Below are 115,343 nucleotides of genomic sequence, written 5' to 3' on the forward strand. Positions count from 1 at the left end.
CGTAGAGCGACTCGACCGCGATCGCGAGCGCCTCGCCGGCGGTCAGATCGGAGCGGTAGAGCTTCTTCAGCGAGGACTTCGCGAACACCGATCCGGAACCGATCGCGGTGTAGCCGCCGAACTCCTCGTGCCGGTCACCTGCGACGTCGAAGCTGAAGATCCGGCCACGCTCGGTCGGATCCTCGTGGTCGATGTCGTAGCCGACGAGCAGCGGGATGGCGGCGAGACCCTGCAGGGCCGCCCCGAGGTTGCCGCGAACCATGGTCGCGAGCCGGCTGACCTTGCCGTCGAGGGTGAGCGGGACGCCCTCGATCTTCTCGTAGTGCTCGAGTTCGACGGCGAAGAGCCGCACCATCTCGATCGCGATACCCGCGGTGCCGGCGATGCCGGCCGCCGAGTACTCGTCGGTGATGTAGACCTTCTTGACGTCTCGCGTCGCGATCAGGTTGCCCATCGTGGCGCGACGATCACCGGCGAGCACCACCCCGCCCGGGTACGACACGGCGACGATCGTCGTGCCGTGCGGGATGTCTCCGGCGCCGTCCGCGCCGCCCGCGAAGGACCCCACGCGATCAACCTGAGCCTGCGGAAGCTGCTCGGGCGCGTGCATCCGCAGGAATTCGGTGAACGACGAGATGTCCGCACTCAGAGAGGATCTGGGGGCAGCGGAACCCGTACGAAGTTGTGAGAAAGGGGGCAGTGATCCGAACCCGTCGTTCACTGGCCGCCCTTCTGCACGTAAGCACGCACGAAGTCCTCGGCGTTCTCCTCGAGCACGTCATCGATCTCGTCGAGCAGGTCGTCGGTGTCCTCGGCCAGCTTCTCGCGACGTTCCTGTCCGGCACCGGAATCGGGGCCAACGCCCTCATCGTCGCCGCCGCCACCACGCTTGGTCTGTTCCTGCGCCATCTGCTGCCTCCTTGAAACCGATCGCCCCTTGGCGGGCTACCCGCGACCGACCACCATCGGGTCTGAAGACCCTGGGATCTCACCGGCTTCCGCCGGGCGGTGATCCCTGGTGAATCGGCCTCGGAATCGTGTGGTCCCACACTACCTGTGGCGGCGACAACTCGGGCGAAACGAAGCACATGCCACGCGCGTGTCAGGTCGTCAGCTGGTCGACCAATTCGGCGGCGGAGTTGACCGAATCGAGAAGCTTGCCCACGTGGGCCTGCGTCCCGCGGAGCGGCTCGAGGGTCGGGATGCGGACGAGCGAGTCCCCACCGAGGTCGAAGATGACCGAATCCCAGCTGGCCGCGGCGACATCGGCTCCGAAACGACGCAGACACTCCCCGCGGAAATAGGCGCGGGTGTTGCGCGGCGGTTCGTGGATGGCGGCGAGCACGTCGTTCTCGTCGACGAGGCGCTTCATCGAGCCGCGCGCGACGAGGCGATTGTAGAGCCCCTTGTCGAGTCGGACATCGGAGTACTGCAGGTCGATGAGGTGCAGCCGCGGCGCCGACCACGACAGGCCCTCACGCTGGCGGAAGCCCTCCAGGATCCGCAGCTTGGCGGGCCAGTCGAGGATGTCGGCGCACTCCATGGGGTCGCGTTCGAGGCGGTCGAGCACATCCGCCCAGGTCTCGAGGACGTGTTTGGCGCGCTCGTCGTCGGAGTGCTCCTGCTCGTGGAACTTCATGCAGCGTTCCAGGTACTCCCGCTGCAGGGCCAGACCGGTCAGCTCGCGACCGTCGGTGAGCGCCACCGTGGCGGTCAGGGTCGGGTCGTGACTGATGGTGTGCACGGCCTGGACCGGGCGGGCGAGCTCGATGTCGGAGAAGTCGACGCCCGCCTCGATGAGGTCGAGGACCAGCGCGGTGGTCCCGACCTTGAGGTAGGTGGCGGTCTCGGCCAGGTTGGCGTCGCCGATGATGACGTGCAGCCGGCGGTAGCGCTCCGGGTCGGCGTGCGGCTCGTCGCGGGTGTTGATGATGCCGCGTTTGAGGGTGGTCTCGAGTCCGACCTCGACCTCGATGTAGTCGGAGCGCTGGGACAGCTGGTAGCCCGACTCGTCGCCAGACTGCCCGATGCCCACGCGGCCCGAACCGGTGATGACCTGGCGCGAGGCGAAGAACGTGGTCAGACCGGCGATGACCGCGGTGAACGGTGTCTCGCGGGCCATGAGGTAGTTCTCGTGGGTGCCGTAGGAGGCGCCCTTGCCGTCGATGTTGTTCTTGTAGAGCTGGAGTTTCGGGGCGCCCGGCACGCTCGCCACGTGACGCGCGGCGGCCTCCATGACGCGTTCGCCCGCCTTGTCCCAGATCACGGCGTCGAGCGGGTCGGTCACCTCGGGTGCGGAGTACTCGGGATGGGCGTGGTCGACGTACAGGCGGGCGCCGTTGGTGAGGATCATGTTGGCGGCGCCGATCTCGTCGGCGTCGATGATCGGGGCCGGCCCGGACCCGCGACCGAGGTCGAAGCCGCGGGCGTCGCGGAGCGGGGATTCGACCTCGTAGTCCCAGCGCGTGCGCTTGGCCCGGGGCACCCCGGCGGCCGCCGCATAGGCGAGAACAGCCTGGGTGGAGGTCATGATCGGATTCGCGGTCGGGTCGCCGGGGGCGGAGATTCCGTACTCGACCTCGGTACCGATGATTCGCTGCATGCTTCGAGGGTAGAGGGTGATGCGGAGACGCCAACAGCGTCCCGCTCGCAGGGCGGGCCCGGTGGCAGTACCGTCGTCGCCGTGAAAGCTTTCCGCCGGTTCACCGTTCGGGTGCCGCTGCCCACCGAACTCGCCGCTCTGGGCCCCCTGTCGCACAACCTGCGCTGGGTGTGGAACCCGCCGACCCAGGAGTTGTTCGCCACGATCGACGCCGAGCGGTGGGAGGCGACCGGCGACCCGCTCCGGGTGCTCGCCGACGTCGATCCGGCCCGGCTCACCGAACTGGCGGCCGACGAGGACTTCCGCGCGCGGGTGTCGGCGGTCCACGCGGACCTCGAGGAGTACCTCGACGCGCCGCAGTGGTTCGGCGGATACGCGCAGACCCATCCGGTGCCGCCCGGGATCGCGTACTTCTCCATGGAGTTCGGTGTCTCCGAGGTGCTGCCCATCTACTCCGGCGGACTCGGGATCCTCGCGGGTGACCATCTGAAGGCCGCCTCGGATCTCGGCCTCCCCCTGATCGGCGTCGGGCTGTTCTACCGGTCCGGCTACTTTCGTCAGAGCCTCGACCACGAGGGCTGGCAGGTGGAGCGGTACCCGGTCAACGACCCGCGGGATCTACCGCTCACTCTCCTCACCGACGGGGACGCACCCGTCGTCATCGAGATCGCGATGCCCGGCGGACGCACGCTGTCGGCCCAGGTGTGGGTGGCGAACGTCGGCCGGATCCCGTTGCTGCTCCTCGACTCCGACATCGCCGCCAACACCGACGACCAGCTCCGCGGCGTCACGGATCGGCTCTACGGCGGCGACCAGGAACACCGCATCCTGCAGGAGATCCTGCTCGGCATCGGCGGTGTACGTGCGCTGCGCGCCTACATCCGGATCACCGGTCGGGACGAGCCGACCGTGTTCCACATGAACGAGGGTCACGCCGGATTCCTGGGCACCGAACGCATCCGGGAGTACGTGGCCGCCGGACTCGACTTCGACACCGCCGAAGCCGTCGTCCGGGCATCGAACATCTTCACCACGCACACCCCGGTGCCGGCCGGGATCGACCGCTTCCCCACCGATCTGGTGAACCGCTATCTCGACGCCGACGACTCCGGGATCTCGCGCCTGCTGTCCGGGCTGCCCGCGTCGACGATCACCGAACTCGGCGACGAAGCCGACCCCGGCGTGTTCAACATGGCGCACATGGGCTTTCGGCTCGGCCAGCGCAGCAACGGCGTCTCACAGCTGCATGGCGCGGTGAGCCGGGAGATGTTCGCCGACCTGTGGCCCGGGTTCGACGTCGCGGATGTGCCGATCGGTGCCGTCACCAACGGCGTTCACGGACCCACCTGGGTGTCGCGGGTGTGGCGCGACTTCGCGGCCGGTGACGAGGATTCGGCGCCGGAGGTCTATGCCGGACTGCCGTCGGAGACCATCTGGTCCACCCACGAATCGTTGCGGGCCGAGCTCGTCGCCGAGGTGCGGCGCCGGGCGCACGCCAGTGGACGCGAGCGCGGGTTCACCGACGCCGAACTCACCTGGACCGCCGACCTCTTCGATCCCGGCGTGCTGACCATCGGCTTCGCGCGCCGCGCAGCCACCTACAAGCGCCTCACGCTGATGCTGCGCGATCCGGAACGGATGCGCCGCATCCTCACCGACCCCGACCGGCCCGTGCAGCTCGTCATCGCGGGCAAGGCGCACCCGGCCGACGACGGCGGCAAGTCGCTCATCCAAGAGGTGGTGCGCTTCGCCGAGGATCCGCAACTGCGCGACCGCATCGTCTTCTTGCCCGACTACGACATCTCGATGGCCCGGCACATCTACGCCGGCTGCGACGTGTGGCTCAACAACCCGGTGCGGCCGATGGAGGCATGCGGGACGTCGGGGATGAAGTCGGCGCTCAACGGCGGACTCAACCTGTCCATCCTCGACGGCTGGTGGGACGAGATGGCCGACGACGACAACGGGTGGGCCATCCCGTCGGCCGAAGGCGTCGAGGACGAGAACCGGCGCGACGACCTCGAGGCCGAGGCGCTCTACGCACTTCTCGAGGACACGGTGATCCCGCTGTTCTATCGGCGGGACGAGAACGGGCTGCCGACGCGGTGGGTGGAGATGATGCGCCACACTCTCACTCGTCTGGGACCGCAGGTCCTCGCGTCCCGCATGGTCCGGGATTACACCACCGAGCTGTACTGCCCGGCCGCGACCGCCTACGTCGCGGCCTGTGCCGACGACCATGCGGGAGCACGCGATCTCGCGGAGTACCGCCGCGAGGTGGAAACCGGGTGGGGCTCGGTCGTCGTCGCGGGCGTGGACGAGGAACACGAGGACGGGCTGCTGCGTGTGTCCGCCCATGTCGCGGTCGGCGAGATCGCACCCGAGCACCTTCGGGTCCAGCTGGTGCTCGGCCGGGTGACCGACGACGGTGAGATCGTCGATCCCGCGATCATCGACATGAAGTCGGAGGGCGACCGGGATCCGTCGGGCCGCGTGGTCTTCTCGGTTCTGGCCACCCCGCCCGCGTCGGGTCACCTCGGGTACACGGTGCGGGTCCTCCCCCACCACGAACAGCTCTCGCACGACGCCGAACTCGGTCTCGTCCGGTATCCGGTGGCGGGCGGATAGGAGTTTCGACGTCGTCTCACCGGGCCTTCGAGGCTCGTCGCTTGCGCTCCTCGCACCTCAGGTAGCAGTGAAGTCCTCGCTTGCGCTCCTCGCACCTCAGGCAGCAGTGGGGTCGTGCGTCAGCGCTTCTTCAGACGCAACCGCGAGTAGGTGAACGCCAGCAGCAGGATGCTGATGAAGGCAAGCACGGCGTAGGCGATCGCGCTGTGGGCGATCGACGTCTCCCACAGCGTGATCCGCTGGGGTGCGGCGACGTTGATGTTGTAGAGGTCGACGCTGCCGGCAGCGGTGACGTATCCCCAGAACGACGGGAAGATCCACGAGAGCTGCTGCAGGCCGGCCCCGTCCAACTTGAACAGACCGCCACAGAAGACCAGCTGCACCATCACCACGATGACCAGTGGCGGCATCACCTGCTCGTTGGACTTGACCGCCGAGGAGATGGCGAGTCCGAGAAGGGTGCTCACACAAGCCAATACGGCGACCGCGACCAGCAGGGCCAGCGGCGGCGGCAGGATCGGACCGCCGAAGTCCGGGAGCCCGCGACCGGCGAAGGTGATGCCGACCATGATGATCGTCTGCAGGATCGCGGCGATGAAGAAGACCACGATCTTCGCGAACAGGTATGCGCCGGGACGCAATCCGACCGCTCTCTCCCGTTCGAAGATGTCGCGTTCACCGACGAGGTCGCGCACCGTCAGGGCCGCACCCATGAATGCCGCACCGACGACGAGGACGACCAGGATCTGAATGGCCTCGGCGCCGTCCTTGGGCGGCGGCGCGTTGGGTATGACATCGAGCCGGGCGAACCCGCTGGACCCCGGGATGACCAGCGTCAGCAGACCGAGGACCACCGGGAGCAGCACGAGGAACACCAGGTAGCCGATGTCGGCGAAGATCAGCCGCACCTGGCGTCGGGCGATGGTCGACGCCTGTCTGGTGAAGCTGGTGTGCGGCACCGGTATCGGCGGTCCGGGAGGACGTTGCGGCGGTGGTGGATTCGGTGCGCGCCGATGCCGTTCGAGGTAGCGCGTGTGCGCGGCGTCCGGCTGGTCGGCGACGTAGGCGAAGATCTCCGCCCAGTCGGAGGTGCCCATCTCCTGCTCGACCTGGGCGGGCGCACCGCAGAACGACGTCTTGCCGCCCGGGGCGAGCAGCAGCACCTGGTCGCACATCGAGAGGTACGTGAGCGAGTGGGTGACCACGAGGACGACGCGGCCGGCGTCGGCGAGGCGTCGTAGGGTCGCCATCACCTGGCGGTCGAGGGCCGGGTCGAGGCCCGAGGTCGGCTCGTCGAGGATCAGCAACGACGGGCCCGTGAGCAGCTCCATCGCCACCGATGCACGCTTCTGCTGTCCGCCGGACAGCTTCTCCACCCGGGTGTCGACGTGTTCGGTCAGCTGAAGTTCGTGCAGAACGCCGTCGATGACCCGGTCGCGGTCGTCCTTCGACAGGTCGGGCGGCAGTCGCAGCTCGGCCGCGTAGCGCAGCGCCTGCCGGAGGGTGAGCTTGTGGTGGAGCACGTCTTTCTGCGGGACCATGCCGATACGGGTACGGAGCGCGTCGTATTCGGCGTGGACGTTGCGGCTCTCGAAGGTGACGAGGCCACTCGTCGGCGAGTTCAGGCCGGCGGCGATCTTCGACACGGTCGACTTGCCGGCGCCGGACGGGCCGATCACGGCGGTGAGCGTACCGGGGCTGGCGCTGAAATCGACGTCGGCCAGGAGTCGCTTGCCACCGTCGACGACGAGGCTCACACCGTGCACGTGGAGACCGTCGGCGACCGCGGCGCTCTCCTGGCCGCGCATGAGGGTGCCGCCGGACACCACGAAGTCGCTGTTGCCGATCGTCACCACGTCGCCGTCGGACAGCGGCGCTGTGCTCACTCGCCGGCCGTTGACGAAGGTGCCGTTGACGCTGCCCAGGTCCTCGATGACCAGGACCCCGCCGCGGCTGGACACCTGGGCGTGGTGACGCGAGGCGAGGACGTCACTGACGACGATGTCGTTGTCCGGGGTACGGCCGATCCGCTGTACACCGCGCAGTGAGATCGATTCGCGCTCGGGTGGAGTGGGCGCGCCCGGCAGCCGGTAGACCGCGGACACGTTCTGCTGCAGGGCCTGCAGATGCGGGGCGTTGCGCAGCTCGGCGGGCATCGGCTCCGGCGTGCCCGGTCGAGACGGGCCGCTCGGCGGTCGTGACGGAACGCGGCCCGAGGGCGGCATGTTCGGTCCCGGATGGCTGCGAGCGGCGAAGCCCGCCGACCGCGGACTTGGAGGGAAGGCACCGGACCGGCCGGGTGACGGCATCGGGCCGCCGGGCGGCGGCGGGTACGCGGCCGGGTCGATCACCAGGTCGACGACCGGACCGGTGCTCACGTCCCCGAGCCGGACCTGCGTCGGTCCGGCGACCATGAGCTCCGCCATACGCCGGCCACCGGCGAAAAAGCCGTTGGTGCTACCGATGTCGACGAGGTACCAGGCAGCTCCGCGCCATTCGATGGCGAGATGACGACGCGACACCATCGGATGGTTGATCACGATGTCGTTGTCGGGTTCGCGGCCCAGGGTGATACGTGGGGACTCGCCCAACGGATGCGGCACCCCACCGTCGACGATCACCCGCCCGCGCGCCATCGATGTACTGTTCATCGCCGCCAACTTTAGTGCTTGACGACGGTTTTCACGCCGTTCTGTCGAGTAGACGGCCGACCCCCTGGGGAGTCGGCCGTCTGCTGGACAGGGCTCGTGTTACAGGTACTGCCCGGTGTTCGTCTCGGTGTCGATGGCGCGGCTCGCCCCGGAGGACTTGCCGGTGACCAGGGTCCGGATGTAGACGATGCGCTCGCCCTTCTTGCCCGAGATGCGGGCCCAGTCGTCCGGGTTGGTGGTGTTGGGCAGATCTTCGTTCTCGGCGAACTCGTCGAGGATCGAATCGAAGAGGTGCTGCACACGCAGACCGGGGGCACCGGTGTCGAGCTGCGACTTGATCGCGTACTTCTTCGCCCGGTCGACGACATTCTGGATCATCGCGCCCGAGTTGAAGTCCTTGAAGTACATGATCTCCTTGTCGCCGTTGGCGTAGGTGACCTCCAGGAACCGGTTGTCCTCGCTCTCGGCGTACATCCGCTCGACGACCTTCTCGATCATCGCCTTGATGCATGCCGTGCGATCGCCGCCGAACTCGCCGATGTCGTCGGCGTGGATCGGCAACTCCTCGGTGAGGTACTTCGAGAAGATGTCGATCGCCGACTCGGCGTCGGGACGCTCGATCTTGATCTTCACGTCGAGTCGGCCGGGACGCAGGATCGCGGGGTCGATCATGTCCTCGCGGTTCGACGCTCCGATCACGATGACGTTCTCGAGGCCTTCCACACCGTCGATCTCGCTGAGGAGCTGCGGCACGACCGTGGTCTCCACGTCCGAGGAGACACCGGATCCGCGGGTGCGGAAGATCGAGTCCATCTCGTCGAAGAACACGATGACCGGGGTGCCCTCGGATGCCTTCTCCCGGGCGCGCTGGAAGATCAGCCGGATGTGACGTTCGGTCTCACCGACGAACTTGTTGAGCAGCTCGGGGCCCTTGATGTTCAGGAAGTAGGACTTCGCCTCCTTGGCGTCGTCGCCACGGGCCAGCGCGATCTTCTTGGCCAGTGAGTTGGCGACGGCCTTGGCGATGAGCGTCTTACCGCAACCGGGCGGACCGTAGAGCAGGACACCCTTCGGCGGACGCAGCTGGTAGTCGCGGAACAGGTCCTTGTGCAGGAACGGCAGTTCCACGGCGTCGCGGATCTGCTCGATCTGCCGGCCCAGGCCGCCGATGTCCTCGTAACCGACATCGGGCACCTCTTCGAGGACCAGGTCCTCGACCTCTGCCTTGGGGACCCGTTCGAAGGCGAAACCGGCCTTGGTGTCGATGAGCAGCGAGTCGCCCGGGCGGAGCTTGCGACGCTTGCCGTCCTCGGCGTCGACCTCGCCCAGCAGGGGCTCGGCGAGCCACACGACTCGTTCTTCGTCGGCGTGACCGACGACCAGTGCCCGCCTGCCGTCCCCGAGAACCTCGCGCAGGGTGCTGATCTCGCCGACCGTGTCGAACTCGCAGGCCTCCACGATGGTCAGGGCCTCGTTGAGACGCAGCGTCTGACCCTTGGTGAGGGTTTCGGTGTCGATGTTCGGCGAGCAGGTGAGCCGCATCTTGCGACCGGAGGTGAACACGTCGACGGTGGCGTCCGGATAGACGTCGAGCAGGACTCCGTAGCCGCTCGGCGGCTGACCCAGGCGGTCGACCTCCTCGCGCAGGGCGACGAGTTGCTGACGCGCTTCTTTCAGCGTGTCGAGCAGCTTCGCGTTGCGCGCCGTCAGGCTGTCGACGCGTTCCTGGAGGTCTGTGTTGTCTGCCTGGCGTCCGAACGACGGGCGTTCGGACCCACTCCTCGCGAGAGGCGGGGTATAGGCAGGGGTGAAGCCCTCGTCGGGTGCACTCGCGCTCTCGGGGACCGCACGGTCCCCGGTGGCGTCATGGCGGTCAGATTCGGTCATTGCTGACTCCTCTCCCCGGCAATCACCCGATCCCACGATCGGAATGCTCGCGCCGTATCCCTACGCTACCGGCACGGACGCAGAATCGCCCTTCACCCCGCGATCGGCAGTGTTGACGGTGTGTTAAATGTGCGTCTTCGCAACGTGTTCGCGATCTTCACTCCCGCTCGGGACGAGCCGACCTCAGCCCTTCGTCGGACGACGTTGCGGTCGCAACGTGGTCGTGCCGTCGGCGAGTCGGCGGGCGGTGATCAGAAACGCGGTGTGGCCTTGCATCTTGTGCTCGGGGCGCACGGCCAGACCGACGGCCGACCATTCCCGTAGCAGGGTTTCCCAGGCACGCGGTTCGGTCCAGCACTCCTGCTCCCGCAACGCCTCGATCACGCGTGAGAGCTGCGTGACGGTCGCCACGTAGATGGTCAGGACTCCGCCTGGTTTCAATATGGTCCGCACGACGTCGAGGGGCTCCCAGGGCGCGAGCATGTCGAGGATGATGCGGTCGAAGCGCTCGTCCTGGCCGACATTGGCGAGGTCGTCGACGACGATGTTCCAGTTGGCCGGGCGGCCGCCGAAGAAGGTCTCGACATTGCGGATCGCATGTTCGGCGTGGTCGTCGCGGATCTCGTAGGAGACCAGCTCGCCGTCGGCGCCGACGGCCCGCAGCAGCGAACATGTCAGCGCGCCCGAACCGGCGCCGGCCTCCAGGACGCGGGCGCCCGGGAAGATGTCGCCTTCGAGGACGATCTGGGCGGCGTCCTTGGGGTAGATGACCTGCGCACCGCGCGGCATCGAGAGCACGTAGTCGACGAGCAGTGGCCGCAGTGCGAGGTACTGGGTCCCGCTGGTGGCCGAGACGACGCTGCCTTCCGGCGAGCCGATGAGGTCGTCGTGCGCGATGGCGCCGCGGTGGGTGTGGAACAGCTTGCCCTCTTCGAGGTGCACCGTGAACTTTCGGCCCTTGGCATCGGTCAGCTGAACCCGGTCGCCTACGGCGAACGGTCCGGTGGTGGGCACTGGTGCTTCCTCTCGTGAACGGGACGGCTCCGACCTCCCGCGGTACGCGGAAACTGTGGTGGTCGGGAGTCCGGTGGGCCGTGAGGACGATACCCGACCGCAGATGGGTGTCGGATCGGCAGAGTGTCGGGGCCGCGGCCTACCCTGCGAGATGTGAGCACGATGACCGGCACCGGCGACACCTCGACGAGCGCGGCCCCCGCGCCGGAACCGCCCCCGTCGGACAGCACGCGCGGGATCGTCGGACGCCGGCTCGCGTTGTCTCCGTCGCGGGCGGCGGACTTCAAACAGTGTCCGCTGCTGTACCGCTTCCGTGCCATCGACCGCTTCCCGGAGACTCCCACCGCCGCACAGACGCGGGGCACCGTCGTACACGCCGCGCTCGAGAATCTCTTCGACATGCCGGCCGAACTCCGGACCCAGGATTCCGCGGAACTGCTCGTCGAGGGCGCCTGGGCGGCCCTGTGCGAAGAAGACCCACAGCTCGCGCGGGTGATCGGCGAGGGCGGTCAGGAGGCGTTCATCGCCGGCGCGCACAAGCTCATCGCGACGTACTACACGATGGAGAACCCGACCGCCTTCGACGCCGACGCGGTGGAGGAGCACGTCGAGATCGAGGCCGACGACATGCTGATGCGCGGGTTCATCGACCGCATCGACGTCGCACCGACCGGTGAGATCCGCGTCGTCGACTACAAGACCGGACGCTCCCCGGGCGAGGCCTATGAGGCCAAGGCCCTGTTCCAGATGAAGTTCTACGCACTGGCGATCCTGCGGACGCGGGGCGCCGTGCCGAACCGTCTGCAACTGATGTACCTGTCCGACGGCCAGCAGCTGATCTATCACCCCGATCATGACGAGCTCCTCCGCTTCGAGCGGACGTTGCGCGCGATCTGGCAGGCCATCCGCACCGCCGTCGCCTCCGGGGACTTCCGGCCGCGGAAGTCGCGCCTGTGCAGGTTCTGCGAGCATCAGGCGCGGTGTCCGGAGTTCGGCGGCGAGATTCCGCCCTACCCGGGTCCGCCGCCGGGGTTCGTGTCCTGAACCACACCCCGGAATGCTCGACTATGTCGACAGACATAGGCTGGAAGCGTGGAGAGTTCGTACTACGTACCCGTCGACGCCCCGGCGTCGGACGGCAGCAGCCCGGCCGCCGACCCGTCGGCGCCTCATGAATACTTCCGGCCGACCGACGCCACCCTGAGCGTGTGGTCACCGACGATGCAGCACGGCGGCCCGCCGTCGGCGCTGATGATGCGCTCGCTGCTGCGGTGCGATCCGGATCCCGCGCAGCACTTCACCCGGGTGACGACCGAGATCCTGGGCCCGATAGGGCTGGGCATCAACCGGATTCACGCTCGGGTGATCCGCCCCGGCCGGCAGATCAGCCTCGTCGAGACCGAACTCGACGTGCAGCAGCCAGACGGATCGTTCCGGACAGCAGCCCGTTCCGTCGGCTGGCGCATCCGCGCCGCGGACACCGGTGAGATCGCCAACGGTCCCGTTCCCCTGTCCCCGCTGCCCGACGAACTGCCCAGCCAGATCGGATTCCCCGACGACAGCGGCGAGGCGGTGGACTGGGGCACGCTCGGATTCATCGGCACCGTCGAGTCGGCGCGGACCACGGGCCGGAACGGCTCGACGCCCGCGGTCTGGCTGCGGCCGGCCATCCCGCTGGTCGAGGGTGAGAAGACCTCCGATCTGGAGTCGATCTTCACGGTCATCGACGTCGCGAACGGGCTGGGCACCCAGCTCCGACCGGACCGCTGGTCCTGGATGAACACGGACACGACCGTGCATCTGACCCGGGTGCCGAGTGGACCGTGGGTCGGTATCGACGCGCACATGGTCGCCGGTCCGGACGGCTTCGGCGGCACCTTCGCCGACCTCTACGACACGTCCGGCTACATCGGCCGGTCGGCGCAGACGGTGATGCTCAACGCCGTGGGCTGACCCGCAAACGCCTAGAAGCGGCAGGAACGGATGTCGGTGGCGAGGATCGCCTTGGCGCCGAGCTCGGAGAGCTCGTCCATCAGGTTCTGGTGATCCTTGCGCGGGACCATCGCGCGCACGGCGACCCAGTCGGGGTCGGCCATCGGGGCCACCGTCGGCGACTCGAGACCCGGGGTGATCGCCGACGCCTGATCGAGAAGCGTCTTGGGGCAGTCGTAGTCGATCATCACGTACTGCTGACCGAAGACGACGCCCTGGACGCGGGCGACGAACTGCTTCTCGGCCTTGGTGAGCTCCGCGTCGCGACGCGAGATCAGGACGGCCTCGGAGTCGCACAGCGACTCGCCGAAGGCGGCCAACCCGTGCTGGCGCAGGGTCCGCCCGGAACCGACGACGTCGGCGATGGCGTCGGCCACACCGAGTTGGATGGAGATCTCGACCGCGCCGTCGAGCCGGATGATGTCGGCGGTGATGCCGCGGCCGGCGAGGTCGTCGCGCACCAGGTTGGGGTACGAGGTCGCGACGCGCTTGCCGGCGAGGTCGGTGACATTCCACTCCTGGTCGGCGGGTGCCGCGTAGCGGAAGGTCGACGAGCCGAAGCCCATCGCGAGCTGCTCGTGGACCTGGGCCCCCGAGTCGCGGGCGAGGTCGCGTCCGGTGATGCCGAGGTCGAGGCGCCCCGACCCGACGTAGATGGCGATGTCCTTGGGACGCAGGAAGAAGAACTCGACGTCGTTGTTGTTGTCGAGAACCGTCAGGTCCTTGGAGTCACTTCGTTTGCGGTAGCCGGCCTCGGCGAGGATGGCCGACGCGGATTCGGAGAGCGCACCCTTGTTGGGTACGGCCACTCGCAGCATCTCGATGTCCTTTTCGTGGGGTTGCGCTCAGCTGAGCAGGAGGTGGTGGTCTGTGAAGCCGGGTCGTCCGGTCACAGATGTCGGTACACGTCCTCCAGTTTCAGTCCCCGCTTGATCATCATCACCTGCAGCCAGTAGACGAGCTGGGAGATCTCCTCACCGAGCGATTCGTCGGACTCGTGTTCGGCGGCGAGCCATACCTCGCCCGCCTCCTCGATGATCTTCTTGCCCAGGGTGTGCACACCCGAGTCGAGCGCGGCGACCGTGCCCGACCCCTCGGGGCGGTTCTCGGCCTTGTCGCTGAGTTCGGCGAACAGCTCCTCGAAGGTCTTCACCCCGACATTTTTGCACGTGAGCGGGACGTCCCTGCCCTGGGGTCAGGCCATCCGGACAGCGCCGCGGAGCCCCGCCCAGGCACTCGCGAGGTCGTCCCGTGCCAGATCGACCAACGACGTGCGGAAGGTGCGCAGCCCGCCCGTGGGTACGGCGGCGGCCGAAGGCACGACGAGCGTGGGACATCCGGCCGCGGTGGCAGCCGCGGCACCGGTCGGAGAATCCTCGACCGCCAGGCACTGCGCGGTCGAGAAACCCAGGAGTTCCGCGGCGCGGAGGTACGGATCGGGTGCGGGTTTGCCGACGGCCACCTCGTCGCCGCAGACCGTGGTGGCGAAACGATGCCGCCCGATCGTCTCCAGCGCCACCTCGGCCGCCTCGCGCACCGTGTTGGTCACCAGCGCCATGGGGATACCGGCGCCGGCGACGAGATCGAGCGCCTCGAGAGCGCCGGGTCGCCAGGGAAGGCCTTCGTCGAAGAGTTCGGTCACCCGATCGAGCGTCCACCGACCGTCGGCGTCGGGGTCGCGGTCCTCGGGCGGGATCCCGGCGGCGTCGTGCAGCTTCGCCAACGCGTCGGGCAGCGAATTTCCCAGCGTCGATTCCCGCAGTTGCGGCGTCATCGCCATGCCGTGACGTGCCGCCAGGCCGGTCATCGCGATCTCCCAGATCGGCTCGGAGTCCAGCAACGTGCCGTCCATATCCCAGAGGACGGCGGCCGGGAGTCGGAGGGCGGGGTCGGCTCGGAGTGCGGAATCAGCGGTGTCGGTCACCCCTGCATCATCGCAACCCACTTCTCGGTCGGCTCGTCGGCCGGATAGAACAGCTCGATGGTCAGCTCCTCGAGCGTCACGTCCCGAGGTGACCCGAACGTGGTCAACGTACTGAAGAAGGACAGCATCTGGTCGCCGACCGCGAGCTCGAGCGGGACGAGCAACGAGCCCGCCGCCCCCGATCTGTGGGACGCGGCGTCCCCGCTCAGGCCGGCGACCGTCGGATAGGACGACACCTCGCGCTCGAGTTCGGCGAGTCGTTCGTCACCGGTGATCCGCACCATCCGACGGAGCAGGTCGAGCAGGTAGGCCGCCCACTCGTCGAAGTTGCGCGTCATCCGCGCGAAACCGTCGGGATGGAGCGACACCCGGAACAGGTTGACCGGCCCGGTCCGGAGCTCCGCCGGAAGCATCTCCAGGAGCAGCATCGCGGTGTCGTTGGCCAGCACCACGTTCCAGGCACGGTCCAAGGCCATCCCCATGTTGGGGTTGTGGGCGTCGAGCAACCGTCTGACCTCGGCACGCACGCGGGTCATGGTCTCCGAATCGAGGGGTTCCTCACTGTAGCGAGGAGCGTGTCCCGCCGCGAGTAGAAGCGAATTGCGTTCTCGCAGAGGGATGTCGAGACGCTCGGACAGCGCATGGAGGAGCGTCGGACTCGGGCGGGACTTACCCGTCTCCACGAAACTGAGGTGTTTGGGTGAGACCCCGACCTCGTAGGCGAGGTCGAGCTGACTGATGGACCGACGAGACCGCCACTGCTGCAGCAGGGTTCCCACCTCGACGGTCATGGGGTCATCGTAGACAGCTCTCGATCAGTTCGAGCGAGTACGCGATGGTCTGGGCGAGAACGTCTTCGGGCCCGCCGTCGAACTCCTTGCGGACCGCCGAGACCCGGCCACGATGATCGAGGCCGAACCAGACGGTTCCGGGCGCGGCCTCGTCGGGTTCCGGACCCGCTTCACCGGTCACCGCGACGACGATCTCGGCGTCGAAGAGCCGCGCGGTGGTGGCCACCATCGCGCGCGCCGCCGTCTCGCTGACGACCGGACCCTCGGGCACCTCGAGCAGACCGTACTTGACGTCCTCGTGGTAGGCGATGACGCCGCCCCGGAACCAGTCCCCGGCCTGCGGCGCCTTGCTCAGCTCACTGGCAAGGTTGCCGCCGGTCAGCGACTCGGCGACGGCGACGTGCACACCCTGCTCCACGATCGCCTCGGCCAGTCGCGCGCAGGTCTCGGAGAAATCGGTCACGTCGGACATCGGTCACTCGCCTCTCGGTCGGTGGTCAGATCACAGCACCCCGGACGGTATCCGGATCGGGCCCGCGTCAAACCACGACCTGGTCAAACCACTACCTGGTAGGTAGTGGTGTCAGCGACGACCCGACGTCAGTCTTGGGTCATGACCCAGACCGGCACCGCTGCGCCCACCACCGTCCTCATCTCCCCGGCGATGGCCGTACGGTCCCGCGTCTACCGACGACTGGCGGAGGCGCTCGCCGGATACGGCCTCGAGGTCCGCGTCGTCGCGCGTCGCGCGTCGAAGAAGGTTCGGCACCGCCCTCCCGCACCGCGGACTGGTCCTACGAGGACGAAGCCGCCGACCTCGCCGACGCGATCGCCGGCGCGCGCGCCGATGTCCCCGGCACGCGGGTGGTCGTGATCGGTCACAGTCTCGGCGCTCAGCTGGCGGCGATGGTGGCCCAGTCCTCCGATCACACGCCCGACGGAATCGTCGCGGTCGGGGCGTCGGTGCCTGCGGTCCGCCACTACGGCCTCCGCGGTGTGGCCCTGAGCGCGATCGCGGGAGCCGTCACGCCGGTGTCGGCGATCGTCGGCCATTGGCCACGACCGGGTTTCGGCGGTCCGGCCGCCCGAACATTGATGCGGCAGTGGGCACGTATGGTCCTCACCGGTCAGGCGCCGTTCGCCGTCGACCGGTCGATCCAGACACCGACCCTGGCGATCAGGCTCGACGGCGACGAGATCGTCACCGACGGCGCGGCATCGGCGTTCGATGCCGCGTTCGCACCGGAGGCGATCTCCCACTGGCGCTACGACGACGGGCACTGCCCGGCGGGCGGGAACACGACGCACGTCGGCTGGGTCCGCACCCCCGACACCGTCGCGCAGCGGATCGCCGAGTGGTGGGACTCGCAGGCCACCGTTGGGCCGGCAGCCATCGAATCCGGAACTCGGCACCGGCCGGGCTGACTCAGGTCACCCAGGTCCCCGACGTGGACTCGATCCGTTCCCGCGTGCGGGCAGCCGTACCGCGAGCCCAGGCACCGGTCGACACGAACGCGAGAACAAGGACCGCGGCGCCGCACGCCGCCATGATCAGCCAGACCGGACGGGCGGCGACGGCGAGCCCGTCGGCAACCGTCCCGTCGATCCCCGCGAACGCCACCGCACCGAACACCGCCACACCGAGCGCGGTACCCACCTGACGACCGGTCGACGCCATCGCCGACGCCAGTCCCGCCTGGGTGCGGGGCATCCCCGACACCGCCCCGTTGGTGATCGGTGCGTTGAGGAACCCGAATCCCAGTCCGAAGACCAGGTATGCCGCGCCCACGTAGACGAGGGCGGTGTCGTTGCCGAGGCCGGTGAGCATCAGGGCGCCCGCCACCATCGCCGCTCCCCCGATCACCATCGGCGGCCGGGCTCCCCGATCGCCCACGAGCCGACCGGCGATCGGCGCGCAGACCACCGAGGCGGCCGCCATCGGCAAGGTCATCAGTCCCGCGTCGAGCGGCGACATCCCGCGAACCTCTTGCAGATACAGGGTGTTGAGGAACAGGAAGCCACCGGTGGCGGCGAAGGCGATGACCGCACATCCCACCGCACACGAGAAGGGCACGCTCCGGAAGAACCGTGGGTCCAGAAGGGGCTCCGCGCGCCGACTCTCGTACGCGACCATCGCGACGAGCGCACCGGCGGAGATGACGAAACATACGAGGACGCCCGGTGAGGTCCAGCCCTGGGGACGCCCCTCGATGATCGCGAACGTGAGGGTGGCCAGGAAGGCCAGGATCAGGACCTGACCGACCGGGTCTGCGCGACGAGAGCGCTCGGCCTTCGACTCCGGGACGAAACGCATCGTCAGCGCGAGGGCGAGCACGCATACCGGAACGTTGAGCCAGAAGATCGCCTCCCAGCCGATCCCGGAGACGAGCGCTCCGCCGACGACCGGACCGAACGCCAAGCTCAATCCGAATGCGGTGCCCCACAATCCGATTGCCTGAGCGCGTTCGCGTGGGTCGACGAAGACATTGGTGACGATCGACAGCGCAACCGGGTTGAGCATCGCCCCGCCGACGGCCTGCAGCATGCGCGCCCCGATGAGGACCTCCGGGGTGGGCGCCAGCGAGCACAGCACGGAGGCGACACCGAAGGTCACCAATCCCACCTGGAAGATCCGCTTGCGACCCAGGCGATCTCCGAGCGATCCGCCGAAGATCAGCAGGCTGGCGATCACCAGTGCATACGCGTCGAGGACCCACTGCAACTGCGACGGTGTGGCACCGAGGTCCGAGCTGATCGACGGCAGTGCGACGTTCACCGCCGAGACGTCCAATCCGACGATGAACAGGCTCAAGCAGCAGGTGGCGAGGATGACGAGCCGGTCCCGCCGTGTGAGGGCACCGTCGGCCGAGCGGGCGCGCAGGGCGGCCCGTGCGGCGTTCACGACTCGGCCGCCTCACGGAGGAGGTCGAGCAGTTCCCCCAGTCGCCGGAGTTGCTCGTCGTCGAGCGCGGCGAACATGTCGGGAGCAGTGGCCGGGTTCTCGGTCACCTCGTCCACCACTCGCCGTCCGGCGTCGGTGATCGTGACGCGCTTGCACCGGCCGTCGTCGGCGTCGGCCTCCCGGGTCACGAGTCCTCGGCCGACGAGGTCGTTGACGATCCCGCTCATCGCCGACGCGTCGACACCCATCCGTTCGGCGAGGTCCCGCTGCGTCATCGGCCGCAGCGCGACGCGGCGGAGTGCCCGGAACCGGCTGAAGGGGATGTCGATGACCTCGCTGATCCGGGCGCGCGACTGTTTGGCCTGGTCACGCACGAGGCTGTTCATCGTGAACCAGATCTCGGTCGCGGTCTGCGCGCCCGCTTCGGTCGTCGACATAAAACGATTGTAGTTTTACAACTATCTTCGGGCAATCAGTGAGCTACAGGTCTCCGCCGTAGGCTGGGACGCAGCATCGTCGAGCGAAAGCTGAGTCGCCATGTCGAAGATCCTCGTGTTCGGACACCGCAATCCCGACACGGACGCGATCGGCTCCGCAATCGGGCTGGCGCGCCTCGAGCAGGCTCTCGGCGTCGATGCGGAAGCCGTCGCCCTCGGCGCACCCGGTCCGGAGACGGCCTTCGCCCTCGACCACTTCGGCCTGGACGCGCCGCGCGTCATCGACCACGCGAGCCCCCACGACGTGATGCTCGTCGACCACAACGAACACCAGCAGAGTGTCGCCGACATCGCCGACGTGACGGTCCGGAAAGTGATCGACCATCACCGCATCGCCAACTTCGAGACCGCCGCGCCGCTCTACATGCGGGTGGAGCCGGTGGGTTGCACGTGTTCGATCCTGACGCGCATGTACGCCGAGAGCGAGGTCGAGATCCCCGCCGACACCGCCGGGATCATGTTGTCGGCGATCATCTCCGACACCCTGCTGCTCAACTCCCCCACCACCACCGACTCCGACCGCATCGCCGCCGAGGAACTCGCCACCATCGCCGGCGTCGATCTCGACGAATACGGAAACCAATTGCTCCGTGCGGGAACAGAAGTGGGCGACAAACCGGCGTCGACGATCATCGGCCTCGACGCCAAGACCTTTTCGATGGGATCCAGCAGTGTTCGCGTCGCGCAGCTGACGACCGTCGACTCCGACGCCGTCCTCGCCCGCCGAGACGAGTTCTTCGAGGCCATGACTGCCGAGAAGAAGACTGCCGGCTACGACCTCTTCCTGTTGCTCATCACCGACGTGATCGCCTGCGACTCAGACCTTCTGGTGATCGGCGAACCGGTGGAGGCCGTCGAGCGCGCCCTCGGAATCACCGTCGCCGACGGACACGCCTTCGGCAAGGGCATCGTGTCGCGGAAGAAGCAGATCGTGCCGCAGTTGACGGAGGAGTTGGCCGGATAGGCCCGGTACAACACTCAGTTCTCAGTTCCCGACACCCTCACCGTGACGGCCCGCTCCACCGGCGAATCGGGTTGCGCCGGCGACGGTGTCGGCTGCCAGGGACACCATGCCGTGTTGCAGTTCGTTCATCAACGCGGCGTCGGTGTCCAGACCGTTCTGCTCGAGCACGGACATCCGGTCGTGACGCAGGCACGTCTGCGGGAACCCGGCGATCTGGGTCGCGAGCTCGACGGCGGCGTCGAGAGCGGTACCCGACGGGACCACGCGATTCGCGAGTCCCATCTGCAGGGCCTCGTCGGCGGCCACCGGGCGCCCGGTGAGGATCAGGTCCATCGCCCGGCTCTCCCCGATCAACCGCGGAAGACGCACCGTCCCACCGTCTATCAGCGGGACGCCCCAGCGACGGCAGAAGACGCCGAACACGGCATCCTCCTCGACGACGCGCAGATCGGCCCACAATGCGAGTTCGAGACCACCGGCGACGGCGTGACCGGAGATCGCCGCGATCACCGGCTTGGACAACCGTAACCGGGTCGGCCCCATCGGACCATCACCGTCGAACTCCACCCGGTTGGGCGTGCCGTCGGCGATGGCCTTGAGATCGGCGCCCGCACAGAAGGTCCCACCTTCGCCGTGGAGTACGGCCACCGACACCGCGTCGTCGGCGTCGAACCGCCGGAATGCGTCGGCCAGGGCGTCGGCGGTCGCGCGGTCGACGGCGTTACGGCGGTCGGGGCGATCGATCCCGATGATCCGGACCGGCCCCTGCGACCGTTCGATCACTCCCGACTCGCCCATGACCACCGTCCCGTCAGGTGTTGAAGACTCAGGTATTGAAGTACTTGGCTTCGGGGTGATGCAGCACGAACGCGTCGGTGGACTGCTCCGGATGGAGCTGCAGCTCCTCCGACAGCTGAACGCCGATCCGCTCGGGCTCGAGCAGCTCGATCATCTTCGCGCGGTCCTCGAGATCCGGGCAGGCGCCGTAACCGAAGGAGAAACGCGCACCGCGGTATTCGAGGTCGAAGAAGCCCTGAGCGTGCTCGGGATCCTCGCTGTCCATCGACCGGTCACCGAACTTCAGCTCGCTGCGCACGCGCTGATGCCAGTACTCGGCCAACGCCTCGGTCAGCTGCACACCGATGCCGTGCACCTCGAGGTAGTCGCGGTAGGCGTCCTCGGCGAACAGCTTGTTCGCGAAGTCCGCGATCGGCTGCCCCATCGTGACGAGCTGGAACGGCATGACGTCGACCCGGCCCGCGGCCTTCGCGGCCTCGCGTGACTGGATGAAGTCGGCGATGCACAGGAACCTCGACCGCTGCTGGCGCGGGAACGAGAAGCTGAACCGCACCGGCGCGTCGGGGTCCGGCTCGGTGAGCACGTGCACCGTGTCGCCCTCGCTGACCGCCGGATAGTAGCCGTACACAACCGCTGCGTGCTGCAGGATGTTCTCGGTCGAGAGCCGGTCGATCCAGTAGCGCAGACGCGGACGTCCCTCGGTCTCGACGAGCTCCTCATACGACGGGCCGTCGCCACCGCGGGCACCGCGCAGACCCCACTGGCCGAGGAACAGCGCGCGCTCGTCGAGCAACTGCAGATAGTCGGCGATCGGCACCCCCTTGACGATGCGCGAACCCCAGAACGGCGGGGTGGGGATCTCGTTGTCGGAAGCCACATCCGAACGTGCCGGCACCTCGACCGGCACCTCGGCCGCCTTGCGCTTCGCGGCGATGCGCTTGGACCGTTCGTGGCGGGCTTTGCGCTCGGCGGTCTTGGCCGCCTCGGCCTTCGCCTCGTCGCTGTCCGGGTCCGGGCCCCCGCCGCGCTTGCGGGCCATGATGTCGTCCATCAGTCGCAGACCCTCGAACGCGTCACGCGCATAGTGCACGTCACCCTCGTAGACATCCGACAGGTCGTTCTCGACGTACGAACGCGTCAGCGCCGCACCCCCGAGCAGCACCGGGTACTCGTCGGCGAGACCCCGGGTGTTGATCTCCTCGAGGTTCTCCTTCATGACCACGGTCGACTTCACGAGCAGACCCGACATGCCGATGACGTCGACCTTCTTGTCGGAGGCGACCTCGAGGATCGTCGCGATCGGCTGTTTGATGCCGATGTTGACGACCTCGTATCCGTTGTTGGACAGGATGATGTCGACGAGGTTCTTGCCGATGTCGTGCACGTCGCCCTTGACGGTCGCCAGCACGATGCGGCCCTTGCCGTCCTCACCCGTCGACTCCATGTGCGGTTCGAGGTGTGCCACAGCGGCTTTCATGACCTCGGCGGACTGCAGCACGAACGGCAGCTGCATCTGGCCCGAGCCGAACAGTTCGCCGACGGTCTTCATGCCCGACAGCAGCGTGTCGTTGATGATCGACAGCGGCGGGACCTGGGTCATCGCCTCGTCGAGATCGTCGGTCAGCCCGTTGCGCTCACCGTCGACGATGCGCCGTTCCAGCCGCTCGAACAGCGGCAGCTTCGCGAGCTCCTGGGCACGCGACTCCCGAGCCGATGCGGCCGACACACCCTCGAAGAGCTCCATCAGCTTCTGCAACGGGTCATAGCCCTCGCGTCGGCGGTCGTAGACCAGATCCAGCGCGATCTGACGATGCTCCTCCGGGATACGCGCCATCGGCAGGATCTTCGACGCGTGCACGATGGCGGTGTCGAGGCCGGCCTGCACGCACTCGTGCAGGAACACCGAGTTCAGCACCTGCCGAGCGGCCGGGTTCAGACCGAACGAGATGTTCGAGATGCCCAGCGTGAAGTGCACATCCGGGTGCGACTCGTGCAGCCGGCGGATGGCCTCGATGGTCTCGATGCCGTCGCGTCGGACCTCTTCCTGACCCGTGGAGATCGGGAAGGTCAGGGCGTCGATGATGATGTCTTCTTCGGCCAGGCCCCAGTTGCCGGTGATGTCGTCGATGAGACGCTCGGCGACACGGACCTTCCAGTCCGCGGTACGTGCCTGACCCTCCTCGTCGATGGTCAGGGCGACGACGGCCGCACCGTGCTCGACGACGAGCCGCATGATCTTGTTGAAGCGCGAGTCCGGTCCGTCGCCGTCCTCGTAGTTCACCGAGTTCACCGCGCAACGGCCACCGAGGGCCTCGAGTCCGGCGCGGATGACCTCCGGCTCGGTCGAGTCGAGCATGATCGGCAACGTCGACGATGTCGCGAAGCGGCTCGCCAGTGCAGTCATGTCCGCGGCACCGTCACGACCCACGTAGTCGACGTTGAGGTCCAGCATGTGCGCACCGTCGCGCGTCTGGTCCTTGGCGATGTCGAGGCACTTCTGGTAGTCCTCGGCGATCATCGCCTCGCGGAATGCCTTGGAGCCGTTCGTGTTCGTGCGCTCGCCGATGACCAGGAAGCTTGCGTCCTGGTCGAAGGGCACTGCGGTGTACAGCGACGACGTCTCCGACTCGTGCTCCGGGGTGCGGGTCGCGGGGGTGACCTGCGCCACGGCCGCGGCGACCTGGCGGATGTGCTCCGGCGTCGTACCGCAGCAGCCGCCGACGAAGGACAGACCGAACTCGCCGACGAACTGGGCCATCGACTCGGCCAGCTCCTCCGGTGTCAGCGGGTACTCGGCACCGTTGGCGCCGAGTACGGGCAGACCGGCGTTCGGCATCACCGACACCGGGATGCGCGCATGCTTCGACAGGTAGCGCAGGTGCTCGCTCATCTCGGCCGGACCGGTGGCACAGTTCAGGCCGATGAGGTCGACGCCGAGCGGCTCGATGGCCGCCAGCGCGGCACCGATCTCCGAACCGAGCAGCATCGTGCCGGTGGTCTCGACCGTGACGTGGCTGATGATCGGGATCCGGCGACCCACCTGATCCATGGCCCGCTGGGCCGCGATCACGGCGGCCTTCACCTGCAGCAGGTCTTGAGAGGTCTCGATGAGCACCGCGTCGGCGCCGCCCTCGAGCATGCCGATGACACATTCCTGGTAGGCGTCGCGGATCACCGCGAACGTCGTGTGCCCGAGGCTCGGCAACTTGGTCCCGGGACCCATCGAGCCGAGCACGTACCGTCCGGTGCCGTCGGCGGACGGCCCCATCTCGTCGGCCACCCCACGCGCGATCGCGGTGCCCTTGTAGGCCAGCTCGCGGATGCGGTCGGCGATGTCGTAGTCACCGAGGTTCGAGAGGTTGCAACCGAAGGTGTTGGTCTCGACGGCGTCGGCGCCGGCCTCGAAGTAGGCGCGATGGATTCCTTCGAGGATGTCGGGCCGCGTGTCGTTGAGGATCTCGTTGCAACCTTCGAGGTTGCGGAAGTCGTCGAGGGTGAGATCCGCGGCCTGGAGCATCGTGCCCATCGCCCCGTCGCCGATCAGCACCCGCCGCGACATCGCCGACAGGAAGGTCGTGTCGAAGTCGCGCGGTTTGTGGCCGCGATCACCGGGATATTCGAAGGACATGGTTGACAGCGTAGTTCGCCCTCTCTGCGTGTTCGGTCGTAGGCTGGTTCGGTGAACGCTGAGCAGATGTCGAACCTTCCCCAGCTGCGCAGACCCATTCTGCTCGCAGCCTTCGAGGGCTGGAACGACGCCGGGGACGCCGCCAGCAGTGCCGTCGAGCATCTCGCCCTCGAGTGGGATGCTCGTCCGCTCGTCGACATCGACTCTGACGAATACTACGACTTCCAGGTCAACCGTCCCACTGTCAAGCAGATCGACGGTGTGACGCGGCGCATCGAATGGCCCACGACGTCGATCTCGTACTGCAGCCCGCGCGGTGCCGACCGCGACATCGTGCTGGTCCGCGGCATCGAACCGAACATGCGGTGGCGTGCGTTCTGCGCCGAGATCGTCGAACTCGCCCAGGAGCTCGAGGTCGAGACCACCGTCATGCTGGGCGCGCTGCTCGCCGACACCCCGCACACCCGCCCGGTGCCCGTCACCGGAACTGCCTACAGCAGCGAGTCGGCGGCCCGGTACAACCTCACCGAGAGCCGATACGAGGGCCCGACCGGCATCACCGGCGTGCTTCAAGACCTCTTCGTGCAGGCGGGCCTGCCCGCCGTGTCCTTCTGGGCCGCGGTGCCGCACTACGTGTCGACCCCGCCCAACCCGAAGGCCACCGTGGCGCTCCTGACGCGTGTCGAGGAGGTCCTCGACATCGAGGTCCCGCTCGGCACGCTGCCCGAGCAGGCCGAGGAGTGGGAACGGGCGGTCACCGAGATGACCGAGGACGACGAGGAGATCGCCGACTACGTCCGGGGGCTCGAGGAACGCGGCGACGCCGAGATGGATCCCGACGAGGTGATGGCGAAGATCGACGGCGACGCGCTCGCCGCCGAGTTCGAGCGCTATCTCAAGCGACGCGGACAGGGGCCGTTCGGCGGGTGAACACCCACCGAATGGCAGCGGCGCGTCGTGCCGGTGTCGCGGGCGCGGTCGGTCTGGGTGTCACGGCGGCGGCCGTCGCCGGGTACGTCACCCGAAATCTCACCTACGACCGGCGAGAGTCGGCCCTCCTCGCATCCAGCGGTGTGATCCCACGGTCGGTCACCATGCCCGGCGGCGCGGTGATCAGCTACGGCGAGGGCCCACCGGGCGGCGAGCCGCTGCTCCTGATCCCCGGACAGCAGGTCTCGTGGAGCGACTACGCGGCCGTGCTCGGCGCACTGTCGGAGGACTGGCATGTCTTCGCCGTGGACTGTTTCGGCCACGGCGGCTCCGCCAAGGATCCGGCGTGGTATCCGGCGCTCCGACAGACCGCCGCACTCGGCTGGTTCGTCGACACGGTGATCGGCTCGTCCGCAGTGGTTGCCGGGCATTCGTCGGGCGGGCTGCTCGCCGCACGTCTTGCAGCCGACTGCCCCGCCCTCGTCCGCGCCGTCCTCATCGAGGACGCGCCGTTCTTCGCGACCGAACCCGACCGCGCCCCCGCCACGTTCGCGTGGCGGGACGGCTTCCGGCCCATGCACGACTTTCTGACGGCACCGCGGGAAGCCGAGATGACCTGGACGCGCCACTGGGTGCGCCACAGCCACCTGCGTGCGCTGTTCGGCGACAAGGGCTGGACGCGACTGGTCCGCGATCCGGTCGAACGCCGGCTCGATCGCGATCCGCGCCGCATCCCACGACTCTGGTGGCTGCCGCCCACGATGAACCGCGCCCTCGACCTCACGGCATGCCTGCAGGACGGCACCGGCGACTACGACCTCTGCTACGGCGAGATGTTCTACGACGGCACGTGGTTCGAGGGATTCGACCAGGCCGAGACCCTCGCGAGAGTCCGCGTGCCGGTGACCCTGCTGCACGCCACCGTGCACGAACAGGACGGTGTCCTGCTGGGCGCGATGACCGACGACGACGCGCGCCGGGCCCACGTCCTGATGCGGGATTGCCTACTCGTCGACCACATCCCGGCCGGGCACGACATCCATCGCCAGCGTCCGGCGTTGTTCGTCGACTCGATCAACGCCCTGCCCGGGCGGATTCACCGGTGACGACCGAGCGGGGCAGCGCTCAGCCGATCCTCTCGATGGAGACGACCGGCGTGGTGATGCGCCACGTACGGACGTCGGGATCGTCGGCCGCTCGCACCCAGAACTGAGCCGATTCGCCGAGCCGGCAGGACTTCACCCCGAGCAGCGGGATGTCCTCCGAGTCACGGCGCAGCCGACTGACGGTCCAGTCCTCGCTGTCGGTGCCGCCGACGCCGGGAGCGCGCAGGAGCGTCATCTCCTCGAAGTCCAGCAGGTAGGTGGATGTCCGGGTGACCACGGTGAACACCCCGGAGTCGGTGTCGGGTCTGATCTCTTGCACACGCGCCACGAGAGCACTGTACCCAGAGCCATCGCACACTGTTCGGCCCGTGCAGCCCAAACGACGTCCGGCCCCACCTCCGGCGCCGCACGCGGCCCGATCAGTCCTGCCGGGTCGCCGGGATGCCGAGCAGGGCGTCGACCGCCGCGGCGAGTGCCGCGGGCGACTCCGCCGACGACCCGATGCCGGCCCGCACGTCGGCGCACCAGGCGTCCACTGCGGCAAGCGCTTTCGGGGTGTCGAGGTCGTCGGCGAGGTGCTGGCGGACGCGTGCGATCACATCGGACGCATCGGGTCCGGCGGGTGCAACGAATGCCGTCCGCCACCGGTCGAGACGTTCGACGGCGGTGTCGAGGATCGACTGGGTCCACATGCGGTCGCCGCGGTAGTGGTCGGCGAGCAGTGCGAGCCGGATCGCGGCCGGGTCGACGTCCTCGCGGCGAAGCACCGACACGAACACCAGGTTGCCGCGGCTCTTCGACATCTTCTCGCCGTCGAGACCGACCATGCCGGTGTGCACGTAGTGGCGCGCGAACCGTCGCGAATCGGTCAGCGCCTCACCGTGGGCGGCCGAGAACTCGTGGTGCGGGAAGATCAGGTCGTTGCCGCCGCCTTGGATGTCGAACTCGATCCCGAGCCGGTTCAGAGCGATCGCCGAGCACTCGATGTGCCAGCCCGGGCGTCCGGGACCGAACGGCGAGTCCCAGGACGGCTCGCCGGGACGCTTGGCGCGCCACAACAGGGCGTCGAGCGGGTCACGCTTGCCCGCCCGGTCGGGGTCGCCGCCACGCTCGGCGAAGAACCGCGCCATCGTCTCGCGGTCGTAGCCGGACTCGTATCCGAACTGTTCGGTGGCGTCGGTCCGGAAGTAGACGTCGGGATACTCCGCGTCGTCGACGGTGTAGGCGGCACCCGAGGCGAGTAGTTTCTCGACCACCTCGATGACCTCGCCGATCGACTCGACGGCACCGATGTAGTCGCGCGGCGGCAGCACCCGGAGGGCGGTCATGTCATCGCGGAAAAGCTGGGTCTCGCGCGCACCGAGGTCACGCCAGTCGACGCCGTCACGGTCGGCACGTTCGAACAGCGGGTCGTCGACGTCGGTCACGTTCTGCACGTAGTGGACGTCATGACCCTGGTCCCGCAGGACGCGGTTCACCTGATCGAAGGTCACGTACGTCGCGGCATGGCCGAGGTGGGTCGCGTCGTACGGGGTGATCCCGCAGACGTACATGGTGGCGGTCGGTCCCGGGCTCACCGGACGGACAGCACGGTCGGCGGTGTCATAGAGGCGGAGGGCTGGTCCTTCGCCGGGTACCGCCGGAAGTTCCACATCGGGCCACGACTGCATGGCGTCCACTGTATTGCCCACCGACCGCGACGTGTTCACGGCCCGTCCGCTGCGATCGTGATCACCCGGAGCCGATGGGATCGTCGATCCCGCGGTGTCGATCAGAACGGGGGCCACGGAATGGGCCGATGGCCCGGCGGCAGCGGCATGGTCTCGCTCTCGGCGAGAACGATCGCCCGCACCGTGAGCGCGTCGACCTCGTCAGCGGTGATGTGGCGCAGCAGATCGCGGCGCAAGGCCGAGGCGTCGGTCTCCAGGTGCTCTGCGAGCTCGGCCACGTCGGCGACCAGATGTCCGGGCACCTTCTCCCCCGCCCAGCCCCACAGAACGGTCCGGAGCTTGTCCTCGGTGTGCAGGCAGATGCCGTGATCGATGCCGTAGACACCGCCGTCGAGGCCCTCGAGCACGTGGCCGCCCTTGCGGTCGGCGTTGTTCAGCACGACGTCGAGCACTGCGAGTCGCTGGAGACGCGGGTCGTCGGCGTGGACGAGCACGACGGGTTCGCCATACGGGTCGTAGGCCTGCAGGACGGCGAAGAATCCGGTCGGCACCCGGTCGACCGGGCACAGATCGACCAGATCGATCCGCGGCTGCGCCTCGACGGGCGGGTGCTCGGAGTTGTCCGGCGTCTCGATCCAGCGCTGCACCATGCCCGGACCGACTGGTCCGTCACGGTGGATCGTCGTCGGGATCGCACCCCACCCGAGGGCCTCCGAGATCAGATACGACGCGACCTCGCGTCCGGCCAGGGTGCCGTCGGGGAAGTCCCACAGCGGGACCTCGCCACGGATCGGCTTGTACACGCAGCGCATCGACTGTTCCTCGAGCACGGCGTCGCACACCAGGGTGGCGTTGCTGGCCGACGGGATCCGCCCGAGGATCGTCAGCTCCCCGTCGCGGAGGATCTCGAGCGGTGACACCTCAGCCGGAACGGGGTCCGAGGACTCCGGCTGGTGCGGACTCGCGGCTTCCGGTGTCAACGGCCGCGCCCCTGTCTCACCGTCGGGACTCGCTCACGCCTGGGAAGAGGGTCCGGGTGTGCCCGGGTCTTCGTCGTCGGGGTCGTCCGGATCGTCGTCGTCCTCGTCGACGAGGAAGCTCGGATCGGTTTGCGCGGCAAGGCTGTTGAACACCTCGGGATCGATGAAGTCGATCGACTTGCTCAACTGCGCGTCACGCTTGTAGCCGTTGGTGCGCACGCACAGGTGGCCGTCGGGGTCGAGCGGCTCGCTGCAGAGCGGGCACGGCTGGCGGCCGGCGGAGATGACCTTCGACGACCGTGCCGCGAATTCGCGTGCCGCGGCAGTGGTGAGGAACACGCGCACCGCGTCGGGTCCCTCGTCGGTGTCGTCGAGCACGACGCTCTCGTCGAACTCCCCCTCGGTGATGGCCAGCAACTCCACGACGACGGCCTCGGATTCGGCGTCCCAGCCCAGCCCCATGGTGCCGACGCGGAACTCGGCGTCGACGGGCATGACCAGCGGGCTCAGGTCGCCGACCCGATCGGTCGCCGGCGGGATCGGGGTGCCGAAGCGGCGGTGGATCTCGTCGAGCAGTGCGCCGATCCGGTCCGCGAGGATCTGGACCTGCTGCTTTTCGAGCATCACGCTGATGATGCGTGTCTCGTGGACGGCCTGGAGGTAGAACGTGCGGTCGCCGGGTTGTCCGATCGTGCCGGCGACGAACCGGTCCGGGCTGCGGAACACGTGTATCGCTCGGGACATCACACCTCCTTCATTGTTGTGTTCATTATCCCGATGTCGCCGGGATCGTCGCAGCGGCACCGGTGTCCCCGCCCACGACGGCGTCATCGGACGCCTGCTGGTCGTCACCGGTGGCCGGACGCGGTGTCGGTACCGAGAGCTTCTGCGTGTTGTTGACCGTGTGCACGTACGGCCTCGACGAGGAGTAACGGACGACGCTGATCGACGCGGGTTCGACGACGATGCGCTGGAACGCGTCGAGATGACTGCCCATCGCGTCGGCGATGATCGACTTGATGACGTCACCGTGCGAGCAGGCGATCCAGACACCGGCCCCGTCGGAGCCGCCGTAGACGCGGTCGAGTTCGCGGATGGCACGTACCGCACGGGCCTGGACGTCGGCGAGGCCCTCCCCGTCAGGGAAGACCGCGGCCGACGGCTGCTGCTGCACGACCTTCCAGAGCGGCTCGGAGAGCAGCTCGGAGATGGGGCGTCCGGTCCAGCCGCCGTAGTCGACCTCGGCGAGGTCGTCGACGACGACCTCCGGAGGACGCTCCCCGTTGGTGCCGAGGGCGGCGAGCAGCGGTGCGACGGTCTCCGCGCAGCGATCGAGCGGTGAACGGACCACAGCCCTGATCGCGCCGAGGTGCTCGCCCAAACGGCTCACGAGTGCGTCGGCCTGTTCGCGGCCCCGGTCGTCGAGGTGGACTCCGGGGCTACGACCCGCGAGCACACCCGAGGTGTTCGCCGTCGAACGGCCGTGCCGGAGAAGGATCACGGTCATCCCACAACCATAGGCATGCGCGCCTGCGGCCCGCACGCGGCGAGGACGCGGCGAGGACGCCTCAGACGTCAGGTCGCGGCGATCGTGCCGGTGGACAGCAGGACGATGAGCGTGACGCCCAAGATCACGCGGTAGGCGCCGAACCAGTTCATCGAGTGCCCGCTGACGAACTTCAGCAGCCAGGCGATGGCCGCATAACCCACGATGAACGCGACGATCGTCGCCACCAGCAGCTGCGGCCCGGTCGCCTCCATGCCCTCACCGCTCGGGTTGAACGCGTCCGGCAGGCTGAACAGGCCCGACGCGGTCACCGCCGGGATGGCCAGCAGGAACGAGAACCGGAACGCGGCCTCGCGTTCGAGCCCGAGGAACAGCCCGGCGCTCGCCGTCGCACCCGACCGGGAGACGCCGGGGACCAGCGCGAGGCACTGTGCGCCGCCCATGACCAGCCCGTCGCGCAGCGTCAGCTTCTCGAGCGGACGCTGCTTCGTCCCGTATCGCTCGGCCAGCCAGAACACACCCGCGAAGACGATCAGCATGATCGCGACGAGCCACAGGTTGCGGCCGGTGGTGCGGATCTGGTCCTTGGCGAGGTAACCGATGAGCCCGATGGGGATGGTCGCGAGGATCACATACCAGCCGATGCGGTAGTCGAGGTTGCGCTCCTCCGCGTGGAACAGGCCGCGGAACCACGCCCCGATGATGCGGAAGATGTCGCGGGCGAAGAACAGCAGCACGGCTGCCTCGGTACCGAGCTGGGTGACCGCGGTGAACGACGCCCCGGCGTCCTCGCCGAACATGAGTTCCGAGGCGATACGGAGGTGCCCGGACGACGAGATCGGCAGGAACTCGGTGAGGCCCTGCAACGTCCCGAGGACGATCGACTGGGTCCAGGTCATGGTGTCGGTCACGGCGCCCGATGCTACGCGGAGGCCCGCCCGCCGACCGCGCTCGGCGACACGCGCCGACCCGCCTGAGACCCGGACGCGGCGGGTCACGCAAGATGGGTTCATGTACTCGTCTCGACGACCGCGCCCCCGTCACCAGCCCCCGAGCGGTCTCGCACGGTTGCGGCGTCCGGTCGCCGTAGCGGCGACGCTCGCCGTGGGTGTGGCGATGATCACGGCGTGCGGGTCCGACGACTCCGGCATCCCGGACGTCCCGACCGTCACCCCGGCGACCGCGGCCGAGGCGCCCGCGACCTCCCAACCTGCCGGACTCACCGTCCCCGTACCCGCCGGTTCCCGAGCGCTCGCCTCGTCCGGCCGCACGGTCGCCGTCGTCTCGCCGGACGGCAGGCAACTGCTCCGCTTCGACGCCGCGAGGATGACCGCGCCACCCACATCGGTCGAGGTACCCGGCCTGACCGCGCTCGCCCCGGACACCGATGGCGGCTATCTCGGGGTGGGGCCGGGTGCGCTGGTCGTCGTCGACGCGCAGGGCGCCGCGCGCACCGCCGGACTCGACACCGACTCCCCGACCGCGGTCGTGCGCGCCGCGTCCGGCGAGATCGTGGTCGGCACCGCCGACGGCCGGGTGCTGATCTACGACGGCGACTTCGAAAACGGGCAACTCCGCATGAGGCACGATCTGCGCGAGTTCGTCCGGGTGGATTCACTCACCGCGGCTCCGGCCGCGGCCGAGGGCCTCGACGGCCAGATCGTCGTCCTGGACCGCGCGCAGTCGTCGGTGACCCCGATCGACCCCGAATCCGGCGAACCCGGGCCCGCGTTGCGGGCCGGCAACGGCGCCACGACCTCGACGGTCGACCGTTTCGGACGCATCCTGGTCGCCAACACCCGCGACGGCGAGATCCTCGGCTTCTACGGTTCACCGCTGGTCATGCGGTTCCGCTATCCGGTGGCCGATGGCCCGTACGCCGTAGACTACGACGACACCCGCAACCTGCTCTGGGTGTCGACAACCGCGAACAACGAGGTGGTGGCGTATGACCTGGCCGACGGCGAGCCGACCGAGAAGCAGCGGTTCGCGTCTGTCGTCCAGCCCGACGCCCTCACCGTCGACGATGCCGGCACCGTCTACGTCCTGTCGGCACGCGACGGCCGACTCCAGGTCGTACCCCCGCCCGGCACTCCTCTCGGTGTCGCGGCGGTCGAGCCGGGCCGGTGACCTGTGACTGCTGATCGACGACCCCACACCCGGCACGCACGGACATCCGCCCGCCTGGGGTCGCGCTACCCCACCGGCTGGGAGGTCACGTCCGAGGACGTCGAGTGCATCCTGCTGAAGTTGCCGCCGGACGTCACCCGGGTGACCGCGTCGATGCGGCTGGCACTCCAGGCCGAGTTCGGCGGCTGGGAGCTGTCCCGGGTCCGCCTCTACTCCGACGGCACGCGCAAGGTCCTGCTCAAGCGCCGGCGTCCGCCGCGCGGCGCCCGCGAACTCGACGAGGACCGTTCCACCGACCACGATCCCCGGAGCGCCCAGGCATGCTGACCGCACGAACCGCCACCAGGGTGCTGATCGCACTCAACCGGTGGTGCTATCCCCTGCTGCTCAAGGCGATGTTCCTGCTGCCGCCGGAACGCATTCATCACATCGTCTTCGTGCTGCTGCGTGCGGTGGGCCGGTTCTCGCTGCTCTCCGTCCCGGTGGCCAAGCTGCTCGCCCACCACGACCCGGTCCTGCGAAGCCGTGTGTTCGGCGTCGACTTCCCGGCGCCCATCGGGCTGGCGGCCGGTTTCGACAAGACCGCGGGTGCCGTCAACACCTGGGGTCAGATCGGTTTCGGCTTCGCCGAGATCGGCACCATCACCGGCCGGGGACAGCCCGGCAACCCGCAGCCGCGCCTGTTCCGGCTACCCGCCGACCGGGCCCTCATCAACCGGATGGGCTTCAACAATCCGGGGGCGCACGTCGCCGCCGAACACCTCACCGAGGTCCGGCGCGGCCCGGTGTCGGTGCCGATCGGCGCGAACATCGGCAAGACCAAGGTGGTCCCGCTCGACGAGGCCATCGACGACTACCGTCTCTCGGCGAGCCTGCTCGGCCCCCTCGCCGACTTCGTCGTCGTCAACGTGAGTTCTCCCAACACTCCCGGGCTACGCGATCTCCAGGCCGTCGACTCGTTGCGGCCGATCCTCGCCGCAGTCCAGTCCGAGGTCCACGTCCCGGTCCTGGTGAAGATCGCTCCCGACCTCGTCGACGACGACATCGACGCGGTCGCCGACCTCGCCGTCGAGCTCGGTCTCGCCGGCATCGTCGCCACCAACACCACCATCGGCCGCGAGGGTCTGCGCACCCCGGACGCCGACGTGCGCGAGATCGGCGCGGGTGGTCTGTCTGGAGCACCGGTGGCCGACCGGTCGCTGTCCGTCCTGAAACGGCTCTACAACCGCGTCGGCGGGAAGATCGCGATCGTGAGTGTCGGCGGCATCGAGACCGTCGATCAGGCGTGGGAACGCATCTGTGCCGGCGCCGATCTGCTGCAGGTCTACACCGGGTTCATCTACGGCGGACCGCTGTGGCTGTACGAATTGCACGCCGGTCTCGCCGAGCGTGTGCGGGCGGGCGGTTTCGCGTCGGTCGCCGATGCGGTGGGCAGCGCCGCGACCGCGCAGCCCTGATCGGACGCTCCGACGCCGACGACGTCGCAAAGAAGGCGTCCCGACCGCTCGACGAGCGATCAGGACGCCTGGTTGTCGTTGCGTCTCAGACGTTCTCGCCGGGCTGTTCGTAGGTGCCCACGAGGACTGCGCGGGCGATCGCGTGCGAGAAGAGGTTGAAGCCGAGGTAGGCCGGGGTGGCTCCCTCGGGCAGGTTCAGCGACTCGGTGTCGACCGCGTGCACGGCGACGAAGTAGCGATGCGGTCCGTGTCCGGGCGGCGGGGCGGCACCGATGTAGCGGCGCAGCGAGGCGTCGTTGGTGAGCGTCACGGCGCCATCGGGCAGACCCGATCCCTCGTCGTCACCGGCCCCCTCGGGCAGGCTCGTGACGGACGCGGGGATGTCGGCGACGGCCCAGTGCCAGAACCCCGACGCGGTCGGCGCGTCGGGGTCGTAGACGGTGACGGCGAAAGACTTCGTCTCCGCGGGGAATCCGGACCAGGTCAGCTGCGGTGACAGGTCATCTCCACCCGCGCCCATGATTCCGCTGACCTGACCGCTGGCCAGCGGCGAGCCGTCGGTGAGGCTCTCCGAGGTGAGCGTGAAACCCGGCAGACTCGGTAGCGGGGAGTACGGGTCGAAGGACGACATGTGTTCACCTTTCTGACGTTTCGCGCATCGGATCGATCTGCCCACCACTCTATGTGAGGGCTCAGCTGTGGAGCAGGAAGTGTTCGAAGACCTTGGTGCCGAACAGAACCGCGTCGACCGGCACCCGCTCGTCGACGCCGTGGAACAACGCCGCGAAGTCGAGCTCGGGCGGCAGCTGCAGCGGCGCGAACCCGAAGCAGCGGATGCCCAACTTGGCGAACGCCTTGGCGTCGGTGCCGCCGGAGAGCATGTAGGGCACCGTCTTTCCCTGCTCGTCGTGAGCGAGAATGGCGTTGTTCATGGCGTCGACGAGGTCGCCGTCGAACGTCGTCTCGTATGAATCGAGGTGCGTGATCCATTCCCGGGTGACGTTCGGCCCGATGAGTTCGTCGATCTCCTTCTCGAAGGCCGCCTGACGCCCCGGCAGTACGCGGCAGTCGATGACGGCTTCGGCCTTCTGCGGGATGACGTTGGCCTTGTAGCCGGCTTTCAGCATCGTCGGGTTGGCGGTGTCGCGCAGCGTGGCGCCGATGATGCGGGCGAGATTGCCGAGCTTGAACAGCGATGTCTCCAGGTCGGGCGCGTCGGGGCTGAAGTCCAGTCCGGTCTCGGCGCTGACCTCGGCGAGGAACTGGCTCACCGACTCCGTCATGACGAGCGGGAAGGTGTGCCGGCCGATCCGCGCCACGGCTTCGGCCACCTCGGTGACCGCGTTGTCGGCGTGCAGGAACGAGCCGTGACCCGCCCGCGCCTCCGCGGTGAGACGCATCCAGCCCAGACCCTTCTCGGCCGTCTCGACGAGATACAGGCGTTTCTGGGTGCCGTCGGGTCGATCGACGGTCAGCGAGAAACCGCCGACCTCACCCACCGCCTCGGTGATCCCCTCGAAGAGATCCGGCCGGTTCTCGACCAGCCAGTGGGCGCCCCACGTCCCGCCGGCCTCCTCGTCGGCGAGGAAGGCGAACACGATCTCCCGCGGCGGGACGGTGCCGTCGCGTTTGAACTGGCGGGCCAGCGCGAGCGCCATCCCGGCCATGTCCTTCATGTCGACCGCACCGCGTCCCCAGATGTAGCCGTCCTTCACCGTGCCGGAGAACGGGTGGACACTCCAGTCGGCCGGCTCGGCCGGCACCACGTCGAGATGGGCGTGGATCAGGAGGGCGCCGCGGTCGGAGTCGGGCGGTCCCGCGAGGCGCGCGAAGACGTTGCCGCGTCCCGGGCGGCCCGACTCGACATACTGTGTGGTGTATCCCACTTCCTCGAGTTGCTGCGCCACCCACTTGGCGCACTCTTCCTCGCCTTTCGTGGTCTCCGGCTCCCCCGTGTTGGAGGTGTCGAACCGGATCAAACGGCTGACGAGATCGACTACTTCAGTGGTCGCAGACTGGAAAGACACCCCTCACTCCTACGGGATTTGGGATACACGGGCAACCTCGGTTAGTGTTATCCCGCTGCCGAGAGACGGCGGGGAGAAATCACCGCCGGAGCAACGCAGCAGAGCAAGTCCGAGTGGCGGAATGGCAGACGCGCTAGCTTGAGGTGCTAGTGTCCTATTAACGGACGTGGGGGTTCAAGTCCCCCCTCGGACACCACAGATCACAGAAGAACCCCGGCTCCGGCCGGGGTTCTTCTCGTTGGAGGCGCTACCGCGCGGACGCGGCAGGGTCAGCTCCCGACGGGCTCCATGAACCCCGCCCAGGCGCGCGAGTACGGCAGGTCGATCGAGTTCTCCACGAAGGCCTGCAGGATGACGCGACGCAGCCGCCGCTGGACCGCCCACTGGCCGTTCGGCATGGTCTTGACCGTCAGGCGCAGGACGACCTTCTCGGAGGAGACCTCCTGCACGCCGAGCATCTCGATCGCGCCGAGGATGTCGGTGTCGTCCTGTTCGACGGCGAGCCGCGCCGCCTCGGCGGCCACCCGCTGCGCCTTGTCGATGTCGGCGCCCGGCGCGACCGGCACGTCGACGCGTGCCACCGCGAACTCCTGGCTCATGTTGCCGACGCGGGCGATCTCGCCGTTGCGGACATACCAGAGGGTGCCGTCGATGTCGCGGAGCGTGGTGACGCGCAGACCCACGGTCTCCACCTCGCCGATCGCCTCGCCGAGGTCGACGATGTCACCGACCCCGTACTGGTCCTCGAGGAGCATGAACACCCCGGAGACGAAGTCGCGGACCAGGTTCTGGGCGCCGAAGCCGATCGCGAGACCCACGATGCCGGCCGAGGCGATGAACGGTGCGATGTTCACCCCGAGGACGCTCAGCACCGACAGCACCACCCAGACGAGCAGCACGATCGACACGGTGGACTTCAGCACCGAGCCGATGGTCGCGGCCCGCTGGGCGCGCCGGGCGGCGATCTGGGCGCTGCGTTCGGTCGTCGGCGTCTTGGACCGGAAACCACGGATGAGAGACGCGCCCCGCGTTCTCCCGCCGTCCCGGGAGCGGGGCCGGGTTGCCCGGTCGATGACGCGATGGATGGCGTAGCGCACGACCAGCGCGAGCAGGATGTAGGCCGCGATGCGGATCGGATTCTCGATCAGCCATTCACGATTCGTGTCGGTCCATTCGAAGGCCAGGTTCTGAATGGTCATGACCCCGACCGTACGGACGATGAGATCGTTGTCCAGTCGTGATCGTTCGCAGGCCGGCGTCGTCGGACCCGAAAACCGTTGTCAGCCTGCGCGGAACGTGACGATGTTCTGATCGAGGATCATCCGGTCCTCCTGTGTGGCGACGGCCACATCGGGTGCCAGGACCAGGGGGACGCCGGTCCCCTCCGAGGCGTCGAAGGCCGCGGTGTCGGCCACCCGGCCGGTGATGGTGAAGAGATCGGTCACACTCGGCACGCCTTGCGACACCAGGAACGACGGACCGTTCATCACGTGGACGTGCAGGTGCGGCGCGACCGAGTTGCCGCTGTTGCCCACCTTGCCGATGACCTCACCCCGACGCACACGGTCCCCCGGCTTGAATCGCACCGAGCCGGGTTGCATGTGGGCGTAGTTCACGTAGAAGCCGTCGCCGATGTCGAGGACGAGGTTGTTGCCGTCGGCATCGGCGATCGGCAGATTCGCCGGGTACTCACCCGGCACCTGCTCCGGCAAGTCGTTGCGGCTGGCGACGACCGTCCCGTCGGCGACGGCGAGCGCGTCGTCGCCGAAGATCCGGTAGCCGGCCGGATCCCTGGCGTCGCCGACGAAGATCTTCCCGTCGGGTCCGGCCTGCTCCCAGTCGACGGCGTAGCGCTGCGCGAGGACGGGCGTGCCATCGAGTGGCAACAGGGCCCGGGTGTGCCGGACCGCGTCGCAGCAGGCGTCGGCGGCGATGTAGTGCTCACCGGCGAGCGGCGGACCCAGGACCGGGACCACGCCGTCGTTCACGTCGACCGCCGCGATCCTCTCGGTGGTCTCGCGCATCTCGGGTGGCGCCTCGTCGGCGCGGACCGAGATCTCGTGGATCAGCTTCTTCGGTGCGCCACCCGCGAATCGCAGGTGGAGGAACAACACGCCGTTCTGCCCCGGTGCGAGCACCTCGGAATACCCGTCGGGCGCACCTGGTCTCGGCTGGACCGAAGGCGCCCCGGTGGGCTTGAGCCGTCCCGCGACACCGGCCTGGTCGAGGCCGATCAGTGCAGGGCTGCCTTCGGTGTCGGCGTCGAACACCTCGACCCCGGTGATCGTGACCGGGGTGCGCAGGTAGTTCGTCAGCGACACCTCGTAGACGAGATGGTTGGAACCGTCCGATCCGGCGAACGGCGTGGGCGCGAACATCACCGACCCCACCACCGGGGTGACGACGGGTTCGGCGGGAACCGGTACTTCCGTACCATCACGGGAATCGTCGGCACCGCCGCAGCCGGCCAGGACGAGCGCGGCACACAGGCCGAGAACTGTCGATGAGAGTCGTTGTGGGTGCATCGCGTTCCTCTGCGGCCGTCGCGCCGACGGCGGTCCGTCCGGCATCGGCAGGGATACTAGGGAACGCCGGGGCGGCGCGGGTGGGGTCACCGCAGACCGGGCACAATTGTGACGTGACCCAGCGCCTGTTCTTCGACTGCGACACCGGTATCGATGATTCGGTGGCACTGCTCTATCTGCTGGCCCGCGCCGATGTCGACCTCCTCGGGATCGCCTCGACGGCCGGCAACGTCCCCGTGGACGTGGTCACGACGAACAACCTGTCCTGGCTCGAACTCTGCGGCCGTGCAGAGATTCCCGTCCACGTCGGGTCGGCCACTCCCCTCGTCGCCGACCTGATGACGACCGAGGACACCCACGGTCCACTGGGCGTCGGCCATGCCGAACTGCCCACCCCGACCATCACGGCGAGCCACGTCGACGCCGCGGACGCCTGGATCGAGGCGTCGCGAGCTCACGACGGCGAACTCGTCGGGCTGGTGACCGGGCCGCTGACCTCGCTGGCGACCGCGGTCCGCCGAGATCCGGCACTGCCCTCCCGCATGCGCCGGCTGGTGATCATGGGCGGCGCGTTCCACACCCACGGCAACACGACGCCGACCTCGGAGTGGAATGTCGCCGTCGACCCGGAGGCCGCCGCGGAGGTCTTCGCGGCGTTCGGTACGGCAGGCGCACCGGAGCCCATCGTGTGCGCGCTGGATCTCACCGAGCAGGTCGTGATGACCCCGGACCACGTGGTGCGCCTGGCCGCCGCGTCGGGGAGCACACCGCTCGAATGCCCGGACCCCGGCGACGAACGGGGTCTGCGTTCGGTTGCCGACAACGAGATCATCCGGCACCTCACCGATGCCCTGCGCTTCTACTTCGAGTTCCATCACGACCACGACGAGGGCTACATCGCCCATCTCCATGACCCGTTCGCGGCGATGGTGGCGCTGAACCCCGACCTCGTAACCACCATTCCGGCGCGCGTGGGCGTCGAGCTCACCGGAACCCTGACGCGCGGGATGACGGTCGCCGACGAACGCTGGATGTCGCCGCTGGGACCCAACGCCCGCATCGCCACGGCCACCGACCTCGACTCCGTGTTCGACGATCTCATCGAGACGATCGGGACCTACGCTCGCGCACTGGTCCGGATCTGAGACCCCCGCCGTCTGAGGTGTCAGAGAAGCGAGCGCGACGGCCCATCGGCACCTACGGTTGACCGGTGACTCGACTCGGTTATCAGATCGCCAACTTCACCTACCCGGACGTTCCCGCCGAACGGCTCTTCCCCACCGTCGTCGCGCAGGCGCGGGAGGCCGAGGACTCCGGTTTCGACACCGTCTTCGTGATGGACCACTTCTATCAGTTGCCCATGCTCGGTGAACCCGACGATCCGATGATCGAGTGCTACACGTTGCTGTCGGCCCTGGCCCAGCACACCTCGACGGTCCGCCTGTCATCGCTGGTCACCGGTAACACCTACCGCAACCCCGCGTTGCTGGCGAAGACCGTGACCGCACTCGACGTGGTCTCCGGCGGTCGGGCGCAACTCGGGATCGGCGCGGGATGGTATGAGCTCGAACATGATTCACTCGGCTTCGAGTTCGGTACCTTCAGCGACCGGTTCGAGAAGCTCGAGGAGGCCCTGCAGATCATCCGCGGCATGCTCGCCGGCGAGCGGCCCAGCCTCGACGGTGAGCGGTATCGCGTCGCCGACGCGCTCAACGTCCCCGCGCCGCTGTCGACGATCCCGGTGATGATCGGCGGTGGCGGTGAACGCAAGACGCTGCGAATGGTCGCGCAGTACGCCGACGAATCGAATCTGCTGTGCCCGCCGTCCCACATACCCCGCAAGCTCGAGGCCCTCGCCGAACACTGCGAGCGCCTCGGACGCGACCGGGCGGAGATCACGGTGACCGTGCAGACCTACACCTGCATGGCACCCACCCATGAGGAGGCGGTCGCCGACTACGAGGCCTATGTGCGCCGCACGCCGGCGGCCGAGGCGCGTCGCGGGATGACGATCATCGGTGATCCGGACGAGGTCGGTGCCCGCTACGCCGACATCCTCGCCGCCGGCGTCGACGGTTTCACGGTCAATGCAGCCGCCAACGGCCATGTGCCGGGACGGGTTTCCCTGCTGGGTGAGACGCTCGCGCCGCTGATCGGTTGAGCCGGGTCGGCGCGCCGCTCAGCGATTGTCGAAGGCGTCGACGATGCGCTGGGCGGCGAGCGCCGGCGTGAGCACACCTTCGCGCAGCTCCTCCTCGACGGTGCCGCGGATGTCGCGGACGCCGGGCGACTCCGCGAGCCGGCTGAGCACGATGTCGTGGACCATCGACCACGTCCAGTCGATCTGCTGCTGGTTGCGGCGGGCAGTGAATTCGCCTGCCTCCCTGAGGGTTTGGTTGTGTTTGACGACGGTGGCCCAGAACTCGTCGATGCCGGTCTTCTCGATCGCGCTCATCGTGAGCACCGGCGGTGTCCAGAGGGCGTCGTGCGGGTAGATCAGTCCCAGGGCGTTCCGCAGTTCGCGAGCCGCACCCTTCGCCTCGTTGAGGTGTTTGCCGTCGGCCTTGTTCACCACCACCACGTCGGCGAGTTCCAGGACACCCTTCTTGATGCCCTGCAACGAATCCCCGGTGCGGGCCAGCGTCAGGAAGGTGAAGGTGTCGACCATGTTGGCCACGGTGACCTCGGACTGCCCGACGCCGACGGTCTCCACGAGGACGACGTCGAATCCCGCGGCCTCCACGAGCACGATCGACTCACGGGTGGCCTTCGCCACACCCCCGAGCGTGCCCGAGGTCGGTGACGGACGGATGTACGCGTTCTTCTCCGTCGACAACCTGCCCATGCGGGTCTTGTCGCCCAGGATGGAGCCGCGGGTGCGCGTCGAACTGGGGTCGACGGCGAGAACCGCCACCTTGTGCCCCAACTCGACCAGGTGCATGCCGAGCGCCTCGATGGTCGTCGACTTACCCACACCCGGAACACCGGTGATGCCGACCCGGAACGAGTTGCCCGCATGCGGGGTCAGCTTGAGCAACAACTCCTGCGCGGCCGCCCGATGATCGGGGCGCCTGGACTCCACCAGGGTGATCGCACGCGCCAGGTCGGCGCGACGATCGGCCAGCACGGCATCGGCCAGCGCGTCGACGTCGACGCGACGCCGAGGACTGTCCGCCATCAGTTCGCGGCCACCCCGGGCAGTTCCAGGCCGAGGGTGTCGGCGAGCTTGCCGATGAGCTCCACGGCCGAGTCGGCGATGACCGATCCGGGCGGGAAGATCGCGGCGGCGCCCGCTTCGTACAGCTCGGCGAAGTCACCCGGCGGGATGACGCCGCCGACGACGATCATGATGTCCTCGCGCCCGACTTCCTTGAGCGCCTCCCGCAGCGCGGGAACCAGGGTGAGGTGACCGGCGGCCAGCGACGACACACCCACCACGTGCACGTCGTTGTCGGCGGCCTGGGCGGCCACCTCCTCCGGCGTGGCGAACAGCGGGCCCACGTCGACGTCGAAGCCGAGGTCGGCGAAGGCGGTCGCGATGACCTTCTGGCCGCGGTCGTGACCGTCCTGGCCCATCTTGGCGACCAGCACGCGCGGCTGGCGGCCCTCGGCCTCGGCGAACTGGCGTACCGCCTCGATCGCCGCGTCGATGTTGCTCACCTCGCCTGCCTCATGTCGATACACCCCGCTGATCGTCTTGATCTCCGCCTGATGACGACCGTAGACCTTCTCCAGCGCCTCGGAGATCTCCCCGACCGTCGCCTGATGACGCGCGGCCTCGATGGCCAGGGCCATCAGGTTGTTCTCCATGCCACCCTCCGACGACGCCGCGGCGCGGGTCAGGTCGGCCAGTGCCGACTCGACCGCGGCGGAATCCCGCTGTGCGCGAAGGGTGCTGAGCTTCTCGAGCTGCTCGGCGCGCACCTTGGAGTTCTCGACCTTGAGGACCTCGATCTCCTCGTCGTCGGCCACCTGGTACTTGTTCACACCGATCAGCGGCTGCTGCCCCGAGTCGATGCGGGCCTGCGTGCGCGCCGCGGCCTCCTCGATGCGCAGCTTCGGCAGACCCTCGTTGATGGCCTGCGTCATGCCGCCGGCCTCTTCGACCTCGCGGATGTGCTTGCGCGCCTTCTGCGCCAGCTGGTGGGTGAGCGACTCGACATAGTTCGAACCGGCCCACGGATCGATCGGACGGGTGGTGCCGGACTCCTGCTGCAGCAGCAGCTGGGTGTTACGCGCGATGCGGGCCGAGAAGTCGGTCGGCAGGGCGATCGCCTCGTCGAGCGCGTTGGTGTGCAGCGACTGGGTGTGACCCTGCGTCGCCGCCATCGCCTCCACACAGGTGCGTGCCACGTTGTTGAACACGTCCTGTGCGGTCAACGACCAGCCCGATGTCTGCGAATGTGTCCGCAGCGACAGCGATTTCGCGTTCTTCGGATCGAACTCGGCGACGAGCTCGCTCCACAGGAGACGCGCCGCGCGCAGCTTGGCGACCTCCATGAAGAAGTTCATGCCGATGCCCCAGAAGAAGGACAGACGCGGCGCGAACTTGTCGATGTCCAGACCGGCCTCGAGGCCCGCACGGATGTACTCGACGCCATCGGCCAGCGTGTAGGCCAGCTCCAGGTCGGCGGTCGCACCGGCTTCCTGGATGTGGTAGCCGGAGATCGAGATCGAGTTGAACTTCGGCATCTTCTGGCTGGTGTACTCGAAGATGTTCGAGATGATCCGCATCGACGGCTTCGGCGGATAGATGTAGGTGTTGCGGACCATGAACTCTTTGAGGATGTCGTTCTGGATGGTCCCGGCCAGCTTCTCCGGTGGCACACCCTGCTCCTCGGCCGCCACGACGTAGAGCGCCAGGATCGGCAGCACCGCACCGTTCATCGTCATCGACACCGAGACGTTGCCCAGGTCGATGCCGTCGAAGAGCTGACGCATGTCGAGGATCGAGTCGATCGCCACACCGGCCATGCCGACGTCTCCGGCGACGCGCGGGTGGTCGGAGTCGTACCCACGGTGGGTCGCGAGGTCGAAGGCCACGGACAGACCCTTCTGACCGGCCGCGAGGTTGCGGCGGTAGAAGGCATTGGACTCGGCGGCGGTCGAGAAACCCGCGTACTGCCGGATCGTCCACGGCTGGTTCACGTACATCGTCGGGTACGGGCCACGGATGAACGGGGCCTCTCCGGGAACCGAGTCGAGCGGGTACGGATGCTCGGCGTCGTCGAGGATCTCGTTGCGATCGGTGCGGGTGTACACCGGCACAACGTCGATCTGCTCGGGCGTGTTCCAGGTGACCTGGTCGACCGAGTAGCCGTGTGCGGAGGCCAGTTCCTCGGTGACCGGCGCACCGGGTCCGGCGACTGTCGTGGCCGGTCCCCCGGTGAGCTCAACCCCGGCGAAGCTCGGGATCGACTGGGCCGAATCGGACTGTGACAGGTTGGGTTCGGTCTGGGTCATGCCGTCGCTCCCGAAGTAGAGAGAAGCTGATCGAGGAGATCCCCGAGGGTGCTCACCGCGTCGATACCGACACGCAGCGAACCGTCGGGACGATCATCGGATTCGGGCCATTCCTTGTCCGGGCCGGCGAGCAGGACCTTGGAGAGACCGGCCGCACGTGCGGCCGCGAGCGCCGCCGGACCTTCCTCGGCATAGCGCGCCTTGGTACCGCAGATGACCGCGATCGTGGCCTTCGAGCCGGCCACCGCGTCGCCGATCTTGTCGGCGGTCAGCGGGCCCGGGTTGACCACGGTGATGCCGCCGGCACCCAGCAGGTTAGCCACGAAGGTGGTGCGTCCGTTGTGTTCGGCGACGCTGCCCAGCGGAATGAGCAGGATCGACGGGCGCGCACCCTGCTCGGCGAGCACCACGTCGGAGCGATCGCGCAGCGCCTCGAAGGCACGGCCGACACGGGCCAGCTTCGGGGTTCCGGTGACCACGTCGGTCACGCCCGACACCGAGGCGCCCTGGGCATCGGAGAGGGCCCGCTCGTCGATGTTCGGGAACTCGTTGACGCCGGTGACCGAGATGCGTCGGTGTGCGACCTCGGCGTCGCGTCGGGCCAGCGAGGCCTCGACCTTCTCGGCGATCCAGCCGCTGTCGAGAGCGGCGCGGTAGCCACCGGCGGCCTCGACCTCGGTGAAGACGGCCCATGCGTTGGCGGCGAGGTCGTCGGTCAGCGACTCGACGAACCACGAACCGCCGGCCGGGTCGAGGACACGTCCGATGTTGGACTCCTCGAGCAGCAACAGCTGGGTGTTGCGGGCTATGCGGCGCGAGAAGGACGCACTCGAGGTGCGCTTGTCGGCCGGGATCGTCGCGTCGTACGCCAGGACGGTCAGCTGGTCGGCGCCGCCGACACCCGCGCCGAATGCGGCGATGGTGCTGCGCAGCATGTTGACCCACGGGTCACGCTGGGAGTACATCGACAGGTCCGTCACGCCGTGGGTCAGTGCACCACCGGCGTCGGGCGCACCGACGACCTCGGCCACCCGGGCCCAGATCTTGCGCAGCGCACGGAACTTGGCGATCGTCGCGAACTGGTCGTCGTCGGCCGAGACACCGAAGGTGATCTGGTTCAGTGCCGCCTCGGCGGACAGACCGGCGGCGGTCAGGTCACGCAGATGCGCGACCGCGGCGGCCGCCACGAGGGCGAGTTCGAGGCCGTTGTCGGCGCCGGCCGTCGCGAAGTCACTGCCGTCGACGCGGAAGGTCCGGACCCCGGCGGGGAGGTTCGACGCGGCGAGCGCGGTGGCCTCGTCGGCGTCGACGGTGGCACGACCGGAGAACGCCGCGGTCAGCGGCGAGAGTCCGAAGGAGTGCGTGGTCGCCGCGGTGGGAGGTGCGGCGACCGGGGCGGCCTGCGCCTTCTCCTTGAGCGACAACAGTTCCCGGGCGGCGGCGATGCCCTCGGTACCGGCGTCGAGCGTCACCGGCACGAGGTCGAGGTAGACGCCGCGCAGGACAGTGGCGAGGTCGGCGACACCGAGACCGCCACCGGGCTTGCCGACGGACAGCCAGAGTCCACTGGTGCCGTTGGCCATCGCCTCGAGAACGAGTTCGTTGACGTCCTCGGCCTGGGTCGCGTCGTCGCCGAACCGCTCGGTGACGCGCCACCCGGTGGTGACGTCACGAGCGGGATCGGCGCCACGGACGAACGGGAACCGGCCCGGCAGGCCTGGTTCGGTCGTCTCGTCGCGACGTGTGTACAGCGGCCGGATGGTCAGCCCGTCGGCGGTGTCGGTCGAGAGCAGGGCTTCCGGAGTATCCGGGAGCTCGTCGACGTCGACCCGACGCGATTTCGCCAGAACGGCCGCGGCGGCCTTCGACCACGCCTGGTAGGCGCCGTCGAGATCTGACTCGGGTTTGGGCTGGTCAGTTTGCTGTGGCATGTGGGGAAGCACACCTCCGTGAGTGCTCTGTGCGAGCGCGTACACGACCTTAGCCGATCGCTCGCTCGGCCCATCAACAAGGTCGGCGTGAGCTGTGCCACCCAGCGGGGTGCGTGCAGGTCGCAGGGTCGAGGGGTCTCGTGGGATCCAGAGTAGAGTGTCCGGGTGCCCGAGCCAGCCCCCGTCACCGAGGTGACCCCCGACGCGGCGGGCAGCCGACGGCGCGTCGTCTTCGACCGTCGGGTCGTGCGGCGCGCACTCGCCGCCGCCGCTCTCGTGGCACTGGTCCTGCTCGGGTCCTACTTCATCCCACTGCCCTCTATCGGCAGCGTCCGCGCCTGGGGCGACGACCTCGGGCCGGCTTTTCCGTGGCTGTTCTTCGCGGCATATGCGGTCGTCACGATCGCCCCCATCCCCCGCTCGACCTTCACCGTCATGTCCGGGATCTTCTTCGGTCCGGTCGTCGGCTTCGTGGGGGCGATGATCGCGTCGTCGATCGCGGCGGTCGCGGCCTTCGGTCTCGTGCGGGCACTCGGACGCGACCGGGTGCGGCCGTTCCTCAAGAAGCCGGTCGTCAAGGCCGTCGAGTACCGCCTGGAACGTCGCGGCTGGCTGGCCGTCGGTTCCCTCCGCTTGATCGCGGCCTGCCCGTTCTCGGTCGCGAACTACTGCTCGGCGTTGTCCTCGGTACGACCGGTGCCGTTCACGGTGGCGAGCATCATCGGCATGGCTCCGGGCACCGCGGCCGTGGTGATGCTCGGCGATTCGCTGACCGGCGACACCGATCCGCTGCAGCTACTGGTCAGCGGCGCACTCTTCGCGGTCGGGATCGCGGGATTGATCCTCGACGCCCGGTTGCCGGTCGCGTCCGATAGTCCTCAAGCACCCAGGCTTGAGAAGGGATCATCAAGCTCCCTCACTTGATTCATCTAGTCCTAGGACTTGATCGTGCTCGATCAAGCTCGTAGGCTTGTGTGATGTTCGTCATGACCGTCGATCAGCGGGGAAGCCGCACCGACATCGATCGCGTCGACGCTGTGCTCACCCGCCTGGGCGACGTCGACACGGTGCGCTCCTTCGAGCGCACCGCCGGCGACGAGATCCAGGGTGTTCTCGACGATCCGACGACCCTGGCACATCTCGCCGTGGAACTGACCGCCGACGGCCACTGGAGTGTCGGCATCGGCACCGGCGGCGTGGAACAGCCGCTGCCCTCCTCCACCCGCGCCGGCCGCGGAACCGCCTTCCTCTACGCCCGAGACGCGGTCGAGGCGGCCAAACGACAGCGGATACCGCTGTGCGTGCGCGGACCCGACGCCCGATGGTGCCGTCACGCACAGACCGCCGGACGCCTGATCAGCGACATCGTCGCCACCCGGAGTGCCGCCGGGATCGAGGCGGTGGCACTCATGCGGCGGGGACTCACCCAGGCCGACGCCGCGGGCGCCCTCGACATCACGCCGCAGGCCATGAGCCAACGGCTCCGCGCCGCCGGTTGGGATCTGGAACCGGATGCGCTCGACCTCCTCGCCGACGCGCTCGCCGAGGCCGATCGTCATGCCTCGGACGCGGAGCTCGCGCGATGACCGGCACCGCACTCGTCCTCCTCGTGCTGACCGTCGTCGCGCCCGTGCTCTGGCTCGGTGTCGAACACTGGATGCGCGGACGTGCCCGGGATGGACTGGCCGTGCCGCGTTCGGCGGCGATCATCCACACCATCGGCCTGATCATCCTGCTGGGCCTCGCGGCCGCGACCGCGATCGTCGCGGCGACGGCCGGACCCGCCGCCGGATTCGCCGCCGCGGCGGCGCCGGTGATCGCGGCGATCGCGGCCATCACCGGTGGCGGTCCGGTGGTGCGCGCGGTACTGCAACTCGGCGGCGTCCGGGCGGGTCCGACGCCACCGCACGACCCTGACACCGACGACACCGACACCGACACCACCGAGACGGAACCGTCCGACCCGACGGAGGTCGGCCCGCTCCGCGGTGGACGCGTGATCGGCTACCTCGAGCGACTCGCGGTCGTCACGACGCTGATGGCCGGATGGCCGGAGGGACTCGCGATCATCCTCGCCGTGAAGAGCCTCGCGCGCTATCCCGAACTACGTGCCCCGCAGGCCTCGGAGCAGTTCATCATGGGCACCTTCGCATCGGTGTTGTGGGCGATCGGACTCGCGGGCATCGAACACCTCATCACGACCTGATACGCGCGTCCGGTCCCAGCTGTCGTGACCTAGCCGGAAGTGCCGGGGGTGGTACCGGTCTCCTCGATCGCGGCATCGAGCGACGGGTGCCGTGACGACCGGCCCATCCCGGTACCGATCTCCGGGGCGACGGGTTTGCGGGCCACCGCCTCGGCCTCGGCGACGGCCTGCGCAACCTTGGGGTCGGAGGCCAGCGAGAACCAGTCCTCGGTCTCCGACTCGTCGATCTGCGAGGGCGGCGAGTCAGTCGGCTCGTACCGGAACACACCGTCGTCGCCCTGGACGCCGAAGGACTTCGCGAAACCCTGCAGTGCCGAACCGAAGTCGGACGGCACGACCCAGACCTTGCTGCCCTCGCCCTTCGCCATCTCCGGCAGCTGCTGGAGATATTGGTAGGCAAGCAGTTCCGGGGTGGGCTTGGCGGCCTTGATCGCCGCGAAGGTCTTCTCGATGGCCTTCGCCTCGCCCTGCGCGTTCAGGTAGTACGCCGCGCGATCACCCTGCGCGCGCAGGATGCGCGACTGCCGGTCCGCCTCGGCGGCGAGGATCGCAGCCTGCTTGGCGCCCTCGGCCGCGAGGATCTGCGACTGCTTGTTGCCCTCGGCCGTCTTGATCGCCGACTCCCGCTGTCCTTCCGCGGCCAGGATCGTCGCGCGCTTCTCGCGGTCGGCCTTCATCTGCTTCTCCATCGACTCCTGGATCGACGGCGGCGGCATGATCGACTTGAGTTCGACGCGGGCGACGCGCAGACCCCACCGGCCGGTTGCCTCGTCGAGCACTCCGCGCAGCTGCCCGTTGATGGAATCGCGCGAGGTGAGGGTCTCCTCGAGGGTCATGCCGCCGACCACGTTGCGCAGCGTGGTGATGGTGAGCTGCTCGACGCCGGCGATGTAATCGTCGATCTCGTAGACCGCCGAACGCGGGTTGGTCACCTGGAAGTAGACGACGGTGTCGATGGACAGGGTGAGGTTGTCCTCGGTGATCACCGGCTGCGGCGGAAAGGACACGACCCGCTCACGGATGTCGACGCGCGCCCGAATCCGGTCGATGAACGGCAACAGCAGGGTGAGCTGTCCCGACGCGGTGCGGGTGTAGCGGCCGAGCCGTTCGATCACCGCGGCTTCCGCCTGCGGGATCAGGGCCACCGATTTGACCAGCACCACCACCACGAGCAGAACCAGCAGTACGACCACGACCAGGCCGAAGATCTGATAATCGTCCATCATTCACCTTCCTCGCGAAACGTCGAGCAGGTCAGGGTCGAGGGATCAGGGGCGCCACACCACCGCGGTCGCACCGTCGATCTGCACGACGGTCACATGGGTTCCGGGTTCGATGACCTCTGCGGGATCCATCGTCCGAGCGGACCAGATGTCGCCCCCGATCTTGACCCGGCCGTCGTGCTGGTCCACCTTCTCGGTGACGATCGCCGCTCGCCCCTCGAGGGCCTCGGTGTTCATGAGCACGGCGGGACGGTTGAGCATGTGGCGTTTGGCAACCGGACGGACCGCGACGAGCAGCAGCACCGACACGACGGCGAAGACCAGACCCTCGACCCACAGGGGCGGTTCCCAGACGAAATCGACACCGGCCGCGGCAAAAGCACCACCGGCCAGCATGAGCAGCACCAGTTCGCCACCGAACATCTCCGCGACCACCAGGACGATCGCGGCCGCCAACCACAGCAGGGCGCTCATGTGTCCAGTCTGCCAGAGTTGTCGGGGGCCCTCCGGTCCTCGGACGCGCGAGCATGCGGAATGCTCTAGCTGTTCTGACCCGGGACGTTAGGTACGGCGTTCGGCGAGTCGACGTGACATAGGGAAGACCTCCGAGTGAGGTGTGGAGCTGTCTAGGAACCGCTCCTCAACCCGGAGGTCTTCGTGTCTCACCGTAATTCACCGTTGTCCCCGACTGGTCGGTTGCGTCTGGCTCGGTGCGTCGTGCACGACCGGTGGCCATTGCGCCGCGCGGCTGACCGGTTCAACGTGTCGGTCACCACGGCCAAGCGGTGGGCGGATCGATACCGTGAATTCGGGTCGGCCGGAATGGTCGACCGGTCCAGCCGGCCCCGTTCGTGTCCGCATCGCACCAACCGGCGCCGGGAACGCCGGGTGGTCGGGTTGCGCGTCTCGCGCCGCTGGGGGCCTGCACGGATCGGGTTTCACCTGGGGTTGAACGTCTCCACGGTGCACCGCATCCTCACCCGTTACGGCTGTCTGCGACTGTCGTGGACCGATCCGGCGACCGGGGTCGCGGTGCGTGCCCGCAGACGCGAGGTTCGCCGGTATGAACGCCAAGCGCCCGGGGACTTGATCCACGTCGACATCAAGAAACTCGGCAGAATCCCCGACGGAGGCGGCCATCGTGTCCATGGCCGCGCTCAGGGCAGCCGCAACTCCAGCGCCCACCGCGAGCCCGGGCGACCCCGCAAAGTCCACGGCCGCCCCAACCTGGGGTATGCGTTCCTCCATCACGCTGTCGACGACCATTCCCGCTACGCCTACTCAGAGATCCTTGGTGATGAGAAGAAGGAAACCGCGACCGCGTTCATGACCCGCGCGTTGGCGCACTTCGCCTCGATCGGTGTCACCACCGCGCGGGTCATGACTGATAACGGGTCGTGTTACCGGTCGCGATTATTTCGGGACTTGTTGGCCGACAACGGGATTAAACATAAGTGGACCCGACCGTACCGGCCGCAGACCAACGGCAAGGTCGAACGCTTCAACCGCACCCTGCAGGAGGAATGGGCCTACGCTCGCCCCTACCTCAGCGAGTCCGAACGCGTCGCGGCGTTCCCCGAGTTCCTTCGCATCTACAATCACGAACGCGGCCACACCGCACTCGCAGGCAACTCACCCGCCGACCGCGTACCCAACCTGGCAGGTCAGTACATCTAGCCGGCCTCTTCCGCGGCCGTCACGAAGTCGATGAGTTCCTCGACGGACCGCAGCAGATCCACCTCGAGGTCGCGGAAACTACTCACTCCGCCGAGCACCCGGCGCCATCCGTCTCGGGGGTCACCCCAGCCCAGCTCGGCGCACACGCCGGTCTTCCAGTCGGTGCCGCGCGGGATCTTCGGCCAGGCCGTGATCTTCACCGACGCGGGCTTCACCGCCTCCCACACGTCGATGTAGGGATGGCCGCACACCAGCACGTGCTCGCCGACCTCGGCGGTGAGATGGGCTTCCTTCGAACCGGCGACGAGATGGTCGACGAGTACCCCCGCGCGCCGGTGCGGGGCGGGCTGGAACTCGGCGAGCGCCTCTTCGAGGTTGTCGAGGCCGTCGAGGCTGACGACCACCACGCCCTCGGCCCGCAGGTCGTCGCCCCACACTCGTTCGAGCAGGGTCGCGTCGTGCACGCCTTCGACGAAGATCCGGCTCGCCCGCGCGGTGCGGGCGCGGGTGCGGGGTGCGGCGCGCGAACCCGACGCCGTCGTCGCGGGCTTCTGGGGGCCGCGCGTGCGCGGGCGCACGAGGGTCACGGTACGGCCGTCGATGAGGAATGCGCCGGGGTTCATGAGGAACACCCGGGTCCGGCCGTGCCGGTCCTCGAGGCGGACGAGGTCGCCGGCGTAACTCTTCTCGAGACCGACGACGGCACCGCAGAATCCGGTGGCGGCGTCCTCGACCACGAGGTCCCGGTCGGCGGCGACCTCCACCGGACGCGGCTTGGCCCGGCGTGGCTGGGACAGCACATCGCGTCCGTACCGGTCATCCATCGCGTTCCACCTCTCCGGTCCCTGGACATCTGCGTCCAACACCGTATGCGCCCGGGACACCGGCAGCGGGTTGCCACGCCCGGCGACCGGGAGGGGGACGGCGGTATCGTTGTCTCCTGATGAATCGCAGCGACATCCTCCCTCACATCGTCGCGTGGCCGACCTGCGCCCTCGGCGCCTGGGCGGCTGCGTGGCTGACCGGACGCTGCTCCCCCGACGACGTGATCGAGGCACTGGCCGAATCCGCCGACCGGCACGAGGTGCAGAGCGAACAGTCCACGTCCGCAACGGAATCCGGCAGCAACATACACGACGGCAGCGGCGTACTCGACCTGCTGGGCTTGCTGAAATCAGCCCGACGGTTGGCCGTGCGCCTGCCGTCCACCGGCGATCCGCAGGGACTGCCACCGGGTCCCGCGACCTCGAAGGCACTGATCACCGGCGAGGTTCTCCTGGTCGACGACTCGGACACGGCCGGCACCCTCGCACTCGTCCCCGAGTTCTCCACCCTCGGCATCGATCCCCCGTACGTGACGTGCCGCTGGACGGTCTTCCGGTATGCGGATCGGCTGGACCTCGACCATCTGGTGTCGTCCGGACCGTCTGCGGGTGACCTGGAATACGATCTGCGGCAAGCAGTCCGCGATGCGGCCATGATCATCGGCGGCCTCGGCGGACGCCGATCGCTCGACGCGGGCGACCTCCGCAAGGAGCTCGCGATCCTCACCGCCCGGCATCGCGTCGCCCTGCCGCCGCATGCGCTCGACGCCCGCTCGACCCGCCTGATCGACACCGCCGCCCAGGTCGAGGCGATCGTCGACCTGGCCGGCGCCCGCCGGGTGGAGATCGGGGACAGTGCGGGCCAATGGGATTCGGGTGACTCCGCCCTGCGCGGGTTACAGACGCTGACGCGCACCGCACGAGCCGCGGCCGTCAATCACACGATCGGCGAACTGCTGCGGCGCTGAGGGCTCGAGATCTCGCGGTACCGCGCCGATTCCGGTCGGGGCCGGGGTGGACGCTCGGACACGAGGCCGTACATGGTGATTCCGTTCCACTCCTCGACGGCGAACACGGAGGCGCCCCATGCCTGCGAGTACCAGTCGCGCAGTCGGGGCGAACCGGTCCAGGCATAGTACGGGCGGGAGGTCGTCACACAGAACTTCTCGACCTCGCGCATCATATCGGTCATCGCCCGGCTTCCGCGGGCCGCGGCTGAGACCGCCGCGATGCGGAGGTCCACCGCGTCAGCTGCCGGACGGGGCAACTGAGGACCGGTGAGCAGTTCGACCATCCGCTCCCGCACCCCGGGAACGGTCGCAAGCCGGGTGAAATCGGCCGGCGTCAGCGGCGGGGTCCCGTCCGGGGAGAGATCCACGTCGTGAGGCTGCCAGATCACCATCCCGACGAGCTGCCCGTCGTGGCGGGAGCCGAGTACACACCCCGCGTTCAGCAGCGGCCTCACGAGGATCTCCGCCAGCCACTCACGCAGTCCGCGGTCGGTGATGTGCTCTCCGAGCAGCCATCCGTACATCGGGATCTCGCCGATGGATTCCGAGAGCAATTCGATTGCCGGCCCGAGATCGTCGCCGGCCAGGACAACCGTCTCGGTCATCTGAATCGCAGATGAATGGTGGGCCGCATCATCGACGCGGCCCACCGAGAAGTCGAATCAAGCCGGAGGCGGGGGCGTCGTCGGCTCCTCGCTACCACTGCTGGAGCCAGTGAAGAGCGCTTCGAGGATCGGGCCGAGAAAATCGATCTCGAGCCGAATTGGTCCTTCTGCCATGGTGGATTCCTCTCCTACAGTCGCCGCCCCGGACTGGACGTGCGCATATGCAGGCTTCCACTGGAATCGTGACGCAGGGCACACATCGGCTATTACGTTACGCTTTTGTTATATTTCGATTTAACCGGCTAACAATGGGTCGGACGACCAAGTAATGTTTACCGAGATCGATTTGGGATAGAACCAAGAAATCGTCCCGGTGCGTTTTCTGTAGTCGACCAGAATTGGTCGAACGACCCACACGACTATTCCGAGAAAACGGCGCACGTGCTCGCGACGTCGATTCGACGCCCGCGAGCGGTCAGGCGTCTGCGGGCCGAGGCCGAGACGGTCGGGCCGGAACACAGCACCGGTCCCGGCACACCCGACCGTTGTCGCCGCAGCCCATGGCGGCCAGGTCGCCACCGCCGGTGGCATAGTTCTCCACGAGCTCGCCGATCATCTCGACGAACCGCGGGTCCGTACCGACGGTGTCGGCGCGGACGTACTGCATGCCGAGTCGTTGCGCGGTCTCGGCGGCCTCGTTGTCGAGGTCCCAGATCACCTCGAGGTGATCGGAGATGAATCCGACGGGATAGACCACGACCCGTCGGACGCCCTGTGCCGCAAGATCTTCCAGGTGGTCACAGATGTCCGGCTCGAGCCACGGGATCTGCGGGGGTCCCGACCGTGACTGCCAGACCTGGTCGAAGTCGTCGATGCCGAGCGCGTCGGCGACGGCCCGCGACGCCGCCAGCACCTGGCGGGAGTACAGACCGCCACCCTCGGCGGCCGGCCCGGAGGCGGCGTCGGCCGAGTTCGGGACGGAGTGCGCGGTGAAGACCAGGCGCACCGGGTCGGCGGACTCACCGAGCGCCTCGATCCCCCGACGAACGGCATCTGCACCGGCTGCGGTGAATGCGGGATGCGACCAGTACTGCGGCAGCTTGCGCAGCACCACAGCGCCCTCGCGTGTGGTGCTCGCGGGTTCGCGTTCGGCGAGCGCCGTCAGCGAGCGGTCGATGTCCTCGTGGTACTGACGGCATCCCGAGTAGCCGCCCCATGCGGACGTCGGGAAGACGAGGATCCGGCGATGCCCGGCCCGGTACATCTCGACGAGGGTGTCCTCGGCCATCGGGTGCCAGTTGCGGTTGCCGAAGTAGACCGGCAGGTCGAGACCGCGGCGTGCCAGTTCGGCGCGCAGGCCGTCGATCATGTCCAGGTTGAGCCGGTTGATCGGCGACACCCCGCCGAAATGCAGGTAGTGCTCGGCGACCGACTCCAGTCGCTCCCGTGGTATCCCCCGGCCCCTGGTCACGTTCTCCAGGAAGGGCATCACCTCGTCGGGCCCCTCGGGGCCGCCGAAGGACAGGAACAGGACGGAATCGAAAGCGGTCTCCACTGCGTGTCTCCCCGGGTCACGACCCGGAGGTCATGCCCTCCGGGAACCAGGTGTTGTGGCTGGCGCCGCCGTCGACGTAGACGATGGAGCCGGTGGTGCCCGGCAGCCAGTCGCTCAGCAACGCACAGACCGACTTCGCGACCACGGTCGGATCGTCGACGTCCCAGCCGATCGGCGAGGCACCGTCCCAGTACTCGTTGAGCATGTTGAGCTGCTTGGCATCATCGGTCGCGGTGCCGGCGATGGCCTTGGCCGCGAGGGTCTTGATGGGTCCGGCGGCGACCAGGTTGGAGCGAACGTTCTTGGCGTTGCCCACCTCTCGCGCCACGTAGCGGTTCACCGACTCGAGCGCTGCCTTCGCGACGCCCATCCAGTTGTAGAACGGCATGGCGGTGCGCGGATCGAAGTCCATGCCGACGATGGAGCCGCCCTCGTTCATGACGGGCAGCACGGCGCGGGCCAGCGACGCATAGCTCCAGGCCGAGATCTCGAAGGCCTTCGCGGCGTCGGGGCCGGGCCCCTCGAGGAACGGCTTGGCGTCCGGACCCATCAGGGTGCGCGGCGCGAACGCGATCGAGTGCATGAGTCCGTCGACGCCCTGCGGGGCGATCTCGCGGATCTTGCCGGCGAGCGCCTCGAGGTCCTCCTCGTTGGTCACGTCGAGGCCGATGGCCGGCGGCACCTCCTTGGGCAGCCGCTTCGCGATCCGGTCGATCAGCCGTAGCCGCTCGGGGATGCCGGTGATAATCACCGTCGCGCCCTGTTCCTGCGCCATGGCGGCCGCGTGGAAGGCGATCGACGCATCGGTGATGATGCCCGTGATGAGGACGGTCTTCCCGTCCAGGATTCCGCTCACGAAGATGTGCTCCTGAGATCGACGTTGATTGAGATGTGGTGTGGCCGGTGGCGGGTCTGACCCGGGTGGGTCAGTGGCCCATGCCCATGCCGCCGTCGACCGGGATGACCGCGCCGGAGATGTAGCCGCCTTCGTCGGAGGCCAGGAAGCTGATGGCGGCGGCGACGTCTTCGGGCTTGCCCGTACGGCCCAGCGGGATGGCCTGCTTGGCCATCTCGATGTAGCGATCCTCCATCGCCGCGGTCATGTCGGTCTCGATGAATCCCGGTGCGACGACGTTGGAGGTGATGTTGCGGGACCCGATCTCGCGGGCGATCGAACGTGCCATACCGATCAGGCCGGCCTTGGACGCCGCGTAGTTGACCTGGCCGGGGATACCCGACATGGCAACCACCGAGCCGAGGAAGATCATGCGGCCCCACTTCGCGCGCTGCATGCCCTTGGTGGCGCGCTTCGCACAACGGAAGGCGCCGGTCAGGTTGGCGTCGATGACCTTTTCGAAGGACTCCTCGGACAATCGCATGAGCAGCATGTTGTCGGTGATACCCGCGTTGGCCACGAGGATCTCCACCGGCCCCTGGTGGGCCTCGACCTCGGCGAAGGCCGCGTCGACGGACTCCGAGTCCGTCACGTCGCACTTCACACCGAAGAGCCCCTCGGGCGCACCCGACCCGCGGTGGGTGACCGCGACCTTGTGTCCGTCGGCGGCCAGGCGCTGGGCCACGGCCAGGCCGATCCCGCGGTTGCCGCCGGTGACCAGGACCGACCGGGAAGGATTCTGCGCTTCGCTGCTGGATGCCGTCATGGGTGTCTAACCTATCCGTTCTGTTGGGGGCGGCGTCGCGGTGGTCGGCGGACGTGGCACGCCAGTGGGTCGGACCAGTGGGTTCGGGTCAGGGCAGCCGGCGATTGATCGCCAGGGCTGCGAACGCCGAGACCAGCGCGAACAACGTACCTGCGATGAGCCACGGCTTCGAATTGTCCCCCCGCCGGGTCTCGTAGCCGATCTCGTTCTGCAGCTTCTCGTACACCTTGTTGAGCTCGTCGAGGCTCGCCGCGGTGAAGAAGTCGCCGCCGGACAGGTTCGCGATCTTGCGGAGCGAATCGTCGTCGACGGGGACCGGCACCCGGTCGCCCTCGAGTTCGACGGTGCCCGTCCGGGTTCCGAAGGAGATGGTGGAGACCGGGATCTTCTCCTCCTTGGCCTTGCGGGCCGCGGTGAAGGCGCCGCGGGGGTCGTCGGGATCGTCGGGCACGGTCTCCTTGCCGTCCGACAGGAGCACGATCCGCGCCGGCGGGGCCGCCTCACCACCGCCGAGGACGGCGTTGAGCGTGCTGATCTGCTGCAGTGCCGCGAAAATGCCCTCGCCGGTCGCCGTCTTGTCGTCGAGTCTCAGTTTGTCGACGGCGACCTTTGTCGCGTTGTGGTCGGGGGTCGGTGACACCAGACTCGCCGCGGTCCCGGCGAAGGAGATCAGCCCGAGGTTGATGCCCTCGGTCAACTCGTCGGCGAACTTCTTCGCCGACTGCTGGGCGGCCCTGATGCGCGACGGCGCCACGTCGGTCGCGTTCATCGACCGGGACACGTCCATCACGAGGATCACCGTCGCCTTGTTGCGCGGGACCTTGCGGTCGGCCTGCGGACCCGACAGCGCGACCGTCAGCAGGATCAGCGAGATGATCAGCAGCGCGATCGGCACATGGCGGAACCGGTTGCGGTCGGCGGGTGCGACGGATTTCAGGAGATCGAGGTTCGCGAAGGTCAGCGCCCGCTGCCGACGACGACGCAGCATGTACACGTACGCGGCGCCGAGCAGCGCCACGACGAGCAGCAGCAACAACCACCAGGGACTGGACAGCATGGTCTACCCCACCCCGGCGGCGAGGCCGCGACGTCGCTGGGCGATGAACTTCACGGTGTCGGCGATCCACTCGCGGTCGGTGCGCAGCGTCAGCGTGGCGCCACCGCAGCTGCGCAGCGTCCGGTGCACGCGCTGCTGATGCGCCCGCGCGGCCGCGGCGAAGTCGCGTCGGAGGTCCTCGGTGACCGTCACGTCGTGGATCTCCCCCGATTCGGCGTCGGCGAGGGTGACCTCGCCGATCGGCGGCAGTTCGAGGTCACGCGGGTCGAGGACCTCGACCGCGAGCAACTCGTGGTGGGCGCCGATCGCGCGCAGCGATCGTTCCCAGTCGATCGGCCCGAGGAAGTCGCTGATCACGACCGCGAGACCCCGACGGCGCTGCGGCCGCCGCAGTGCCTCGATGCCGGCCTTGAGGTCTCCGCGGACACCGGGAGCACTCCGGTGCGTCGTCGCGATCGCCTTGAGCAGGTTCTGTGCATGGGCGCGACCGGCCCGCGCCGGTACCCGCACGAGGTCGTCGCCGGTCACGACGAGGGCGCCGTGACGGTTACCGCCGCCGGTGGTCAGGTGCACGATCGCGGCTGCCGCGGCCACCGCGAGGTCTCGTTTGGTGCAGCCGACGGTGCCGAAGTCGAGGCTCGCCGACGCATCGACCACGAGCCAGGTCTCGAGCTCGCGGTCGGCGATCATCTGGCGCACGTGCGGTTGGGTGGTCCGCGCGGTGACCGACCACTCCATGCGACGGACGTCGTCCCCCGGCTGGTAGGCGCGCGCCTCGCCCGGCTCCGAACCCGGTCCGGGGATGAGTCCGAGGTGCTCGCCCTGCAGCACACCGTCGAGCTTGCGGCGAACCGTGAGCTCCAACATCTTCAGAGCCGCGGTGAGCTGGGGCTCCTCGAGCAACCCGGCACCGAGGCTCGGCAGGTCCCGATTAGCCGCCATACCGCGAATTCGGGTTCACCGGACCGGAACCCTGCGGAACCTGTTGCGCGGCATAGCCGTTGGCACCCTGCGGCACGCCGGCGGCGTGGCCCTGCGGACCGGGACCCGACTGGTAGGAGTTCTGCGCCACCGGCTGCGCGCCGACCTGCGGGAGTCCCACGGTCTGCAAGACCCGGGTGATGACCTGGTCGGCGTCGATCTCGTCGGCCAGGGCGTCGTATGACAACACCAGACGGTGACGGAGGACGTCGGGCATGATCTCGACGATGTCCTGCGGGATGACGTAGTCGCGCCCGCGGACCAACGCGAGCGCGCGAGCGGCGGCGACGATACCCAGGGTCGCGCGGGGCGAGGCACCGTAGGACAGCCACGATGCGACGTCGCTGAGACCGAGCTCGGCCGGGCGGCGCGTCGCGTTGATGACGCGGACGACGTAGTCGACGAGCGCGTGGTGGACGAAGACGTTCGCGGCGGTCTTCTGCAGCCGCAGCATCGCGGCGGGGTCGAGGACCTGCGAGGCCGTCGGCGGGACATTGCCCATCCGGTAGACGATCTCGCGCTCCTCCTCCACCGACGGGTAGTCGACGAGCACCTTGAACAGGAAGCGGTCGCGCTGTGCCTCCGGCAGGGGGTAGACACCCTCGTTCTCGATGGGGTTCTGCGTCGCCATCACGAGGAACGGGTCGGGCATCGGATAGGTCTTGCCGCCGATCGACACGTGCCGTTCGGCCATGACCTCGAGCAGCGCGGACTGCACCTTGGCGGGCGCGCGGTTGATCTCGTCGGCGAGGAGGAAGTTCGCGACCACCGGACCGAGCTCGGTGTCGAACTCCTCGCGGCCCTGGCGGTAGATCCGCGTACCGATGAGGTCGGTCGGCACCAGGTCGGGGGTGAACTGCACCCGGGAGAAGGACCCGCCGACGACCTTGGCGAAGGTCTCGACCGCGAGCGTCTTGGCGACGCCGGGAACACCTTCGAGGAGGATGTGCCCGCGGGCGAGCAGACCCACGAGGATTCGCTCGACGAGCTGGTCCTGACCGACGATGACGCGCTTGACCTCGTAGATGGCCCGCTCGAGCAGGGCGACGTCGGCGTCGCTCAGCACCGACGAATCGGCGCCTGCCGCGGCCGGGTCCCCCGTGGCCGCCTTGTCGAGGGAGTGCGATTCGGTCAACCCGTGCTCCTGTTCATCTGAACTCTGCTGCTCGCTGGTGAGGACACGCCGGGACCGAAGGCACCCCCGCGTGTTTGTGCCAGCCTAGCCGTGCGAACTGAAAAGCTGCCAAGAAGATCCACGGCTCGTCGGTCAGACGCATTCAGAGCAGGCGGACCACGTTCGGCATCGCACCGCTGGTGCGCAGTGGCGACACCTTCACCACATCACCGGACTGCGGGGCCTCGACCATCTTGTTGTCGCCCAGGTAGAGCGCGACGTGCTGACTCGCGTTGGGACCGTAGAAGATCATGTCGCCGCGACGCATCTGCGAGAGCGGGAAGTGCGGACCCGAGGTGTACTGGTAGCCCGTGTAGTGCGGCAGTTCGATGCCCACGCCGCCGAAGGCGTACATCATCAGGCCCGAGCAGTCGAAACCGACCTTGCGGTAGTCGCCGTAGCTGTCGGCGACACCGCCGTCGCGGATGCCCTGCGTCGGACCGTTGGCGTCGCCACCGCCCCAGGCGTAGGTGACACCCAGCTGCGACAGGGCACGGTTGACGACGATCTCCACCGCCTGCGGGCCGCGCAGGCCCGGGCGCACCATGCCGCCCGATCCGCCGCCGCCACCGGAACCGCCGAACAGGGAGCCCAGGCTGCCCGAACCCAGCCGTGAGCTCAGGCTGTCGTTGCCGCTGCTGCCGGTGAGGTCCACGCCACCGAGGCCGAGCTCGTTGAGGAGTTCGGACTGCGGGAGCCGCTGCTCCCCGATGATGCCCGAGAGCATCTGCGAACCCATGTCGAGGCCGACGCCGAGAGCCGCCGATCCCACCTCCACCGCGATCTTCGCGGCGGCACGCGCGGCGATCGCGAGCAGCTCGTTGTCGGAGACGTTGGTGGTCGGCAGATCCGGGAGGGCGGCCGGGGCCGACGGAAAGAGGTCGGACAGCAGTTCACGGGTGGACGGCCCGGCGGCGTTCTTCTTCGGGACGTAGCCGCGGATCGAGTCGATCTTCTTCTGCACGCGGTCCCGCTTGGCGACCAGGGTCGCCTTGCGCTGCTGCTGCTCGGTGACGGCGGTCCGGGCCTCGGCGACCGCGGCCAGCGCGTCGCGCTTGCGCTGTTCGGCGCTCTTGGCGGCGAACGACGCCTGCCGGCGGGTCGCCTCGACCGCGGCGAGGCGATTGGCCTTCTGGTTGCGGGCGACCTGCAGTCGACGGATGGTCTCCTGCTGCTTCTTGCCGACCTGGTCGAGCAGCTTCATCCGGTCCAGGACCGCCTGCGGGTCCGGAGAGGCCACGTAGTTGGACATCGAACCCTGCTCGGCGCCCTGCTGGTAGGCGAGGCGGACGAACCCGTCGAAGGCCTTCTGCGCCTCGACGACGGCCTGGCCGGCCCGGTCGAGTTCGGTGCGCGCACCGCGCGCGGCGACCGTGGCCAGTCGCCGCTGGGCGAGTGAGTTCTGGAAGTCGACGATCGCGCGGTTGACGTTCTCCTGCCGCATCGCCAGGGCCTGGTCGAGGTCGACGATGTCCTGGTTGACCGCCGCGATCTCGTTGATCAGCCCGGACACCGGCGACTCGGGCGCCTTCTTCGGGGTGGCGACCGCATGACCGGCGCCGACCGCACAGATGAGAACGGCAGCCATGGCCGCCGTGACGCGCGCCGGCCAGGACGCACCTGTTCTTCCTCGCCTCACCTGAACTCCTCGCGGTTCTTCCGGGGACGTGCCCGATCCCGGATGTTGATCGAACGGCCACTGTGCCCCGACCACACACTGCACATGGGTCGCAGATGCCCCTATAGGGAACACAGGTCACACATGCGACATCAGAACCGTACGTCACATCAACCACACGAGAAAACCTAACGAAATGAATTACAAAGACGTGATTACCTGGGAAAATGCTGTGAACTGCAGATAGTTCACCAGTGCGGCTCAGGTCTCGAATTCGCAACAAACCGGTGGACGAACCGATTCGGGGGCGAGCACGACGCCACCGGCGCCACCGGACCGCGACGAGCGGTCGTCAGTGACGCAGACGAAAGTGAAGACCGGGCGTCAGGAAGACGTCGAGGAGTCGGCAGTCGCCCCGTCGCGAGACGCGTCCGGGTCGTCGACCGACGACGTGTGCGCACCGGTCGGGTTCACCGGACCGAGGGGGCCGCCCGCCGCCGCTGCGCGGGCGCGTCGGGTACGAAATCGCGCGCCCACCGCACCGAGGACGACGACGAGGATGAGGACCAGGCCGACGAGGGTCCAGTCGACGTGCGGTTCCGTCATCGAGTCGATCATCTGCCGGGCTGCCCCGGGCGGGTCGGTGAGCGCCAGGTTCTGGGTCGCCTGTTCCTGGATCACCCGGCTGAAGTCCGGCGACGAGCTGCCGACGGAGTTGGGACCGAGCACGATGACGGTGCCACCGACCTGCTCCTGCAGCTGATTGGCGATGTCGCGGTACAGGGTGAACCGCGGCTGCGTCTGCTCGATGACCACGAAGCTGACGTCGTGCCCCTTGCTCTTGGCGTACTCGATGACCTCGCGCATCGCGGGCACCTGCTCGGGGGTGGCACCCGCGACGCCGTCGTCGGCGATGTCGCGCGAGAGCTCCGCCATGTCGACCCCGACCAGCCCGGTGAGTTCGCTGTTCTCCGCGGGAGCGGCCAGCATCAGCATCGTCGGCTCGGGACCCATACGGCCTCACCCCTGTCTGTCGGTAACCCCCGCGGCGAGCAAAGCGGACGCTCACCGGACTTCGCCCTGCACCGTACGACACAATGGAGTCGTCCGGGTATTCGCCTACGCGTGCGGCCTCGACGGCGTGTCGTCGCCACCCCGCTGGGACAGTACGCTCGTACTGTTAGGCTGGACGAAGTTGTCGCGGGTCGTCTCGCGGACACCCGATGGCACCGGTGCAGCCCGCCGGTTCAACAATTCATCGAGCATCGCCGACGCGGCCCGTCGGCACACGAGGAGAGTGGATTTAGAAGTGAGTATCAATTCCTTCGGCGCCCGCGGCACGCTGGACGTCGGCGACAACAGCTACGAGATCTACCGCCTGAATGCCGTCAAGGGCGCCGAGAAGCTCCCCTACGCCCTCAAAGTGCTGACCGAGAACCTCCTTCGTACCGAGGACGGCGCGAACATCACCGCCGAGCACATCGAGGCCCTGGCCAACTGGGATCCGAACGCCGAGCCCAGCGTCGAGATCCAGTTCACGCCGGCCCGCGTGATCATGCAGGACTTCACCGGCGTTCCCTGCATCGTCGACCTCACCACGATGCGCGACGCCGTCAAGGAACTCGGCGGCGACCCGAACAAGGTCAACCCGCTCGCGCCCGCCGAGATGGTCATCGACCACTCTGTGATCATCGAGGCCTTCGGCAACGCCCAGGCCTTCGAGCGCAACGTCGAGATCGAGTACCAGCGCAACGAAGAGCGATACAAGTTCCTCCGCTGGGGCCAGGGCGCCTTCGACGACTTCCGCGTCGTCCCGCCGGGCACCGGCATCGTCCACCAGGTCAACATCGAGCACCTCGCGCGCTCGGTCATGGTCCGTGACGGCGTCGCCTACCCCGACACCTGCATCGGCACCGACTCGCACACCACGATGGAGAACGGCCTCGGCGTCCTGGGCTGGGGCGTCGGCGGCATCGAGGCAGAGGCCGCGATGCTCGGCCAGCCGGTCTCGATGCTCATCCCGCGTGTCGTCGGCTTCAAGCTGACCGGTGCCACCAAGCCCGGCGTGACCGCCACCGACGTGGTCCTCACCATCACCGAGATGCTGCGCAAGCACGGTGTGGTCGGCAAGTTCGTCGAGTTCTACGGCAACGGCGTCGCCGAGGTGCCGCTGGCCAACCGCGCCACCATCGGCAACATGAGCCCCGAATTCGGTTCGACCTGTGCGATGTTCCCCATCGACGAGGAGACCGTGAAGTACCTGCGCCTCACCGGCCGCAGCGAAGAGACGCTCGCCCTCGTCGAGGCCTACGCCAAGGAACAGGGCATGTGGCTCGAGAAGGACGCCGAGGAGGCCGTGTACTCGGAGTACCTCGAGCTCGATCTCGCCGACGTCGTCCCGTCGATCGCCGGCCCGAAGCGTCCGCAGGACCGCATCGAGCTGTGGGACGCCAAGAACGCCTTCCGCAAGGACATCCACAACTACGTCGAGAACGGCAACAGCCCGGCTCACACCAAGCTCGACGAGGCCGTCGAAGAGAGCTTCCCGGCCTCCGACCCGGCCACGCTGACCTTCGCCGACGATGACGCGGAACCGCTGCACTCGGCCGCCAACGGCGCCGAGGGCCGTCCGACGAAGCCGGTGCGCGTGGACTCCGAAGAGCGCGGCTCGATGATCCTCGACCACGGCATCGTGACCATCGCATCGATCACCAGCTGCACCAACACCTCCAACCCGTCGGTCATGCTCGGCGCGGCGCTGCTCGCCAAGAAGGCGGTCGAGAAGGGCCTGACCTCCAAGCCGTGGGTGAAGACCTCGATGGCTCCGGGCTCGCAGGTCGTCACCGGTTACTACGAGAAGGCCGGCCTGTGGCCCTACCTGGAGAAGCTGGGCTTCTACCTGGTCGGCTACGGCTGCACCACCTGCATCGGCAACTCGGGCCCGCTGCCCGAGGAGATCTCGAAGGCGATCAACGACAACGACCTGACCGCCACCGCGGTGCTCTCGGGCAACCGCAACTTCGAGGGTCGCATCAACCCCGACGTGAAGATGAACTACCTGGCCTCGCCGCCGCTGGTCATCGCCTACGCCCTGGCCGGCACCATGGACTTCGACTTCGAGTCCGACCCGCTGGGCAAGGACACCGACGGTAACGACGTCTTCCTCAAGGACATCTGGCCGACCAACGAGGAGATCGAGGCGACCATCGCGTCGTCGATCTCGCCGGAGCAGTACGCCGCCGACTACGCCGACGTCTTCAAGGGCGACGAGCGCTGGCAGAACCTGCCCACGCCGTCGGGCAAGACCTTCGAGTGGGACGAGAAGTCGACCTATGTGCGGAAGCCTCCGTACTTCGAGGGCATGCAGCTCGAGCCGGCACCCGTCTCCGACATCAAGGGCGCTCGCGTGCTCGCGAAGCTCGGCGACTCGGTGACCACCGACCACATCTCCCCCGCGTCGACGATCAAACCCGGCACCCCCGCCGCGCAGTACCTCGACGCCAACGGTGTGGCGCGCAAGGACTACAACTCGTTGGGCGCCCGTCGTGGCAACCACGAGGTGATGATCCGTTCGACCTTCGGCAACATCCGCCTGCAGAACCAGCTGCTCGACGGTGTGTCCGGTGGCTACACCCGCGACTTCACCCAGGAGGGTGCACCGCAGTCGTTCATCTACGACGCCGCGCAGAACTACGCCGAGCAGAACATCCCGCTCGTCGTGCTCGGCGGCAAGGAGTACGGCACCGGCTCGTCGCGCGACTGGGCGGCCAAGGGCACCAGCCTGCTGGGCGTCAAGGCGGTCATTACCGAGAGCTTCGAGCGCATCCACCGCTCGAACCTGATCGGTATGGGCGTCATCCCGCTGCAGTTCCCCGAGGGTGAGTCGCACAAGTCGCTGGGCCTCGACGGCACCGAGACCTTCGACATCACCGGTATCGAGGAGCTCAACGAGGGCAAGACCCCGAAGACCGTGCACGTCACCGCCACCAAGGAGGACGGCTCGAAGGTGGAGTTCGATGCCAAGGTGCGCATCGACACCCCCGGTGAAGCCGATTACTACCGCAACGGAGGCATCCTGCAGTACGTGCTGCGGAACATGATCAAGAGCTGACAGGAGCACGCGACGTGCCCAAGGTCAGTGATGACCGCCTTGCCGCGCGTCGTCGGGAGATTCTCGACGGCGCGCGGCATTGCTTCGCGGAGTACGGATACGACGGTGCGACGGTCAAGCGGATCGAGGAGTCCACGGGTCTGTCCCGCGGCGCGATCTTCCACCACTACCGGGACAAAGAGGCGCTGTTCCTCGCGCTCGCGCACGAGGACGCCGAACGCATGGCGGATGTCGCCGCCGAAGAGGGTCTCGTGCAGGTCATGCGTGACATGCTCACGCGGCCAGAGGATTTCGACTGGCTCGGGACCCGACTCGAGATCGCGCGAAAGCTGCGCACCGACAACAGTTTCCGGGCCGAGTGGATGGCACGGTCGGCCGAACTGGAACAGGCGACACTCTCCCGCCTAGAACGCGGACGTCAGGCCGGGCGTCTCCGCGACGATGTCCCCACCGACGTCCTGGTCAAGTATCTGGATCTCGTTCTCGACGGACTGATCACCCGACTGGCGTCGGGTCAGCCCACCGACGATCTGCACGCGGTCCTCGATCTCGTCGAGGAATCAGTGCGGGCCAAGGACTGATCACCGCGCGTTGAGGATCTGCATGACCTCGGCGATCGTGCGCCCCGCCGCAATCCGGTACGCGTGGACCGCCTCGACACCGGTGAGCTGGACGGTGGGGTGCCCCCTCGTCGACCAGCGAGGTTCCCGGAACACACCCAGGGACATCGGGTACAGATCCGGGTGCGACAACAGTCGGTCCGGGGCCGGTGACAGGCCCCGGACCTGGCGCATCCGTTCCCCTACGGCCGCCACCAGCCAGACCTCGGCCACAGCCACCGGCCGGATGGACGACAAGAATCTGTTCTCCCCGCGGGCGGTGACTGTCATCGTGTCCATACGCCGCACCCGCCACAACGACCCGAACACATCGAACCGCGCCATCCGATCGTTGTGTAGGTCGAACTCCACGCCGAGGCCGCGCAGCGCCGCGGAACATTCGACGCCCAGGAGCCGCCCCGAGAGTTCCCGCTCTCGGCGCCGCTCCTCCTCCTCACGGAGCCGGTCGCCGATCGGCTGGTATTCACGTTCCAGCACATATCGATTCGCTTCTGCGCCGTCGACGAGCCGCCGGTACAGCCACTCGGGATCGATCTGCAGGAAATAGCGGAAGAAGATCCGACGCGGCGCATTGTCCGCGATCACCACATTGTCTTCGACGAGCATCTCGACGCCGCGATCGATCGACCAGACCGCGGCCGTCCGTCCGTCGACCTCGGCCACCCAGCTCCAGCCGCGCGAACGGATCTCGGGTGCAGCCTCGGCGAGCACAGAACTCAGCGTGGTTCCGGACATCACCGAGATCCGGCGGGTATGGGAGTGCACGTCGTCGCCCATGGCGACGCTGTCGCGGTCCACCTCGATCGACAGCGGAGTCGTCACAAGCGGGAGTGTATTCGAGCGCGGGCGACGAGGCATCGCGTGGTGTATCCCACTCATCGGCACCGGTTTCGGCGGCTCGGTCGCCGCCTGCGACTCGGTGATCCGGTTTCGCCACAACGGTGTTCGAGTGTGGCCAACGCTGGCCGATCCGACCCGACGGCAGCACCTTCGCCACCTTCTCCAGCCCCGACAAGCGCGCCGCCTGGTTCGGCAACAAGTCCGGACGCCAACAGCGCGACCGCCATCCCCGTCGATCCGCATGCGGGCGTGCTCGACCAGATGGTCGGCAACGGCATCGAAGCCGTCTACGGCGGCGGTTCGCCGGTGTTCGGATCGTTCACCCCGGTCCCCCGGCGTCAGGACTTCGAGCACATCTTCCCCGCCGCGGCGAACTACTCCGAACTCCTATCCACGTACTACCCGCGCGCGAAGCGCACCCTCGGCGTCTCGCCACTGCCCGCCGACATCCTCGACCACCCGAACTATCTTCGACTTCGCGATCGACTGGGACATCGTCCGCCGCACGATCCGGACGGTGACCGCCGAGGCCGATCATCTCTTCATGGCGGTCGGCTCGTTCCACACCACCCGCATGCTCGTCGAGGCGAGCGAAAGGCACTCCGCCCCAGCCGGCGCGCGAACGGCGTCCCGAACCACTCCCGCGCCGTCGGATTCGGTTCGGCGGGTAGATATCACGGACTCGGCGGGGTCGTCATGGGCGAGGCGGCGTCGATGGCCGGTGCGGTCCGCGGCTACGACAACCTCTACGTCGTCGACGGCTCGTTCGTGCCGGGTGCCGTCGGACTGGTGAATCCCGCCCTGACGATCGCCGCGCTCGCCGAACGGAGGATGGACCGGTTCCTCGCCGAGCACTGACCGCGGATTCGGGTCTTCTCCCGACAGAGATGAGGTCCGTCGCGGGACCTGGGGTACTGTGACTCACGACACTCCGAACGATCGTTAGATAACGGACGTTCGGGGTCAATGTCCCCTTCGTCAGAGGAGTGCACCCTTGTTCCCTGGAGTCTTCGCCAAGTCCACTCCGGACAAGCCCGCCGTCATCCGCGCCGCGACCGGCGAACAGTTGACCTACCGTCAGCTCGACGAGAACTCGACGCGGCTCGCCAACTACCTGGAGTCGCTGGGCCTCAAGCGCGGCGACAACATCGCGGTGGTGTCCGCCAACGATCTCCGTGTCTTCGAGGTGTACTGGGCGGCCCTGCGCAGCGGCCTGTACGTGACGGCGATCAACCACCACCTGACAGCAGCCGAGACCAACTACATCCTGAACGACTGCAACGCCCAGGTCCTGTTCGCCGGCGCCTCGGTCGCCGACGCCGTCTCGCGTTCCGGCGAGATCGAGGCACTGACGGGCACCGGTCGCCGGGTCGTGTGGGGCGGCGATCTCGAGGGCTTCGACAGCTACGACAAGGTTCTCGCCAACGCTTCCGCCGAACCGCGCACCGATCAGCCGCGCGGCACCGACATGCTCTACTCGTCGGGCACCACCGGCCGCCCCAAGGGCATCAAGACCCCGATGCCCGACGGCCAGGTCGATCAGGTCCCCGACACCTACACGGCGATTTTCGCGCCGATGTACGGCTTCGACGAGAACGCCGTCTACCTGTCCCCCGCACCGCTGTATCATGCTGCGCCGCTGCGCTATTGCGGCGTGACCAACTCGGTCGGCGGCACCGTGATCATGCTCGACCGCTTCGAGCCCGAGGCCGCACTGGCCGCCATCCAGAATTACAAGGTGACACACAGCCAGTGGGTGCCCACGATGTTCATCCGCATGCTGAAGCTGCCCGAGGAGGTCCGCAACTCCTACGACGTCAGCAGCCTCAAGATCGCGGTCCACGCCGCGGCACCCTGCCCGGTCGAGGTCAAGAAGGCGATGATCGACTGGTGGGGCCCGGTCATCCATGAGTATTACGCCTCCACCGAGGCCGCCGGCGCGACGTTCATCGGCCCGCAGGAAGCACTCGATCACCCCGGCTCGGTGGGCAAGCCGCTGCTGGGCGTCATCCACATCTGCGACGAGGACGGCAAGGAGCTCCCGGTCGGCGAGGTCGGACAGGTCTTCTTCGAACGCGAGGATGTGACCTTCCAGTACCACAACGATCCGGAGAAGACCCGCAAGGCCCAGCACCCGGAACACGAGAACTGGTCCACGACAGGCGATGTCGGGTATGTCGACGCCGACGGTTACCTGTACCTGACCGACCGCAAGGCGTTCATGATCATCTCCGGCGGGGTGAACATCTACCCGCAGGAGGCCGAGAACGTCCTCATCAACCATCCCGCCGTCTTCGACGTCGCGGTGATCGGTGTCCCCGATCCCGACCTCGGCGAGGTGGCCAAAGCGTGTGTGCAGCTCGCCGAGGGACACGAGCCCTCCGACGAACTCGCGGACGAGCTCATCACGTTCACCAAGGACAGCATCGCCGCGTACAAGGCGCCGCGGTCGGTGGACTTCGTCGACGAACTGCCGCGCACGCCCACCGGCAAGCTGGTCAAGGGCGAACTGCGCAAGAAGTACTGGCCCGCAGGTTAGTTCACGATCCCTCAGGGAGCGGTCGCGCCACCGCTCCCTGAGGTGCGACCGAAGCGAGCCATCTCTCGCTCCCTGAGGTGCGACCGAAGCGAGCCATCTCTCGCTCCCTGAGGTGCGACCGAAGCGAGCCATCTCTCGCTCCCTGAGGTGCGAGCGAAGCGAGCCATCTCTCGCTCCCTGAGGTGCGAGCGAAGCGAGCCTCGAAGGGTCAGGCGAGCTCGATGATCTCCTGATACTCGTCGCTCCAGTGGTCCTCGGTGCCGTCGGGCAGGAGGATCACGCGTTGCGGATCGAGTGCGGCGGCTGCGCCGGGGTCGTGGGTCACGAGGACGACGGCCCCGGTGTAGCTGCGCAGGGCGTCGAGCACCTGTTCGCGTGACACCGGGTCGAGGTTGTTGGTCGGCTCGTCGAGGAGCAGGACGTTGGCGGCCGACGACACCAGACCGGCCAGCGTCAGGCGGGTCTTCTCACCACCGGACAGGGTGCCGGCGGGCTGGTCGAGCTGGGCGCCGCTGAACATGAACGCGCCCAACAGGCCTCGCAGTTCCTGTTCACCCGCGTCCGGTGCGGCGTGGCGGATGTTCTCCCACACCGATGCCTGGTCGTCGAGGGTGTCGTGCTCCTGTGCGAAATAGCCGATCTTCAGGCCGTACCCGGGTTCGAGCTGCCCGGTGTCCGGCTTCTCCACGCCGGCAAGCATTTTCAGGAGCGTCGTCTTACCGGCACCGTTGAGCCCGAGGACGACGACGCGACTGCCCCTGTCGATGGCGAGGTCGACACCGGTGAAGATCTCCAGTGAGCCATAGCTCTTCGACAGGCCCGAGGCCATCAGCGGCGTCTTGCCGCAGGTCGCCGGCTCCGGGAAGCGGATCCGTGCGGTGCGGTCGGCCACCCGCTCCTCGTCGAGCGAGTCGATCATGCGCTCGGCGCGCTTGAGCATGTTCTGCGCGGCGGTGGCCTTGGTGGCCTTGGCACCGAGCTTCGCGGCCTGCGCACGCAGTGCGGAGGCCTTCTTCTCGGCGTTGGCGCGTTCGCGGCGACGCCGTTGTTCGTCGGTGGCGCGCGCGTCGAGGTAGCGCTTCCAGCTCATGTTGTAGATGTCGGCCTCGCCGCGGACGGCGTCGAGGAACCACACCCGGTTCACGACGTCGGCGAGCAGGTCGACGTCGTGGCTGATCACGACCAGCCCACCCTCGTGGTTCATCAGGAAGCTGCGCAGCCAGGCGATCGAGTCGGCGTCGAGGTGGTTGGTCGGCTCGTCGAGCAGCAGCGTGGTGTCGGACTTTCCGGAGCCGTCGGAGGCGGCGAACAGGATGCGTGCGAGCTCGATGCGGCGACGCTGACCACCCGAGAGGGTGCGCAGCGGCTGGTTCAGGACGCGGTCCGGCAGGCCCAGGCTGTTGCAGATGCGCGCGGCCTCGGATTCGGCGACGTAGCCACCCAGGGCGGCGAAACGCTCTTCCAGACGTCCGTATCGGGCGACGGCCTTGTCGCGCAGCTTGTCGTCGGCGGCCTCGGCCATGCGCGCCTGCTGCTTCTCCATGTCGCGCAGGATCTCGTCGAGTCCGCGTGCGGACAGCACCCGGTCTTTGGCGAGGACCTCCAGGTCGCCCTCTTTGGGGTCCTGGGGCAGGTAGCCGAGTTCACCCGAGCGCCGGACGGTGCCGGCGTAGGGTTCGGTCTCCCCCGCCAGGATGCGCAGGGTGGTGGTCTTGCCGGCGCCGTTGCGGCCCACGAGGCCGATCCGGTCGCCGGGCTGGATACGGAGGGCGTCGCCGGGCGCCGACAACAGGGTCCGAGCGCCCGCTCGTACCTCCAGGTCGGTCGCGGTGATCACGACGGACCAGTCTACCGGGGCGAATCCAGTGGTTTTGCCACGACAAGGCCCCAGACCGCGCTGCGGAGTCGCCCCACGGCGACACGGTGGACCGATACGGTGGCAGACGTGACGCAATCCACAACGATTCCCCAGTCCTCGTTTCCCCAGACCTCCGACCTCACCGGCCGCTCTGCTCTGGTCACCGGCGCCAGCCGGGGCATCGGCGAGGCCATCGCCACCGAGCTCGCCCGGCGCGGTGCCTCGGTGGTCATCACGAGTCGCAAGCCGGAGCCCCTTGCCGAGGCCGCGGAGCGCATCCGCCAGGCCGTGCCGTCGGCGACGGTGACCGCGTTCGCGGCCAACACCGGTGACGCCGACGACCGGGCGGGTGCGGTCGCGGCGGCTGTGGAGCAGGGTGGCGGAATCCACATCCTGGTCAACAACACCGGCATCGCCCCCCTCGCCGGACCGCTGATGGACGCCGATCTGGGCGCCTACCGTAAGACCTTCGACACCAATGTCGTCGCCGCCCTCGGCTTCGTGCAGGAGGCGTACCGGGCGGGAATGAAGGACACCGGTGGTTCGGTGATCAACATCTCCTCGGTCGCCGGCCTGCGGTCGACGGGGGTGATCGCGGCCTACGGCACGTCGAAAGCGGCGCTGATCCGCCTCACCGCGGAATTGGCGTGGGAACTGGGGCCGAACATCCGGGTGAACGCAATCGCGCCCGCGATCGTGCGCACCAAGTTCGCCTCCGGACTGATCGCGGGCGAGAACGAGGCCCGGGCCGCCGCGGCGTATCCGATGAAGCGCATCGGCGAACCCGAGGACGTCGCCCGCGCGGTCGCGTTCCTCGCCAGTGATGAATCGGCCTGGATCACGGGCGAGACCCTCGCCGTCGACGGGGGCATGCTGGCGACCGGCGGCTCGTGACGACGCCCGGCGGCCCGGAGTTCCCGTCCGGATCACCGGCTGCGACGAAGGAAGACGTGTGAGCGCTGGAGTGATCGTTGTGGGCGCGGGACCGGCAGGGCGCGCACTCGCGCACCGGCTGCTGGCCGCCGCGATACCGGTGACCGTGGTCGACCCTCGTCCCGAACGGGTCTGGCAGTCCACCTTCGCCTGCTGGTCCGACGAGTTGCCCGGCTGGCTCGATCCGACGGCCTTCGCCGCCCGCCTCGAACGCATCGGCGTCGCCGGCACCGCCCTCGAAGAGGTCGACCGCGGTTACACGGTGTTCGACACCCCGGGACTGCAACGTTCGCTGACTCTCGACGGCGCCGAGATCGTGACCGACCGCGTCATCGGGATCGACGGTGCGCGAGTGCAACTCGACACCGGTCGGGCACTGACCGGGGACGTGGTGGTCGACTGCCGTGGCGCACTCCCCCACGAGGCGCCACGACAGACCGCCTACGGCATCGTCGTCGACAAGGCCACCGCCGCACCGGTTCTGGAGGGCCACGGGGCGTTGCTGATGGACTGGCGAGGCGGGATCGTCGACCGCCGCTCGTTGCCGTCGTTCCTGTACGTCGTGCCGCTCGGCGGGGACGAGTATCTCCTGGAGGAGACGTGCCTGGCCGGGTTGCCCGCCCTGGATCTCGACGAGCTGAAGCGGCGGCTCGAGGTCCGGCTCGGCGGGTTGCCGTCGGGTATCCGTCGCGTCGAACACGTGGCGTTCCCGCTGACCGGGTCCTCGCCTCAGCCGTGGCGGGACCCGACGTTCTGCTTCGGCGCCGCAGGCGGATTCAAGAATCCGACGACCGGCTACAGCGTCGCCACGTCACTGATGTGCGTCGATGCGGTGGTGGGCGCGCTGGCCGCGGGGCGCGATCCGGTCCCCGACCTGTGGCCCGCCTCGGCGCGTGCCGTCCACAACCTTCGACTGCGCGGGCTCAGCGCGCTGCTGCGGCTCAGCCCCACCCAGACGATCGCGTTCTTCGAGGCGTTCTTCGCCATGCCGATCGAGTCGCAGCGCAGCTACCTCAGCCGTCGCAACGACCTGACCGGCACCATGGGCGCGATGACCCGGGTCATTCGGGCGGTCGACATGCGCACCCGCAGCGTCGTGGCCCGCGGTGCGATGTCCACGCCGGAATGGGCCGGGGACCTCGGCTCGACCCCGCGCTTCCAGCGCCGGTGACCGCACTTCTCGCTGTCCCAGCCGTCGAACCGGAACACCGCCAGTCGTCCTGCGAGTGCCTCGAACTCGTCCGGCGTGCCGTCGACCACGAGGCCGCTGCGCTTGGCGAAACCGACACCGACCGGAACCTTGATCGCGAAGGCGCGCAGCACCGGTCGCGACTCCTCGGGCGTGAGTTCAACGATCCTGACCGGACGGGACCGCCGGCCCCGGCTCAACGTCCCGGCGCCGGCGGCCCGGGCATTGGCCGCCCAGTCCGAGCCCGGATAACCCGCGACCGTGTAGAGGCCGCCGTCATGCCCGAACGGTGTCATCGGCGTGCTGCGGGGCACCCCGGATCTCCGACCGGGCACCGTCAGCACCATCGCGGGACCGGTGCGAATGCCCACCCGTTGCGCCGCCGTCACCAGCTTGTTCATCGGTGTGAGCCAGCGGGGTGGCCGGGGATCGAGACCGGCGATGTCGTCGTCGGCCGTGTCATCGTTGGTCCTGTCGTCGTTGGTCATGTCATCGTTGGTCATGTCATCTAGGACGGGGCGCAGGCCGGGGAAGTTACCTCTGCGCGCGGTAACTTTCCGGGCCGCTTGTTCGTCGTGAAGACATGACCGATCCGGCGGCCCTCGAACAGGCCTGGCGTGAGCACCACCCGTACACGGTGAATCTCGCCTACCAGATGCTGGGTGACATCGGGGCTGCCGAGGACACCGCACAGGAGGCTTTCCTGCGGCTGGCCCGCGTCGAGATCGAACGCCTGCAGGACATCCGAGCGTGGCTGACCGTGGTGACTGGGCGGTTGTGTCTGGACCACGTCCGATCCGCCCGAGCGCGCCTGGAACGTGTGGACACCGACGACGTCATCGAGACCGCCGCCCCGGGTGCAGATCCTGCCGACCGGATCACACTCGACGACGAGGTGCGGGCCGCACTGTTCGAGGTGCTCAACCGGTTGTCCCCGGGAGAGCGGGTCGCATTCGTGCTGCACGATGTGTTCGCCGTGCCGTTCGATCAGATCGCCGAGACGGTCGGCAGACCGGCGGGCACCTGTCGGCAGTTGGCCCGCCGCGCCAGGGCGAAGTTCACCGCCGCAGTCCGCCGCCCCGTCGATGTCCCCGAAATCCAGCACCGGCAGGTCATGGACACATTCATCGCGGCGTGTGCCACCGGCGATCTGCAGGCGTTGACCGCCGTGCTCGACCCGACCGTCTGGGGTGTGGGCACGGTGCTGGCCGACCCGGCCCCGACGAAACAGGTCAACCACGGTCCCGATTCCGTGGCCACGAACCTGCTGCGTCATCTCGGGCCCGGCGCGACGTTGGTGTGTGGGCCGGCCGGGGATCCGGTCCTGCTGGCGTACGACCGCCGCCGGTTGTTCGCCGTCGTCGTGCTGAGCATCCGGGACGGCCGGGTGGTCAGGATCGAGGCCACCGCGGACCCGTCGGCCCGGAATCGGTGACTGCCGGTCGGCGTCTCGGCTCGTGGCGGTCAGCGCAGGTGACATGACCTCTTGGATCGCGAGCAGGATTCATCCGCGTCGGCGAAGTTCACGCCATTGCCGGATCATGTCGTCGACGTCGATGGTGTGGGCGACGACGCTGTGGGGCATCGCGATCTGACGCGCGGCGAGATGAGCTTCGCGCACGCGGCGGTTGAAGTCGTCGAGGATCTCACGCACGGCGTCCTCGTCGGCGATGTCGCGCAACGACTCCGGGAAATCCTGCGCCTCCCGGCGTAATTGGAGAGGCGCGGGAAGGAGAGCCGACGAGTCCAGGTTCTCGTCGCGGATCTTGCGTTTGACCCACCAGTCGGGATCGTCGCTGTCGGAGAGGTCCAACGGCTTGCCCGCCCCGGGCAGGTTGTCGAACTCCCCGCGCTCGGTCGCCTCGCGGATCATCCGCTCGACTCGACTCTCGAACCGATTCACACCAACGGTTCTACTCGCCTTCGACCGCGTCGGTCATCCCGCGACCCGCGCCAGCAGAATGGTGCGATTGCCGCATCCCGACTTGGCCAGGACCGACTTCACATGGTCGTGCACGGTGTGTTCGGACACCGACACCGCAGCGGCGATCGACCGGTTGTCCATACCGGCACAGAGGTGGCCGAGCACCTCCCGCTCACGACCGGACAGGCCGTTCACCCGGGCGAAGAGGTCGAGACGGTCGGTGAAACCACTGGGTTCGATCGTGACGGCGATCTCGCGGCCGGCCGGCGGTCCGGCCCCGCTGATCCGGTCGGCCTCCAGGGTCAGCCATCCGTACTGCTCGAGAAACACTCTCGCGCGCGGCGGCGCGGCGGCAACGTCCTGCTCGCGGGCGATGAGCTGTGCCGCCACGTTGTAGGCCGCCGCCGGGATCGCCGGTACGTCCGGGATGCGCCCGTCCGGCCCGGCATCGGGTGGATTGAGTTGATAGAGCCGCGATCCCGCCCCCGCTGTCTGTCCGCGAAGTCGCAGACCCTGATCGAGCACCACGACGGCGGGTCCGGTGGAGGCCGCGGTGCGGACGGGGTCGGTGAAGTATCCGGCCTGCCGAGATCGCAACGCGGCCGTGACAAGCGGAGTGATCTGCGACATCCGGTCGATGTCCTCGGCGGAGAACTGCGGACGGGGCTCGAAGCGCCAGAGATCCAGCCAGCCCCAACACCCGAACCGGTCGGCGAAGGCGAGCGTCGCCACGTCGCAGACGCCGAACTCCGCCAGGATCTCGCGCCACGGGGATGACGATGCAGCTTCGCGATCCCTGGCTCGACACCACGACGTGGCCGGCACCCGCGATCCGGTGAGGCAGGTCCAGCGAGTGCTCGTCGTCAGATATCGGGCACGGATCAGATCCGGCAGACGGGTCATCGGGAAGCCTGGCAGCGTCGCCAGCGGAGAGGTGCCGACCGAGGTCGCGGGGTCGGTCAGAAGCCACACGTGGCCGTCGAACGCCACTGCCGCTCCGAGGTCAGCGAGCACCGCCAGCCGAAGACTCTTCACACCGGCGTTTCGTGCGCAGGAGCGCTCGACCCGACTCAGGAGATCGACGCCCATCGGTCAAGGCTAGGCCGGAAATCCCCCGTGGTGGGGATGTTCGGACGGGGCTCCCGCTCATACGGTCGGAGAATCCACCCATCGAGAAGGGCGACCGCCATGTATCAGCTCCGGATCACCGACACCATCCCCGACTTCGACGCCTGGCGCCGCGCGTTCGACGGCTACGAACGTGTGCGCGCCGACAACGGGGTCCTCGCCTACCGGGTGATGCGCAGCGTCACCGACCCGACCGAGGTCACGATCGAACTCGATTTCGCCGACGTCGCCCGCACCCGGGCCTACGTCGGGGTTCTCGAGAAGATCTGGTCCACGGCCGGCTCCCGGGGCGTCAGTGTCGCCCATGGCACGCCAACCGTTCACGAGGTGGTCGTCGCGAAAGCGATCGATCCGGCCGCCTCAGAGGCGGCCGGATCGCATGTCGCATAGTCGATCTAGACGGTGAAGCCGAGGGCCCGCAGCTGTTCCCGGCCGTCATCGGTGATCTTGTCCGGGCCCCACGGCGGCAGCCAGACCCAGTTGATCTCCAGATCGGTGCAGAGACCACTGTTGACCAGCGCGCCGCGAGACTGGTCCTCGATGACGTCGGTCAGCGGGCACGCGGCGGAGGTGAGGGTCATGTCGATCTTCGCGACGGCGTCGTCGGTCACCTCGATGCCGTAGACGAGTCCGAGGTCGACGACGTTGATACCCAGTTCGGGGTCGACGACGTCGCGCATCGCCTCCTCGACGTCCTCGACGGCCGGCAGCGAGGTGGACGGGGCGGCGGGTGTGCCGGCAGCCGTGGTGTCGGTTGCCGGTGTGTCTGTCGCGGTGGTGGTCTCGTCACTCATGCTGACTCCACTTCTGTTTTCTGACTGTCGATGTAGGCGTTCTCCGTCTGGGAAAGTGCGTCCTTGAACGCCATCCAGCCGAGGAGTGCGCATTTCACGCGCGCCGGGTACTTGCTGACCCCGGTGAAGGCGATGCCGTCACCGATGATGTCCTCGTCGCCCGGGTCCTTGCCACGGGAGGTCATCATCGCGGTGAACGACTCGACGGTGGCCAGCGCCTCGCCGATCGGCTTGCCGACGATCAGGTCGTGGAGAACCGACGTCGAGGCCTGGGAGATCGAGCAGCCCTGGCCATCGTAGGAGACGTCGTCGATGGTGGCGCCGTCTCCGGACACCGCGACGCGGAGGGTCACCTCGTCACCGCACGTCGGATTGACGTGGTGCACCTCTGCGCCGAACGGCTCACGCAGTCCCCTACCGTGCGGGTGCTTGTAGTGGTCCAGGATCACTTCCTGGTACATCTGCTCCATACGCATTGCTCAGTTCACCCCGAAGAACTTCTGCGCCTTGACGATCGCCGCGGCCAGCGCGTCGACCTCGGCGAATGTGTTGTAGGCGGCGAACGATGCACGTGCGGTCGCGGCCACACCGAACCGGCGGTGAAGCGGCCAGGCACAGTGGTGGCCGACACGGATCGCGACGCCCTCGTCGTCGAGGATCTGACCGAGGTCGTGCGCGTGGATGCCGTCGACGACGAACGCGACCGCTCCCCCACGGTTCTCGGTCGTGGTGGGTCCGACGATGCGCAGACCGTCAATCTCACCGAGCCGGGAGAGCGCATGTCCGACGAGCGCGTGCTCGTGTGCGGCAACGGCTTCCATGCCGATCGTCTGCAGGTAGCGCACCGCGGCGCCGAGACCCACGACCTGCGAGGTCATCGGAACGCCCGCCTCGAAACGCTGCGGCGGCGGCGCGTAGGTGGACACCTCCATCGTCACGGTCTCGATCATCGAGCCACCGGTGATGAAGGGCGGCAACGCATCCAGGAGTTCGGACTTGCCGTAGAGCGCGCCGACACCGCTCGGACCGAACATCTTGTGTCCGGAGAAGGCGGCGAAGTCGACGTCGAGCGCCGAGAAGTCGACCGGCATGTGCGGCACCGACTGGCAGGCGTCGAGCACGACCAGCGCACCGACTGCACGGGCACGCGAGACGAGTTCGGCGACGTCGGCGACGGCACCGGTGACATTCGACTGATGGGTGAACGCGATGACCTTCACCGACTCGTCGAGGGTCAGCGAATCCAGGTCGATACGACCGTCGTCGGTCACGCCGTACCAGCGCAGGGTCGCACCGGTCCGACGGCAGAGTTCCTGCCATGGAACCAGATTCGCGTGGTGTTCGAGTTCGGTGATCACCACGGTGTCGCCCGGACCCAGCGCCGATCCGCCGAGGATCGACGCCGAGCGCGGATCTCCGAGCGTGAAGGTCACCAGGTTGAGAGCCTCGGTGGCGTTCTTGGTGAACACCAACTGGTCCGACGACGCCCCGACGAACCCGGCGATGACCTCGCGCGCGTCCTCGTAGGCGTCGGTGGCCTCTTCGGCGAGCTGATGGGCTCCCCGATGCACCGCCGCATTGTGGTGCGTCAGGAAGTACCGCTCGGCGTCGAGCACCTGGACCGGACGCTGCGAGGTCGCCCCGGAATCGAGGTACACCAACGGTTTCTCGTCGCGAACGGTGCGCGACAGGATCGGGAAGTCCGCCCGCAGCGCCTCGACATCGAGAGCGGTTGCCGCGGTTGTCGTCTCAGGCGAGAGTGTCACGTACGTGCACCTCCTGGGGTGTTGGTTCAGCCGGCCTTGGCCGCCGAGGTGAAGCGCTCGTAGCCGTTCTCCTCGAGCTCGTCGGCCAGCTCCGGACCGGCGGATTCGACGACGCGGCCATTGACGAAGACGTGGACGTAGTCGGGCTTGATGTACCGAAGGATGCGCGTGTAGTGCGTGATCAGCAGGATGCCGCCGTTCTCCTGCTCCTTGTACCGGTTGACGCCCTCGCTCACGACGCGCAGCGCGTCGACGTCGAGACCCGAGTCGGTCTCGTCGAGGATGGCGATCTTCGGCTTGAGCAGGTCGAGCTGGAGGATCTCGTGACGCTTCTTCTCACCGCCGGAGAAGCCCTCGTTGACGCTGCGCTCGGAGAACGACGGATCGATGTCCAGCGCGGTCATCGCCTCCTTGGTCTCCTTGACCCAGTGGCGCAGCTTCGGGGCCTCGCCGCGGACCGCGGTGGCGGCGGTGCGCAGGAAGTTCGACATCGAGACGCCGGGCACCTCGACGGGGTACTGCATGGCCAGGAAAAGGCCGGCACGCGCACGCTCGTCGACGCTCATCTCCAGGACGTCTTCGCCGTCGAGGGTGATCGAACCCGAGGTCACCTGGTACTTGGGGTGGCCGGCGATCGCGTAGGACAGCGTCGACTTGCCCGAGCCGTTGGGGCCCATGATCGCGTGCGTCTCACCGGACTTCACGGTCAGGTTCACACCCTTGAGGATGTGGATGGGCTCGGCGTCGGCGTCGGTCTGGGCGACGTCGACGTGCAGGTCACGGATTTCCAGTGTGGTCATGTTCTGTGTTCTCTCTTACGGGCTGAGGAAGGTTCGGTCGGGCGCGGAAGCGGTTCAGGCGCCGGCGAGTTCGAGCTCGCGCTCGACGGCGGCGGACAGACGCTCGCGCAGCTCGGGAACGGCGATCTTGGCGATCACCTCGCCGAAGAATCCGCGGATGACCAGGCGGCGCGCCTGATCCTCGGGGATGCCGCGAGCCTGCAGGTAGAACAGCTGCTCGTCGTCGAAACGTCCGGTGGCACTGGCGTGGCCGGCACCGACGATCTCGCCCGTCTCGATCTCGAGGTTGGGCACCGAGTCGGCGCGGGCGTTGTCGGTGAGCACCAGGTTGCGGTTGAGCTCGAAGGTGTCGGTGCCCTCGGCCTCGGCGCGGATCAGCACATCGCCGATCCAGACGGTGTGGGCCTCGCGCGACCGGTCGCCGCTCGTGTCGCCCTGCAGCGCACCCTTGTACACCACGTTCGAGCGGCAGTTGGGCTGGCTGTGGTCGACGAGCAGGCGCTGCTCGAGATGCTGTCCGGCGTCGGCGAAGTACAGCCCCCACAGCTCGACGTCGCCACCCGGCGCGTCGTAGTGGACGATCGGCGACAGCCGGACGAGGTTGCCGCCGAAGCTGACCGCGAAGTGGCGGACCACGGCGTCGCGGCCGGTGCGCACGTGATGGGCGGCGACGTGCACGGCGTCGTCATCCCAGTCGTGCACGTTGACGACGGTGAGCGCGGCGCTGTCGCCGACGACGAATTCGACGTTCTCGGCAAAGGTCCCGCCGCCCTTCTGGTCCAGCACCACGACGGCGCGGGCAAAGGGTTCAAGCCGGACCTGGGTGTGCCCGAAGGCGGTCTCGCCCTCCCCGGGGCCGGTGACCGTGATGGTGACCGGTTCGGACAGCTCGACCTCGCGGCCCACGGTGACCACCGTGGCCTGGGTGAACGACGAGTACGCCTGTGCGGCAACCCGATCGAAGGGCACGCCGCCCTGGCCGAGACGCTCGTCATCGCGTCCGACGGTGTCCACGGTCACACCGTCTGCGATACCGGTGACCTCGACGGTCGCCTCACCCGTCCGCTGGGCGGAACCGTTGTGCAGACCGCGCAGGCGGCGGAACGGGGTGAAGCGCCAGGCCTCTTCGCGAGGGCTGGGCACCTCGAAGGCGTCGACGTCGAACGAGGTGAACAGTTCACCCTTGTTGACGACAGGCGAATGCGAGCCCGGTGTGGAGACCGGGAGTGTCGGATCGGCCATCAGCCGACGGCTCCTTCCATCTGAAGCTCGATCAGGCGGTTGAGCTCGAGCGCGTATTCCATCGGGAGTTCCTTGGCGATCGGCTCGACGAAGCCGCGGACCACCATGGCCATCGCCTCGTCCTCGGTCAGGCCGCGGCTCATCAGGTAGAAGAGCTGATCGTCACTGACCTTCGAGACGGTCGCCTCATGCCCCATCGTCACATCGTCCTCACGGATGTCGACGTAGGGGTAGGTGTCGCTGCGCGAGATCGTGTCGACCAGCAGCGCATCGCATTTGACCGTCGACCGGCTGCCGTGGGCGCCGTTGTTGATCTTGATCAGACCGCGGTAGGAGGCACGGCCACCGCCGCGGGCCACCGACTTCGAGACGATGTTGCTCGAGGTGTTCGGTGCCAGGTGGACCATCTTCGAACCGGTGTCCTGGTGCTGTCCCTCGCCGGCGAATGCGACCGAGAGGACCTCGCCCTTGGCGTGCTCACCGGTCAGCCACACGGCCGGGTACTTCATGGTGACCTTGGAACCGATGTTGCCGTCGATCCACTCCATGGTGGCGCCGGCCTCGGCCTTGGCACGCTTGGTGACCAGGTTGTAGACGTTGTTCGACCAGTTCTGGATGGTCGTGTAGCGGCAGCGGCCGCCCTTCTTGACGATGATCTCGACGACCGCGGAGTGCAGCGAGTCGGTCTTGTAGATCGGCGCGGTACAACCCTCGACGTAGTGCACGTAGGCACCCTCGTCGACGATGATCAGCGTGCGTTCGAACTGGCCCATGTTCTCGGTGTTGATCCGGAAGTAGGCCTGCAGCGGGATGTCGACGTGGACACCCGGCGGGACGTAGATGAACGATCCACCCGACCACACGGCGGTGTTCAACGCGGAGAACTTGTTGTCGCCGGCCGGGATGACCGAACCGAAGTACTCCTGGAACAGCTCCGGGTGCTCCTTGAGGCCGGTGTCGGTGTCGAGGAAGATCACGCCCTGCTTCTCGAGATCCTCGCGGATCGAGTGGTAGACGACCTCGGACTCGTACTGCGCGGCGACACCGGCGACCAGCCGCTGCTTCTCCGCTTCCGGGATGCCGAGCTTGTCGTAGGTGTTCTTGATGTCCTCGGGCAGGTCCTCCCACGAGGCGGCCTGCTTCTCGCTCGAGCGCACGAAGTACTTGATGTTGTCGAAGTCGATGCCCTCGAGTCCGGCACCCCAGTGCGGCATCGGCTTCTTGTCGAAGATCTTCAGAGCCTTGAGTCGCTGCTCGAGCATCCACTCGGGCTCGCTCTTCTTCGATGAGATGTCGGCGACGACGGCCGGGGACAGGCCGCGCTTGGCGCTGGCGCCGGCGACGTCGGAGTCGGCCCAGCCGTAGCCGTACGTCCCGAGGGACGCAATCGTCTCCTCCTGTGTGAGGGGAGCCGCGGCGGACGGCGTGGTGGCGGCCGGATCGGTGACGGTCATCGCGTGGCCTTTCGGGTTGTCGTGGGCTGGGCGGGTGCGGTCGTGGAGAGTGGGGTCTCGCGCGAGGGCGATTCCGGAGGTGGATGCATCGGCACGTGGGTCGTGCAGGCGCAGTCACCGTTGGCGATGGTCGCCAGGCGCTGCACATGCGTGCCGAGCAGTTCGGTGAAGACCGCGGTCTCGGCCTCGCACAGTTCGGGGAACTCGGTGGCGACGTGCGCCACCGGGCAGTGGTGCTGGCAGATCTGGATGCCGTTGCCAACCTGGCGGGTGTTGGCGGCGTAGCCCGCACCCGTCAACGCATCGGCGATCTCGTCGACGGTGTCTGCGACATTCAGCGGATCGGTGCTCGGCTCGACGTCGGCGACGATCCGCTCGACGCGTTCACGGGCGAACTCGGCGACCGCGTCGTGACCACCGAGGTCACGGAGCTTGCGCATCGCCGCCCCGGCCAGGTCGTCGTAGGCGTGGCGCATCTTGCCGCGTCCGGATGCGGTGAGCTGGAACCATTTGGCCGGACGTCCGCGGCCCCGCTGACCGAAACCGGTCGATGCGACCTCGATGTCCCCGGCCGCGGTGAGCGCGTCGAGGTGGCGGCGCACGCCGGCCGCGGAGATACCGAGACGCTCGCCGATCTCGCCCGCGGTCAGCGGGCCGTCTTCGACGAGCAGGTTCAGGACCGCATCACGGGTCTGACCGTCGTGGTGCGCATCGGCACCGGCGGTCGTGTGAGGGGTTGCCGTACCAGCGGAGGGCACGGCATTGCGGCCGCCCGAGGGCAGCACAACATCGTTCCGCATGGTTTTCACAACACGAGTGTGACGTAATTGATTCCTCGCTGCCAGCAAGGGTGCCCTTAGCGATGCGTCCGATTCCCTCCTCCCGTCCCGCGCGTCGCCGATAAAGGGTGGTGGCGAGGGATCCGTCCCCGCCGTTTAGAGTCGTCGTGTGCCCGAAACCACAGCTGGCCGCCGCGTGCCGGACTTCTTCGGACTCGTGTGGAATCACCTGCTCACCGTGCTGAACTACCTCGGTCTGCGCAAACAGCGCCCCGTCGGCCCCGACACCGACACCACCGAGCAGCGCGGCGACTACGGAAAGACCGTCGCCCGCCTACACGACGACGAACGCGAGGTCGGACCCCTCAACGCCGCGGAGACCCGTCGTCTCCGCCGCATCAAGCTCTTCGGCGCCACCGGTTCGGTCCTGATCCTGATCGGCGCCCTCGGCACCGGTGCGGTGCCCGTGCTGCAGAACCCCGTCGCCGGCATGCGCGTGCTGTCACTGCCGTCCCGGATGTTCGGCACCGCCCTCGCGCTGTCGATCGGCGGCACGATCACCCTGGTGGTCGCATGGCTGCTGATCGGCCGCTTCGCCGTCGGCCGCCTCAGCGTCGAGGTCCGGCACGGACGGAGTCCGGAACGACGGATGAGCCGCCGCCAGGCCGACCGGACCCTCATGCTGTGGATCACACCGATCGTGCTGGCTCCCCCGCTGCTGAGCAAGGACATCTACTCCTACCTGGCCCAGAGTGCGATCGCCTCCCGCGGCATGGATCCCTACTCGGTGAGCCCGGTTCGCGGTCTCGGCGTCGACCACATCCTCACGCGGTCGGTGCCCAACCTGTGGCGGGACACCCCCGCGCCCTACGGGCCGCTGTTCCTGTGGATCGGCGAGGGCATCACCAAGGTGACCGGCGCGAACATCACCGCCGCGATCTTCCTGCACCGCATCGTCGCCCTGATCGGCATCGCGCTCATCGTGTGGGCGCTGCCGCGACTGGCGAAGCGCTGCGGGGTGTCGTCGGTGGCCGCCCTGTGGCTCGGCGCGATGAACCCGCTGGTGATCCTGCATCTGGTGGGCGGCATCCACAACGAGGCACTCATGCTCGGTCTGATGCTCGTGGGCCTCGAGCTGAGCTTCCGCGCCATCTACGGCGTCGACCGGTTGCGGAAACCGGGGACGCTGATACCCACGAGAGCAGGCTGGATCCTGATCGCCGGTGGAGCCGTGCTCGCCGCGTCGTCGATGATCAAGGTGACCTCGATGCTCGCGCTCGGCTTCGTCGGCATCGCCCTGGCGATGCGGTGGGGTGCCACGCTGCCTGCCCTGCGGTACGCACCCGTCCGGGAGTGGTGGACGCGGTCGAAGTGGTCGGTGTACGCCCTCGGCGTCTCCGCCGGGTTCTACGTGGTCGTGCTCGGCATCGTGATGGTCGGGATCTCGCTGGCGACCGGGCTCGGATTCGGCTGGACGGGCACGCTGTCGACCGGCGAGATCGTCCGGTCGTGGATGTCGATGCCGACACTGCTCGGGGTGACGACGGGTCGGATCGGTGTGACCCTCGGACTCGGCGAGCACACCCAGGCGATCCTCGAGGTCGCACGCCCGATCGGGCAGCTCGTCGCCGGCCTCTTCATCATCCGGTGGATGCTCGCGACGCTGGGCGGACGCCTGCATCCGCTGGGCGCACTCGGTGTGTCGATGGCCACAGTCGTGCTGTTCTTTCCGTTCGTCCAGGCCTGGTACCTGCTGTGGGCGGTCATTCCGCTGGCTGCCTGGGCGACCGGCCCGTGGTTCCGGATCTCGACCATCTCCGCATCGGCGATCATCGCCATCGTGGTGATGCCGACGAGCTCCAACACCAGCGGAGTCGTTCTCGCGCAGGGTCTTCTGGCAGGTGTGATCATGGTCGCAGCGCTGACCGCGCTGTTCTTCGAAGACCGGTCACCCCGCCGATGGCGTCGTCGCAGAAGGGGGGCCTCCGACGACACCCCGGAGCCCGCGGAGAACGCGCCGACGCGGTGACGATCCCCCACCGCACCCGCGCACGGCGTTTTTCGTCCGCGGGGTCCGAGCGCCTAGTCTGACCTGTGTGCGCGGCACGACCTCTCGGCAGATCAACGACGACGATCAGATGAACGATCGTCTGCTGAGTGTTCCCGCGGTCGAGGTACGCGGACTGGTCAAGACCTTCGGCGACCGTACCGCGGTCGACAGGCTTGATCTGACCGTGGAACGCGGCCAGATCCTCGCCCTCCTCGGACCGAACGGCGCGGGCAAGACCACCACCGTCGAGATCTGTGAGGGCTTCACCGAGCCGGACGCCGGCACCGTGCGGGTCCTCGGACTCGATCCGATCGCCGACAACGACGCGCTCCGGCGCCGCGTCGGCGTGATGCTGCAAGGCGGCGGCGCCTACCCCGGAGCTCGTGCCGAGGAGATGTTGCGGCTGGTCGCGGCGTATTCGGCCGACCCCATCGACCCCGAGTTCCTCATCGAAGCGCTGGGGCTCGGCGAGGTCCGGCGCACGTCGTACCGCAGGCTGTCCGGCGGGCAGCAGCAGCGCCTTGCCCTCGCCTGCGCCATCGTCGGCCGTCCCGAGCTCGTGTTCCTCGACGAGCCGACCGCCGGCCTCGACGCCCACGCACGTCTCGTCGTCTGGGAGCTCGTCGACCGCCTCCGCGCCGACGGCGTGTCCGTCCTCCTCACGACCCATCTCATGGACGAGGCGGAGCAGCTCGCCGATCAGGTCGTGATCATCGATCACGGCCGCGCGGTCGCCGCCGGGACCCCCGCCGACCTCACCAGCACCGGCGCCGAGAACGAATTGCGGTTCACCGCGCCCCGCGGACTCGATCTGTCGATGCTGACGCTCGCACTGCCCGAGGGATATCACTGCACGGAGCCCAACCCGGGCTCCTACCTCGTCCTCGGCCCGATGACCCCGCAGGTGCTCGCGACCGTGACCGCCTGGTGCGCCAAGATCAACGTCCTCGCCACCGACCTGCGGGTCGAGACCCGGAGTCTCGAAGACGTCTTCCTCGACCTGACCGGACGGGCCCTACGACAGTGAACAGCCCCACAGTGAACTCCCCCGCTCCCCAGAAGGCTCTCTTCGCCGAGGGCATGTTCCGTCCCGCGCCGCGCCCGGCATCCCTGACGGCGATGATCGTCGCCCAGTCGACCCTCGAGCTCAAGCTCCTGCTCCGCAACGGTGAACAGTTGCTGCTCACCATGTTCATCCCGATCACCTTGCTCATCGGGTTGTGCCTGCTGCCCATCAACACGACCTTCGGCGACGGTCCGGCCGAGCGCGCCACGCTCTTCGTCCCGGCGATCCTGACGGTCGCCGTGATGTCGACGGCGTTCACCGGCCAGGCGATCGCCGTCGGCTTCGACCGGCGCTACGGCGCGCTGAAACGGTTGGGCGCCACACCGATCCCGAGGTGGGGCATCATCGTCGGGAAATCGGTGGCGGTGCTGATCGTGGTGGCCCTGCAGTCGGTCATCCTGGGCGCCATCGGATTCGCCTTCGGCTGGCGGCCCGACGCACTCGGCCTGCTCATCGGCGCACTGGTGATCACCGTCGGCACCACCTGCTTCGCCACCCTCGGCCTGCTCCTGGGCGGCACGCTCAAGGCCGAGGTCGTCCTGGCCCTGGCGAACCTGCTGTGGTTCGCGTTCATCGGTCTCGGCAGCCTCGTGGTCGTCGATTCCAACGTGCCCGGCCCCGTGCACACCCTTGCACGGTGCATCCCCTCGGGTGCGCTCAGTGAGGCCCTGGAGATGGCCGCAGGAGGTTCGTTCGACGCCTTCGGGGTGGGCGTCTTGCTGGTGTGGGCCGCAGTGGCCGGCACCTTGGCCGTGAGGTGGTTCCGATTCCGATGACGACGTCGCAGACTTCTTCGACACGACCCGACGACCCGGCTCCCGCCGAGCGCGACCCCCGGCCGGCGGCGCGTGGGGTCTGGCGGTACATACCCGGATTCGGCCGGCCGACGATCCGCTTCGTCCACCGCTGGGCGATCGCCCTGCTCGTGTCGAACGTCGGCATCGTCGCCACCGGCGGCGCGGTTCGGGTGACCGGTTCCGGTCTCGGTTGTCCGACCTGGCCGCGATGCACCGACAACTCCTTCGTCCCGCACGAGGAACTGGGCATTCACGGAGCCATCGAGTTCGGCAACCGGATGCTCACCTGGGTGCTGATCATCATCGCGATCGCCGCCTGGGTCGCGGTGCTCCGCTACGCCGGGTCGGCGCGCCGCGACAAGTGGACGGTCACCCTGATCGCGCTGGGCATCCCATTCCAGGGCGTGATCGGCGGGATCACCGTCCTCACCGACCTCAACCCATGGGTCGTCGCCCTGCACTTCCTGCTGTCGATGGCGCTCGTGTCGGCCGCAACCGTCCTGGTCTATCGGCTGCGGCCCTACCCGACGCCCGCCGAACCCGCCGCCGTCGACGCCGATGTCCCCGCGTCGGCCACGCGCCGGCTCGGGGTCTACCTCGCCTGGCTGATCTATGTGGTGACCTGGGTGACGATCTACCTCGGCACGGTGGTCACGGGTTCCGGTCCGCACGCCGGCGACGTGGACGCCCCACGGAACGGACTCGACCCCGACAACGCCACCCAGCTCCACGCCGACGCGGTGTTCGTCCTGGTCGGTCTGGCCCTGGCCGCACTCGTGTACGCCCGCGTGTTCGCGCGTCCGCAGCAGCGCTCGGCGCTGGTCTTCGTGGCGCTGCTCGCACTGCAGGGCGTGATCGGATTCGTCCAGTTCGCGACCGATCTCCCCGTCGCGCTCGTCATCGCGCACATGTTCGGCAGCGCGCTGCTGCTCATCGGCGCGACCTGGCAGGTGTTGGTAGCGCGGGCGACCGATCAGCCGCGCGTCGACGCTGCCTGAGTCCCTGCCACAACGAGAACGGCCCACAACGAGAACGACCCCCGACGATGTGCACGTCGGGGGTCGTTCTCGTGTACGGGTGGACGGCCGCGTCAGAGGATCGCGCGGTTGCGCGGCTTCGGGAAGCGCTTCTGCCGGGCGACCCAGCCGGCCATCTTGCGGTAATGCGACGGCTTGACGGTGGTCTCCGAGGTGAGGTCACGGTCCCACTCGGCGATCTCGAGGCCATCGACGGCGTCGACGACGGCCTGTGCAGTGGCGAGGTCGGGGACGACCCGGTCGCCGAGGACTCCACCGGCCTCACCGACGAGCGTGATACGGACACCGGCCGCACCGATCGCCTGCAGGACGACCTTGGCGCTGCCGCCCTCACGGGCGACGAACTTCTTCACCGAGGCGACGACATCGCCCGGGGCCTGAACCGTCGGCGTTGCGGTGGTGTCGGTGGCGGCACTGTCAGTCATGACGCTCAGCATACCGGTGAGCGCAGGGCAGTCCCGATACCGGGATGGGCGTCACATCCGGCCTGTACGGCGTGTAGAACGGTGTCGTGCGTGCGATACAGGTGACCCGTCACGGCGGCCCGGACGTCCTGGCCTTCGGTACCGTCGACGACCCGATCCCGGCCGCCGACGAGGTGATCGTCCGGACCTCCGCGGTGGGCGTGAACTACATCGACACCTATCTCCGGCGGGGCCTGTACCCGTCGATCCCGCCGTACATCCCGGGCACCGAGGGTGCCGGCGAGATCGTCTCCGTGGGTCCGGAGGTCACCGGCTTCGAGGTGGGACAGCGGGTCGCCTGGTGTGCCGCACCTGCGTCGTACGCCGAACTCGTCGCGGTCCCCGCCGCGCAGGCGGTGGTCGTGCCCGACGGTGTCGACGACGCGGTCGCCGGTTCGTCGCTGCTCCGGGGTCTCACCGCCCACTACCTCCTCGACGGCAGCGCCCACCCTCATCCGGAGGACACCGTGCTGATCCACGCGGGGGCCGGCGGGGTCGGGCTGATCCTCACCCAGATGGCCAAACGTCATGGACTGCGGGTCATCACGACGGTGTCCTCCGACGAGAAGGCGGACCTGTCCCGGCAGGCCGGCGCCGACCATGTGCTGCGGTACGGGGACGACCTGGCCGCGCGCGTCCGGGAACTCACCGACGGCCTCGGTGTCCCGGTGGTCTACGACGGCGTCGGCGCGGACACCTTCGAGCAGTCGCTGGCCGCCACGGCGGTCCGCGGCATCATCGTGCTGTTCGGGGCGTCGAGTGGACCGGTGCCGCCGTTCGATCTGCAGCGCCTCAACCCGGCCGGTTCGCTGGCGGTGACACGACCCACCTTGGCGCACTTCACCGCGACGCCGGAGGAACTGAACTGGCGGGCCGGCGAGTACTTCGAGGCCGTCCTCGACGGCGACGTGGACGTGCGGGTGGGACAGCGTTACCGCCTGGCCGACGCCGCACAGGCCCATGCTGATCTCGAAGCCCGCAAGACGACGGGTACGACGGTGCTACTGCCCTCGGATTCCTGACGGCGGCGGCGAACGGAAATCAGAAGTACGACGAGATCGTCTGCAGGCCGACGACCGCGTCGACCGCGAGACCGCAGAAGACGATCGCCAGGTACTCGTTGGACTGCAGGAAGACCTTGAGGGGTTTCACCTCGGCGCCGCGCCTGGTGTCGCGGTAGAGCTTGGTGACCCGCTCGAGGAACCAGCCGCCGGCGACCAGCGCGATCACCGTGTAGATCCAGCTCGTCGCCGGGATCAGGGCCAGCGAGGTGACGACGGTCAGCCACGTGTAGACCAGCATCTGCCGGGTGACGCGTTCCTCGGTCGCGATGACCGGGAGCATCGGTACGCCGGCCGCCTTGTAGTCCTCCTTGTAGCGCATCGCCAGCGCCCAGGTGTGTGGCGGGGTCCAGAAGAAGATGACCAGGAACAGCACGATCGGCTGCCAGCTGAGTGAGCCGGTCACCGCTGCCCAGCCGACGAGCGTCGGCATGCATCCGGCGGCACCGCCCCACACCACGTTCTGCCAGGTGCGGCGCTTGAGGATCATCGTGTAGACGCCGACGTAGAAGATGATCGTCGCCGAGACGAGCAGCGAGGACAGCAGGTTCGCGGCGAAGTACAGCACCGCGAACGAGGCGGCCCAGAGCACGAGACCGAAGATCAGCGCACTCCGGGTGGCCACGGCGCGCCGGGCGAGCGGTCGGCGCTCGGTGCGCTTCATCTTCTTGTCGATGTCGGCGTCGACGACCATGTTGAGGGTGTTCGCGCTGCCGGCGCCGAGCCAGCCACCGATCAGGGTGAAGGCGATGACGGCGATGTCGACATGGCCGCGGTCGGCCTGCAGCATCACCGGGATCGTCGCCACCAGCAGCAGCTCGATGACCCGCGGTTTGGTGAGCGCGACATAGGCGAGCACCGTCGCGCGCACACGTCCGGCCCACGTCAGATCCGCCGGCAGGACCGGCTCGGTCGAGACCTGCGGTGATGCGGTGTCGGTCGAGTGGGATGCGGCGGGATGGTCTCCGCTCACACGCTCCCCTATCCTCACGAACACTCCTCGTCCGCCCGCACAGATCGCCGCGGGCTACTACAGAGCATGGTAGACGTTTGCCTTCGCGAACCGTAATCGCGTCGTGGCCGAGCCCGCGACCGGCGCCGATCGGCGAACCGGGCGGTAAGTTTCGGTCGGCGCGCAGGGCACCCTCGCGGCCGATTACTCTGGACCCGAACGCGCCGAAAACCCGAGCAGGCACAGGAGACAATCACCATCGTGGCCGACACAGATGAGATCCGCGCACTGACCACCCCTCGCCATCCGGACGACTGGAGCGACCTCGACACCCGGGCCGTCGACACGGCCCGCCTGCTGGCCGCCGATGCGGTGCAGAAGTGTGGCAGTGGTCATCCCGGCACCGCGATGAGCCTCGCCCCCCTGGCCTACACGCTCTTCCAGCGCGTCATGCGTCACGATCCCACCGATACCGACTGGGCCGGCCGCGACCGCTTCGTGCTCTCGTGCGGACATTCCAGCCTGACCCTCTACATCCAGCTGTACCTGGGTGGCTTCGGTCTCGAGCTCGAGGACATCGAGGCGCTGCGCACCTGGGATTCGCTGACCCCGGGTCACCCGGAGTTCCGCCACACCCGCGGCGTCGAGATCACCACCGGTCCGCTCGGTCAGGGTCTCGCCTCGTCGGTCGGCATGGCGATGGCCGCCCGCCGCGAGCGCGGCCTGTTCGACCCAGATGCCGCGGTCGACGCGAGCCCGTTCGACCACTACATCTACGTGATCGCCTCCGACGGTGACATCGAGGAGGGCGTCACCTCCGAGGCGAGCTCACTCGCCGGCACCCAGCAGCTCGGCAACCTGATCGTGTTCTACGACCAGAACCAGATCTCGATCGAGGACGACACCGACATCGCCCTGTCCGAGGATGTCGCCAAGCGCTACGAGGCGTACGGCTGGCACGTCCAGACCGTCGAGGGCGGCGAGGACGTCGTGGCCATCGAGGCCGCGATCAAGGCCGCCCAGGAGGTCGTCGACCGTCCGTCGATCATCTGCCTGCGCACCATCATCGGCTACCCGGCGCCCAACATGATGAACACCGGCATGGCTCATGGCGCCGCACTCGGCGAGGACGAGGTCGCCGCCACCAAGAAGGTCCTCGGCTTCGACCCGGAGAAGAACTTCGAGGTCACCGACGAGGTCATCGCGCACACCCGCAAGCTCGTCGACCGCGGCGCCGAGGAGCGCAAGGCCTGGACCGCATCGTTCGACGCGTGGGCCGAGAAGAACCCCGACGCCAAGGCACTGTTCGATCGCCTGACCGCCCATGAGCTCCCGGAGGGCTGGACCGAGCAGCTGCCGACCTGGAACGTCGGCGACAAGGACGTGGCCACGCGCAGCGCGTCGGGCAAGGTCCTCGGCGCCCTCGCGCCCGTCCTTCCCGAGCTGTGGGGCGGTTCCGCCGACCTCGCCGGCTCGAACAACACCACGATGGACGGCGAGCCCTCGTTCGGCCCGACGTCGATCAGCACCAAGAAGTGGTCGGCCAACCCGTACGGGCGCACCCTGCACTTCGGTGTCCGCGAGCACGCGATGGGTTCGATCCTGTCGGGCATCGCCCTGCACGGCCCGACCCGCGCCTACGGCGGCACCTTCCTGCAGTTCGCCGACTACATGCGTCCGGCCGTGCGCCTGGCCGCGCTGATGGAGATCGACCCGATCTACGTCTGGACCCACGACTCCATCGGTCTCGGCGAGGACGGCCCGACCCACCAGCCGATCGAGCACCTGGCCGCACTGCGCGCGATCCCGAACCTCGACGTCGTGCGCCCGGCCGATGCCAACGAAACCGCTCACGCATGGGCGCACCTGCTGACCCGGCGCAACCACCCGGTCGGTCTGGCGCTCACCCGCCAGAACGTCCCGATCCTCGAGGGCACCTCGGCGCAGGGCGTCGCCAACGGCGGCTACGTGCTCAGCGATTCCGACGGCGACCCGCAGGTCGTGCTGATCGGCACCGGTTCCGAGGTGCACCTGGCGGTCGAGGCACAGAAGGCCTTGGCCGACAAGGGAATCAAGGCCCGCGTCGTGTCGATGCCGTGTGTCGAGTGGTTCGACGAGCAGCCCAAGGGGTACCGGGACCACGTGCTGCCTCCCTCGGTTCCGCGTGTCGCCGTCGAGGCCGGCATCGCGATGCCGTGGTACCGGATCGTCGGTGCCGGCGGCGAGATCGTCGGCATCGAGCACTTCGGCGCGTCGGCCGACTACAAGGTGCTCTTCACCAAGTTCGGGATCACCGCAGAGGCGGTCACCGCCGCCGCCGAACGAGTCGTCGCCGGCTGACCGGCCGCCCACGACACCGGCTCATCCACACTCATCAAGGAGAGAATCGTGACCCAGAACGAGAAGCTCGCCGAACTGTCCGCCGCCGGTGTCTCGGTGTGGCTGGACGACCTGTCCCGGGACCTGATCACCTCCGGTGATCTCGCCGAACTGATCTCGACCAAGTCGGTGGTCGGCGTGACCACCAACCCGTCGATCTTCCAGGCGGCACTGTCGAAGGGCACCGCCTACAACGCACAGGTCACCGAGCTGGCCGCCCGCGGCACCGATGTCGACGGCACCATCCGCACGGTGACCACCGATGACGTCCGCGACGCCTGCGACGTACTGGCCCCGGTGTACGAGGAGTCCGACGGCGTCGACGGCCGGGTGTCCATCGAGGTCGATCCCCGTCTGGCGCACGACACCGACGCCACGGTCGCCCAGGCCATCGAGCTGTGGAAGATCGTGGACCGCCCGAACCTGCTGATCAAGATCCCGGCCACCAAGGCCGGACTCCCGGCGATCACCCGGGTCATCGCCGAGGGCATCAGCGTCAACGTGACGCTGATCTTTTCGGTCGAGCGCTACAAGGAGGTCATGGACGCCTACCTCGACGGCCTCGACGCCGCCGCGGAAGCCGGCCACGACCTGTCGAACATCCACTCGGTGGCGTCGTTCTTCGTCTCCCGCGTCGACACCGAGATCGACAAGCGCCTCGACGCCATCGGCACCCCGGAGGCCACCGAACTGAAGGGCAAGGCGGCGCTGGCCAACGCCCGTCTCGCCTACTCGGCCTACCAGCAGGTCTTCGAGGTCGAGTCGCGCTTCCCGGACCTCCTCGCCAAGGGCGCTCGCCCGCAGCGCGCGCTCTGGGCGTCGACCGGCGTGAAGAACCCGGACTACCCAGACACCCTGTACGTCAGCGAGCTCGTCGCGCCCAACACGGTCAACACCATGCCGGGCAAGACGATGGACGCCTTCGCCGACCACGGTTGGGTCAACACCGGCTCGATCATCGGACTCGCGCAGGAGTCGCAGGAGGTCTTCGACAAGATCGCGGCGCTCGGCGTCGACACGGTCGACGTCTTCAAGGTCCTCGAGGAGGAGGGCGTGAGCAAGTTCGAGGACGCCTGGAACGACCTGCTCAACGCGACCGCCGAGCAGTTGTCCGCGGCGATCAAGGGCTGAGGCCGTCGTGGCCGCCGGTGAGGATTCAGTGGGACCCGGTTCTTGGACCAACCCGCTCCGTGACCCACAGGACAAACGGCTGCCCCGCATCGCGGGTCCGTGCAGTCTGATCATCTTCGGCGTCACCGGTGACCTGGCACGGAAGAAGTTGATGCCTGCGGTCTACGACCTCGCCAACCGCGGCCTGCTCCCCCCGTCGTTCGCTCTCGTCGGTTTCGCCCGACGCGACTGGACCGACGAGGACTTCGGGGCGATCGTGCACGACGCCGTGCGGGAACACGCCCGCACGGGCTTCCGCGAGGAGGTGTGGGAGCGCCTCGCGGAGGGCTTCCGCTTCGTGCAGGGCGATTTCGACGACGACGCCGCGTTCGACAAGTTGTGCGACACCCTCAAGTCGCTCGACGACGAACGCGGCACGGACGGAAATCATGCGTTCTACCTGTCGATCCCGCCCAAGGCGTTCCCGACGGTGTGCGAACAGCTCGAGCGCAGCGGGCTGGCGACACCGGACGGCGACAGTTGGCGCCGCGTGGTCATCGAGAAGCCGTTCGGCCACGATCTCGAGTCGGCCCGCGAACTCAACGCCATCGTCAACAACGTCTTCCCGGAGTCGTCGGTGTTCCGCATCGACCACTACCTGGGCAAGGAGACGGTGCAGAATATCCTGGCGCTGCGCTTCGCCAACCAGCTGTTCGACCCGCTGTGGAGTTCGCACTACGTCGACCACGTCCAGATCACGATGGCCGAGGACATCGGCATCGGTGGGCGGGCCGGCTACTACGACGGCATCGGTGCCGCGCGCGACGTCATCCAGAACCATCTGCTGCAGCTGATGGCCCTGGTGGCGATGGAGGAACCGATCTCCTTCGAGCCCAAGCAGTTACAGGCCGAGAAGATCAAGGTCCTGGCGGCCACTCGCAACGTCCTGCCGATCGATCAGAACACCGCCCGCGGCCAGTACGGTCCGGGCTGGCAGGGCAGCGAGAAGGTGGCCGGGCTCAAAGAGGAGGACGGCTTCGCCAAGGACTCCAAGACCGAGACCTTCGCCGCGATCGCCCTCGAGGTCGACTCCCGTCGCTGGGCGGGTGTGCCGTTCTACCTGCGGACCGGCAAGCGTCTCGGCCGGCGCGTCACCGAGATCGCGCTGGTCTTCAAGCGCGCCCCGCATCTGCCGTTCGACCAGACGATGACCGAGGAGCTCAGCCAGAACGCGCTGGTCATCCGGGTGCAGCCCGACGAGGGCATCACCCTGCGCTTCGGATCCAAGGTGCCGGGCTCCAGCATGGAGGTCCGCGACGTGAACATGGACTTCAGCTACGGCACCGCGTTCACCGAGGCGTCCCCGGAGGCATACGAGCGCCTCATCCTCGACGTCCTACTCGGCGTGCCGTCACTGTTCCCGGTCAACGAGGAAGTCGAATTGTCGTGGAAGATCCTCGATCCCGTGCTCGAACAGTGGGCCGCCGAGGACTCCCCCGACACCTACGAGTCGGGAACCTGGGGTCCGCGGTCGGCGGACGAGATGATGGCCCGCGTGGGACGCGCGTGGCGCCGGCCCTGATGTCCACCGCCCAGCCCCTCCAGGAGGATCCGCGATGATCGTCGAGCTGCCCGACACGGACACCCGAAGTGTCGCGAAGAGGATCATCGAGGTGCGGGCGGCCGGCGGCGCGCTCAGTCTCGGTCGCGTGCTCACCCTGGTCGTCTGCGTCGAACAGGGCGAACCCATGGAGGGCGCCATCGAGGCCGTCATCGGTGCCAGCCGCGAGCACCCCAGCCGCGTCATCGTCGTGTATCGCGGTACTCGCGAAGGGAATTCGCGCCTCGACGCACAGATTCGAGTGGGCGGGGACGCCGGCGCGTCGGAGGTCGTGGTGCTGTCGCTGTACGGCGCCCTCGCCGACGAACCGGCAAGCGTCGTCACACCGTTCCTGTTGCCGGACACCCCCGTCGTCACATGGTGGCCCGGTGAGGGCCCCGCACGCCCCGCGGACGATCCCCTCGGCAGGCTCGGTCACCGTCGCATCCTCGATGCCACGAAGGACGCCGATCCGGCCACGGTGCTCGCGCGTCGCCTCGAGACATACTCCCCCGGCGACACCGACATCGCGTGGTCGCGCATCACGCACTGGCGGGCCATCCTCGCCTCGGCGGTCGACCGTCCGCCGCATTCGCGCATCACCGCGGTGGACGTCACGGGCGCGCACGATTCCCCGGCGGTGGACCTCATCGCCGGGTGGTTGCATTCGGCGCTCGACGTACCCACGCGGCGCCGTCGCGGCAGTTTCGAGATCCGTCTTCACCGCGACGAGGGTCCGACGATCCTCGCCGTGGACGAGGGCAACAACGCGGTGCTGACGATGCCGGGCAAGCCCGACGGCCGAATCGCGATGGGCCACCGCGACCTACCCGTGTGCATCGCCGAGGAGCTCCGGCGACTCGACACCGACGAGGTCTATGCCGTCGCCTTGCGGGGTGTCCCCGGCGTCGACTTCATCGACACGAACGAAGGAGTTCTCACACCATGACCGCTGCCGAGACGCTGGTCTTCGAGTCCAAGCAGGAACTGGTCGTCACCGCGGCGGCCCGCTTCGTCGACCTGGTGACCCATGCGCAGTCCGAGCGCGGGGTCGCGAGCATCGTGTTGACCGGCGGCAGCAACGGGATCGGCATCCTGTCGGCCCTGGCCGACGACAGCGGCACCATCGACTGGTCGCGCGTCGACGTGTACTGGGGCGACGACCGATTCGTCCCTGCCGACGATCCGGAACGCAACTCCGGCCAGGCACGGGAGGCACTGCTCGACCACGTGCCGGTGGATCCGACGCGGGTGTTCCCGATGGCACCCTCGGACGGGCCGTTCGGTGACGACATCGATGCCGCCGCCGCCGATTACGCGGCGGTCCTCGCGGGACGGTCCACCGACGGCGTGGCTCCGCAGTTCGACCTGCACCTGCTCGGCATGGGCGGCGAAGGCCACATCAACTCCCTCTTCCCACACACCGCGGCCACTGCGGAGACCGAGAAATCGGTTGTCGCCGTTGAGGACTCACCCAAGCCGCCGCCGCGTCGGATCACCTTGACCCTGCCGGTGGTCAACCGGTCTCGCAACGTGTGGTTCCTCGTCGCCGGTGCCGACAAGGCCGAGGCCGTCGCGGCCGCGCACAACGGCGCCGATCCCGCCGACTGGCCGTGCGCAGGCGCCCGCGGCACCGACGAGACCATCTGGTTCCTCGACGACGCGGCGGCGGTGCACATCTGAGTCGACGGTGTGAGCCGAGGGAAGGTCCCGCAGAGCATTGGCCGAGAGTCGCCGCGCCGACGGCACGCTGCGGACCTTCGCCAGCCGACGGCCCGAGTGGTTCGCGGTGCTCACCACACTCGCCTACGCGCTGCCACTGCTGGGACTGAGGCTGCTCGATCCGGAGGCCGCTGACGTCACGGCCTCGGCGAGTCCGGCGCAGTTCGTCCAGTTCGCGTGGATGGTCCTGGTGCCAGCGGTCTTACTGACAGCGTTGGGCTGTTGGGGTGCTGCCGGATTCACCGGTCGACCCACCTGGCGCAGCCTGGTTCTGTTACTGCCGCTCATTCTGCTCTACGTCGTCGTCCCGGTGATCGTCCTGGTGATACCGGCACTCTCCGAATTTGCCGACCACAGCCTCGGTTACTTCGCGCTGGTCGCCGTCGCCGCAGTCGCAGTGGGGTTCGGCGACGAGGCCACCTTCCGCGGAGTGATCCGCCACTGGTCCTCATCACCGCTGTCGGTCAGATCTGGACGCTCCTACTACCGAAGGGGAGTTCTGGCCCGGACGTCTTCACCGTGGTGATCGAACTGGTGATGGGTGCGATGGCCGCCGCTTACGGGATCTGGCTGCTCCGCCGCATACCCGTCGACCCGCCGGGAACGGCACGTCCTCGCCGATCCCGGGGGCCGCAGGCGCGCTAACCGCTGTTGCGCAACGCGGTTGCCAGGCCGTTCATGGTCAGCTGGATACCGCGGCGCACGAGTGGGGTGTCCTCCCCCGCGCGGAACCGGCGCAGCAGTTCCACCTGGAGCAGATTGAGCGGCTCGAGGTACGGGAACCGGTTGTAGACCGAACGTTTGAGGGCCGCGTTGTCGTGCAGCAGATCATCGATGCCGGTGATCTTGGCGCACATGCCGATCGTCCGCTCGTGCTCGTCGACGATCATTCCGAAGACCTGCTCGCGCAGTTCCTCGTCGGGTACGAGCTGTGCGTAGCGATGTGCCAGACCCATGTCGGACTTCGCCAACACCTGCGCCATGTTGGACATGACGGTGCGGAAGAACGGCCACTTCTCGTAGTAGCGCTGCAGGGCCTCCAGGCGGGTCGGGTCGTCGGCCACCCACTCCTCGAACGCGGAACCGGTGCCGTACCAGCCCGGCAGCATCACCCGCGACTGTGTCCACGACAGCACCCATGGGATCGCGCGGAGATCGGTGATCTTCTCGGTCTGCTTTCGAGACGCCGGACGACTGCCGATGTTGAGGGCACCGATCTCCGACAACGGTGTGGAGGTGGTGAAGTACTCGACGAACCCCGGTGTCTCGTGCACGAGACGGCTGTAGGCCGCACGTGCCCTGGCGGCGATGTCGTCCATGATCTCGTACGCCGACTCCGATTCGTCGCCGAGACCTTCGACGTCGAGCAGCGACGATTCGATGGTCGCGGCCAGCAGTGTCTCCAGGTTGCGGCGGGCGGTCACCGGCTCGGCGTACTTGGCGGCGATGATCTCGCCCTGCTCGGTGATGCGCAGCGACCCCTGCACCGCGCCGGGCGGCTGAGCGAGGATGGCGTCGTAGCTGGGGCCGCCGCCGCGGCCGACGGTTCCACCGCGACCGTGAAAGAGCCGCAACCGGATTCCCGACCGGGACGCCGCCTCCACGAGGTCGAGCTCGGCGCGGTACAGCGCCCAGTTGGCGGCCATGTAGCCGCCGTCCTTGTTGGAGTCGGAGTATCCGAGCATGATCTCCTGCATGCCGTTCTGGTACTCCACGAGCGCCCGGTAGAAGGGCACCTCGAGAACGGCGAGCAGGGTCGCAGCGCCCTGCTGCAGATCCTCGATCGTCTCGAACAGCGGTACGACCCGCACCGTCGAGCGCGGGTCGTTCTCGCCGGCGGCGCCGGGGTCGTAGAGGCCGGCCTCCTTGAGCAGGATGAGCGCTTCGAGCATGTCGCTCACCGAGGTGCACATGCTGATGATGTAGTTGGGCACCGCTTCCGGACCGAACGTCGCGACCGCCTTCGCGGCCGCCCGCACGATCCCGAGCTCCTTGGTCGCCAGCTCGCTCAGTTCCGCATCGGGACTGGTGAGGGGGCGGCGCCGCTGCAGTTCGGCGGACAGGATCTCGACGCGTTCCGCCTCGTCGAGCGAGGCGTAGTCGCCGTGCACGCCCGCCCAGGCGAGGAGCTCGGCGACCACTTCCTCGTGCATGTCGGAGTTCTGCCGCATGTCGAGCCCGGACAGGTGGAAGCCGAACGTGCGCACCGATTCCCGGAGGGCCAGGAGCCGGTCGTCGGCGATGGAGGCGTCGTTGTTGACCCGCAGGGCCGCGTCGATGACGTCGAGGTCGACGAGCAACTCGGCGGCGTCGGAGTAGGGCGGTTTGCCGTCGACGAGGAACAGATCGCTCGACGAGAGGAAGTCCTCGTCGAACATCTGGTCGGCGGTCGCCGCGAGGCGGGATCGGATGTGCCGCAACGCGAGCCGAAACGGCTCGTCGGCGCCGGGGTCCTCGGGGTCGGCACCGGCGAGTTCGAGCAGCGGTTCGGTTCCGGTGATCAGCCGCGCCGACATGCTCAGTTCCTGGGCGAGGTTCTCGAGTTCGGCGAGGTGGTGTCCCACCGCGGTCTCGGCGGCCAGCGTGGCCGCCAGGGTGACCACCTCGGCGGTCACGAAGGGGTTCCCGTCGCGGTCGCCGCCGATCCAGGACCCCATGCGGATCATCGGCTCGTCGGCGAGACCCGCGCCGGGGTAGGCCGACCGCAGGGCGGCGCGCACGGAGGTGTTGATGGCCGGCACCACGTCGAAGAACGAGGCGTCGTAATAGCGCAGCCCCGAACGGATCTCGTCCTGGATGGTGAGTCGTTCGAGGCGGATGAGCGCGGTCTGCCACAGCGTGAGGATCTGACGCCGGATCGCTTCGGTGACCTCGGCGTCCTCGTCGGGGGTCAGTTCGGTACGGCCGCGGAAGCGCATCAGCTCGGTGATCCGGTGCTGCGCCTCGAACACCGTGCGGCGCCGGGTCTCGGTGGGATGGGCGGTGATGACCGGCACGACGTTGGCGTCGGCGAGTGCCTTGCCGACCTCCTCGTCGCCGAGTCCGGCGTCGGCGAGCTGCCGGTAGGTCGCGGCCAGGCTGGACTTCTGCGGCGGGTCACCGGCTCGCACGTGAATGGCACGGCGACGTTCGCGGTGGATGTCCTCGGCCAGGTTGGCCAACAACGCGAAGTGACTGAAGGCGCGGATGACCGGAACCGCGGTGGACACGTCGAGGTCGGTGAACATCTCCGCGAGTTCGTTGCGGTCGATCTCGTTGCGGCGCACGCCGAAAGCGGCCACACGAGCTGATTCGACGAGATCGAAGACGTCGGTGCCGGAATGTTCGGCGACGACCTCGCCGAGGATGCCGCCGAGCAGACGGATGTCCTCACGCAACGGTTCGGTGAGTGCACGGCCCTCGTCGTCGACGACGATGTGGTCGACGATCGACATGGACGGACGAGATGCCGGGGCTCCCCGGGAGGGGGCGGTTTCACTCATGCGACCAAGTATCCCGAGATCGGGGCCATCCGGCATCCCGGAGAAAGCATCGGGCGACGCGTTTCACGCGTCGCCCGAGGTCCGAAGCAGAAACCAGCTCAGGAGAGTTTGATGTCGACGCCCACGCCGACGATGAAGATCACCCAGATGAGGCCGACGAAGATGGTCAGCCGGTCGAGGTTGCGTTCGACGACGCTCGAACCCGACAGGCTGGACTGGACACCGCCGCCGAACAGCGACGACAGACCGCCACCCTTGCCGCGGTGCAGCAGGACGAGCACGATCAGCAGCACGCTGGTCACGATCAATCCGATGTCGAGTGCACCTTGCACAGTCACGAGTCGAAACGCCCTTCCGTAAACACCTGGAGATACAGCTGTAGCAGGTGGTGCCGACGTGAGCCGACACCAACCTGCCACAGTGTACGCGTGGGTGTGACCCGTCAGGGCAAGGGGCCACCCGCGGCGATCGCCGACAGTGTCGCGAACTCGTCCGACTTCAGCGACGCGCCGCCGACGAGGGCACCGTCGACGTCGGTCTGGCCGACGATGTCGCCGACGTTCTTGGCGTTCACCGAGCCGCCGTAGAGGATGCGGACCGAGGCCGCGGTCTGCTCGTCGGCGATCTCCGCGAGGGTCTCGCGGATCGCCTTGCAGACCTCCTGGGCGTCGGCGGCGCCGGCCACCCGGCCGGTGCCGATGGCCCAGACCGGCTCGTAGGCGATGACGGTCTTGGCGATCTCGGCGGCCGACAGGCCGGCGAGGGAGCCCTTGAGCTGTGCCACGTTGTACGCGACGTGCTCACCCGCCTCGCGGATCTCGAGCCCCTCGCCGATGCAGACGATCGGGGTGAGATCGTGCTTGAGCGCGGCCCTGGTCTTGGCCAGCACGATCTCGTCGGTCTCACCGTGCAGGGTCCGACGCTCCGAGTGGCCGACGACGACGAACGTGCAGCCGAGCTTCGCGAGGAAGGCACCGCTGATCTCGCCGGTGTAGGCACCCGAGTCGTGCTGCGACAGGTCCTGCGCACCGTAGGTGAGCAGGAGCTTGTCGCCGTCGACGACGGTCTGCACGCTGCGGATGTCGGTGAACGGCGGGATCACCGTCACGTCGACCTTGTCGAAGTACTTCGCGGGCAACGCGAAGGCGATCTTCTGAACCAGCGCGATGGCCTCGAGGTGGTTGAGGTTCATCTTCCAGTTGCCCGCGATGAGCGGTTTACGAGTTGCCATGGTTCAGCTCTCCAGCACCTTCAGTCCGGGGAGTTCCTTGCCCTCGAGGTACTCCAGCGATGCGCCACCTCCGGTGGAGATGTGCGAGAAGTCGGAGTCGGGCAGACCCAGGGTCCGCACCGCGGCGGCCGAGTCGCCGCCACCGACCACGGTGAACGCGCCGTTGCCGGTCGCACCGGCGATGGCCTCCGCGACCCCGCGGGTGCCGGCCGAGAACTTCTCGAACTCGAACACACCGGACGGACCGTTCCAGAAGACGGTCTGGGCACCCGAGAGGACCGCGGCGAATCGCTTCACCGACTCCGGTCCGATGTCGAGACCCATCCAGCCGTCGGGGATGGCGTCGGCGGCCACCGTCTGCGCCTGGGCGTCGGGGGCGAACTTGTCGGCCACCACCACGTCGACGGGCAGGTGGATGACGTCGCCGAAACGCTCGAGCAGGCTCTTGCAGACGTCGATCTGGTCCTCCTGCAGCAGCGAGGTACCCACCGGATGGCCTTGTGCGGCCAGGAAGGTGAACGCCATGCCGCCGCCGATGACCAGCGTGTCGACCTTGGGAGCCAACGCCTCGATGACCCCGAGCTTGTCGGAGACCTTCGAGCCGCCGAGGACGACCGCGTAGGGGCGGGTCACCTCGTCGGTGAGCTTCGACAGGACCTCGACCTCGGCCGCCACCAGCTCTCCCGCGTAGTGCGGGAGGAGCTTGGCGACGTCGTAGACCGAGGCCTGCTTGCGGTGGACCACTCCGAAGCCGTCCGACACGAACGCGCCGTCCTCGCCGACCAGTTCGACGAGGGCCTCGGCGAGCTTCTCGCGTTCGGCGTCGTCCTTGGAGGTCTCCCGCGGATCGAAGCGGATGTTCTCCAGGAGCAGGACGTCGCCGTCGGTGAGACCCTCCGCGCGGGCGAGCGCGTCGGTTCCGACCACGTCACCGGCGAGCTGCACGTTGCGGCCGAGTTCCTCGCCGAGGCGCGCCGCGACGGGCGCGAGCGAGAACTTCGGGTCGGGCTCGCCCTTCGGACGACCGAGGTGCGCGGTGATGATCACCTTGGCACCGGCGTCGATGAGCGCGTTGAGGGTGGGCAGGGAGGCGAGGATGCGGCCGGGATCGGTGATCGTCGACCCGTCGAGCGGGACGTTGAAATCCGAGCGGACCAGCACTCCCCGACCCGAGACACCCTCTTCCAGAAGGTTCTTCAGAGTGGGAACACCCATGAGGCGTTGACTCCTCTTTCCGTTGTACGACGAGTGGACTAGAGCGAGTTGCCGACGAGACCGATGAGGTCGACGAGGCGGTTCGAGTAGCCCCACTCGTTGTCGTACCAGGACACGACCTTGGCCTGATCGTCGATGACCTTGGTCAGCCCGGCGTCGAACAGCGAGCTGTGCGGGTCGGTGACGATGTCGGAGGAGACGATCGGGGCGTCGTAGTACTTCAGGATGCCCTTCAGCGGGCCCTCGGCAGCGGCCTTGAGCGCGGCGTTGATCTCATCGGCGGTGGCCGACTTGGCCAGCTGCGCGGTGAGGTCGGTGACCGAGCCGGTGGGGATCGGCACACGCAGGGCGTAGCCGTCGAGTTTGCCCTTCAGCTCCGGAAGCACCAGGCCGATGGCCTTGGCGGCACCGGTCGAGGTGGGCACGATGTTGATGGCGGCGGCGCGGGCGCGACGCAGATCCTTGTGCGGACCGTCCTGCAGGTTCTGGTCCTGGGTGTAGGCGTGGATCGTGGTCATGAGGCCCTTGACGATGCCGAACTCGTCGTTGAGGACCTTGGCCAGCGGGCCGAGGCAGTTCGTGGTGCACGAGGCGTTCGAGATGATGTTCTGGCTGCCGTCGTACTTGTCGTCGTTGACGCCCATGACGATGGTGATGTCCTCATCCGACGCGGGGGCCGAGATGATGACCTTCTTGGCGCCGGCATCCAGGTGACCCTGGGCCTTGGCGCGTGCGGTGAAGATGCCGGTCGACTCGACGACGACGTCGACGCCCAGGTCGCCCCACGGGATCGCGGCGGGGCCTTCCTTGACCTCGAGCGCCTTGATCTTCTTGTCGCCGACCACGATGGTGTCGTCGCCCTCGAGGCTGACGTCGTCGGACAGGCGGCCGAGGATCGAGTCGAACTTCAGCAGGTGTGCGAGAGTCGCGTTGTCGGTGAGATCGTTGACCGCGACGATCTCGATGTCAGTGGTGCCCAAAGCCTTTTGCGCTTCGACGGCACGGAAGAAGTTGCGGCCGATCCGGCCGAATCCGTTGACGCCTACCCGAACAGTCACAGTTGTGCTCCTTAGCGGTATTCATGGTCAGGCCTGTGGGTCAAGCCCTGCTGGCCGCGCCGTGAGCGGTCACCGATGGCACACGAGTGATCCCCGGTCCGCACACGTCGACCTCAGCCTAGTAGGAGGGGTTCGGTCCGGCACACCGCAGGTCGGTCTGTCGGCTTTCCCGCTCCGCTCAGGCTTCGTCGAGGAGCTCCGAGGTGACCGCCGCCTCGGTATCCGGGATGCCGTCCTGGCGCGCCTTCTTGTCGGCCATCGACAGCAGACGGCGGATGCGTCCGGCGACCGCGTCCTTGGTCATCGGCGGGTCGGCGAGCTGGCCGAGTTCCTCGAGAGAGGCCTGCCGGTGGGTGATGCGCAGCTGGCCCGCCGCGACGAGGTGATCGGGCACCTCGTCGCCGAGGATCTCCAGAGCGCGTTCGACGCGAGCGGCCGCGGCCACCGCCGCACGGGCCGAACGTCGGAGGTTGGCGTCGTCGAAATTGGCGAGGCGGTTGGCGGTCGCACGCACCTCGCGGCGCATGCGGCGTTCCTCCCATACCAGGCGTGTGTCGTGGGCACCCATCCGCGTGAGCAGCGCGCCGATCGCCTCGCCGTCGCGGATGACGACACGGTCGGCGCCGCGGACCTCGCGGGCCTTCGCGGTGACGCCGAGCCGGCGGGCTGCGCCGACGAGCGCGAGCGCGGCCTCGGGTCCGGGGCAGCTGACCTCCAGCGCCGACGAACGCCCGGGCTCGGTCAGTGATCCATGGGCGAGAAATGCTCCGCGCCAAGCGGCTTCGGCATCCGCGACGCTACCGCCGACGACCTGGGCCGGAAGGCCGCGCACCGGGCGGCCACGCAGGTCGAGCAGGCCGGTCTGCCGGGCGAGGCCCTCGCCGTCCTTGGTGATGCGCACGATGTAGCGCGCCGACTTGCGCAGCCCGCCGCCGCGCAGGACGTGAACGTCGGAGCCGTAGCCGAAGAGGTCGTGGATCTCGCGTCGCAGGCGCCGCGCGACATTGCCCATGTCGACCTCGGCCTCCACCACGACGCGGCCCGCCACGATGTGCAGACCGCCGGCGAAACGCAGCAGCGCCGACACCTCGGCTCTCCGGCAACTCACCTGAGTCACCGACAGGCGACTCAGCTCGTCTTTCACCGCCGCCGTCATCGCCACCGGTCCCTGTCCTCCTGTCAACAGCCCACACGTCCCTCGAGAAAACGCCGAATCATCGCCTGGCTCAGGCGTCCGCCCGGTCAGAGTAACGGTTCGATTCACCTTCGCACAGTTCGTTCACCACGGCGGCGACTTTCGCCGGGTCATGGACCTGGCGGCCGGGTACCGCCACATCGCCGACGTTCAGTTCGGCGCCGAACAGTCCGGCCGCGCGTACGAGATGCTCGCGTTCGCGTCCGGCCGGTACCGACGACGCGTCGACCAGGACGTGGTCGACGCGGAACGTGTCGGCATGGGCGTGCAGGACGTGCAGATGCCGCTCCACCGAGAACCCGGGCGTCTCCCCCGGTTCGGGTGCGAGGTTGACCGCGAGCACCTTTCGGGCGCCGGTGCGCTGCAACGCCTTGAGCTGCTCCGGCACCAGCACATGCGGGATCACGCTGGAGAACCAGGAACCCGGGCCGAGCATCACCAGGTCGGCGGATTCGATTGCCTCGACCGCACTTTCACAGGCCGGTGGATCCTCGGGGATCAACCGCACGCGGCGCACCTTGCCGGGCGTCGTCGCGACCGCGACCTGACCGCGGATCTCGCGGCTGATGCGCGGGTCGGCCTCGAGCCCGGACACGTCGGCCTCGATGTCGAGCGGGACGGTCGACATGGGCAGCACCTGTCCGACGATCCCGAACATCGACCGCAGCTCCTGCAGTGCGGCGACCGTGTCGCCGAGAACCTCGGTGAGACCGGCGAGCATCAGGTTGCCGATGGGGTGTCCGGCGAGTGCGCCGCGACCACCGAAGCGGTGTTGCAGCACCTCCGCCCACAGCTCGTGGCGGCGTCGGGTGTCGGGATCTCCGGCGGTCTGGAAGTCCTCGAGGGCCTTCGGCGCAGACATCAACGCGGCCAGCGCCATTCGCAGATCACCGGGCGGGATGAGTCCGAGCTCCGCACGCAGGCGGCCCGACGATCCCCCGTCGTCGGCGACCGTCACCACCGCGGTGATGTCGGTACTCAGATAGCGCATCGCGGTCAGTGTCGCGTACAGGCCGTGGCCGCCTCCGAGGGCGACGATCTTCTGGGTCATTCGCGCCCCAGATCACGGTGCATCACGCGCACGTCGTAGGAGGCCGCGCCGGCGTCGTCGACGGCCTTGCGGAGCCGGTGGGCGAGCTCCTCGGAGATGGCGACACTGCGATGTTTACCGCCGGTGCAGCCGACACTGATCGTCATGTAGCGCTTGCCTTCCCGCAGGTAGCCGCGACCGACGATGGACACCAGACCGGTGTAGAGGTCCAGGAAGTCACCGGCGTCGGGCTGACCGAGGACGTAATCGCGGACCGGCGCCTCCTGACCGTTGTGGTCGCGCAGTTCGTCGATCCAGTGCGGATTGGGCAGGAACCGGACGTCGGCGACGAGATCGGAGTCGATGGGCAATCCGTATTTGAAGCCGAAGGACTGCACCGCGATGCTCAGCCGCGGTTCGGTGTCACCGGGTGCCACACCCTCCACCACGGAACGCAACTTGGCCGCGGTCAGCCCCGAGGTCTCCACGACGAGGTCCGCGACGTTCTTGATGGGCGCCAGGATCGCACGTTCGCGGGCGATGCCCTCGATGAGGGTCTCCTTGCCCTGCAACGGGTGTCGGCGACGAACCTGTTCGAACCGGCGGACCAGTGCCTCCTCGCTCGCGTCGAGGTACAGCAGACGGGTACGAATCCCCGACTGTCCGAGGCTGTCCCGCAGCTGCTCGAGTTCATGGGCGAGGTTGGGGTCGGAAGCACGCAGCACCATGGCGAGACGAGTGATCGTGGGGTCGCTCTCGCGGACCATCCCGACCATCGTCGAGATCAGTGAGGGCGGAACGTTGTCGGCGACGTACCAGCCGTCGTCCTCGAGTACGTTGGCCGCCGTCGAGCGACCCGCGCCGGACATGCCCGTGACGAACAGGACGGTCAGTTCGTCCGGCGCCGCGTCGGGCGTGCCATCAGCCGGCCTCTCGTCGTGTTCGGCCTCGGCCCGCTCACTCATCGACACCCCGTCCCGCGTCACCGGTCACCACCGTCATCTCTGCCTCGTTCACCGTCTCGCTCATCACCGGCGACACGGTCTCTGCAACCATGTCACCGCCGAGTGCGGTCTGCACGGCACGCGCGGTGGTCAGGCCGATCCCGGGTACCTTGGCGATCTCCTCCAAGGATGCCTCACGCAGACGCGCGACCGATCCGAAGTACGTCACCAGCGCGGTGCGTCGCGTCTTCCCGAGACCCGGGATGCCGTCGAGCACCGACTCGGTCATCCGCTTGCTGCGCTTGCTGCGGTGGAAGGTGATGGCGAACCGGTGCGCCTCGTCGCGTACACGTTGCAGCAGGAACAGGGCCTGACTGCTGCGCGGCAGGATCATGGGGTCGTCCTCGCCGGGCACCCACACCTCTTCGAGGCGTTTGGCGAGGCCGATCACCGAGACGTCGGTGACGCCCAGTTCGTCGAGGACCGCTGCCGCCGCATGCACCTGTGGTGCACCGCCGTCGACGACGAACAGGTTGGGCGGATACGCGAACTTCCGTGGCTGCGCGGGGGTCTGGGGCTCGGCGCCGACCTCCCCCGACTCCGGTGGTGGTGCGTCGCGGTCGGCACGGTGACGCAGGAAACGGCGGCGGGTGACCTCGGCGATCGACGCGACGTCGTCGGAATGGCCGTCACCGGCGGCGTGGCGGATCGAGTAGTGCCGGTAGTCGGACTTGCGCGGCAGACCGTCCTCGAACACGACGAGGGAGGCGACCACGTCGGTGCCCTGCACGTGCGAGATGTCGACGCACTCGATGCGCAACGGCGCCTGGTCGAGCATCAAGGACTCCTGAAGCTCGGTGAGCGCGGCCGACCGGGTGGTCAGGTCGCCGGCGCGTCGGAGCTTGTGCTGTGTGAGCGCTTCCCCGGCGTTCCGGGCGACGGTCTCGAACAGCGCCTTCTTGTCACCGCGCTGCGGCACCCGCAGGGTGACCCTGCTCCCCCGCAGTCCGGACAGCCATTCCTCGAGTTCGGCTGCGTTGGCCGGCAATTCGGGGACCAGCACCTCACGCGGCACCGACTCGCCGTGTGCGCGGTCCTCACCCACGTCGACCGTGGCGTCGAAATCGACCTGCGCACCGTAGAACTGGGTGATGAAGTCACCGATGACATCGCCGTCGGTTCCGTTGTCGCTGCGTTCGACGACCCAGCCTCGCTGACCTCGGACTCGGCCGTCGCGCACGTGGAAGACCTGGACCGACACCTCGAGTTCGTCGCCGGCAACCGCGACGACGTCGGCGGTGGTGCCGTCTCCGAGCACCACGGCCTGCTTCTCCATGGCACGCCGCAGTGCGCCGATGTCGTCGCGCAGGCGGGCCGCGCGCTCGAAGTCGAGGTCCTCGGCCGCAGCCGTCATGTCACGTTCCAGCTTGCGGATCAACAGGTCGGTGCGGCCGGCCAGGAAGTCGCAGAAGTCCTCGACGATCTCGCGGTGTTCCTCGGCGTCGACCCGGCCGATGCACGGCGCGGCACATTTGTCGATGTAGCCCAGCAGGCACGGACGGTCGATCTGCTGATGCCGCTTGAACACGCCCGCCGAGCAGGTCCGCGCCGGGAACACCCGCGTCAGCAGGTCGACGGTCTCACGGATCGCCCACGCGTGGGAGTACGGCCCGAAGTAGCGCACGCCGCGGCGCCGAGGACCGCGGTAGACGAACAGCCGCGGGTACTCCTCGTTGAGGGTGACGGCCAGCATCGGATAGGTCTTGTCGTCGCGGTAGCGGACGTTGAACCGCGGATCGAATTCCTTGATCCAGTTGTATTCGAGCTGGAGTGCCTCCACCTCGGTGCCCACGACGGTCCACTCGACCGACGCCGCCGTCGTCACCATCTGGCGGGTGCGCGGGTGCAACGAGGCGATGTCGGCGAAGTACGACGTCAGGCGTGACCGGAGGTTCTTGGCCTTGCCCACGTAGATGACACGACCGTGCTCGTCACGGAACTTGTACACCCCGGGATCGGTCGGGATGGTTCCGTGAGCAGGACGGTAGGTAGTCGGGTCGGCCACGTGTTCCAGGCTAGTTGGCGGGTCGGACGGTCCCGCGATAGCGCTCTTCGAGCTCGCGGAACCGCGCCATCGCCTCGATGGCCCGCGGACCGTCGCCCGCCTGGACCGCCAGCACGGTGATGTGTTCGTCGGACGGGAACAGCAGCCAGGCGCCGAACCCCTTCTCCGGATAGGTCAGTCCGAGGACCTTGTCCCAGGTGAACAGGCGCGTGGGTACCAGGTTGCGCACCTCGACGCCCTCGGGGCCGACACGCAACCGCGGCCGGGTCAGCAGCAGGGCGGCGCCCGTGAACAGGACACCGATGAGGATGATCGCGACCTGGTCGGCGCCGCCGAGGTTACGGACGCCGACGTCGTCGATCGTCAGCAGCAGCCCGAAGGTGATGTGGATCGCCATGATCACGACGGCTGCCGCGATCGCGTATCGCGGCAGCTTGCGCGGCCGGTACACCAGGTCCCAACGAGGGGAGGTCACGCCGATGCTCCTCCGACCGCAGTCGGCAGGGCTTCGCCGCGTTGCAGTGCACGAAGAGTCAGTGCCGAGGCCAGCGCGGCGACGGTCGCCTGCGCGCCCTTGTCCTCGGTCGAGCCGGGCAGGCCGGACCGCGCGATCGCCTGGTCCTCGGTCAGCACCGTCAGCACACCGTTGCCGACGGGGGTCGACTCGTCGAGCGAGACCCGGGTCAGCCCGGCGGTCACCGCGTCGCACACGTACTCGAAATGCGGTGTCTCGCCCTTGATCACGACACCGAGCGCGACGACGGCGTCATGGGTGCGGGCGAGCGCCTGCACGATGACCGGCAGTTCGATCGCACCGGCGACCTGCACGACGGTGGGCTCGGTGACACCGTTCTCGCCGGCCGCCCGGAGCGCACCGTCGAGCAGTGCGCCGCAGATCTTCTCGTGCCACTGCGACGACACGATCGCCAGCCGGAGCGTGCCGGCGTCGGCGAGTTCGAGGGTCGGTTCTCCGTGGCCGCTCATGCGGGGGCTCCTTCGGATGCGTCGTCGCTGGGATGCGCGTGATCGTCGAGGCCCACGAGGTCGTGTCCCATCCGGTCGCGCTTGGTGCGAAGGTAGCGCAGGTTCTCGGCGTTGGCGCGCACCGGCATCGGCACGCGGTCGACGATGTGCAGGCCGTAGCCGTCGAGGCCGACGCGCTTGGCCGGGTTGTTGGTGAGCAGACGCATCGACGTCACCCCGAGATCGACGAGGATCTGGGCGCCGAGGCCATAGTCGCGGGAGTCGGCGGGCAGGCCCAGTTCCAGGTTGGCGTCGACGGTGTCGGCCCCGGCGTCCTGCAGCTGGTAGGCCTGCAGCTTGTGCAGCAGGCCGATGCCGCGTCCCTCGTGACCGCGCATGTACAGGATGATGCCGCGGCCTTCGGCGGCCACCATCTCCATCGCGGCGTCGAGCTGCGGACCGCAGTCGCAGCGCAGCGAGCCGAAGACATCGCCGGTGAGGCACTCCGAGTGCACACGCACCAGGACGTCGTGTCCCTCGCCGTCCTCGCCGGCGATGTCGCCCTTCACCAGGGCGACGTGCTCGACGTCGTCGTAGACGCTGGAGTAGCCGACGGCGCGGAAGTCGCCGTGGCGGGTCGGGATCCGGGCGTCGGCGACGCGCACGACGTGCTTCTCGTGGCGGCGACGCCACGCGATGAGGTCGGCGATCGAGATCAGCGCGAGGTCGTGTTCGTCGGCGAAGACGCGCAGCTCGTCGGTGCGGGCCATCGAGCCCACGTCCTTCTGGCTGACGATCTCGCAGATGACGCCGGCCGGTGCGAGGTCGGCGAGGCGGGCCAGGTCGACGGCGGCCTCCGTGTGGCCGGGACGACGCAGCACGCCGCCCTCCTTGGCCCGCAGCGGGACGACGTGTCCGGGACGGGTGAAGTCGCCGGCCGTGGCCGCCGGGTCGGCGAGCAGACGCATCGTGGTGGCGCGGTCCGAGGCGCTGATCCCGGTGCCGATGCCCTCGCGGGCATCGACGGTCACGGTGTAGGCGGTGCCGTGCTTGTCCTGGTTCATCGAGTACATCGGCGGCAGGCCGAGGCGGTCGCAGGCGTCGCCGTCGAGCGGGACGCACAGGTAGCCCGAGGTGTAGCGGACCATGAAGGCGACGAGCTCCGGGGTGGCCATCTCGGCCGCGAAGATCAGGTCGCCCTCGTTCTCGCGGTCCTCGTCGTCGACCACGACGACGGCCTTGCCCGCGGCGATGTCGGCGATGGCCCGTTCGATCGTGTCGAACGTGACTCCCTCACCACTGGTCACGTCGTCACCGTCACGCGGCGATTCGTTCATCAGAACCTCACTCGTTGTGCTCATTTCGCCCCCGCGACATCCTTGTTGCCGGAGCCCAGGTGAAGGCGCTCCACGTACTTCGCGATCACGTCGACCTCGAGGTTGACCACGGTGCCCGGCGCGGTGGCACCGAGATTGGTCTCGTTGAGGGTGGTGGGGATCAGGGAGATCTCGAACCACGAGTCGTCACCCGATCCGCCCACCGACGAGACGGTCAACGACACCCCGTCGACGGTGATCGACCCCTTCTCGACGAGGTAGCGGGTCAGCTTCTCCGGGACGCCGATCCGCACGACCGTCCAGTTCTCCGACGGACTGACGGACAGGACGCGCCCGGTCCCGTCGACGTGGCCCTGCACGATGTGGCCGCCGAAACGCCCGTTCGCGGGCATGGCGCGCTCGAGATTGACGGTGCTTCCCGCGGCGAGGTCGGACAGGGAGCTGCGGCGCAGCGTCTCACCCATCACGTCCACGGTGAACTCGCCGGGACGGAGGTCGACGACGGTCAGACACACGCCGTTGACCGCGATGGAGTCGCCGTGGCCCGCATCGGCGGTGACGATGGGTCCCCGCACGGTGAAGCGGGCTGCATCAGAGAGATCCTCGCGGTCGGCGATGACGCCGAGTTCCTCCACGATTCCGGTGAACACGCACTCCTCCTGCTCGCTCGGAGCAGACAGGGCGGCACTGTGTCGCCTGTTCTCTCGCATCCGGACTGTGACCGTCGGCTCCGGAATCTCACCGAATCTGCTGTCCCTGCCGTTCGACAGGCGCTCGCGGGCTGGAAGATGCGTATCCACCGCACCCTCATCACCGCCGGTGGGGAATTTCACCCCGCCCCGAGAACTGGTGATATCGACGCTAGCACGATGCAGGAACGGCGTCGCATTGCGATTTCGCTGAGTGAAATGGATGCCTGTCGGCGTGTCGCTCATCTCGGCCTGCTCAGTCCTGCCGGATCGTCGGCGAACGCCGTGCGAGTGTGATTAAGACGTCATCGCCGAGCGTCGTCGTGTGCGCGGTGCGGAACCTCTTGGCGTCGGCGAGCGTGATGACCCCGGGTATCTCGACGGAGCTACGACCGGCGCCCAGCACCATCGGCGCCACGTAGGCGTGCACCTCGTCGACGAGCCCGGCGTCGAAGAAGGCGCCCAGGATGTGCGGGCCGCCCTCCACCAGGACCCAGAGCGCGTCGGGAAGTGCGGCGAGGACGTCGGCCGGGTCGTGTGATCGGACCAGGACCAGCGGCCCTCCGGTGTCGTCGCGGAGGTTGGCGTCGGCGGGCAGGTCGCGGTGTCCGAGCACCACGCGTGACGGCTGCTGTGGGTACAGGCCGCCGGCAGAGGTGCGGGCGGTGAGTGTGGGGTTGTCGGCGAGTGCGGTGCCGGTGCCGATCACGATGGCGTCGAGGTGTGCGCGCTGCCGGTGGGCGTGGTCGCGCGCTTCGGGACCGGTGATCCACTGACTGGTGCCGTCGGGTGCGGCGATCCGGCCGTCGACGCCGGCGGCGATCTTGGCGGTGACCATCGGCCGCCCGAGCCGCTGGCGGGTGAGCCACGGACGCAGTGGACCGTTCTCCACGGTGTCGGCCGCGACTCCCCCGGTCACCCGGACGCCGGCAGCCCGCAGGGTGTCGGCGCCGCCCGCGGCGACCGGGTTGGGGTCACCGACTGCGTAGTGAACCTCGGCAACCCCCGCTTCGATGAGTGCCTGCGAACACGGCCCGGTGCGCCCGGTGTGGTTGCAGGGCTCGAGCGTGACGATCGCGGTACCACCCCGCGCTGCCTCGCCGGCCGCGCGCAGTGCCATCACCTCGGCATGCGGGCCGCCCGGCGGTTGGGTCGCACCGACGCCCGCCAGGGTGCCGTCGGCCGCCAGGATCACTGCTCCGACAGGAGGATTGGGCGAGCTGACACCCATGGCCGCATACGACGCCTCGACGGCGCGATCCATGGCGGCGGCGATGTCCACGAGGTGCGTCAGACGTCGCTCTTGGCGCGCGCCCGGGCGGCGGATTCGCGCAGGGCGGCGACGGCCTGGCCCGGGTCGGCGGCACCGTAGACGGCCGAGCCGGCGACGAAGCAGTCGATTCCGGCCTCGGCGGCTTCTTCGATGGTGTCGGCGTTGATTCCGCCGTCGATCTCGACGAGCAGCCTCAGGTCCTCGGCGTCGATGAACTTGCGGATGGCGCGGGCCTTCTCGAGGACCTCGGGCATGAACTTCTGTCCGCCGAAGCCGGGTTCGACACTCATGATCAGTAGGGTGTCGAAGTCGCGGAGGATCTCCAGATAGGGATCGAGCGGGGTACCCGGCTTGATCGACAGGCCGGCCTTCGCGCCGGCGGCGCGGATGTCGCGGGCGACGCCGATCGGATTCTCGGCGGCCTCCGCGTGAAAGGTGACGTTGTACGCGCCGGCCTCGGCGTACGGCGGCGCCCAGCGCTCGGGGTTCTCGATCATCAGATGGCAGTCGAGCGGGATGTCGGTCGCCTTCAGCAGGCTCTCGACGATCGGCAGACCCAGGGTGAGGTTCGGCACGAAGTGCGCGTCCATGACGTCGACGTGCAACCAGTCGGCACGGGTGGCTCCGGGCTTGGCAACGGCCGCCGCCTCGTCGGCGAGATTCGCGAAGTCCGCGGACAGGATGGACGGGGCGATCATGGGCGCGTTAACAGCGGTGCACATGGTGGACAAGTGTAGGGCGAGGTGGGCGGTGCGGACGAAAGCGTTCGGGCGTCTCAGACTCCGTTGGCCGGCCAGCCGGGGGACGGAGGGAGAGTCGGCCAGGGTTGCGAACCCGTCTCAACACCCACCGCGGGCAAATCCGGGTTCGAGGGAAGGGCATCGCATGCCACGATATCGGCTCGGTTTTCTCGTCCGACGCCGAGTCGGTCGTAGAAGGTGACGTGCCAATTTCCGAACACTGAATACGAAGGAGCCCGTCTGGCACCTTGTTGTTTTTCCGGCGGGCTCCCGTTTGCAGATCGCGTGAACTCGATCGTGACCGGATATCC

General features: G+C 68.1%; 104 protein-coding genes, 1 tRNA gene, 2 pseudogenes and 1 riboswitch (1 of these 108 running past the window's edge). Of the genes and pseudogenes, 38 read left to right on the forward strand and 69 right to left on the reverse strand.

The genetic code is table 11. The annotated features are described in order from the left end of the window. The 3 genes from prcB to dop all read right to left on the reverse strand — a co-directional run. Positions 1–721: the 5' portion of a proteasome subunit beta gene (gene prcB / locus GAA2_RS12200; protein WP_006437948.1), read on the reverse strand. 176 nt of this gene lie to the left of the window's left edge; only the first 721 of its 897 coding nucleotides appear in the window; its start codon is at positions 719–721; its stop codon lies beyond the left edge, outside the window. Further along, entirely contained in the window at positions 718–909 is a 192-nt protein-coding gene (locus GAA2_RS12205) for a ubiquitin-like protein Pup (protein WP_004019064.1), read from the reverse strand. Before GAA2_RS12205 ends, prcB begins: the two co-directional genes overlap by 4 nt. Positions 910–1,102: 193 nt before the next feature. After that, on the reverse strand, positions 1,103–2,602 hold the full coding sequence (gene dop / locus GAA2_RS12210) for a depupylase/deamidase Dop (RefSeq protein ID WP_024498061.1): 1,500 nt from the start codon (positions 2,600–2,602) through the stop codon (positions 1,103–1,105). An 81-nt stretch (positions 2,603–2,683) separates the two neighbouring features. Here dop and glgP point away from each other — a divergent pair, with 81 nt between their 5' ends. Beyond that, positions 2,684–5,230 carry an alpha-glucan family phosphorylase gene (gene glgP, locus GAA2_RS12215; protein WP_096274015.1) on the forward strand — a complete coding sequence of 849 codons (2,547 nt, stop codon included), beginning with the start codon at positions 2,684–2,686 and terminating at the stop codon, positions 5,228–5,230. A gap of 119 nt (positions 5,231–5,349) precedes the next feature. Here the strand turns inward: glgP and GAA2_RS12220 are convergent, their stop codons facing one another. From GAA2_RS12220 to GAA2_RS12230, 3 genes are all read right to left on the reverse strand, one after another. Beyond that, positions 5,350–7,866 (reverse strand): FHA domain-containing protein, encoded by a 2,517-nt coding sequence (locus GAA2_RS12220; protein WP_096274958.1) that lies wholly within the window; start codon positions 7,864–7,866, stop codon positions 5,350–5,352. Between the two features lie 114 nt (positions 7,867–7,980). Then, on the reverse strand, positions 7,981–9,768 hold the full coding sequence (gene arc / locus GAA2_RS12225; protein ID WP_024498064.1) for a proteasome ATPase: 1,788 nt from the start codon (positions 9,766–9,768) through the stop codon (positions 7,981–7,983). A gap of 183 nt (positions 9,769–9,951) precedes the next feature. Further along, complete coding sequence (locus tag GAA2_RS12230) at positions 9,952–10,782, reverse strand: tRNA (adenine-N1)-methyltransferase (protein ID WP_024498065.1); 831 nt, start codon at positions 10,780–10,782, stop codon at positions 9,952–9,954. Positions 10,783–10,944: 162 nt separating this feature from the next. On the opposite strand from GAA2_RS12230, the gene GAA2_RS12235 reads away from it, so the two are divergent. Together GAA2_RS12235 and GAA2_RS12240 are read left to right on the forward strand one after the other, a co-directional pair. Continuing rightward, positions 10,945–11,826: a RecB family exonuclease gene (locus GAA2_RS12235; protein WP_096274957.1), complete on the forward strand. Its 882-nt coding sequence runs from the start codon at positions 10,945–10,947 to the stop codon at positions 11,824–11,826. Positions 11,827–11,874: 48 nt separating this feature from the next. Next, the gene (locus GAA2_RS12240; protein WP_096274013.1) at positions 11,875–12,735 is read left to right on the forward strand and encodes a thioesterase family protein; all 861 of its coding nucleotides are present in this window, start codon (positions 11,875–11,877) and stop codon (positions 12,733–12,735) included. Between the two features lie 11 nt (positions 12,736–12,746). On the opposite strand, the gene hisG is transcribed toward GAA2_RS12240, so the two are convergent. The 5 genes from hisG to GAA2_RS12265 all read right to left on the reverse strand — a co-directional run bounded on the left by hisG (position 12,747) and on the right by GAA2_RS12265 (position 15,961). Further along, positions 12,747–13,592: an ATP phosphoribosyltransferase gene (gene hisG / locus GAA2_RS12245; protein WP_006437956.1), complete on the reverse strand. Its 846-nt coding sequence runs from the start codon at positions 13,590–13,592 to the stop codon at positions 12,747–12,749. Between the two features lie 71 nt (positions 13,593–13,663). After that, positions 13,664–13,927 carry a phosphoribosyl-ATP diphosphatase gene (locus GAA2_RS12250; RefSeq protein ID WP_006437957.1) on the reverse strand — a complete coding sequence of 88 codons (264 nt, stop codon included), beginning with the start codon at positions 13,925–13,927 and terminating at the stop codon, positions 13,664–13,666. Between the two features lie 42 nt (positions 13,928–13,969). Continuing rightward, positions 13,970–14,698 carry an HAD family hydrolase gene (locus GAA2_RS12255; RefSeq protein WP_262410959.1) on the reverse strand — a complete coding sequence of 243 codons (729 nt, stop codon included), beginning with the start codon at positions 14,696–14,698 and terminating at the stop codon, positions 13,970–13,972. After that, a complete protein-coding gene (locus GAA2_RS12260; protein WP_096274011.1) occupies positions 14,695–15,489 on the reverse strand; it encodes a helix-turn-helix transcriptional regulator in 795 nt (264 codons plus the stop codon). Before GAA2_RS12260 ends, GAA2_RS12255 begins: the two co-directional genes overlap by 4 nt. A 4-nt stretch (positions 15,490–15,493) precedes the next feature. Next, positions 15,494–15,961, reverse strand: a complete 468-nt coding sequence (locus GAA2_RS12265) for a CinA family protein (protein ID WP_096274009.1) — start codon at positions 15,959–15,961, stop codon at positions 15,494–15,496. A 141-nt stretch (positions 15,962–16,102) separates the two neighbouring features. Here GAA2_RS12265 and GAA2_RS23210 point away from each other — a divergent pair, with 141 nt between their 5' ends. Then, positions 16,103–16,363 carry a hypothetical protein gene (locus tag GAA2_RS23210; RefSeq protein WP_232512979.1) on the forward strand — a complete coding sequence of 87 codons (261 nt, stop codon included), beginning with the start codon at positions 16,103–16,105 and terminating at the stop codon, positions 16,361–16,363. Continuing rightward, the gene (locus tag GAA2_RS12270) at positions 16,360–16,914 is read left to right on the forward strand and encodes a hypothetical protein (protein ID WP_232512978.1); all 555 of its coding nucleotides are present in this window, start codon (positions 16,360–16,362) and stop codon (positions 16,912–16,914) included. The genes GAA2_RS23210 and GAA2_RS12270 overlap by 4 nt, the downstream gene beginning before the upstream one ends. A gap of 1 nt (position 16,915) precedes the next feature. Here GAA2_RS12270 and GAA2_RS12275 read toward each other — a convergent pair whose 3' ends face one another. Beyond that, positions 16,916–18,391, reverse strand: a complete 1,476-nt coding sequence (locus tag GAA2_RS12275) for an MFS transporter (protein WP_096274007.1) — start codon at positions 18,389–18,391, stop codon at positions 16,916–16,918. After that, complete coding sequence (locus GAA2_RS12280) at positions 18,388–18,828, reverse strand: MarR family winged helix-turn-helix transcriptional regulator (protein WP_024498073.1); 441 nt, start codon at positions 18,826–18,828, stop codon at positions 18,388–18,390. The genes GAA2_RS12275 and GAA2_RS12280 overlap by 4 nt, the downstream gene beginning before the upstream one ends. 100 nt (positions 18,829–18,928) lie before the next feature. On the opposite strand from GAA2_RS12280, the gene GAA2_RS12285 reads away from it, so the two are divergent. After that, entirely contained in the window at positions 18,929–19,852 is a 924-nt protein-coding gene (locus GAA2_RS12285) for a manganese-dependent inorganic pyrophosphatase (protein ID WP_191834372.1), read from the forward strand. A 21-nt stretch (positions 19,853–19,873) separates the two neighbouring features. On the opposite strand, the gene GAA2_RS12290 is transcribed toward GAA2_RS12285, so the two are convergent. Beyond that, on the reverse strand, positions 19,874–20,650 hold the full coding sequence (locus GAA2_RS12290) for a crotonase/enoyl-CoA hydratase family protein (protein WP_191834373.1): 777 nt from the start codon (positions 20,648–20,650) through the stop codon (positions 19,874–19,876). A gap of 28 nt (positions 20,651–20,678) precedes the next feature. Then, positions 20,679–24,278: a methionine synthase gene (gene metH, locus GAA2_RS12295; RefSeq protein ID WP_024498076.1), complete on the reverse strand. Its 3,600-nt coding sequence runs from the start codon at positions 24,276–24,278 to the stop codon at positions 20,679–20,681. Between the two features lie 51 nt (positions 24,279–24,329). Between metH and GAA2_RS12300 the strand changes: the two genes are divergently transcribed. Both GAA2_RS12300 and GAA2_RS12305 read left to right on the forward strand, forming a co-directional pair. Continuing rightward, on the forward strand, positions 24,330–25,208 hold the full coding sequence (locus tag GAA2_RS12300) for a PAC2 family protein (protein WP_024498077.1): 879 nt from the start codon (positions 24,330–24,332) through the stop codon (positions 25,206–25,208). Positions 25,209–25,219: 11 nt separating this feature from the next. After that, positions 25,220–26,314 carry an alpha/beta fold hydrolase gene (locus GAA2_RS12305; protein ID WP_248664773.1) on the forward strand — a complete coding sequence of 365 codons (1,095 nt, stop codon included), beginning with the start codon at positions 25,220–25,222 and terminating at the stop codon, positions 26,312–26,314. A 19-nt stretch (positions 26,315–26,333) separates the two neighbouring features. Here the strand turns inward: GAA2_RS12305 and GAA2_RS12310 are convergent, their stop codons facing one another. The 6 genes from GAA2_RS12310 to GAA2_RS12335 all read right to left on the reverse strand — a co-directional run bounded on the left by GAA2_RS12310 (position 26,334) and on the right by GAA2_RS12335 (position 31,382). After that, the gene (locus GAA2_RS12310) at positions 26,334–26,642 is read right to left on the reverse strand and encodes a hypothetical protein (RefSeq protein ID WP_006437969.1); all 309 of its coding nucleotides are present in this window, start codon (positions 26,640–26,642) and stop codon (positions 26,334–26,336) included. Between the two features lie 91 nt (positions 26,643–26,733). Then, on the reverse strand, positions 26,734–27,984 hold the full coding sequence (gene mshC / locus GAA2_RS12315; protein ID WP_096274955.1) for a cysteine--1-D-myo-inosityl 2-amino-2-deoxy-alpha-D-glucopyranoside ligase: 1,251 nt from the start codon (positions 27,982–27,984) through the stop codon (positions 26,734–26,736). Positions 27,985–28,085: 101 nt separating this feature from the next. Next, complete coding sequence (locus GAA2_RS12320; RefSeq protein ID WP_024498080.1) at positions 28,086–28,964, reverse strand: SCO1664 family protein; 879 nt, start codon at positions 28,962–28,964, stop codon at positions 28,086–28,088. 33 nt (positions 28,965–28,997) lie between these two features. Then, on the reverse strand, positions 28,998–29,708 hold the full coding sequence (locus tag GAA2_RS12325; protein ID WP_006437972.1) for a DUF3090 domain-containing protein: 711 nt from the start codon (positions 29,706–29,708) through the stop codon (positions 28,998–29,000). 25 nt (positions 29,709–29,733) lie between these two features. Continuing rightward, the gene (locus GAA2_RS12330) at positions 29,734–30,471 is read right to left on the reverse strand and encodes an MSMEG_4193 family putative phosphomutase (RefSeq protein WP_024498082.1); all 738 of its coding nucleotides are present in this window, start codon (positions 30,469–30,471) and stop codon (positions 29,734–29,736) included. A gap of 68 nt (positions 30,472–30,539) precedes the next feature. Further along, positions 30,540–31,382 (reverse strand): undecaprenyl-diphosphate phosphatase, encoded by an 843-nt coding sequence (locus GAA2_RS12335; RefSeq protein WP_096273998.1) that lies wholly within the window; start codon positions 31,380–31,382, stop codon positions 30,540–30,542. A gap of 100 nt (positions 31,383–31,482) precedes the next feature. Here GAA2_RS12335 and GAA2_RS12340 point away from each other — a divergent pair, with 100 nt between their 5' ends. Genes GAA2_RS12340 through GAA2_RS12350 form a run of 3 tightly spaced genes read left to right on the forward strand, consistent with a single transcriptional unit; the run spans position 31,483 to position 34,058 of the window. After that, positions 31,483–32,601: a hypothetical protein gene (locus GAA2_RS12340; protein ID WP_410471345.1), complete on the forward strand. Its 1,119-nt coding sequence runs from the start codon at positions 31,483–31,485 to the stop codon at positions 32,599–32,601. A 3-nt stretch (positions 32,602–32,604) separates the two neighbouring features. Beyond that, complete coding sequence (locus GAA2_RS12345; RefSeq protein WP_006437976.1) at positions 32,605–32,928, forward strand: DUF5703 family protein; 324 nt, start codon at positions 32,605–32,607, stop codon at positions 32,926–32,928. Further along, on the forward strand, positions 32,922–34,058 hold the full coding sequence (locus GAA2_RS12350) for a quinone-dependent dihydroorotate dehydrogenase (protein ID WP_191834375.1): 1,137 nt from the start codon (positions 32,922–32,924) through the stop codon (positions 34,056–34,058). The genes GAA2_RS12345 and GAA2_RS12350 overlap by 7 nt, the downstream gene beginning before the upstream one ends. Positions 34,059–34,143: 85 nt before the next feature. On the opposite strand, the gene GAA2_RS12355 is transcribed toward GAA2_RS12350, so the two are convergent. Together GAA2_RS12355 and GAA2_RS12360 are read right to left on the reverse strand one after the other, a co-directional pair. Continuing rightward, positions 34,144–34,689, reverse strand: a complete 546-nt coding sequence (locus GAA2_RS12355; protein ID WP_024498086.1) for a YbhB/YbcL family Raf kinase inhibitor-like protein — start codon at positions 34,687–34,689, stop codon at positions 34,144–34,146. A gap of 61 nt (positions 34,690–34,750) precedes the next feature. Then, complete coding sequence (locus GAA2_RS12360) at positions 34,751–36,085, reverse strand: M20/M25/M40 family metallo-hydrolase (protein ID WP_024498087.1); 1,335 nt, start codon at positions 36,083–36,085, stop codon at positions 34,751–34,753. A 107-nt stretch (positions 36,086–36,192) separates the two neighbouring features. On the opposite strand from GAA2_RS12360, the gene GAA2_RS12365 reads away from it, so the two are divergent. Beyond that, a tRNA-Leu gene (locus tag GAA2_RS12365) sits at positions 36,193–36,281 on the forward strand. Positions 36,282–36,354: 73 nt separating this feature from the next. Here the strand turns inward: GAA2_RS12365 and GAA2_RS12370 are convergent. Together GAA2_RS12370 and GAA2_RS12375 are read right to left on the reverse strand one after the other, a co-directional pair. Continuing rightward, positions 36,355–37,284 carry a mechanosensitive ion channel family protein gene (locus tag GAA2_RS12370; protein WP_024498088.1) on the reverse strand — a complete coding sequence of 310 codons (930 nt, stop codon included), beginning with the start codon at positions 37,282–37,284 and terminating at the stop codon, positions 36,355–36,357. Between the two features lie 81 nt (positions 37,285–37,365). After that, positions 37,366–38,610, reverse strand: coding sequence for a M23 family metallopeptidase (locus tag GAA2_RS12375; RefSeq protein WP_191834376.1), 1,245 nt, complete (start codon positions 38,608–38,610; stop codon positions 37,366–37,368). Positions 38,611–38,723: 113 nt separating this feature from the next. Here GAA2_RS12375 and GAA2_RS12380 point away from each other — a divergent pair, with 113 nt between their 5' ends. Both GAA2_RS12380 and GAA2_RS12385 read left to right on the forward strand, forming a co-directional pair. Continuing rightward, complete coding sequence (locus tag GAA2_RS12380) at positions 38,724–39,755, forward strand: nucleoside hydrolase (protein ID WP_096273990.1); 1,032 nt, start codon at positions 38,724–38,726, stop codon at positions 39,753–39,755. Positions 39,756–39,820: 65 nt separating this feature from the next. Continuing rightward, positions 39,821–40,771 (forward strand): LLM class F420-dependent oxidoreductase, encoded by a 951-nt coding sequence (locus GAA2_RS12385; protein ID WP_191834377.1) that lies wholly within the window; start codon positions 39,821–39,823, stop codon positions 40,769–40,771. Between the two features lie 18 nt (positions 40,772–40,789). Here the strand turns inward: GAA2_RS12385 and meaB are convergent, their stop codons facing one another. Genes meaB through GAA2_RS12400 form a run of 3 tightly spaced genes read right to left on the reverse strand, consistent with a single transcriptional unit; the run spans position 40,790 to position 46,004 of the window. Then, positions 40,790–41,788, reverse strand: a complete 999-nt coding sequence (gene meaB, locus GAA2_RS12390; RefSeq protein WP_096273986.1) for a methylmalonyl Co-A mutase-associated GTPase MeaB — start codon at positions 41,786–41,788, stop codon at positions 40,790–40,792. After that, a complete protein-coding gene (scpA, locus tag GAA2_RS12395) occupies positions 41,788–44,073 on the reverse strand; it encodes a methylmalonyl-CoA mutase (RefSeq protein WP_191834378.1) in 2,286 nt (761 codons plus the stop codon). Before scpA ends, meaB begins: the two co-directional genes overlap by 1 nt. Then, positions 44,070–46,004: a methylmalonyl-CoA mutase family protein gene (locus GAA2_RS12400; protein WP_096274954.1), complete on the reverse strand. Its 1,935-nt coding sequence runs from the start codon at positions 46,002–46,004 to the stop codon at positions 44,070–44,072. The genes scpA and GAA2_RS12400 overlap by 4 nt, the downstream gene beginning before the upstream one ends. 165 nt (positions 46,005–46,169) lie before the next feature. Here GAA2_RS12400 and GAA2_RS12405 point away from each other — a divergent pair, with 165 nt between their 5' ends. The 3 genes from GAA2_RS12405 to GAA2_RS12415 are packed head-to-tail and all read left to right on the forward strand — an operon-like array spanning position 46,170 to position 48,210. After that, positions 46,170–46,928, forward strand: a complete 759-nt coding sequence (locus tag GAA2_RS12405; RefSeq protein ID WP_024498094.1) for a TVP38/TMEM64 family protein — start codon at positions 46,170–46,172, stop codon at positions 46,926–46,928. A 53-nt stretch (positions 46,929–46,981) separates the two neighbouring features. After that, positions 46,982–47,590, forward strand: a complete 609-nt coding sequence (locus GAA2_RS12410; protein ID WP_024498095.1) for a hypothetical protein — start codon at positions 46,982–46,984, stop codon at positions 47,588–47,590. After that, positions 47,587–48,210 carry a hypothetical protein gene (locus GAA2_RS12415; RefSeq protein ID WP_024498096.1) on the forward strand — a complete coding sequence of 208 codons (624 nt, stop codon included), beginning with the start codon at positions 47,587–47,589 and terminating at the stop codon, positions 48,208–48,210. Before GAA2_RS12410 ends, GAA2_RS12415 begins: the two co-directional genes overlap by 4 nt. Positions 48,211–48,239: 29 nt before the next feature. On the opposite strand, the gene GAA2_RS12420 is transcribed toward GAA2_RS12415, so the two are convergent. Both GAA2_RS12420 and GAA2_RS12425 read right to left on the reverse strand, forming a co-directional pair. After that, the gene (locus GAA2_RS12420; protein ID WP_024498097.1) at positions 48,240–49,433 is read right to left on the reverse strand and encodes an SPFH domain-containing protein; all 1,194 of its coding nucleotides are present in this window, start codon (positions 49,431–49,433) and stop codon (positions 48,240–48,242) included. Positions 49,434–49,478: 45 nt separating this feature from the next. Next, positions 49,479–49,907 carry an NfeD family protein gene (locus tag GAA2_RS12425; protein ID WP_024498098.1) on the reverse strand — a complete coding sequence of 143 codons (429 nt, stop codon included), beginning with the start codon at positions 49,905–49,907 and terminating at the stop codon, positions 49,479–49,481. 183 nt (positions 49,908–50,090) lie between these two features. Here GAA2_RS12425 and GAA2_RS12430 point away from each other — a divergent pair, with 183 nt between their 5' ends. Continuing rightward, positions 50,091–51,110, forward strand: a complete 1,020-nt coding sequence (locus GAA2_RS12430) for an IS481 family transposase (protein WP_096273982.1) — start codon at positions 50,091–50,093, stop codon at positions 51,108–51,110. On the opposite strand, the gene GAA2_RS12435 is transcribed toward GAA2_RS12430, so the two are convergent. Continuing rightward, complete coding sequence (locus GAA2_RS12435) at positions 51,107–51,934, reverse strand: DUF3097 domain-containing protein (RefSeq protein WP_096273980.1); 828 nt, start codon at positions 51,932–51,934, stop codon at positions 51,107–51,109. The genes GAA2_RS12430 and GAA2_RS12435 overlap by 4 nt on opposite strands. Before the next feature lie 119 nt (positions 51,935–52,053). Between GAA2_RS12435 and GAA2_RS12440 the strand changes: the two genes are divergently transcribed. Next, entirely contained in the window at positions 52,054–52,902 is an 849-nt protein-coding gene (locus GAA2_RS12440) for a serine/threonine protein kinase (protein WP_096273978.1), read from the forward strand. Here the strand turns inward: GAA2_RS12440 and GAA2_RS12445 are convergent. The 9 genes from GAA2_RS12445 to GAA2_RS12485 form a co-directional block, all read right to left on the reverse strand. Continuing rightward, positions 52,872–53,549, reverse strand: coding sequence for a hypothetical protein (locus GAA2_RS12445; protein ID WP_024498161.1), 678 nt, complete (start codon positions 53,547–53,549; stop codon positions 52,872–52,874). The two genes, GAA2_RS12440 and GAA2_RS12445, sit on opposite strands and share 31 nt — an antisense overlap. A gap of 475 nt (positions 53,550–54,024) precedes the next feature. Further along, positions 54,025–55,104, reverse strand: coding sequence for a ferrochelatase (locus tag GAA2_RS12450; RefSeq protein ID WP_024498160.1), 1,080 nt, complete (start codon positions 55,102–55,104; stop codon positions 54,025–54,027). A gap of 16 nt (positions 55,105–55,120) precedes the next feature. After that, a complete protein-coding gene (gene inhA, locus GAA2_RS12455; RefSeq protein WP_024498159.1) occupies positions 55,121–55,960 on the reverse strand; it encodes an NADH-dependent enoyl-ACP reductase InhA in 840 nt (279 codons plus the stop codon). 70 nt (positions 55,961–56,030) lie between these two features. Further along, positions 56,031–56,765, reverse strand: coding sequence for a 3-oxoacyl-ACP reductase FabG1 (fabG1, locus tag GAA2_RS12460; RefSeq protein WP_024498158.1), 735 nt, complete (start codon positions 56,763–56,765; stop codon positions 56,031–56,033). 88 nt (positions 56,766–56,853) lie between these two features. Continuing rightward, a complete protein-coding gene (locus GAA2_RS12465) occupies positions 56,854–57,822 on the reverse strand; it encodes a VWA domain-containing protein (RefSeq protein WP_024498157.1) in 969 nt (322 codons plus the stop codon). A gap of 3 nt (positions 57,823–57,825) precedes the next feature. After that, positions 57,826–58,764: a DUF58 domain-containing protein gene (locus tag GAA2_RS12470; RefSeq protein WP_006436238.1), complete on the reverse strand. Its 939-nt coding sequence runs from the start codon at positions 58,762–58,764 to the stop codon at positions 57,826–57,828. Further along, positions 58,754–59,938, reverse strand: coding sequence for an AAA family ATPase (locus GAA2_RS12475; protein WP_096273976.1), 1,185 nt, complete (start codon positions 59,936–59,938; stop codon positions 58,754–58,756). The genes GAA2_RS12470 and GAA2_RS12475 overlap by 11 nt, the downstream gene beginning before the upstream one ends. A gap of 142 nt (positions 59,939–60,080) precedes the next feature. Continuing rightward, positions 60,081–61,616, reverse strand: coding sequence for an NlpC/P60 family protein (locus GAA2_RS12480; RefSeq protein ID WP_035760326.1), 1,536 nt, complete (start codon positions 61,614–61,616; stop codon positions 60,081–60,083). A 363-nt stretch (positions 61,617–61,979) separates the two neighbouring features. Next, on the reverse strand, positions 61,980–62,609 hold the full coding sequence (locus GAA2_RS12485) for a DUF6676 family protein (RefSeq protein ID WP_024498154.1): 630 nt from the start codon (positions 62,607–62,609) through the stop codon (positions 61,980–61,982). Positions 62,610–62,904: 295 nt separating this feature from the next. On the opposite strand from GAA2_RS12485, the gene GAA2_RS12490 reads away from it, so the two are divergent. Both GAA2_RS12490 and GAA2_RS12495 read left to right on the forward strand, forming a co-directional pair. Then, entirely contained in the window at positions 62,905–65,706 is a 2,802-nt protein-coding gene (locus GAA2_RS12490; protein ID WP_024498153.1) for an aconitate hydratase, read from the forward strand. A gap of 14 nt (positions 65,707–65,720) precedes the next feature. Beyond that, the gene (locus GAA2_RS12495; protein ID WP_024498152.1) at positions 65,721–66,287 is read left to right on the forward strand and encodes a TetR/AcrR family transcriptional regulator; all 567 of its coding nucleotides are present in this window, start codon (positions 65,721–65,723) and stop codon (positions 66,285–66,287) included. On the opposite strand, the gene GAA2_RS12500 is transcribed toward GAA2_RS12495, so the two are convergent. After that, on the reverse strand, positions 66,288–67,148 hold the full coding sequence (locus GAA2_RS12500; protein ID WP_024498164.1) for a hypothetical protein: 861 nt from the start codon (positions 67,146–67,148) through the stop codon (positions 66,288–66,290). It abuts the gene before it with no gap. On the opposite strand from GAA2_RS12500, the pseudogene GAA2_RS12505 reads away from it, so the two are divergent. Both GAA2_RS12505 and GAA2_RS12510 read left to right on the forward strand, forming a co-directional pair. Further along, positions 67,102–68,024: pseudogene (locus GAA2_RS12505) on the forward strand (GMC oxidoreductase). The gene GAA2_RS12500 and the pseudogene GAA2_RS12505 overlap by 47 nt on opposite strands. A gap of 136 nt (positions 68,025–68,160) precedes the next feature. Beyond that, entirely contained in the window at positions 68,161–69,705 is a 1,545-nt protein-coding gene (locus GAA2_RS12510) for an AMP-binding protein (protein ID WP_096273974.1), read from the forward strand. A gap of 208 nt (positions 69,706–69,913) precedes the next feature. On the opposite strand, the gene GAA2_RS12515 is transcribed toward GAA2_RS12510, so the two are convergent. After that, a complete protein-coding gene (locus GAA2_RS12515; protein ID WP_096273972.1) occupies positions 69,914–71,542 on the reverse strand; it encodes an ABC-F family ATP-binding cassette domain-containing protein in 1,629 nt (542 codons plus the stop codon). A 99-nt stretch (positions 71,543–71,641) separates the two neighbouring features. Between GAA2_RS12515 and GAA2_RS12520 the strand changes: the two genes are divergently transcribed. Together GAA2_RS12520 and GAA2_RS12525 are read left to right on the forward strand one after the other, a co-directional pair. Next, positions 71,642–72,457, forward strand: coding sequence for an SDR family oxidoreductase (locus tag GAA2_RS12520; protein ID WP_191834379.1), 816 nt, complete (start codon positions 71,642–71,644; stop codon positions 72,455–72,457). Between the two features lie 58 nt (positions 72,458–72,515). Beyond that, the gene (locus GAA2_RS12525) at positions 72,516–73,667 is read left to right on the forward strand and encodes a lycopene cyclase family protein (protein ID WP_096273968.1); all 1,152 of its coding nucleotides are present in this window, start codon (positions 72,516–72,518) and stop codon (positions 73,665–73,667) included. Positions 73,668–73,690: 23 nt separating this feature from the next. Here the strand turns inward: GAA2_RS12525 and GAA2_RS12530 are convergent. Further along, positions 73,691–74,086, reverse strand: a pseudogene (locus GAA2_RS12530) (nitroreductase family deazaflavin-dependent oxidoreductase); the annotation flags it as partial. 182 nt (positions 74,087–74,268) lie between these two features. On the opposite strand from GAA2_RS12530, the gene sigI reads away from it, so the two are divergent. Next, positions 74,269–75,120 carry an RNA polymerase sigma factor SigI gene (gene sigI, locus GAA2_RS12535; RefSeq protein ID WP_096273966.1) on the forward strand — a complete coding sequence of 284 codons (852 nt, stop codon included), beginning with the start codon at positions 74,269–74,271 and terminating at the stop codon, positions 75,118–75,120. Positions 75,121–75,189: 69 nt separating this feature from the next. Here sigI and GAA2_RS12540 read toward each other — a convergent pair whose 3' ends face one another. Next, on the reverse strand, positions 75,190–75,588 hold the full coding sequence (locus GAA2_RS12540; RefSeq protein ID WP_024497094.1) for a DUF1992 domain-containing protein: 399 nt from the start codon (positions 75,586–75,588) through the stop codon (positions 75,190–75,192). A 33-nt stretch (positions 75,589–75,621) separates the two neighbouring features. Continuing rightward, the gene (locus tag GAA2_RS12545; RefSeq protein ID WP_096273964.1) at positions 75,622–76,698 is read right to left on the reverse strand and encodes a helix-turn-helix transcriptional regulator; all 1,077 of its coding nucleotides are present in this window, start codon (positions 76,696–76,698) and stop codon (positions 75,622–75,624) included. Between the two features lie 99 nt (positions 76,699–76,797). Here GAA2_RS12545 and GAA2_RS12550 point away from each other — a divergent pair, with 99 nt between their 5' ends. Continuing rightward, a complete protein-coding gene (locus GAA2_RS12550; protein WP_096273962.1) occupies positions 76,798–77,127 on the forward strand; it encodes a hypothetical protein in 330 nt (109 codons plus the stop codon). Between the two features lie 5 nt (positions 77,128–77,132). On the opposite strand, the gene GAA2_RS12555 is transcribed toward GAA2_RS12550, so the two are convergent. The 7 genes from GAA2_RS12555 to GAA2_RS12585 are packed head-to-tail and all read right to left on the reverse strand — an operon-like array spanning position 77,133 to position 83,593. Further along, positions 77,133–77,531 carry a metal-sulfur cluster assembly factor gene (locus tag GAA2_RS12555; protein WP_024497097.1) on the reverse strand — a complete coding sequence of 133 codons (399 nt, stop codon included), beginning with the start codon at positions 77,529–77,531 and terminating at the stop codon, positions 77,133–77,135. Beyond that, positions 77,528–78,007 (reverse strand): Fe-S cluster assembly sulfur transfer protein SufU, encoded by a 480-nt coding sequence (gene sufU / locus GAA2_RS12560; RefSeq protein WP_096273960.1) that lies wholly within the window; start codon positions 78,005–78,007, stop codon positions 77,528–77,530. The genes GAA2_RS12555 and sufU overlap by 4 nt, the downstream gene beginning before the upstream one ends. Before the next feature lie 3 nt (positions 78,008–78,010). Continuing rightward, positions 78,011–79,297: a cysteine desulfurase gene (locus tag GAA2_RS12565; protein ID WP_096273958.1), complete on the reverse strand. Its 1,287-nt coding sequence runs from the start codon at positions 79,295–79,297 to the stop codon at positions 78,011–78,013. Positions 79,298–79,323: 26 nt separating this feature from the next. Continuing rightward, positions 79,324–80,097, reverse strand: a complete 774-nt coding sequence (gene sufC, locus GAA2_RS12570) for a Fe-S cluster assembly ATPase SufC (RefSeq protein WP_096273956.1) — start codon at positions 80,095–80,097, stop codon at positions 79,324–79,326. Between the two features lie 54 nt (positions 80,098–80,151). Next, a complete protein-coding gene (sufD, locus tag GAA2_RS12575; protein ID WP_006436258.1) occupies positions 80,152–81,339 on the reverse strand; it encodes a Fe-S cluster assembly protein SufD in 1,188 nt (395 codons plus the stop codon). Then, positions 81,339–82,793, reverse strand: a complete 1,455-nt coding sequence (sufB, locus tag GAA2_RS12580) for a Fe-S cluster assembly protein SufB (RefSeq protein ID WP_024497102.1) — start codon at positions 82,791–82,793, stop codon at positions 81,339–81,341. The genes sufD and sufB overlap by 1 nt, the downstream gene beginning before the upstream one ends. Further along, entirely contained in the window at positions 82,790–83,593 is an 804-nt protein-coding gene (locus GAA2_RS12585) for a helix-turn-helix transcriptional regulator (RefSeq protein WP_096273954.1), read from the reverse strand. Before GAA2_RS12585 ends, sufB begins: the two co-directional genes overlap by 4 nt. Positions 83,594–83,768: 175 nt before the next feature. Here GAA2_RS12585 and mptB point away from each other — a divergent pair, with 175 nt between their 5' ends. From mptB to GAA2_RS12605, 4 genes are all read left to right on the forward strand, one after another. Then, the gene (mptB, locus tag GAA2_RS12590) at positions 83,769–85,601 is read left to right on the forward strand and encodes a polyprenol phosphomannose-dependent alpha 1,6 mannosyltransferase MptB (RefSeq protein WP_024497104.1); all 1,833 of its coding nucleotides are present in this window, start codon (positions 83,769–83,771) and stop codon (positions 85,599–85,601) included. A 109-nt stretch (positions 85,602–85,710) separates the two neighbouring features. Next, positions 85,711–86,649 carry an ABC transporter ATP-binding protein gene (locus GAA2_RS12595; protein WP_051349536.1) on the forward strand — a complete coding sequence of 313 codons (939 nt, stop codon included), beginning with the start codon at positions 85,711–85,713 and terminating at the stop codon, positions 86,647–86,649. A gap of 11 nt (positions 86,650–86,660) precedes the next feature. Beyond that, the gene (locus GAA2_RS12600; RefSeq protein WP_024497106.1) at positions 86,661–87,464 is read left to right on the forward strand and encodes an ABC transporter permease; all 804 of its coding nucleotides are present in this window, start codon (positions 86,661–86,663) and stop codon (positions 87,462–87,464) included. After that, the gene (locus GAA2_RS12605; protein ID WP_024497107.1) at positions 87,461–88,483 is read left to right on the forward strand and encodes a COX15/CtaA family protein; all 1,023 of its coding nucleotides are present in this window, start codon (positions 87,461–87,463) and stop codon (positions 88,481–88,483) included. The genes GAA2_RS12600 and GAA2_RS12605 overlap by 4 nt, the downstream gene beginning before the upstream one ends. A gap of 92 nt (positions 88,484–88,575) precedes the next feature. Here the strand turns inward: GAA2_RS12605 and GAA2_RS12610 are convergent, their stop codons facing one another. Further along, complete coding sequence (locus GAA2_RS12610; RefSeq protein WP_024497108.1) at positions 88,576–88,959, reverse strand: hypothetical protein; 384 nt, start codon at positions 88,957–88,959, stop codon at positions 88,576–88,578. A 74-nt stretch (positions 88,960–89,033) separates the two neighbouring features. Here GAA2_RS12610 and GAA2_RS12615 point away from each other — a divergent pair, with 74 nt between their 5' ends. Further along, positions 89,034–90,008, forward strand: a complete 975-nt coding sequence (locus tag GAA2_RS12615) for a quinone oxidoreductase family protein (RefSeq protein ID WP_024497109.1) — start codon at positions 89,034–89,036, stop codon at positions 90,006–90,008. Positions 90,009–90,027: 19 nt separating this feature from the next. On the opposite strand, the gene GAA2_RS12620 is transcribed toward GAA2_RS12615, so the two are convergent. Continuing rightward, a complete protein-coding gene (locus GAA2_RS12620) occupies positions 90,028–91,020 on the reverse strand; it encodes a heme o synthase (protein ID WP_024497110.1) in 993 nt (330 codons plus the stop codon). Between the two features lie 240 nt (positions 91,021–91,260). On the opposite strand from GAA2_RS12620, the gene tkt reads away from it, so the two are divergent. From tkt to GAA2_RS12650, 6 genes are read left to right on the forward strand one after another with little or no spacing between them, the layout of a single operon-like run. Then, entirely contained in the window at positions 91,261–93,339 is a 2,079-nt protein-coding gene (tkt, locus tag GAA2_RS12625) for a transketolase (RefSeq protein ID WP_024497111.1), read from the forward strand. Positions 93,340–93,387: 48 nt separating this feature from the next. Then, complete coding sequence (tal, locus tag GAA2_RS12630; RefSeq protein WP_024497112.1) at positions 93,388–94,509, forward strand: transaldolase; 1,122 nt, start codon at positions 93,388–93,390, stop codon at positions 94,507–94,509. A 7-nt stretch (positions 94,510–94,516) separates the two neighbouring features. Continuing rightward, positions 94,517–96,070 carry a glucose-6-phosphate dehydrogenase gene (gene zwf / locus GAA2_RS12635; protein ID WP_024497113.1) on the forward strand — a complete coding sequence of 518 codons (1,554 nt, stop codon included), beginning with the start codon at positions 94,517–94,519 and terminating at the stop codon, positions 96,068–96,070. A gap of 34 nt (positions 96,071–96,104) precedes the next feature. Then, positions 96,105–97,037 carry a glucose-6-phosphate dehydrogenase assembly protein OpcA gene (locus tag GAA2_RS12640; protein WP_024497114.1) on the forward strand — a complete coding sequence of 311 codons (933 nt, stop codon included), beginning with the start codon at positions 96,105–96,107 and terminating at the stop codon, positions 97,035–97,037. Next, positions 97,034–97,771, forward strand: coding sequence for a 6-phosphogluconolactonase (pgl, locus tag GAA2_RS12645; protein WP_024497115.1), 738 nt, complete (start codon positions 97,034–97,036; stop codon positions 97,769–97,771). The genes GAA2_RS12640 and pgl overlap by 4 nt, the downstream gene beginning before the upstream one ends. A gap of 37 nt (positions 97,772–97,808) precedes the next feature. Further along, a complete protein-coding gene (locus GAA2_RS12650; protein WP_024497116.1) occupies positions 97,809–98,336 on the forward strand; it encodes a hypothetical protein in 528 nt (175 codons plus the stop codon). Between the two features lie 115 nt (positions 98,337–98,451). Here GAA2_RS12650 and ppc read toward each other — a convergent pair whose 3' ends face one another. From ppc to rpe, 15 genes are all read right to left on the reverse strand, one after another. Next, on the reverse strand, positions 98,452–101,292 hold the full coding sequence (gene ppc / locus GAA2_RS12655) for a phosphoenolpyruvate carboxylase (protein ID WP_191834380.1): 2,841 nt from the start codon (positions 101,290–101,292) through the stop codon (positions 98,452–98,454). Positions 101,293–101,390: 98 nt separating this feature from the next. After that, entirely contained in the window at positions 101,391–101,624 is a 234-nt protein-coding gene (secG, locus tag GAA2_RS12660) for a preprotein translocase subunit SecG (RefSeq protein ID WP_006357231.1), read from the reverse strand. Positions 101,625–101,734: 110 nt separating this feature from the next. After that, positions 101,735–102,523: a triose-phosphate isomerase gene (gene tpiA, locus GAA2_RS12665; RefSeq protein WP_024497118.1), complete on the reverse strand. Its 789-nt coding sequence runs from the start codon at positions 102,521–102,523 to the stop codon at positions 101,735–101,737. 3 nt (positions 102,524–102,526) lie between these two features. Beyond that, positions 102,527–103,738, reverse strand: a complete 1,212-nt coding sequence (locus tag GAA2_RS12670) for a phosphoglycerate kinase (protein WP_159405603.1) — start codon at positions 103,736–103,738, stop codon at positions 102,527–102,529. A 38-nt stretch (positions 103,739–103,776) separates the two neighbouring features. Continuing rightward, complete coding sequence (gap, locus tag GAA2_RS12675; protein WP_006436277.1) at positions 103,777–104,796, reverse strand: type I glyceraldehyde-3-phosphate dehydrogenase; 1,020 nt, start codon at positions 104,794–104,796, stop codon at positions 103,777–103,779. Between the two features lie 178 nt (positions 104,797–104,974). Beyond that, positions 104,975–105,952, reverse strand: coding sequence for a DNA-binding protein WhiA (whiA, locus tag GAA2_RS12680; RefSeq protein ID WP_174324723.1), 978 nt, complete (start codon positions 105,950–105,952; stop codon positions 104,975–104,977). A 70-nt stretch (positions 105,953–106,022) separates the two neighbouring features. Continuing rightward, complete coding sequence (locus tag GAA2_RS12685) at positions 106,023–107,042, reverse strand: uridine diphosphate-N-acetylglucosamine-binding protein YvcK (protein WP_191834381.1); 1,020 nt, start codon at positions 107,040–107,042, stop codon at positions 106,023–106,025. Beyond that, the gene (rapZ, locus tag GAA2_RS12690; protein ID WP_191834382.1) at positions 107,039–107,986 is read right to left on the reverse strand and encodes an RNase adapter RapZ; all 948 of its coding nucleotides are present in this window, start codon (positions 107,984–107,986) and stop codon (positions 107,039–107,041) included. Before rapZ ends, GAA2_RS12685 begins: the two co-directional genes overlap by 4 nt. Further along, a complete protein-coding gene (gene uvrC / locus GAA2_RS12695; protein WP_191834383.1) occupies positions 107,979–110,030 on the reverse strand; it encodes an excinuclease ABC subunit UvrC in 2,052 nt (683 codons plus the stop codon). Before uvrC ends, rapZ begins: the two co-directional genes overlap by 8 nt. Positions 110,031–110,040: 10 nt before the next feature. Continuing rightward, positions 110,041–110,505 (reverse strand): PH domain-containing protein, encoded by a 465-nt coding sequence (locus tag GAA2_RS12700; protein WP_096273940.1) that lies wholly within the window; start codon positions 110,503–110,505, stop codon positions 110,041–110,043. Beyond that, the gene (gene ribH, locus GAA2_RS12705) at positions 110,502–111,014 is read right to left on the reverse strand and encodes a 6,7-dimethyl-8-ribityllumazine synthase (RefSeq protein WP_096273938.1); all 513 of its coding nucleotides are present in this window, start codon (positions 111,012–111,014) and stop codon (positions 110,502–110,504) included. Before ribH ends, GAA2_RS12700 begins: the two co-directional genes overlap by 4 nt. Beyond that, complete coding sequence (locus GAA2_RS12710; RefSeq protein WP_096273936.1) at positions 111,011–112,330, reverse strand: bifunctional 3,4-dihydroxy-2-butanone-4-phosphate synthase/GTP cyclohydrolase II; 1,320 nt, start codon at positions 112,328–112,330, stop codon at positions 111,011–111,013. The genes ribH and GAA2_RS12710 overlap by 4 nt, the downstream gene beginning before the upstream one ends. A 20-nt stretch (positions 112,331–112,350) precedes the next feature. Continuing rightward, the gene (locus tag GAA2_RS12715; protein ID WP_024497123.1) at positions 112,351–112,980 is read right to left on the reverse strand and encodes a riboflavin synthase; all 630 of its coding nucleotides are present in this window, start codon (positions 112,978–112,980) and stop codon (positions 112,351–112,353) included. A 44-nt stretch (positions 112,981–113,024) separates the two neighbouring features. Continuing rightward, a riboswitch (FMN riboswitch) is annotated at positions 113,025–113,181 on the reverse strand. Positions 113,182–113,275: 94 nt separating this feature from the next. Then, positions 113,276–114,301, reverse strand: a complete 1,026-nt coding sequence (gene ribD / locus GAA2_RS12720) for a bifunctional diaminohydroxyphosphoribosylaminopyrimidine deaminase/5-amino-6-(5-phosphoribosylamino)uracil reductase RibD (RefSeq protein WP_024497124.1) — start codon at positions 114,299–114,301, stop codon at positions 113,276–113,278. A gap of 8 nt (positions 114,302–114,309) precedes the next feature. Beyond that, positions 114,310–115,014 carry a ribulose-phosphate 3-epimerase gene (gene rpe, locus GAA2_RS12725; protein WP_024497125.1) on the reverse strand — a complete coding sequence of 235 codons (705 nt, stop codon included), beginning with the start codon at positions 115,012–115,014 and terminating at the stop codon, positions 114,310–114,312. Positions 115,015–115,343: the final 329 nt, after the last annotated feature.

It is taken from the genome of Gordonia ajococcus, assembly GCF_012974285.1.
Lineage (GTDB): Bacteria > Actinomycetota > Actinomycetes > Mycobacteriales > Mycobacteriaceae > Gordonia > Gordonia amicalis.

What these genes read in the sequence shown, in the direction of transcription:
- hisG (WP_006437956.1), bottom strand. Translation starts at nt 13,592, where the DNA reads ATGCTGCGAGTGGCCGTACCCAACAAGGGTGCGCTCTCCGAATCCGCG.
- GAA2_RS12280 (WP_024498073.1), bottom strand. Translation starts at nt 18,828, where the DNA reads ATGTCGACGACCGAAGCGGGCGCGCAGACCGCGACCGAGATCTGGTTC.
- pgl (WP_024497115.1), top strand. Translation starts at nt 97,034, where the DNA reads ATGACCGCTGCCGAGACGCTGGTCTTCGAGTCCAAGCAGGAACTGGTC.
- GAA2_RS12440 (WP_096273978.1), top strand. Translation starts at nt 52,054, where the DNA reads ATGAATCGCAGCGACATCCTCCCTCACATCGTCGCGTGGCCGACCTGC.
- GAA2_RS12685 (WP_191834381.1), bottom strand. Translation starts at nt 107,042, where the DNA reads ATGACCCAGAAGATCGTCGCCCTCGGAGGCGGCCACGGCCTGTACGCG.
- GAA2_RS12400 (WP_096274954.1), bottom strand. Translation starts at nt 46,004, where the DNA reads ATGCCACAGCAAACTGACCAGCCCAAACCCGAGTCAGATCTCGACGGC.
- GAA2_RS12260 (WP_096274011.1), bottom strand. Translation starts at nt 15,489, where the DNA reads ATGACCGTCGAGGTGGGAACCCTGCTGCAGCAGTGGCGGTCTCGTCGG.
- GAA2_RS12370 (WP_024498088.1), bottom strand. Translation starts at nt 37,284, where the DNA reads ATGACCATTCAGAACCTGGCCTTCGAATGGACCGACACGAATCGTGAA.
- scpA (WP_191834378.1), bottom strand. Translation starts at nt 44,073, where the DNA reads ATGACCCAGACCGAACCCAACCTGTCACAGTCCGATTCGGCCCAGTCG.
- metH (WP_024498076.1), bottom strand. Translation starts at nt 24,278, where the DNA reads ATGTCCTTCGAATATCCCGGTGATCGCGGCCACAAACCGCGCGACTTC.
- sufU (WP_096273960.1), bottom strand. Translation starts at nt 78,007, where the DNA reads ATGCGTATGGAGCAGATGTACCAGGAAGTGATCCTGGACCACTACAAG.
- GAA2_RS12285 (WP_191834372.1), top strand. Translation starts at nt 18,929, where the DNA reads ATGTCGAAGATCCTCGTGTTCGGACACCGCAATCCCGACACGGACGCG.
- GAA2_RS12355 (WP_024498086.1), bottom strand. Translation starts at nt 34,689, where the DNA reads ATGTCGTCCTTCGACCCGTACTCCCCGCTACCGAGTCTGCCGGGTTTC.
- fabG1 (WP_024498158.1), bottom strand. Translation starts at nt 56,765, where the DNA reads ATGACGGCATCCAGCAGCGAAGCGCAGAATCCTTCCCGGTCGGTCCTG.
- mshC (WP_096274955.1), bottom strand. Translation starts at nt 27,984, where the DNA reads ATGCAGTCGTGGCCCGATGTGGAACTTCCGGCGGTACCCGGCGAAGGA.
- GAA2_RS12330 (WP_024498082.1), bottom strand. Translation starts at nt 30,471, where the DNA reads ATGACCGTGATCCTTCTCCGGCACGGCCGTTCGACGGCGAACACCTCG.
- meaB (WP_096273986.1), bottom strand. Translation starts at nt 41,788, where the DNA reads ATGGCGGACAGTCCTCGGCGTCGCGTCGACGTCGACGCGCTGGCCGAT.
- rpe (WP_024497125.1), bottom strand. Translation starts at nt 115,014, where the DNA reads ATGTGCACCGCTGTTAACGCGCCCATGATCGCCCCGTCCATCCTGTCC.
- GAA2_RS12235 (WP_096274957.1), top strand. Translation starts at nt 10,945, where the DNA reads ATGACCGGCACCGGCGACACCTCGACGAGCGCGGCCCCCGCGCCGGAA.
- tpiA (WP_024497118.1), bottom strand. Translation starts at nt 102,523, where the DNA reads ATGGCAACTCGTAAACCGCTCATCGCGGGCAACTGGAAGATGAACCTC.
- GAA2_RS12375 (WP_191834376.1), bottom strand. Translation starts at nt 38,610, where the DNA reads ATGCACCCACAACGACTCTCATCGACAGTTCTCGGCCTGTGTGCCGCG.
- sigI (WP_096273966.1), top strand. Translation starts at nt 74,269, where the DNA reads ATGACCGATCCGGCGGCCCTCGAACAGGCCTGGCGTGAGCACCACCCG.
- GAA2_RS12220 (WP_096274958.1), bottom strand. Translation starts at nt 7,866, where the DNA reads ATGGCGCGCGGGCGGGTGATCGTCGACGGTGGGGTGCCGCATCCGTTG.
- GAA2_RS12470 (WP_006436238.1), bottom strand. Translation starts at nt 58,764, where the DNA reads ATGGCGGCTAATCGGGACCTGCCGAGCCTCGGTGCCGGGTTGCTCGAG.
- GAA2_RS12710 (WP_096273936.1), bottom strand. Translation starts at nt 112,330, where the DNA reads ATGAACGAATCGCCGCGTGACGGTGACGACGTGACCAGTGGTGAGGGA.
- GAA2_RS12350 (WP_191834375.1), top strand. Translation starts at nt 32,922, where the DNA reads ATGCTGACCGCACGAACCGCCACCAGGGTGCTGATCGCACTCAACCGG.
- sufD (WP_006436258.1), bottom strand. Translation starts at nt 81,339, where the DNA reads ATGGCCGATCCGACACTCCCGGTCTCCACACCGGGCTCGCATTCGCCT.
- GAA2_RS12290 (WP_191834373.1), bottom strand. Translation starts at nt 20,650, where the DNA reads ATGGGCGAGTCGGGAGTGATCGAACGGTCGCAGGGGCCGGTCCGGATC.
- GAA2_RS12265 (WP_096274009.1), bottom strand. Translation starts at nt 15,961, where the DNA reads ATGTCCGACGTGACCGATTTCTCCGAGACCTGCGCGCGACTGGCCGAG.
- sufC (WP_096273956.1), bottom strand. Translation starts at nt 80,097, where the DNA reads ATGACCACACTGGAAATCCGTGACCTGCACGTCGACGTCGCCCAGACC.
- whiA (WP_174324723.1), bottom strand. Translation starts at nt 105,952, where the DNA reads ATGACGGCGGCGGTGAAAGACGAGCTGAGTCGCCTGTCGGTGACTCAG.
- GAA2_RS12305 (WP_248664773.1), top strand. Translation starts at nt 25,220, where the DNA reads ATGGCAGCGGCGCGTCGTGCCGGTGTCGCGGGCGCGGTCGGTCTGGGT.
- GAA2_RS12410 (WP_024498095.1), top strand. Translation starts at nt 46,982, where the DNA reads ATGTTCGTCATGACCGTCGATCAGCGGGGAAGCCGCACCGACATCGAT.
- GAA2_RS12545 (WP_096273964.1), bottom strand. Translation starts at nt 76,698, where the DNA reads ATGGGCGTCGATCTCCTGAGTCGGGTCGAGCGCTCCTGCGCACGAAAC.
- GAA2_RS12605 (WP_024497107.1), top strand. Translation starts at nt 87,461, where the DNA reads ATGACGACGTCGCAGACTTCTTCGACACGACCCGACGACCCGGCTCCC.
- GAA2_RS12340 (WP_410471345.1), top strand. Translation starts at nt 31,483, where the DNA reads ATGTACTCGTCTCGACGACCGCGCCCCCGTCACCAGCCCCCGAGCGGT.
- GAA2_RS12485 (WP_024498154.1), bottom strand. Translation starts at nt 62,609, where the DNA reads ATGGGTCCCGAGCCGACGATGCTGATGCTGGCCGCTCCCGCGGAGAAC.
- GAA2_RS12585 (WP_096273954.1), bottom strand. Translation starts at nt 83,593, where the DNA reads ATGCGGAACGATGTTGTGCTGCCCTCGGGCGGCCGCAATGCCGTGCCC.
- dop (WP_024498061.1), bottom strand. Translation starts at nt 2,602, where the DNA reads ATGCAGCGAATCATCGGTACCGAGGTCGAGTACGGAATCTCCGCCCCC.
- GAA2_RS12610 (WP_024497108.1), bottom strand. Translation starts at nt 88,959, where the DNA reads ATGCTGAGCGTCATGACTGACAGTGCCGCCACCGACACCACCGCAACG.
- ribH (WP_096273938.1), bottom strand. Translation starts at nt 111,014, where the DNA reads ATGAGCGGCCACGGAGAACCGACCCTCGAACTCGCCGACGCCGGCACG.
- ppc (WP_191834380.1), bottom strand. Translation starts at nt 101,292, where the DNA reads ATGAGTGAAACCGCCCCCTCCCGGGGAGCCCCGGCATCTCGTCCGTCC.
- GAA2_RS12435 (WP_096273980.1), bottom strand. Translation starts at nt 51,934, where the DNA reads ATGGATGACCGGTACGGACGCGATGTGCTGTCCCAGCCACGCCGGGCC.
- rapZ (WP_191834382.1), bottom strand. Translation starts at nt 107,986, where the DNA reads ATGAGTGAGCGGGCCGAGGCCGAACACGACGAGAGGCCGGCTGATGGC.
- GAA2_RS23210 (WP_232512979.1), top strand. Translation starts at nt 16,103, where the DNA reads ATGACCCAGACCGGCACCGCTGCGCCCACCACCGTCCTCATCTCCCCG.
- GAA2_RS12555 (WP_024497097.1), bottom strand. Translation starts at nt 77,531, where the DNA reads ATGAGTGACGAGACCACCACCGCGACAGACACACCGGCAACCGACACC.
- GAA2_RS12550 (WP_096273962.1), top strand. Translation starts at nt 76,798, where the DNA reads ATGTATCAGCTCCGGATCACCGACACCATCCCCGACTTCGACGCCTGG.
- GAA2_RS12205 (WP_004019064.1), bottom strand. Translation starts at nt 909, where the DNA reads ATGGCGCAGGAACAGACCAAGCGTGGTGGCGGCGGCGACGATGAGGGC.
- GAA2_RS12415 (WP_024498096.1), top strand. Translation starts at nt 47,587, where the DNA reads ATGACCGGCACCGCACTCGTCCTCCTCGTGCTGACCGTCGTCGCGCCC.
- GAA2_RS12595 (WP_051349536.1), top strand. Translation starts at nt 85,711, where the DNA reads ATGAACGATCGTCTGCTGAGTGTTCCCGCGGTCGAGGTACGCGGACTG.
- GAA2_RS12670 (WP_159405603.1), bottom strand. Translation starts at nt 103,738, where the DNA reads ATGGGTGTTCCCACTCTGAAGAACCTTCTGGAAGAGGGTGTCTCGGGT.
- GAA2_RS12640 (WP_024497114.1), top strand. Translation starts at nt 96,105, where the DNA reads ATGATCGTCGAGCTGCCCGACACGGACACCCGAAGTGTCGCGAAGAGG.
- GAA2_RS12325 (WP_006437972.1), bottom strand. Translation starts at nt 29,708, where the DNA reads ATGTCCCGAGCGATACACGTGTTCCGCAGCCCGGACCGGTTCGTCGCC.
- GAA2_RS12445 (WP_024498161.1), bottom strand. Translation starts at nt 53,549, where the DNA reads ATGACCGAGACGGTTGTCCTGGCCGGCGACGATCTCGGGCCGGCAATC.
- GAA2_RS12425 (WP_024498098.1), bottom strand. Translation starts at nt 49,907, where the DNA reads ATGAGCGCCCTGCTGTGGTTGGCGGCCGCGATCGTCCTGGTGGTCGCG.
- arc (WP_024498064.1), bottom strand. Translation starts at nt 9,768, where the DNA reads ATGACCGAATCTGACCGCCATGACGCCACCGGGGACCGTGCGGTCCCC.
- GAA2_RS12420 (WP_024498097.1), bottom strand. Translation starts at nt 49,433, where the DNA reads ATGGACGATTATCAGATCTTCGGCCTGGTCGTGGTCGTACTGCTGGTT.
- sufB (WP_024497102.1), bottom strand. Translation starts at nt 82,793, where the DNA reads ATGACCGTCACCGATCCGGCCGCCACCACGCCGTCCGCCGCGGCTCCC.
- GAA2_RS12465 (WP_024498157.1), bottom strand. Translation starts at nt 57,822, where the DNA reads ATGCTGTCCAGTCCCTGGTGGTTGTTGCTGCTGCTCGTCGTGGCGCTG.